The sequence below is a fragment of the Acinetobacter sp. LCT-H3 genome (assembly GCF_001866125.1).
GTDB classification, from domain to species: domain Bacteria; phylum Pseudomonadota; class Gammaproteobacteria; order Pseudomonadales; family Moraxellaceae; genus Acinetobacter; species Acinetobacter schindleri.
This window is the reverse complement of the sequence record NZ_MODX01000013.1, coordinates 1-83,851: the sequence shown is the minus strand read 5'-3', so window position 1 is coordinate 83,851 and position 83,851 is coordinate 1. Positions and strand designations below refer to the sequence as shown.

Genomic DNA, 83,851 nt, shown 5'->3' with positions numbered 1-83,851 from the left:
GACAAACCCGGTACGGTTCATGAGGACTATGAGTTGAGATAAAAAACTGAGCTTCAGGAAACACTTCTTTAAGAACCGAGCAAATACGACCTTGCCATTCTGGATGAAGATGAAGTTCAATTTCATCAATTAATATTATTCCATCGAAATCTTGTGCAATCATGTAAGGTGCTTTGAAGCGCATTTCTATTTCTTTAATAATTCCGAATACAATAGATATTGTTGACTTAAATCCAGAAGATAAATACTCATAATAAATTTCTCCGCTTGGAGTGTTTATCATGATTTCATTCTCATTGGGATCAACCCTACTAAATGTAAAATTATTATTTAAAATAGAAAAACAACTTTTTGCAAATTCAAAATTTTCTAATTGTTCTTTTTCTAGTGCTTGTGGATGAACTGAATATAAATGTCGGTGAATAAACCACGTTTTTATATCATGATAATTAATTCCCGTGATCGACTGCTGACTTGTATGATGTTCATTCTTATCTTCATCTTTTCTTATCGCATCAATTCTTTGATATGTAAAAGTACGATCAACTTTAAAAGAGAGTAATTTCTTTGAATATGCACCTAGCCCAGGTATATGAAAAGTTTTTTGAGGCTCATGTTCATAAAGCGTGATTTGGGTATTTTGCATATTATTATGATCATCTAAAACAAAAGCTACAATCAAAGCATTTTCAGAATTTATTTTCTTTTTTAGAGTTGGAGTATGTTGATTTGTAAAAATATGTCCTATGGTTTCAAGAACCGTTGTTTTCCCAACCCCATTTTCTCCACAAATAATATTCATTCGTGGATTAATTTCCTCTAATTTTAGGTATGGGATTCCCCCAACATCCTTTAATTCTAAAGATGTGACTTTCATTGTATCTAGACCATTGTTATTTAATGCATTAATCATACATCCAATAGAGATTTAAGCAATGCTTGTCTTAATCACTATTAGAAACATAACTGTTCTAAATAATCAGCCCACCATTGCATAATTTCAATACGTTCCCCTAAATGCGTGGATTTATCATACACAGCTTTTACACCATGTTTTTTATGAGCTAAACATGCTTCAATAACTTGTTCTTTATCACTGAATTGATTATTTAAGGCAGTACTTGCAATATGTCGAAATCCATGTGGACTTTGACGGCCTCGATAGCCTAGATTTTTCAAAGCATTATTTAAAGTTGCTTCACTCATTGGCTGTATAAGGCTGTCTCTGCTAGGAAATAAAAAATCCGATACTGTCCTAATTTCTTTTAATTTAAATAACAGTTCTATTGCCTGTTTTGGTAAAGGTACAACATGGGTAATACCACATTTCATTGTTTCGGCAGGCTTTATCCAGATTTTTTTCTCAAAGTCAAAATCTTGCCATTTTGCATAACGCAATTCTTGTGGTCGAGGAAAAAGAATAACAAGTAACTCTAAAGCAATTGCTGTATGCGAATTTCTATAGCTTCGAATAGACTGCACCAACTCGGGCAGTTCCTGAAGACTGACATGCTTCATATTCCCTTTACTACCTTTATCAAGATACTTCAAAATTCCATCCAAAGGGTTCGACTCTATTTGTCCATGAAACTTTGCAAGATCATAGGCATTGCGACAATGTGAAACTAGTTTCTCTACACGATTGTAAATACTTTCACTTCTAAGCATATCCTGAAAAAATGTCAGCCATTGTTGAGGTGAAATTTTGGTGAAATCCAATTCACCAAAAACAGATAAGATACGTTTTTCAATTGATTGAGTTTCTTTCTTTATTGTTATTGCAGCCCAAGTTGTTTTCTTAGTATCAAGCCAGTCATACATCAAACTTTTTAAATTAAGTTGTTGTTCCTCAATCTTTTGCAATTCAATTTCTTTTTTTGTTAATACTTTTTCATTTTGCTGTAACTTAAGAAAAATAGTTGAAGCTTCAAGTTTAGCTGCTACAAGCGATAACTGCGGATAACTTCCAATACTGTGCCATTTCCACTTCCCTACCTCATCCTTAAAGCGGACTTGCCAAGTTTTTTTTCCTTTTGGTGATACACGAAAATAAAGCCCAGCATCACATGAAATACGATACTCCTTATCCTCAGGTTCAAGATTAAGAAGGTGGGTATCTTTGATTTGTTTGATGTTATCTAAAGCCGTTCTTTTCATAGCAGAATCTCTTGTATCCGAGTAATGCAGAAAGAGTATCGGATACAAGATTGGATACACAAGAGGGCCAAATAAAGCTGTGCATAGCCAAACATAGTTGTGCAAAAAGCAGAAATAAAAAACCCATGAATCATTATAATTCATGGGTTTATATATTAAATCATTACAAAACTGTGCATATGATTACAAAAAACTGGTGGGCCCAGACAGACTTGAACTGTCGACCAACGGATTATGAGTCCGCTGCTCTAACCAACTGAGCTATAGGCCCTATATGCTGAAAACCTTATTTATCAATAGGTTTAGGCGACAAGAATACTAGCTAAGATTTTTTTAAAAGACAAGCCTTTTTATGCCCACTTGCACACTTCATCAGCAATTATAAATTAGAAAAAATAGACACTTTGGAAATTCCTCATACTTTAGAAGGCTCTCATAGTCATTCAGAAGGAAAATTTCCATTTCTTTACAAAACAGAGCTGCTATCAAAATATATTTAAAAATTAACTCTCAACTATGCTTTTATACTTTTTATATATAATTATTTACATACTTTGAATGGCTGAATTAATTTTTATATCCGGATCAATTCAGCTATGAAATTAATTAAAAGCTTAAGCTTCGTGCTCCAAATTCTCTTTTTTGCGCATATCCAGATAAATTTCGATCAAAGACCATACAACAATGAGTGCAAAAATGAACAATGAGAGCACCAAAGCCGTTAAGTAAGTCATTCTTTATCCTCTCTCGCGAACATGATTGGAAGTGTCTTAAAGCCGAAACATATCCTTGGGCTTCGACAAAAGTCTAATAACTATTTTTAGTACTGAACAGCCATTTTTTAGCATTTTTAAGAGTATTTTTATCTATTATAAGATGTTTAACTAATTAAAATTAATTTTGTTATTGTTTTTAGATCTTAATTAACCATTACTCCATATATTTATTCACTTGCTTTTTGAATGTATTTAAGGCTTTTAAATTAATTCCACTTGACGAAATATAAGAACAAGCACAAATTATGTTTTTTTCACACACTCCATCCCCTATGTTTAAGAAATTCATTGGCGAATCTGCGTTTAAACTTGCAGGCTGGCAATATCACGTTGAACCAAATGTGCTTGAAGACAAGCAAGTGATTGTGGGCTTTGAGCATACTTCAATGATGGATGCCGTGCTTTCTCTGGCCTTATTTCAGATGTACGACATCAAAATTCATACTTTGATTAAAAAAGAATTATTTAAAGGCCCATTTAAGCCCTTGTTAGAAAGCATTGGTGGTATTCCGGTAGATCGTAAATCGAGCAAGGATATTGTGACCCAGATGGTTGAACTTTTTCAGAGCAATGAAAAATTCAATCTGGTGATTGCACCTGAAGCGACTCGTGCCAAAAATGGTGAAGCGCGTCGACCAATTCGTACCGGTTTTTGGCATATTGCCAAAGCAGCGAATGTGCCGATTGTACTCATGTATGCCAACTCTAAAACCAAACAGGGTGGCATTTTCGGAAAAATTTATCCAACAGACCTTGAACATGACCTGGCTTTAATGAAACAGCTTTATAAAGACAATGTCGGTCTGGACATCGTGATCCCTGAAAAAAAATAATGTATGTCCATGAGATGTTATGCATGACCTAACATCTCATTTCTTCTTCTCCTTCTATACTCTTTTACACAATAAATATTTTTTATTTTTAAGCTAAATTATTACCTTTAATTCCCGAATAAATTTCTCAGTGCGTCTATTTTTTTGTCATTATCGTTAAATCTAAAAACCAAGCTCTTTTTTTAAAAAAAGCCCTTATGGTAGAATTTGCCCAATTCGATAGGCATACAGCCAATCTACAAGGAGCATATTTCGCATGGCGGGTCATTCCAAGTGGGCCAATATTAAGCATCGTAAAGCAAAACAAGATGCTAGCCGCGGTAAACTTTTTACCAAATATATTCGTGAATTAACTACTGCTGCAAAACTCGGCGGACCAGATGCGGGTAGCAACCCACGTTTACGTGCTGTTGTCGAAAAAGCATTGTCTGTAAATATGACACGTGATGTGATCAACCGTGCGATTCAACGTGGCGCAGGCGGCGAAGATAACGACGATCTTAAAGAAGTAACTTATGAAGGTTATGGCGTAGGTGGTGTTGCCGTAATTGTAGAAACAATGACAGACAACCTGAACCGCACTGTACCTGACGTACGTCACTGCTTCTCTAAAACTGATGGTAACTTAGGGACTAATGGTTCAGTTGCATTCTTGTTCACCAAACGTGGTGAGATTACTTTTGAAGATGTGTCTTTAGAAGATCAAATCATGGAGGTCGCTCTTGAAGCTGGTGCTGAAGACATCGAAGTTAATGAAGATGAAATCCTGGTCGTTACTACACCAGAAAGCTTCGGTACAGTTCAGGATGCTTTAGCTGCTGCAGGGTTAAAATCTGATAATGCTGAAGTTGTGATGAGCCCTTCTACCAAAGCTGAAATCACGGATATAGATCAAGCGAAAAAAATCATGAAAATGATTGATATGCTTGAAGATCTGGACGATGTTCAAAACGTTTATACCAACGTTGAATTCTCTGAAGAAGTATTGGCTCAGCTAGACGCTTAATCTTCAGGAAAACAAAAACGCACCTTTGGGTGCGTTTTTTATTTTGATCTATCTTATGGAATCATTTTGTAGGTGATTTCAATCAATTTACTTAGTTATTCGGAGACAAATATTTAGATAGTGCTATTCCTTCAATTAAACTTTATTGAGTAAGCCACTACAGTTAAAAACATTATATTCCTTGATCACGAAGCTGGAATGCAGTGCGACCACATGTTCAATCTTGCCGATTTTGTTAAGCAGGATCTCACTGTAGTTTTCCATATCACGTGCGACTACTTCGACAATAAAATCTGCCGATTGTCCTGTTACCAGAAAGGCATTAATCACTTCAGGAATACTTTCCAGCTCACCCAGAAATTTGGCAAAAGTGTCACTATCATGTTTGCTTAAGGAAACCTGCAAAAGTACATGCAGACTGAAACCAAGCTTTTGATAATTAATTTCCCGTTTTAGACCACTAATAATATTATGGTCAATCAACTGTTTAATACGGCGGTGAACCGAGCTGACCGAAAGATTCACCCGTTCAGAGAGTTCATTCAAATTGACATCTTCATGGGTCAAAATTTCAAGAATGTGCTTATCAAAACGATCTAATTCCATCTTTAATCTCTTGCCACTTTATTAAAATACATCATTATTTTACGCATAGTATTGATATTTTTTTCATAAATTACCAGATATTTGCAAAAAAATACCAGATGATGATCTAGAGGAAATTTAAGTCATTTCGATAGTCATTCATCGCATAAAATATATTTTAGATAAACGCAAATATCTAATAAACCATTATTATTTATAATAAATTAATCTATTTAAAACTTTATTCAGGCAAATAATACTATTTTCAAAACGTGATTATTCATGCTTAAATTTACACTTGTATAGAAATTAAATAAAAATTAGGCGTTTTATTTACAACGCAAAATAATCAAAACAAGACAAAAACGCAAGGAACGGTTATGGCTTTCAGTATTTTTAGTTCAATTAAAAGTAAACTCAGCCCGGTGCTCACGACAGAAACGCAAAACAAGAGTTTACCTAGCGGTTTATTAGGTGGCAGTCTTTCTGGCATTATGGTTCTATCACGGGTTCTACTCCCGCTACTCCTTCCCTAGACTCCCTCTTAAATAGCTTACTTTCAGGTAAGAGTTTAAGTTCAAGCTCCCTGACTGATTTAATTACTCAATTTACCGGTTCGAATGCTACAAAACTTGATATTAACAGCTTAATTAGCAAACTCACTCAAGCCAACGGTGGCAGTTTTGATCTGGGTTCGATCAGTAATCTGCTGGGTAGTTTAATGGGTAACAATACATCAAATTTAGATTTAAATGCCGTGATTAAATTAGTCAGTGGGTTAATTGGTGGCAGTTCCGGTAATTTAGATCTCAGTAAAATTGCTGACCTGGCTGGCAACCTTCTGCAAGGCGGTGACATTGATATCGGTCAGATCGCTCAGCTTGTCGGTGGTTTAATCGGTGGTTCTGGCGGTCTTGAAGATGTTGATATTGGCGCAATTGCAGGACTAGTCGGCAATCTGATTGGCGGGAATGGCGATATTGATATCGCGCAGATCGCTCAACTCGTTGGCGGTCTAATTGGCAGTTCTGGCGGTCTTGAAGGTGTTGATATCGGCGCAATTGCAGGACTAGTCGGCAATCTGATTGGCGGGAATGGTGATANAGTTCTGGCGGTCTTGAAGGTGTTGATATCGGCGCAATTGCAGGACTAGTCGGCAATCTGATTGGCGGGAATGGTGATATTGATATCGCGCAGATCGCTCAACTCGTTGGTGGTCTAATTGGTGGCTCTGGTGGTCTTGGTGACTTCGATCTAGGTGCGATTACCGATATTATTTCTGGCTTCAGCAATAATGGCGGTAACTTCGACCTTTCACAATTGACCAATTTACTTGGTGGCCTCGTGAGTGCAAATGATAGCTCTGATCTGAGTGGCTTACTGGGTGGTTTAGGCGACCTAGGCAATGGTTTAGGTTCAAATGCATTTGAAGGCTTACTTGATGGAAGTCTAGGCGACTTAGGTTCGAGCATTATTCCAGAATTAGGTGATCTTATTTCAGGTGGTAGCTCAGTTGATAACAATATCAGTATTACTGAAATTATTCCGACCATCAAAGAAACAATTTCCAATATCTCGAGCGGCAGTCCATTACCGAAGTTTGACTTTAGCTCACTTCTCAGTGGCTTTAATAAACAGAGTGATATTGATCTCACAAACCCTTGGGGCTAAGTATCAAATAAAAAAACGCGCTTTAAGCGCGTTTTTTTATTTCACTATTTAACTTATACACCGCGCCAATCAATACGAGCATTACGTTCATGACGATAGATGTTTTTAATATATTGGCCTAAAGGCAATTCCGAGAGATAGGTCTGATAATCCCGATATTCATCTGACATTGATTCAAAACTATCACGCTCCCACGGCGTACCGGAAATTGCCAACAAAGGTGCCAACATTGAACAGACTGCAATATCAGCCAGACTAAAACGTGATCCCGCAAAATAAGCGCCCTTATTCTCGATCAGTGTCTGGTTCAGCTGTTCAACTGTTTCTTTAATATATTCACGGGACTGAGCAAGTGTATCTTCAGTAAGTGCATAACCTTTGCTGAGAAGAGTTTTAAGCAAAGGCTTGGAAAATTTTTCGAACTGACGTAGATATCCCTTTTCACCAATCAGGATCTCCATCGATTCATGATCATGAGATAAAGCCTGGGCCAGCATCCAGCGACGGATATGACGTCCCAGTTCCTGAGTCATTTCATCAATCTCCAACACTTTTTGACGTAAGCGTGCTTCTACTGGTAATAAACGATGCTCAGGATAATATTGATCCAGATACAAGGCGATCTGGGTTGAATCTGCAATCCATTGTTCCTTGTCACGCAAAATTGGCAGACGGTTCTGTCCCGTTTTAAGACGAGCAAAGGCACGATGCGCACCTGGCATGAGGTTTTGTGCGACATAATCCAGTTCTTTATGATCAAGCATCCAACGTGCTTTTTCACAAAAATGTGATAAAGGAAACTGGTATAAGGTGCGCATAAAATCTCCATGCTTGTTTTTAGGTTAGATCGCATTAAAACCATCTAATTTAGTCGGATACTTTAGTCACCTCAGACTGGAAATACAATGAACTTTTTATTCAAAATAAAGATGTTGCTTATTCAACACGGCGATGAGTATTTTTATACATTTTTTTGTCTTGATTATCTATAAAGCAGATATGCATCGCTTTAAACTCATCTTCTAAAATTAAAAAATTATTCAAAACCTATTTAATTTTAATCAGTTACTATATTCCAAATTTATAAGAATCTAGCAGTTTTTGTCCTAAATAGCTTTTTTCATAAGCTTTGCAAAAGCAATTGCTTAATTACATAAAGCTTTCGCTGTAACGTTTTGGCATCGATTTAGGATGTCATTATGTCTCGTTTAACTTCTGAAAAAGTTCATATCATCGAAAATGATCTCGACGCGATTAATGCTGCTTATCAGGTTGCAGACTTTGCCCTGGAAGGCCGTAATCAGCGTGATCAGCAACGTCTGTTACCTTTTGCTGAGATTGACCTGTTCAGCCAGAAAGGCCTGGGCGGCATGCGCATTCCGAAACAGTACGGCGGTGCATTTGTTGCCAATAAAACCCTGACGCATGTATTCCGGATTATTAATAAGGCTGACTCTAGTGTTGGACAGATTCCACAGAACCAGATTGCATTACTCAACATGATCCAGATCATGGGCACAGAAGAACAAAAACAATTTATTTATAACGAAATTCTAAAAGGTAAGCGTCTGGCCAATGGCGGTCCAGAGCGCAATACCAAAGATACCAAGACGCTTGCCACCACTTTAACATTTGAAAATGGCCACTATTTTGTGGATGGCGAGAAATTCTATTCAACTGGTAGTAGCTTCGCGCACTGGTTAGCGATTAAAGCGATTCATCCAGAAGGCCATGTAGTGCTCACTATTATCGACCGCAATGCTGAAGGGGTGGAAGTGATCGACAATTGGAATGGCTTTGGTCAACGCACGACTTCGAGTGGTACCGTCAAACTTCAGCATGTCGAAGTTGATCCGCTATTGATTTTTGATGAGCGTCTGTTAGGAAATCAACCAAGCTATCGTGGTGCCTATTCCCAGCTCATGCAAGTCGCAATTGATGTCGGCATTGCCGAAGGCGCTTTTGCCGATACGCTGACTGCCGTACAAAAAGCACGTCCAATTGTCGATGCTCAAGTCGAAAAAGCCAGCTTAGAACATTATACCCTACAGGAAGTTGGTAAATCTTCAGTACTCCTAGATGCCGCGATTTTACTACTGGATGAAGCCGCTGAATATCTAGATGAACTGGATCAGCTGGAATCTATGACTGATGAGCAGGCCGCTAAAGCCTCAATTCTGGTGGCTGAAGCCAAGGTCTATGCCAATGATGCAGCCTTAAATATTTCGGAAAAATTACTGGAATTGGGCGGCAGCCGCTCTAGCCTCAGTCAGCACAATCTGGATCAGCATTGGCGCAATGCCCGGGTACATACCCTGCATGACCCGATCCGCTGGAAGCTGCATGCACTCGGGGATTATTACCTGAATCATAAACTCCCTGCTCGCCACGCCTGGATTTAAGGAGATTTGCCATGACTTCATTTCAAAACATTATTCCATTTCAATCCGAGCAGCTGGCGCAAGCTCATATCATCCAGTCTGATAAGGAAGCCTTAGAAATTGCCCGTAATCTAGCAGATCAATTCAAGGCGGGTGCGGTACAGCGTGATGCTGAACGTATTCTGCCGTTCGAGGAAATCGAAGCTTATAGTCAGTGTGGACTCTGGGCAATTACCGTGCCTAAAGAATATGGCGGCGCAGAAGTGTCTAGCTATACCGTAGCACAAGTCATTGCCCTGATGAGCGGTGTAGATGGCTCAATTGGCCAGATTCCACAAAATCATTTTTATGGTCTGGAAATTCTGCGCAATAACGGTACTGAGCAACAAAAACATAAACTCTATGCCGAAGTGCTAAAAGGCGCCCGTTTCGGTAATGCCCTGGCTGAGTTCAAGACCAAGACTGCCGCACAACGCCAGACTGCAATCCGCAAAGCAGAGCAAGGTTATGTCATTAACGGCGAAAAATTCTATTGCACCGGCAGCCTGTTTGCGCACCGCATTCCAACCCTCGTGGTAGATGAACATGAGCAGCAATTTCTGGCTTTTGTGCCACGTGACAGCGAAGGTCTCACCTTGATTGATGACTGGAGTGGTTTTGGTCAGCGTACCACTGGCAGTGGCACAGTGAAATTCGACAATGTTCCAGTGCTTGAAGAAGATGTCGTACGTTTTGATACTGCCTACTCTCGTCCCACTATTTCTGGCCCTTTCGCACAATTGCTACATGCTTCTATTGAAACTGGCATTGCCCGTGCTGCATTCGAAGAAACCTTAAACCGTGTACGTCAGGCGCGTCCGTGGATTGATTCTGGTGTGGACCAAGTCACAGATGATCCACTGACCAAATTTGAACTCGGCCGCGTAGTTGCTGATGTACGTGCCTCTGAAGTTTTACTCAAACAGGCTGCGTACGCTGTCGATGCTGCCAAAGCCAATCCGACTGAAACCAGTGTTGCCAAAGCCTCACTGGATGTTGCCAAAGCCCGTGCACACAGTACCGAAACTGCATTAAAAGCATCTTCTAAACTCATTGAACTGGCTGGCAGCCGTGGTAGCCAGCGTGAAGATGGTCTGGACCGCTTCTGGCGCAATGCCCGTGTGCATACCTTGCATGATGCTTCACGCTGGAAATATTATTTCATTGCCGATTATTTGCTGAATGGTGTTCTGCCTCCACGCCGGGGGACGTTGTAATGACAAATATTATGAACAGCTCGAAAGCGAAGGAAATCCTGCTCAATGCCTTTGATATGAACTGCGTAGGTCATATCAATCATGGCCTGTGGACTCATCCACGGGATGAATCGCATCGCTTTAATGAATTGAGCTACTGGATCGATCTGGCAAAAACGTTAGAACAAGGATTGTTTGATGGTCTGTTTATTGCCGACATCACCGGGGTCTATGACGTCTACCAGAATGGCATTGATCTGACTCTAAGAGAATCGATTCAATTACCGAGTCATGATCCAAGCACTCTCGTGTCTGCCATGGCAGCCGTGACCCAGCATCTTGGGTTTGGCGTTACAGTCAATCTCAGCTATGAATCGCCTTATCAGTTCGCCCGTCGCTTCGCCAGTCTGGATCATCTGACCCATGGTCGTATCGGCTGGAATATTGTCACCGGTTATCTGGACAGTGCCCAGCGCCTGATCGGTGAAAATGGTCTGAAAGACCATGATCGACGCTACGAGCAGGCCGAAGAATTTTTACAGTTGTGCTACAAGTTCTGGGAAGGTTCCTGGGAAGATGATGCCATGCTGAAAGACAAACAGCAGCGGATCTTTACCGATCCAGCCAAAGTGCATCAGGTTAATCATCAAGGTCAGTTCTACCGCAGTCAGGGCGTATTTCAGGTTTCTCCTTCTGTTCAACGTACTCCGGTACTGTTCCAAGCTGGTGCTTCACCACGTGGTATGGCCTTTGCCACCCAGCATGCGGAAGGCATGTTTATTGGTGGTGATCATCCGGACAAAATCAAGAAACAGGTAGATCAGATCCGTCGTCAGGCCACTGAACAAGGACGTGATCCTGAAGCGATCAAGATTTTTGTCGGTATTACTGTTGTTACTGCTGAAACGGATGAACTAGCACATCAAAAACTGAATGAATACCACGCTTATGCCAGTCCTGAAGCTGGTCTTGCACATTTCTCCAGTTCAGTCGGCATTGACCTGTCCAAATTTGCCGATGATGAGCCAATTCCTTACCAGCAAACCAACAGCATTGCTTCAGTCAATAACAAGTTTAAAGAACAACAGCTTACACCAACTGATCTGAAAGCGCAGCATATGCTGGGTGGTCGTTATCCACTGATCGTTGGCAGTGGCGCAACGGTAGCAGAAAAGCTGATTCAGCTGATTGATGAAACCGGTATTGATGGCTTCAACCTGACTCGCACGGTTGCACCTGAATCGCATCAGGATTTTATCCAATTTGTGATTCCTGAATTACAGCAGCGCGGACGCTATAAAACTGAATATGAACAAGGCAGTTTCAGACACAAGCTGTTTCAGCATGGAGACCGCTTATCCAGTGCTCATCCAGTGCAGCAATTCCGATGTCAAAACTCCGCCTCAGCAGCAGATACGAACTTAAAGCAAAAACAATCAGCATAAATTCATTTTGAGGTGCAACATGACACAAACCGTTAAAACAAAATTCACCATTATTGGGGTGATTATTGCCGCCGTCATTATCGGACTGGTGGTGTGGAACCAGCAAAAGAAATCTGGTTCGGATGAACTGGTGATTGGGATCAGCCCGTCCTTCGCTAAACCTTTACAAGTCGCAGCTGAAGAAGCCAAACAGCAAGGTCTAAATGTCAAACTGGTCGAGTTCTCAGACTGGAATACACCAAATATCACCCTGAATCATGGCGATATTGATGCCAACTTCTTCCAGCATCAGCCGTTTTTGGATAATGCTAAAAAAGAAACTGATTTTAAAATCAAAGCCTTTGCTAAAGGTGCAGCAACTCACGTGGGTCTATATTCCAAGAAAATTAATAGTCTGGATGAACTTAAAGACGGCGCGAAATTTGTGGTACCAAACGATCCAGTCAACCAAGGCCGTGCTCTACTGTTATTGCAACAGGCAAAACTGGTAACACTCAAAGATTCAAATAACCACTTATCTACCCTGAAAGATATTGCAGCCAATCCAAAAAACCTGCAGTTTGTTGAAGTTGAAGGTCCACAAACTGCACGTGCCATTGATGACGTTGATCTGGCATTCGGCTATCCACACTATCTACGTCTGGCAAAAACAGCTGATCCTGAAAAAGCACTGTTATTTGATTCTAATAAGGACAACCGTTATGCAATTCTATTTGCAGTGCGTGAGGACTATCAGGACAAGAATGACAAGCTGAAGAGATTTGTCAACATCTATCAGAATTCACCTCGCGTAAAGGAAGCTCTTGATGCTGACTTTGGTGCAAAGCTCTGGTTCCCGGGCTGGAAATAAGGAGAATACTATGGTGAGTTTTGGTTCTCAGGTGGCGTTTTCCGTCCCGCATATCAAAATCCGTAACCTGAATAAATACTATGAGGTACAAGGCAAATCGGTACATGCCTTAAAGAACATCAACCTAGATATACCTGAAAGTAAAATTTTCGGAATTATCGGGAAAAGTGGCGCAGGAAAATCCTCGCTGTTACGTACTTTGAATGGTCTGGAACAGATCAGCGAAGGTCATATCCATATTCATCAGAAGGATCTGGCTGGACTCACCCATGCTGAACTGATCCAGTTACGTCAGCGCATTGGCATGATCTTTCAGCACTTCAATCTGATGTCTGCCAAAACTGTCTGGGAAAATGTCGCTCTGCCGCTCAAAGTTTCAAACTATAAAAAGTCAGACATCAATGCACGTGTCAATGAAGTACTGCAACTGGTGGGCTTAAGCAAAAAAGCGCAGAATTATCCTTCGCAGCTCTCTGGTGGACAAAAACAGCGTGTCGGTATTGCCCGCGCGTTGGTGCATCATCCGGAAATTTTACTCTGTGATGAAGCCACTTCTGCACTAGATCCAGAAAGTACCTCCGTGGTGCTGTCTTTACTGAAAGAAATCAACCAGAAACTTGGCATTACCATTGTGCTGATTACGCATGAAATGCAGGTGATCCGTGAAATCTGCGATCAGGTGGTAGTGATCGATAAAGGTGAAATTGTCGAAGCGGGTGAAGTCTGGTCAGTATTTTCCAATCCTCAGCAGCAGATTACCCAGGAACTGCTGAATCTGGAACAACTGGAACTGCCATTTGCCATTAGTCCTGAAGTAACCGCGGATACCACGCATAGCATTGTCAAACTGCGCTATGCCTCTAGTGTTCAGTATTCACCAGATTTAAAGGTGATTTTTGAGCATTTTGATCATCCGGTTTACCTCTATCAGAGCCATATCGACAGTATCCAGAACCATCTGGTCGGCAGCCTGATTGTCGCGGTGGCTGACCTCAATCTGGATACCAACCTGCTCCAGCAAAAACTCAAACAACACATTGCACAGATTGAGGTGATTGGCTATGCACGACCAACTCATTGATTTATTACTGACGGGAACTACCGATACCTTAATCATGGTGGGTGTCTCTGCCATCGTTGCTTTTCTGATTGGGTTACCAATGGCGGTGGTTTTGGTCAGTACCTCAGAGCATGGCATTTATCCATCCAAACCAATTAATCAGGCTTTGGGCTGGATTGTAAATATCACCCGTTCTGTGCCTTTCCTGATTCTGATGGTCGCGCTGATTCCAATTACCCGCTGGATTGTCGGCACCAGTTATGGGGTCTGGGCCGCAGTTGTGCCTTTAACCTTGGCAGCTACCCCTTTCTTTGCGCGGATTGCTGAAGTCAGTTTACGTGAAGTGGATCAGGGACTGATCGAAGCTGCACAAGCCATTGGCTGTAACCGTAAGCAGATCATCTGGCATGTGTTATTGCCTGAAGCTTTACCAGGAATTGTGGCTGGCTTTACCGTAACCTTAGTCACTATGATCAATTCATCAGCCATTGCCGGTGCGATTGGTGCCGGCGGTTTAGGTGATATTTCATACCGTTATGGTTATCAGCGTTTTGATATGCAGATCATGCTGGCCGTGATTGTAGTACTGGTTATTCTGGTAATGCTGATTCAGACCGCTGGTGACACCCTGTCCAATCAGCTCGACAAACGCAAAATTTAAAAACCTCTCTTTTCATAAGTTTTCAACAAAGCCCTCAGCCATGACCTGACTTTGTCATGGCTTTCATGTAAAATCACTGGCAATTTTTATATAACGCTTTGTGAGTTATTTCATGGGTTTTAATTGTGGTATTGTAGGCCTGCCTAACGTTGGTAAATCTACGCTTTTCAATGCATTAACCAAAGCTGCAATTGCTGCGGAAAACTTCCCATTCTGTACCATTGAACCAAACACCGGTATCGTGCCTGTGCCAGATCCACGCCTGGACAAACTTGCTGAAATCGTAAAACCACAACGCGTGATCCCGACAACTATGGAATTCGTGGACATCGCGGGCCTTGTCGCTGGTGCATCTAAAGGTGAAGGTCTGGGTAACCAGTTCCTGGCAAACATCCGTGAAACTGATGCAATTGCTCACGTGGTCCGTTGTTTCGAAGATGAAAACGTGATTCACGTAAACGGCAAAATTGATCCGCTTGATGACATCGCAACCATTAATACTGAGCTTGCTCTAGCCGATCTTGAAACTGTGACTAAAGCAGTGACTCGTTTAGCGAAATCTGCAAAAGGTGGCGATAAAGAAGCGATCGCGACTAAAGCAGTTCTAGATAAAATTCTTCCTCTTTTAGATGAAGGCAAACCTGCTCGTGCTGCAACCTTAGATGATGACGAACGTAAACTGGTACGTGGTTTTGGTCTGTTAACGCTTAAACCAACCATGTATATCGCCAACGTGGCTGAAGACGGTTTTGAAAATAACCCGCATTTAGATGCTGTACGTGAACTGGCTGCTGCTGAAAATGCAATCGTGGTTCCACTTTGTAACCAGATCGAAGCAGAAATTTCATTACTTGAAGATGAAGACCGTGCTGAATTCCTGGAAGCTATGGGCATGGAAGAACCAGGTCTGAACGTGGTGATTCGTGCAGGTTATTCATTGCTTGGTCTACAAACTTACTTTACTGCTGGCGTACAGGAAGTTCGTGCCTGGACAGTAAAAGTGGGTGCGACTGCTCCTCAAGCTGCGGGTGTAATCCACACTGACTTCGAAAAAGGCTTTATCCGTGCTGAATGTATTGCTTACGATGACTTCGTACAGTACAACGGCGAAGCTGGCGCCAAAGAAGCAGGTAAATGGCGTCTGGAAGGTAAAACTTATATCGTTCAGGACGGCGATGTTCTGCACTTCCGCTTCAACGTATAAGTTGAAGATAAAAATGCCCCGATAATTCGGGGCATTTTTTATGTATTTTAAAAAGGATTAATCAGCTGCTATTTCCGCATATGGGGTGTCTTGTTCCATTAGCAAGCGTTGCTTACGTGCTTCAAGTAACATTTTTGCTTCTAGTTCCTTGCGAAAGCCGAACAGGAAAATTAATTCCGCAAGAACAAATAAAGGTCCGATCGCCAAGCCAATCAGATCATCCATAAATGCCGGTTTTTTCTTTTCGTAGAAATGACCTACAAACTGGAATGCCCATCCAATGGCAAAAATTCCAACGCTGGTACTCAGCCAGGTTCCAGTATCCCACTGTGCCACATTATAGGCATAAGGATAGACAAACATAAAAATGAAGGCCATGATCAATGCAAAAAATACATCAATAGTTAAATAATAAAGAATCGAAACAATGAGAAGTCCCAAGGCAAGAGTCACCTCAAAGCCGGACATCATCAGTGATACACGTGCAGTAAGACAAATAATAGAAAAAACAATTAATGGGACCCCAATAAAATGTGTCATGACATTCTTACGGTCTAAATGATAAGCTGCATACTGGCTTAATAGTCGTTCTACTCTGGTCATATTATTCTTCCTTGACTGGCCATAGAATTTGACTATAGCGCAACAATAAAAGATAAGTTGTCAGCTGGACGACAACTCATAAAACTTGGAGCAATAAAGCGAGTGGAAGAAAAATATCTTGTTGAATTAGAAAAAAATTCCTGGTTCTCAAAATTACCTTCTCATTTCCAGAACAGCCTGCTGAAACATGCAGTTACCTTATCCGTCGATAAAGACCAGGCCGTATTTTATTCAGGTGATGTGTTTGATGGAATTTATGCTGTATTAGAAGGTGCAATTGGTTTAGGTTCTATCAATATTGAGGGTAAAGAGGCAGTTTCTGCAATTGTAGAACCCATTGTCTGGTTTGGTGAAATCTCATTGGTGGATGAGCAGCCGCGTTCTCATCACGCCATCGCCTGCAAGAAATCCCTGCTCTTGCATATTCCCGCGCAATTTATTTATAAGCTGGTGGCTGAACAACCTGCATTCTGGTTTCACATCTCCCAGCTCATGAGCCAGAAATTACGTTATGTGTTTCTGGAATTATTTTCTATTCAGACCCAAACCATGCAACAACGCCTAGCGCAGCGTTTACTGTTTATTTTGCAAGGCTATGGCAATCACCTGGTCATTAAAAACCGTACCATTCAGTTGTCGCAGGAACAGTTGTCACAAATGCTGATGTGTTCCCGCCAGACTATTAATCAGGAACTGCAACAGCTGGAAAAAATGAATATCCTGAAAATTGCCTTTAAACAGATTGAAATTCTGGATGTGCAACGACTACATCAATTGACTGGCGTTCCACTTCACTGATTCCGAACTAAGAAAATCAAAAAGACTGAGCATATGACTCAGCCTTAAGTTGACACAAACAAAATATCGATCAGCTGGCAACACCCACCTGTTTCGGATCAGTATTGCCCAGTTGTGGATGAGCAATTGCACTTTCACACTGTTTTTTGTCACGTTCATAATCGGCTTGCTTCTGTGCCAGACTATTCCCATTTTCAAGTGTGGTTCGTGCCCAGATTTCCAGACTGGTTAAAGCCTTACGACATAATGCATATTTTCCTTCAGTCACGGAATCAGTCATTTTCACATTAATGCGCCAATCCGTGCTCAACTTGCGCGCAGGCTGACGAACGCGTTTTTCAATCTGATCAATCTGCTTGTTGTAGACCAGCGGATCTACTTCATTCATAAATGTCCAAGCTTCATTGGCATAAGTGGTCGCATCATTGCTCAGTTTCGGGGCTGGCTTAATTTCCGGTGCTTGATTGCCTGAACCCTCATTTCCGCATGCCTGTAATAACAATGCTGTGCTGACTAAAGCACCACTCAGTATATAACGTGTCTTGAACATGAACATTATCAGGCTCGCCATCTTAAACAATTCGGCACTATGCTATTAAATTCACGTACAATACTCAATTACCATTTTACCCCTTGTTCAACTCTCCCTCCAAGGTGTGCTGTGTCCGAACTGAATCAACACGCTGTAAAACCTGCCAGTTTTTGGCAAGGTGCCAAAGACAGCCAGGCGATTATTTTTACCTATTTGCCCGTTTCTTTTGCCTTTGGGGTTTCTGCGACCCAGTTTGGCTTTACCGCATGGGAAGCATTATTCCTGTCCTGCTCCATGTATGCAGGTGCCAGTCAATTCCTAGTTGTTGCACTCTTAGGGAGTGGCACTTCCATCTGGATGACTGCATTAACCGTGATTGCTCTGGATATCCGTCATCTACTTTATGGCCCTGCGCTACAGAATTTGATTCAGGATCGGCTTAATCTGAAAAAAACCGCAGTCTGGGCTTGGGGACTCACCGATGAGGTATTTGCCTCTGGCATGATCAAACTGTCGCAACGGCGTCAGGAATGGTCTGAATCGTGGATGCTGGGGTTGAGTTTATTCAGCTGGCTGTCCTGGGCAACAGGTTCTTTTCTCGGTGGCTTATTTGCAGATCAGGTCAGCAACTTACCGCAATTTTTACAGGCCGCTTTAGACTTCCTGTTACCTGCGCTATTCCTAAGCTTCCTGCTGGCAGCCTTTGAAAAGAAACATACTTTTGTTGTCAGTGTGACGATTGTTGTTTCTGCTATTGCCTGCTACATGATTGACCTGTCTGCTGCAATCTTTATCGGCATCAGTTCCGGTATTCTGGCAGGCCTGTTCAAGCACTATGTACTCAAACGTCCCGATCCTGAACATATGGGAGAAGAACTATGAATTTAGAAATTATTCTGGTTGGTATTCTGGTCGGGATTGCCAATTTCGCTTCCCGTTTCGGACCTTTTTTTGTGATTCAGAAATCGCAGCAAGGTTCACAAAAGCGTGGTGCGCTGTGGTTGAAAATTGCCTTAGGTGCGATTGGAATTTCTGCAATTAGCTCAATGTTGGTCGTGGCGACACTACCGCCTTTGCTGGAAACTCCCGATAAAAGTGTGGCGATGCTGGCCGGTTTTATTGTATTAACAGTGCTGTATTTCAAGTTTAAACGCATTGTGATGGCCACTTTGACGGCTGCCCTCACCTATGGCCTGATTTATACTTACCTACCGATTCATTTTTAAAAAATGAATCAATGAATATAAGAGGCTTATGCTACGTTCCGGTATAAGCCTTTTTTTAATGATAATAAGAAAATTGGCATGTTTGAACCAAGACAAATGCTTGAGCGGAAAATCTTTATCCATCAGCGCTGGAGTGGAGCATTACAATATTTACGATTGACTTTGTTCTCCTCATCTCTCTTGGCAACGCAACCAAACCATGAAACTCCTACCTTGGCTGGATTTAAGTCCGGGCCAGCTTCTGAAAATGAAAAAACTCAATTCGCAAAATCATATTTATTATTTAGATCCTCAAATCGATTCAGTGGAAGTATCTTTCTGATTTCTTAATCTAAATTTTGCGAACTTTATAAATAAAATTGTTGGTCAATATCACAATTTTGTATGAAACTTGGCTTATCTCCGCAGAGAGTTCTGCTATGCTAAAAGCCCATAAAATCAAGCATGGATGATTTACATGAGCGTGACGATTGGTACCCCATTACAGGCTTCTGCCTTCAAGGTCTTATTACTGGGTTCAGGCGAACTGGGCAAGGAAGTGGTAATTTCCCTGCAACGGTTAGGTGTCGAGGTTCACGCTGCTGACCGCTATGACCATGCACCTGCCATGCAAGTTGCCCATCAGTCGCATACCTTGAATATGGCTGATCCAGCAGAACTCAGACAGCTGATTGATCAGGTGAAACCAAATCTGATTGTCCCGGAAATTGAAGCGATTGCCACCCAGGTGCTGGTTGAAATTGAAGAGCAGAATATCGCAACGGTAATTCCATCCGCGAAAGCAGTGAATCTGACCATGAACCGTGAAGGCATCCGTCGTCTGGCTGCTGAAGAACTGGGCCTGCCAACATCTGCTTACCGTTTTGCCGATACTTTAGAATCTTTCCGTGCCGCTTGTGATGATATTGGTTATCCAAACTTTGTGAAGCCTGTGATGTCCTCTTCAGGCAAAGGTCAGTCTCGTGTCAAAAGCTTCGATGAAGTTGATGCTGCCTGGGAATATGCGCAAACGGGTGGTCGTGTAAATCAAGGTACCGTCATTGTTGAGTCACAGATTGATTTTGATTTTGAAATCACCCTGCTCACTGTTCGTGCCAAAAATCCGAAAACAGGTGAAATCGAAACTTCTTATTGCGACCCGATTGGTCACCGTCAGGACTCTGGGGACTATGTTGAAAGCTGGCAACCTCAGCCAATGACACCTGCTGCATTGGAAGAAGCCAAGCGAATTGCCAATAAAGTAACCGTTGCGCTCGGTGGTTGCGGTATTTTTGGGGTAGAACTCTTTGTCAAAGGCGACAAAGTATGGTTTAGTGAAGTGTCACCACGTCCACACGACACCGGCTTAGTCACTTTAGCTTCCCAGTTCCAAAGTGAATTTGAGTTGCATGCGCGTGCGATCCTGGGTCTTCCGGTAAATACCACTCGTCATAGCGTTGCAGCCAGTGCTGTGATTTACGCTGGTGTAGATGATCAGAATCTTTCTTATTCTGGTCTGGATCTTGCTTTAGCAGATGGCAATACAGACTTGCGCCTGTTTGGCAAGCCTGAAGGCTTCAAACGACGTCGTATGGGTGTAGCAACTGCACGTGCTGAAACAACAGATCAGGCACGTGAACTTGCGCAACAGGTGGCTCAACAAGTCAGTGTCAACCAAAACTAAGCTGAAAAACGAAACGGACGACTGTTCATGATCAATACCCTGCCATTGCTGAATTACACCAAAAGTAACCATGACATTAAAGCCATTAACGAATGGCGCAGTGATGTCGAGCACCAGCTGCAGGAATGTTTTGAAAATGGTGAGTCGATCCGTGACATTATTCTGACCCGATCAAATCTGATTGATGAAGCGCTACAGTTCCTGTGGAAGCATGCTGAACTCGATCAGACTGATCTGGGGCTATTTGCTGTCGGTGGCTACGGTCGCCGCGAAATGCTGCCCTATTCTGATGTCGATATCATGATCCTGTCAGAAGATGAAATTACGTCTGAACAGGAACAGTTGATTTCGACCTTTATTTCATCCTTATGGGATGTCGGCAATTTCAAGCCAGGTATTAGCGTCCGTACCATTAGTGAATGTGTCAATCAGGCCAGCAGTGACCTGACTGTAGCCACGACCCTGATTGAGTCCCGTCTGATTACCGGTAATGAAAGCCTGGCCAAATGGCCACGTCGTATTGTGTCTCAATCCTGGACCGACAAGACCTTTTTTGATGCCAAAATGGAAGAGCAGCATAAACGCTATGCTCAACATAACAATACCGAAAGTAATCTCGAACCGGACATTAAAAATGCTCCGGGTGGTATTCGGGATATTAACCAGATCGGCTGGATTGCTAAACGCCATTTCCGCGTAAACCGTATTTATGATCTGGTACATCTTGGTTTTATTTCAGAATTTGAACTGGCCGTTTTAGAAGAAGCCGAAAGCTTCCTCTGGGAAATCCGTCATCATCTGCATCGCATTACCAAACGCGATGAAAACCGCCTTTTATTCGACTATCAGCGTGATATCGCCGCGAAGTTCGGCTATGTACGTGAAGAAGGCCAGCCGCAGAACTATCCGATCGAACAGTTTATGAAGCGCTACTACCGCAATGCACAGCAGGTATCGACGCTGAATGAAATGCTGTTGGCTTATTTCAATGAATCGGTAATTACCCCGCGCCTGCCAAACTATGAGCGTAACATCGAAGAAATTAACCAGAACTTTAAACTGGTTGATGGCAAACTTGCGGTACAGCACCATAAAACTTTCTCGGAAAATCCAAGCGCGATTCTGGAAATCTTTTATCTTCTGGCAAACCGTCCGGAGATTGAAGGCATCCGTGCCCGTACCTTGCGTCTTTTAACGCTCGCAGCAAAACGGATTGATCAGGATTATCGCAATAATCCCGTTCATCAAGCGCTGTTCATGGCGATTATCCGTTCACCATATCGTTTATATGAAACCTTGGTAGCAATGAAACGCTACGGCGTATTAGGGAATTATATTCCGGCCTTTGGCCAGATTATGGGGCTGATGCAGTATGACCTGTTCCATATCTATACTGTAGATGCGCATACCCTACTGCTATTACGCAACCTGAACCGCTTTAAGGAACCGGAATTCGCCAAGGAATTTCCGGTAGTCAGTTCGGTGTTCCAGCGTCTGGCCCGTCGTGACATCGTCTATCTGGCTGCCCTGTTCCATGACATTGCCAAAGGTCGTGGTGGTGACCATAGCGAACTCGGTGCCACAGATGCGATTGCATTCTGCCGCACGCATGGCTTTACCGAACGTGAATGCAATCTGGTTGCATGGCTGATTCAAAATCACCTAATTATGTCTGTGACTTCACAGAAAAAAGATATTTCTGATCCGGATGTGGTCCGTGAATTTGCAGAAAAAATGGGTGATATGGAGCACCTGGACTATCTGTACACCCTGACTGTTGCCGACATTAATGCCACCAATCCAAAACTGTGGAATACCTGGCGTGCGTCTTTAATGCGTCAGCTATATACGCATGCGCGTGATGTGATCCGTTCTGGTCTGGGTCGTCCGGTGGATTATCAGATGCTGATTGAAGACACCAAGTTTGCTGCCAGCGAACTACTGGTACAGGACTTCTCTTTGTATGATGTAGAAACCATCTGGCAGGAGCTGGGTGATGACTACTTCCTGAAAGAATCGCCAGATGAAATCGCCTGGCATACCCGTGCCATTTTACAGCATGGTGATAATTCTGAACCGCTGGTGCTGATGCGCCCGCATCGTAAATATGCGCAAGATGCAGTGCAGATCTTTATTTATACGCAAGATAAACCAAACCTGTTTGCCACCACAGTGGCCGTTCTGGACCGCATGGACCTAGATGTACAGGATGCAAGAATTATCACAGCAACCAAGGCGTTCAGCCTAGACACGTATGTCGTGCTTGACCGTTTCGGTACGCTGCTTACCGATCCGGAACGCGAGCTGAAAGTGATTAATGCACTTAAAGATGCTTTAAGTCATTCCGATAAATACCCAGGCCTGATGCAGCGCCGTATTCCACGTCAGCTCCGTCATTTTGATATTGAAAATACGGTAGATATCAGCCTGAACCCTGTTTTGAACCAGAATATGGTGGAAATTGCCACGCTCGACCAACCGGGTCTACTTGCCAAAGTAGGCGGATTATTTATGATGCGTGGTCTGGATATCCATTCTGCTAAAATTGCCACACTTGGCGAACGTGCCGAAGACATTTTCTTTGTCACCAAAAAAGATGGCATGCCGTTGAACCCTGAAGAATCTTCTGAATTTGCCTGTGCTTTAAAAGCAGCGCTGGATGAAGCCTCTAATCAGGTCAACAGTCAACACTCACATTAAAACGCGGTAACTCATTCATGAACTCTAGCTTGTCTTTATTGCATCCTTATCCATTTGAAAAGTTGAATAAACTTTTTGCGGATATTAAGCCTGCGAATATGCCACTCATTCCCCTATCGATTGGTGAACCAAAGCATCCAGCTCCTGAGTTCGTGAAACAGGCGATTATTGATAATTTTCAGCACCTTTCGACTTATCCAAACTCGAAAGGTTTACCTGAACTGCGTACTAGTATCGCCAACTGGCTGACTCGCCGTTTTAAACTAAATAGCATTAGCGCAGACAGCAATATCTTGCCAGTATCGGGTACCCGTGAAGCAATCTTCTCTTTTGTACAGGCCCTGATTAATCGTGAAGATGCACCTTATGTGGTGATGCCAAATCCTTTTTATCAGATTTATGAAGGTGCAACGCTACTTGCAGGTGCAAAACCTTACTTTATCAACTGCACTGAGGAAAATAATTATCTTGGTGATTTTGATACAGTCCCTGCTGAAGTCTGGGAAAAAACCGCACTCTTATTTGTCTGCACACCGGGTAACCCGACAGGTGCAGTCTTGTCTAAAGAACAGTTTAAAAAGCTAATTGCACTTTCTGATAAATATGATTTTGTGATTGCTTCAGATGAATGCTACTCAGAGTTATGGTTTGATGAAGCCCCTGTCGGTTTACTGGAAGTCTGTGCAGAGATCGGACGTGATGACTACAAAAACTGCGTAGTATTCCATTCGCTCTCTAAACGCTCGAATCTTCCAGGCATGCGTTCAGGCTTTGTTGCGGGTGATGCGGATTTGCTTAAACCTTATCTGCAATATCGTACTTACCACGGTGCAGCGATGCCGGTTCAACATCAGCTGGCTTCAATTGCTGCCTGGGATGATGAAGCACATGTTGAAGAAAACCGCGTACAGTACCGTGCCAAGTTTGATCTGTTCCAGAAAGAACTCGGTCATCTGCTGCCACTGAAAAAACCGGATGCGGGTTTCTACTACTGGTTGAAAGTAGACAATGACGAAGAATTTGCCAAACGCTTAATGGAACAGGCACATATCAAAGTACTTCCTGGCCGCTACCTGTCTCGTGATACTGAGCAAGGCAATCCAGGTGAAAACCATGTACGTCTGGCATTGGTGGCTGATCTGGCACAATGTGAACAGGTCATTGAGCGCTTAAAAGTCATTCTTTAACCAAAAATTTTTAATAAAAAATCCACTATATTTATAGTGGATTTTTTATTTCAATTTTATGTTCCAGACTATACACCAGATTGTGGTCTACACCCTTAATCGGCTCCAGCTTGGCAGCCAGCACCGCTTCTTTAACTTTAGCATCGACAACTCTCAAGCCAGAACTCTGAATGATCTCAACGTCGGTAATCCGCCCTGTATTGGCGATGACCGTCATTTGCACGATTACTGTCTTGGCACGTTGCAATTCTGCATCATTTAATCTCAGATACGGTGCTTTTAGCCAGCTGACTTCATAGCCCTGCTTCGCCAGCAAATGTGGCGGAACAGCATCTTTGACAGTAGGCGGCTGATAAGCTGGAACAGGCTGCTTCAGCCTTTTTAGTAATTGCTGGGTTTTTTCATCCTGTGCATAAGCAGGAGCTAAAAACAGCCCGATATATGCGCTAAATAGCAGGCTCTGAACGAGGATTCTGGATAGCATGGCAATGGCTTGAAGAGAGTAAAGGCGGCCAATAACCGCCTTACAGCGCTTTTTCGATCTCAGCTTCCAGGTCTTCAGGCTTGGTGGTTGGCGCAAAACGGTTCAGTACCTTGCCATCACGCCCAATCAGGAACTTGGTAAAGTTCCATTTAATACCATTACCCAGAATCCCTTTAGAATTATTGGTCAGATAACGGAAAATCGCATGCGCTTCAGGGCCTTTGACATCGATCTTGGAGAACATCGGAAATGTCACCCCATAGTTCTTCTGGCAATATGCACCAATTTGCTCATTACTGCCCGGATCCTGTCCGCCAAACTGGTTACAGGGAAAGCCTAAAACTTCCAGGCCACGATCTTTATATTTCTCGTAAAGTTTTTCCAGGCCGGCGAACTGCGGTGTGAAACCGCACTTACTTGCGGTATTCACAATTAACAGTACCTTTCCTTCATAGTCTGCAAATTGTTTGGTTTTTCCATCTAACAATTCAGCTTCAAACTGATATATGCTGGTCATGGATAAGTTTCCTCATCATTTTTTTCTTGTGTTTTTAATTCTAATGAAGCGGAGTTCACACAATAACGTAAGCCAGTTGGCTGTGGTCCGTCAGTGAAAACATGCCCTAAATGTGCATCACAATGATGGCAAACAATTTCTGTTCTGACCATACCATGAGATGTGTCTAAATGCTCTTCAATTGCAGAGCCGTTGATCGCCTTATAGAAACTTGGCCAGCCACAGCCACTGTCATATTTGGTTTCTGAGGTAAATAAAGGTTCACCACAACAACGGCATACATAAGTACCATCTTGTTTCGTATTCCAGTATTTACCGGTAAATGCTGGCTCCGTCCCTTTTTGACGTGTAATACGGAACTCTTCAGGTGATAACTCTCTTTGCCATTCTCTGTCTGATTTACTGAGTTTTCCCATGATGACGGTCCTTTCTATCTTGCTATTTTAAATAGGATAATTCTATATTTACGTGATTCATTTTAAAAATTCTAGTGTTTGTTTAACATTTTACAAAAGACATATAATTCCCAAAAAAGCAAAAAGTAAGCAAATAAACAAAATAAAAGTAAGCATTTCGTTCATTAAATGCTTTTTTGTAAGCAATTTTAGTGGTAGGCTTGGTACTAAATTTGCTCAGGATTAAATAATGTCGCAAAAAAAAAGCGTAATTTTTAAAAATCTATTGCCGGTGATTAAACAATATCAACAGCTTGGATTTACGCATGAAAAAATTGTTGCATTACTCCGAGATGAGCACGATCTCGATCTAGTCACCACTGAGACATTTAAAAGCTATTTATATCGTTATGCAAAAGTGACCTCCACTCTTTCAGAGAACATCAAAATGCCGAACACTTTCCAAAAATCTCGCGAAATCAAAAAATCGTCTAAACTCGAGCATGTATGCTATGACATTCGCGGACCAGTGTTACGAGCGGCCAACGAGATGGAGGAAGCCGGACATAAGATCATCAAGCTGAATATCGGCAACCCTGCTCCATTTGGTTTTGAAGCACCACAAGAGATTATCAATGATGTGGCACTCAACCTGCCAAATGCGATTGGATATACCGACTCAAAAGGTATTTTCCCGGCACGTAAGGCGATCTGTCAGTACTACCAGCAAAAAGGTATTCTGGATATGCACGTCAATGATGTGTATGTGGGTAACGGCGTGTCCGAGCTGATTGTAATGGCAATGCAAGGCTTGCTGGATGACGGCGATGAAATGCTGATTCCAATGCCTGATTATCCGTTGTGGACTGCGGCAGTGAACCTGTCTGGTGGTACTGCGATTCACTATAAATGTGATGAAGAAAATTACTGGTATCCAGACATCGCAGATATGGAAAGCAAGATCACACCAAATACCCGCGGTATCGTGATCATTAACCCGAATAACCCGACGGGCTCAGTTTATCCACGTCACGTATTACAGCAAATCGTGGATCTGGCGAAAAAGCACGACCTGATTTTGTTTGCTGACGAAATTTATGACAAGATCGTTTATGACGGTATTGAGCATGTTGCCGTTGCATCACTTGCCGGTGATCAGCTATGTATCTCTTTCAATGGCCTGTCTAAAGCTTACCGTATTGCAGGTTACCGTTCTGGCTGGATGGCTATTACGGGTGATAAGTCTCGTGCAGCAGATTACATCGAAGGTCTGGATATGCTGGCATCGATGCGCCTTTGTGCCAACCATCAGGCTCAATATGCAATTCAGACTGCTCTCGGGGGTTACCAGTCAATTAATGACCTGATCCGCCCAGGTGGTCGCCTGTATGAGCAGCGCAATATTGCATGGGAAATGCTCAATGAAATTCCTGGTGTCACTTGTGTGAAACCAGAAGGTGCAATGTACTGCTTCCCGCGTCTAGATCCGGAAATTTACCCGATTGAAGATGATGAAAAACTGATGCTGGATCTGCTGCGTGCCGAGAAAGTATTGCTGGTTCAAGGTACAGGCTTTAACTGGCCAACTCCGGATCATTTCCGTGTGGTATTTCTGCCAGCAGAAAATGAACTGCGTGAAGCTATTAACCGTTTGAGCCGTTTCCTGGCAAAAATTCGTTAATAGCACCGATAAAAAAACCGCGTTTAATAGCGCGGTTTTTTATAATTAATTTGCTTTTAAGTCTTTTAGTGGATTACCAAATTGTTTCAGATATTCAATCCCTAATTGACGTGAACCCTGATCATTAATATGGTTATCATCTTTTAGGCGATATAAAGGCACATCATTCACGATGATCTTACATACCTGCTGATCACAGATCACTTTGGTCGGATCAATGATTTTCAAATCAGGGTATTTCAGTTTGGCTTCAGCCAGAATCTGATTAAATGGTTTTAGATAAGTATCGTAGCTTTTTCTGGAAACCGTACATTGTGCATGTCGATTTAGAATCTCGTTACGGATATTACAGTCTGAAGGTATTCTATCCCAATCCAGACGTGGCACATCGTTCAGTATTACTACTTGATCACTCGCTTTGCGGGCAATTTCTAGCGCTTTCATCAAGCCGACTTTAAAGATTTCATTATTGCGCTGATGAATCCCATCTTTAAGTTTCACCTCATCTCCAAAATATGGCGCATAAGAACCGGCTAAAATAATCATTGGATAATGGGTTTTAGACAGATGTTCGGTAAGAGCATTATTACGTTGCTGAAACTTAATGAGTTCTTCCCAACGTCCGAGCTTTAACTCAGAACGCTGTATACCAGGCAAATAAAAAGTTGAACTCTGGGCAATATCATAACCACGTAAATTGGCATCTTTAGCCCATTCATCCAGCATTGCAGTATAGGCATTGGCATGTGAATCACCGATCAATAAGAAATCAATATCATCCTTCGTGTGTCCTAATATGCAATCTTTGGGATCAGGTAAGGTTTTCGGATTCGTATCCATACACTGGCTACGAATCACATGCGCATAAGCCTGCAATGCTTCCTGCTTGACATATACGGAGGGTGGAAAGCGATCAGGAAAACCCTCATTGTTTTTAATAATCTGAGCGATAACAATAAAGATGATCGCAGGAATTACAAATCCGAGAAGAATCACCTTGTAATTGGCAGCCATTACAAAGCGTTTTAGGGGTTTTTCTGCCAGCTGATAGGTAAGAAATGCCAAAAGCACTGACAGCAGGAGAATGATGATCTGATTTTCTGTATTGAGTGGCAGCATATAAATGCCAAATAGCACGATAATCGGCCAGTGCCATAAATACAGCGGATATGAAATTTTTCCGATCCAGGTGCTCAGCTGATTACTGAGCAACAGATTGGTTGTGGGTACAGATTGGCCCAGATAAATAATTACTGCTGTTGCCAGACACGGAATCAGCGCCATAAGACCGGGAAATGGTGTTTGTTGATCAAAATAAATCGCTGCTGCAAATAAAACAAGAACCCCAAGCCACACCAGAATTTGTAGTAATTTTTTAGGGAGTTTTGGTCGTGGCAAACAGGTAATCAATGCGCCAATCAGTAACTCAAAAGCCCGGACCGGCATGCTGTAATAGGCCTTGGCTGGATTTTGCGTGAGTTGGTACTGGGCATAAACCAGTAGAACAATAATGAATGTACTGATCATCAACCAGAGATATTTGCGTGATGCTCTGGTAAAAAATAGCCATAATATTAAAGGCCAGAAAATATAGAACTGTTCTTCCACCCCCAATGACCATAAGTGCAATAGGGGTACATTTTCCACGCTCGGGCTAAAGTAATCCCCCACTTCATTGCGCATATAGAGATTCGCAATGAGCACAGTGGCATACATGACACTCTTAAAGTATTCAGTCAGTTCACCCGGCAGCATCACCTGCCAGGCAATCAGGCTAACCACAGCGAGTACGGTAAAATACGCTGGTGCCAAACGGACTACACGTTTTTTATAGAATCGTGCAATTGAAAATTGTTGGGCCTGAATATCGCGTGTGAGAATAATGGTGATCAGATAACCTGAAATCACAAAGAAGATATCTACACCAATATAGCCACCAGAAAATAGTGACCAGCCTAAATGATTGAAAATAACCAGAGATACCGCAATAGCACGTAGGCCATCGATATCTGGTCTGTAGGCAATACTCATAAAAACAGGAAAAGCGGGAGATAAGCTATTTTATGCTTTTCCAATTTCAGAATAAATTTTTTTATATTTATCTTACATTATGGCGTTTATTCTAATTCCTCAGCTTTCAAGTAAGGATAAGGATTCGTAGCACCCTGCCCACTAAAATAAATTCCATAATGCAGATGTGGTGGCGTGGTTTTAGCATTACCGGTATTGCCCACATAGGCAATGACTTCGCCAGCTTCCACCCAGTCACCTTCCTGAATATGCTCAGCATAATCCTCCAGATGTGCATAATAATGCTGGCTCAGCTCAGGTCCTGTTAACCAGATCACTTTACCGCCCAAGTTATTAGTTCCAATATTTCTAACAATACCTCTGGTCGCACTCAGCACAGGTGTACCTCGTTTAGCAAAGATATCAATTCCTTCATGCTTACGGCCTGCACTTCGTGAAGCACCCCAAGTATCATTGAGCTGTCTTTGCGTCACACCTTCGACTGGAATGGTTAAAGGTTGCGATAAAGTTTCTTTTCTTAATTGCCAATACAGATAAGGACTTTTCCAGCCCGCTGACTCACCAGAAGGTGGTGGCTGACAGCCACTCAGAAGTATTAATATAGTAATCAGTAACAAGGAGGTGCTTAAATTCGGCACTGCAATTTCTCATTCATTCTTCTTAAAATAATCTTATTCAATTCAATCTGATTACACGTGCTGTTCTTGTAATTTTTATTGATGATTCCTTTGAATATTATTTTCTCTTCTAAACAGCAAAAACCCTCTTATAGAGGGTTTTGTCATTGATTATCAACGATTCAAAATCATGGACTATTTACGTTTTTTCGCCCGTGATGGTTTAGATTTTTGAGGTTGCTGCTGTTGCTGCTGTTGATCCTCATCCTGCATGGAATCCTTTTTGTCCTTTTGCTGAACCTGCTTATGTTTTGCCTGAGATCTAGCCATTTTTGACTCCTACTCATCTCGATCAAAAAGATTGTTTTTCTACTCTAACCACTATAAATAAATAACCAATGCAAGAGTCGTATCTAATTGCTTCAATGTAATTACATTTTAGCTAAGTTATTCTGTTTTAAGGGGACATGGTTTTTTGTAATTACAAGTTTTACAGATTTTTGCAGACTGAAACATGAGATTACTCAGCGTATAATTTATATATTGAGATTTATAAATATGAAGCCAAGATTTTAGTGTCAGCTCCGACTGTAAAGATCATAGATTATGATGACTTTAACTCGGTCATTTTAACCCTGTATTGTTTATCTAAGATATTGGAAGAGTCCCTTCTCTGCCACAATAGTGATTTTAATATGGATATTCAGAAAACCTGGCAAGCAAGATTAAAATTTTTACAGATAGATGAGAGTGATCAGACAAAAATGGCTAAAAAAGAAGTGTTTATTTCCGTCGATATTGAAGCTTCCGGCCCGATTCCTGGGGAATATGATTTGCTATCTATCGGCATGTGTCTTGTCGATCAACCTGAGATCCAGTTTTATTGTGAATTAAAGCCGGTCTCCCATAAAGCTGACCCGAAAGCCTTGGCCGTTAGCGGTTTCAATTTAGAAGATTTAACAAAAAATGGGATAGACCCCACCACTGCGATGCAGAATTGCGCCACTTGGCTTGAGCAACATCTTTCCAAATCTGAAACACCAATTTTTGTCGGATTAAATGCCGGTTTTGACTGGTCTTTTATGAATTATTATTTCCATAAATTTATCGGACACAATCCTTTTGGTGTTTCCTCACTCGATATTAAATCTCTTTATATGGGTGCATTTGGCGGACGTTGGTCAGATACACGGGCAAAGAATATTATTGAAATTTTAAAGCCACAAAGCAGAGGCAATCACAATGCATTACAGGATGCGATTTTTCAGGCTGAGCTGTTCCGTTTAATTTTAAAACAGATTCAGGTTTGATTTTATTAACACTTATAGCTGCACTTTACCCTTTTACAAGATACTATTCACAGGTTCAACTGCCAGCGGTTTCAAAAATATTTCGAGATAAGCAACACTTTAAGGCCGTCTTCCCTCATAATACCCATATATAAATCCACCGTTTTTTAGATTTCAATGGGAGATCACGACTATCCCCACGCGAAGAAATCTGCTCATTTTCAAATTTTTGTAATTATAGAAGTCTTTTCCTATGAAAATCGTCATTCTAAATAAACCTTATGACGTCCTCTCCCAGTTTCGTAAAGACGAAGCACACATGACGATGTCTGATTTCGTAGATGATCCTACACTGCGTCTGGCAGGTCGTCTCGATATGGACTCGGAAGGCTTGGTATTCCTCACCGATCATGGTGGTTTAAACCAGTTCATTACCAATCCTGCCAATAAAAAATTCAAGACTTACCTGGTTCAGGTTGAAGGCGACGTGACTGAAGAAGCACTTGAGCAGTTACGTAAAGGTGTAGAGCTGAAGGATGGTATGACCTTACCTGCAAAAGCAATCAAGGTTCAGCAACCTGAATGGTTATGGGATCGCGATCCTCCGGTTCGTTACCGTGCTTCTGTACCAACGTCATGGGTAGAAATTTCGATTTGTGAAGGCCGTAACCGTCAGGTACGTCGTATGACTGCTGCCGTAGGTTTCCCGACTTTACGTTTGATCCGTACCAAAATCGGTTCTATTGATCTGGTTCAATTGGGTCTACAACCGGGTGAAACCAAAGAAATTGAACCTTTGCTTTACCCTGACTTCAAAGATGTACCCGCAGAAGCGCCATACCGTTCACGTTCTTACGTGAAAAAACCAGGTGGTACGGGTGGCAAACCACTCAATAAAAAAGTGAATAAAGACGGTACCAAGAAGAAAACCGGTACTCCACGTGTTTGGCAACTGGAAGAAGGTGAAAAACCACGTCGTAAGACCAATGGTACGACACGTCCAAATACCAAAGCACCACGTGGTCACGGACGCGGTCGTGGATAATATTTAAATGAATCAATGAAAGCTCACGAAAGTGGGCTTTTTTTATTACATAACTTTAATATTTTTTATTTTTCAGTCTTTTAGAATAATTATAAGTATTCATTTTGTGATGGGTCTCATGAAAAAAATTATTTTTGCTTTAGCTGCGACTTCCCTTTCAACTTTTGGCTTTGCCAATCCACTCAGTGTGCATGTGCTAAATCAGGAAACTGGCCTGCCTTCTGCCAATATCACGGTAACTTTAGAAGCCCAGCAAGGTGAGAAATGGGTCAAACTCAATGAAGCCAAAACCGATAATAATGGCCGGATTAAAGAATTCTATCCTAAAGAGACTGCGCTACAAAAAGGTATTTATAAGGTGACTTTTAAAACGGGCGATTGGTTTAAGGCAAATAATCAACGCACCTTTTTCCCAGAAATTCCGGTTGTGTTTGTGATTGATGGTACTTTGGAGCATTACCATATTCCACTGTTGTTAAGTTCTTATGGATATTCAACGTATCGGGGGAATTAATGAAAGCTATATTCAAAATCTCTTGATTTTATTATATTTTTAATGCATTTTTACCTTCTAGATTATATTACTAGATATTAAAATGTTATCAAAAGAATTCTACTCTTTTTTAAGATTTATACTTTCTACACATGTTTTTATATTTTTAACAGCAGCTTTCATTTTTATAAATATTTTATATTTATGGTTTGGAGGCTGGCTTTCGAGTATTAATAATAACTATGAAGATCTTAGCTTTATCACATCTCTTTTAAGTTCTGCTGCAACGGTATTTGCTGCTGTTACTGCAGCAATCTTAGTGCTTAATTGGAAACATCAGCATAACTTAACCTTGATTTCAAAATTAGTAACAGAAATATGGGATTTACATACTCAGCTAACATCGCAAATTTATAAACTCACATATACGTTTACGGTCAATACGAAAGAAAAAGATTACAATCTCATTTATGCTGAACTCATTCAACTAGCTGTACCTTTGAGGACAAAATCTCAACAATTACAAATCTTACTAGAATCCCGTATTGATAATGATTCTTGGGATGATCTTCAAAACTATATAAATTATCTAGAGTTTTTTTATCCTTGGTCTACAATTGATTTTTTAGAATATAGAGATAATCAATCAGAATTTATGAACGAATTTAAACATGCAAATGCATCCATTTTAAAAACTTGCAGTAAGTACATCTCTATTCAATAAAAAAACCCATACCTAAGTATGGGTTTTACATGGTTTATTTAAACTATGCAAATTACGCTTTCAACCACTTTTCAGCTTTAGCTTGATCTTCAATTTTAAGTTCGACTTCAGTCAATGCAGAACCAGCTGCTTGAATATCAAAGGCCATTAACTCATCACGACGGAATGCATGAACAGTATAGGTTCCTTCCTGCTTCGCATATTTCTCAGCAAGCTTTGTCGTCGCTTTCAAGCCATCAATTGCAATGATCACATCATTAGCTGACAGGCCTGCTTTCGCAGCAGCACTGTCACGACGAGCCGATTGAATAAATACACCTTCAGGCTTATCTACCAACTTCAAACCAAATGGCAGAGACTTGTCATTTTTCAGGGTATAGCTTACACCGAACTCAGGGAATAACTGATCCAGTGGTAATTCTTCTGTGGTATTGATCAAATGGTTAATCTGTTCTAACCAGTTATCACCAGTCAATTCTTCACATAACCCGAAGATAGTACGCTCATTAACTTGAATGCCATTTTGCGCATTTTCATACAGCTTACGCATCAACGCATCCAGGCTTGAACCACGTAGACGCAAGCCTAAGTCTAAGCAAAGTGCTACTAAACAACCTTTGTTGTAATAGCTGGTGCCAGCATTATTCGAGTTTTCATCCTGACGATAGAATTTCACCCAGGCATCAAAGCTTGATTCAGACACACTTTGAATAAAGCGACCTGGGTTTTGCAAATAACGGTCAATCTGTGCTTTCAGTAAAGCAATATATGATTCCTGGTTAATCACACCACTACGTAGCAGAATCAGGTCATCATAATAAGAAGTAAATCCTTCAAAGATCCAAAGTAAAGAGGTGTAGCCTTCTTTGTTTAAATCGTAATTCACAAAGTTTTCAGGGCGAATAAATTTCACTAACCAAGAGTGGAAATATTCATGGCTACATAAACCTAAGAAACGCTGATAATCCTTCGATGGCTCTTCCGGCTCGTTGGCTTTCGGCAGATCGTCACGTGGTGTAATCAGACTGGTTGAGTTTGGATGTTCCAGACCGCCATAACTGTTGCCTGTTGCCATGGTCATAAAGGTATAGTTACTAAATGGCGCCGAACCAAACATAGAAATTTCGGTACTACAGATCTTTTCCAGATCCTGCTGCATGCGTTCAGCATTCATCTCATGTTTGCCAGAAACCACGAACTCATGCGGAATACCATTGGCTTCAAAGCTAAAACGGGTCTGTTCTGCTAGTTCAAATGGTGAATCGATCAGCTCGGCATAATTTTCTGCTTTAAGCGTATAGCGGCCTTTGACCAGGCTCTTGGATGCCATACCGGTTGCTAACTGGAAGTGTTTCAGTTCATCTGGCAGGAAGATTTCAACTTCAATCGCTTTATTTTCTTGTCCTTCCAGCCCCAGACAAGCACAGGCCGGGTTCACATATAGACGTGTTTCATCGACATACGCACCCCGTACGGACAGATCATAGGCATAGACATCATATTCAACCGTGATCAGTTCATGGTCGGTATTAAACAGGCGCCATTTATTCTTTTCAAATTTCTGGATTTTCAGCTGGCGTCCTGCTTCATCAAAGGCTTTCACTCCTTCAATGTGCTTGGAAAATTCACGAATCAGGTAACTGCCCGGAATCCACGTTGGCAAAGACAACACCTGTATAGGGTCTGCTAAAAAGCGAACAGTCACGTGAACAAGATGCTGACGATAATCGTCAAATTCGATTTGATAATGCAACATAATGGGCGATTCAAAAGAAATTAGAATGTGTTAAGTCTAAGCTTAACATTTTTTTCCAATACATTGCGGAAGTGTCTTAAATGTCTACAATGAGTACTAGCCATGACAAAAAAAAAGGCTTAGCATGCCTAAAATTTTTTTGCTCGCCAACGGACTGGTCGAATAAGGAACCCCCTTGAAATTTATCGCCTCACTGATTGCGACATTGTGCTTTTTTATGTCCGCAATCTCGCATGCTGCCCTACTGAATATTAATCCTGAAAGTGTTGAGGCAGAAGCCTGGACTATTCTGGATAGCCAGACCGGTCAGACTATTGCTTCACATAATGAAGACCTGCAACGTGCTCCGGCTTCCCTGACCAAAATGATGGTAGCTTATATCACGCTCAAGGAAATTCAGGCCGGAAAATTAGATAAAAATGAAGTAATAACTGCAACGTCTGTAGTGAATATGGTGATGTGGGATGAATCCCAGATGTATCTGAAAGAAGGTGATCAGATTTCAGTAGATCAGTTATTAGCAGGCTTAATTGTAATGTCTGCCAATGATGCCGCAGTGACGTTGGCGGAAAAAATTTCTGGAAGCGTACCCAAATTTGTGGAGCGTATGAATCAGGAAGCCAAAGCACTGGGCATGCAGCAGACCAACTTCCAGAATCCAGCTGGTATCACCATGCCTGAGCACTATTCTACAGCAGCCGACCTGGCCAAACTGTCTCAGGCTTTGGTCAATGAAACGCCAAACTATCTGCTCTATTCCAAGCAACACAGCTTCAGTTATAACCAGCATTTTCACCGTGCCACCAATCTATTGCTAAAAATAGACCCAACAGTAGACGGCTTGAAAACTGGTTTTACCCGTGCTGCAGGTTATAACCTGGCTGCAACTGCGATCCGTCCAAGCATGGACATGAGTTTATCTAACCGTCGTTTAATCGTCGTGGTGATGGGGAGCAAAAGTGCGGTAAAACGTGCGGAAGTCGCTCATAAGCTAATGAACCTGGCCTATACCTATACCCGCAATGAGGTAGCACTCAAGGACAAGCAAGTGCTGGCTGAACTGCCTGTGGTTCAATCCACCCTGAAAATGTTTAAGGTAGCGACCAAAAAACCTGAATTAATTACTACTTCACTCTATGATCAGAGCTATAGCATTGACCTGAACCAGTTTGATCAAAGTACTCAACGCGTGATGTTAGATACAGGGAATGGTACTCTACAAAGCATTGAGCCATTACGTGAAACTCAGACCCACTTAAACATTGAAGTGAATGAGACCCAATTGACCGCGCCACTGGCAAAAGTCATGCAATTGGCAACGGTAAACGTCTATCAGAATAATCAGTTGATTCGTACCATCCTGATTGAAGATCAGGTCGATATTGAAGAAGCGAATTTCTTTGAAAAGTTCCTGCAATGGTTATTTGGCCTATTCTCCAGTACGAATGCAGACGTTATATTGTATCCGATTGGCAAATAAAATCTGAGACAGACAAAGGATGGCAATTATATTAATTAGCCGTCCTTTTTTTATTGCCTGCATTTATTTTTAATTTTACCAATAGCAACCTCTATAAAAGACATTATTAATTTATATCCTTGAATTGCTACAATTTGTAAGCTGTATAACAATTCTTATCAAGACCTTATTTTAAGCCTGTCATAGTATGTTTTCTTTCTATTTCATTAAAAAAATAAATAGGTTAACAAGGTATGACAGCCCATAAAATTGTGATTGTAGGTGGTGGTGCAGGTGGTCTGGAACTGGCTACCCAGTTAGGACAAAGCTTAGGCAGAAATGGTAAGGCCCAGATTACCCTGATCGACCAGAAGCTGACCCATATCTGGAAACCTCTTCTTCACGAAATTGCAGCGGGAACACTCAATCCACATGAAGAAGAAACCAATTATTTTGCCCATGCCGCAGCAAATCATTATGAATTTGTTCTGGGCACGTTTAAAAATATTGACCGTGAAACCAAACAGATTCTGGTTGAAACCGAATACTTTTCTAAAAAAGTCCAACCTACCAAGAATAGAAACATTGACTATGACACCTTGGTGCTTGCTTTAGGCTCCACTTCAAATGACTTTAATACTGAAGGTGTCAAACAGTTCTGTCATTTCCTCGACAGCCGCGAACAGGCGGATATTTTCCAGCAAGACCTGCTGCATCTTTACTTAAATGCCCAGAATAAAGCAGATAGCCGTGAACTGAAAATTGCTATTATCGGTGCAGGTGCTACAGGCGTTGAACTGGCAGCAGAACTGGTTTCTGCCAAGAATAATTTTCATAAATATGGTCTAAACAAGATCGATCCGAATAAGGTCAAAATTACCCTGATTGAAGCTGCAGATCGTATTCTTCCTGCCCTGTCTTCCAAAGTTGCTGAGCACACGATGAAGCAGCTGAAACAGCTAGGTATTGAAGTACTGACTCAACATCGTGTGGCTAAAGTCGATGAAGAGCATATTTATTTTGCAGATGGTTCAAGTCTGGAAGCAGAAGTAAAAGTCTGGGCAGCCGGGATCAAGGCGCCTGAGGTACTCACGCAACTTGAGGGACTGGAAAGAGACAATATTCATCGCCTTAAAGTTTATGCGACATTGCAGACGACCGCAGATCCGAATATTTTTGCCTTTGGGGATTGTGCACATTGCAAGCCTAGAGCTGATGAACCCGTCTTGGGACCACGTGCACAGGTTGCAAGCCAGCAGGCCAGTTTCCTTGTCAATTCTTTACGATTACGTGCGAATGGTCAGACACAGTTACCGATGTTTGTCTTCTCGGATAAAGGTTCTCTGGTGTCCTTAAGTGAAAATAAAGCCGTAGGTGAATTACTCGGTCAGGTCAATGTACAGGGCTTTGTCGCCAAGTCGATGTATGTTTCATTATATCGGCTGCATCAGGCCACGATCTTGGGCTATACTCAGGCTGGGGTAATGACGGTAAAAGACTTCGTTACAAGAAAAATCTCGCCGAAGATAAAATTGCATTGAAATTTACAGATGCGCCCCCATCAATGAAAAAATCAGCATTTATATAGGGAAATTGCATTTTTTTTGCTAATTTTAGTCTACAAAAACTCAATTTCACTTTATGATGTATCTCTTAAAAAATTTGATTGGATCAATATCATGACTGCAGTTGCAAATGACCTCGTGGTTTCTTTCCACTACACATTGACTAACGCAGAGGGTGAAACTCTCGATAAATCTCAAGGTGAACCACTTGCATATTTGCATGGTGCAGGCAACATCATTCCTGGCCTTGAAAATGCACTACTTGGTAAAACTGTAGGCGACAAATTCACTGTAACTGTTCCAGCAGCTGAAGGCTATGGCGAATACAACCCAGAACTAGTACAAGAAGTTCCTGCGAAAATGTTCCAGGGTGTGGACAACATCCAACCTGGTATGCAATTCCAGGCGCAAACTGATGACGGCGTTCAAATCGTAACTGTTAAAGCAGTTGAAGGCGAAAACGTTGTTGTTGATGCGAACTTCCCACTTGCTGGCCAAGACCTGACTTTCGACGTTGAAATCGTGGAAATCCGTGAAGCTTCTCAAGAAGAACTTGACCATGGTCACGTACATGGTGCAGGCGGTCACCACCACTAAGATCGATTGATCTGAAGTGCAAAAGGCAAAGTGAAAACTTTGCCTTTTTTTGTTGCCTATATATTTTATTCAGGCATAAAAAAGCAGAGCCTCTGCCCTGCTTTTTTATAATTCAAGCAATGATTATTTACGTTGGTTATAAATCTGCATTGCGGCTGGCAGATTTTGACGCATTGCGGCAATACGCTGACTGCTTGATGGGTGAGTCGATAAGAACGCGACACCACTACTGGTTTGCTTACTCATTTTTTCCCAAAGAGTAATTGCAGCATTCGGGTTATAACCTGCACGAGCCATCAACATTAAGCCACCTTGGTCAGCACGGCTTTCCAAGTTACGTGAGTATGGTAGACCAATACCAATCTGGCTACCCAGCTGTGCAGCTGCTGCACCACCCTGACCCACACCTGCTGCACTCAGGCCAATACCTAAAGCCAAGTCAGTCAATGCCTGAGCACCAATCTTCTGTTTAGAATGCTCTTCTAGCGCATGCACCATTTCATGACCCATAATTGCTGCAATTTCAGCATCGGTTAAGTTCAATTTATTGACGATACCCGTATAGAACACCACCTTACCACCTGGGGCAACATAAGCATTGACCTGATCGCTCTTCAGTACAGCCAGCTGCCAGTCAAATCGGGTGCCTGTCTGGTTCAGCTGGTCTGCATAAGGACGCAATTTGTTAAATACAGTGTTGATGCGCTTATAAGTAGCAGAAGACGTATCCAGTGTATTGGCAGCACGTGCTTCCTGAACGGTCTTGTTAAAGCCTTGTGTCGCTACAGCGTTTAAGGTTGATGTATCCGCGCCTGCTATATCAGCGACAGTGGTACAACCTGATAAAGTGACGACTGTAGCCGCACACATGCTGAACAAAAATTTATTTTTCATTATAGATTCTCCACCCCAGTTTCAAGGCACAATACTTGATAAAAATTATAATTGAAACATCGCCATACCTGAAACGTGTAATTACTTCATCTTTTTAGCATTTATGTAATATTTCAGGTGATGAATTGTATGCCAAGCCAATAAATTAGACAAAGTACATTTAAAACCAGATAAAACTGGCTCAAAGGTTGGATCTTCAACTCCAGACTTTCACTTTTGCGCTTGGCAAACAGGATCGCGTTCTGGATCAGGATCACTGGCACCAATATGCAGGCAATAATGACACTTAAGCCTACCAGCGCATTATAGATAATTTCAGGATTATTGGTTTGAGCACGAATAATCAGCATGGCAATGGTGGGAGCCCCGCCCATGGCAAATAGCAACGAATAGAACATGGTTGCCGAGATATTTTTTTGCATCCTGCAAGCTCTTATATTTTCTTTAATATTTATTCTAACAAGCACAGCAGCATTACACATCACTCTGTGATGCAACTTTAGTCGTGCGCCAGTATTCCTTACTCGATACGTTATAAAAAAACCCTGTGAAATTCACAGGGTTTTTCTCATTTTTCAGCTTAAAGAATTAAGCATCAAACGGATGACGAAGGACAATTGTTTCTTCACGGTCTGGACCAGTTGAAATGATGTCGATTGGACATTCAATCAATTGCTCAAGACGTTTCACATAGTTAATTGCAGCTTGTGGCAATTGATCTAGTGATTTGGCACCGAAAGTAGACTCAGACCAGCCTGGCATCGTTTCGTAGATCGGTTTTAAAGTTTCGAATGCAAGTGCATCAGAAGAACCTACACAGCCAGAATCAGCAGCTTCATAACCTACACAGATTTTTACTTCTTCTAAACCGTCAAGAACGTCAAGTTTAGTCAGACAAATACCTGAAAGTGAGTTTACTTCTACTGAACGGCGCAGGATTTCAGCATCGAACCAGCCACAACGACGTTGACGGCCAGTAGACGCACCAAATTCTGAACCTACAGTACCTAAGTGTTTACCGATTGCATCGCCAACATCATTTGCAGCATCGTACACAAGTTCAGTTGGGAATGGACCAGCACCTACACGTGTTGTGTATGCTTTGGTAATACCCAATACATAATCAAGGTGTAATGGACCAAGACCTGAACCTGAGCTTACACCGCCCGCAGTCGTATTTGAAGAAGTCACGTACGGATATGTCCCGTGGTCAACGTCAAGAAGTGAACCTTGCGCACCTTCAAACATGATGTTATCACCGTTTTTACGGTATTTATGCAACTCACCTGTTACGTCTATAATAAGCGGCGCAACCACTTCACGCCATTGGTCGCAAAGTGCAAGTACTTCTTCAAGCTTAACTGCTTCTACGCCGTAGAATTGAGTTAACTGGAAGTTATGGTATTCAAGAAGCTCAGTTAACTGCGCTTTAAGATGTTCACCACCACGTACCAGATCAGCAACACGGATTGCACGACGAGCCACTTTATCTTCATAAGCTGGGCCAATACCGCGACCAGTCGTACCAATTTTCGCATTACCACGTTTGATTTCACGTGCTTGATCAAGCGCAATGTGGTTTGGAAGAATCAAAGGACAGTTTGGAGAAATACGCAGACGCTCTTTAACAGGCACGCCTTCTTTTTCAAGAATATCCATCTCTTTGATGAGCGCTTCAGGTGAAAGAACCACACCGTTACCAATTAAGCACAGTACGTTTTCACGTAAAATACCTGATGGAATGAGGTGAAGAACTGTCTTTTTACCACCAACTACAAGAGTATGGCCTGCGTTGTGACCGCCTTGATAACGTACAACTGCTGCCGCTTGATCTGTGAGCAGGTCGACGATTTTACCTTTACCTTCGTCGCCCCATTGGGTACCAAGTACCACAACATTCTTGCCCATAATAGCCTCATTACATCATGCTGTTAAAGTTGAAAAGCCTGGCCCAGCGACATGAATACTGAGCCTGACCATTAAATTGTTTTGACTGTCCACTCACCGTCATCATTCACCAGCTGGTGAGTTGCATACGGCACCGAGTTTAAACCATCATTACCTAATAACTGAATTACACTTAAGCCTTGTGCACGTGTTCCCTGAATCGCATCAAGCAAAGCAGCATCATTACCTTTAGGCGCAACAATAATCTGTGCAGTTTCAAATTTGCCTGCACTTAAACTATACAAGTCACAAGAGAAACCGGTTGCAGGACGGGCACGACCAAAGTGTTGACCAATACCGTCATAACGGCCACCTTGTGCCAGTGGTGCAGCACGGTTTGGTGCATACACGGCATACATCAGGCCAGTGTGGTAATGGTAAGAACGCAATTCAACCACATCGACACCAATTTCCAGATTCGGCCAGCGTGCCTGAATTTCCTGTTGAGTAGTGATCAATGCATCCAGTGCCTGTTTAAAGTCTGGATTCGCCAGCACTTCAGCACTCAATTGTGTTTGTAATGCATTCAAGTCACTTGCATAGCGACCCAATACGTAGAAATCATGACCCTGATTTAGTGTCGCAGTAAACTCTTGCAGTTCTGGCAATGCTTTACGCTGATACAGGTCAGACAATTGACGTTCAGCTGCCTTACTTAAGCCCGCTTGAGCTACAAGACTACGGAACAGACCGACATGACCCAAGTCAAGGTGAATACCATCTGCCAGACCAGATTCCTGAATCAGACTCACCATCAGGTCAATCATTTCTACATCGGCATCAATACTGTCTGAACCGAATAATTCTGCACCCAGCTGCAGCGGTGCACGCGTGGTGTTAAAACCCTGTGGCTTGGTATGAAGTACAGTACCTGCATAGCAATAACGTGCTACACCTTCCACTGGATGTACATGCGCATCGATACGAGCCACTTGTGGTGTCATATCGGCACGCACACCAAGCAAACGGCCAGAAAGCTGGTCGATCACTTTAAAAGTGGCTAAGTCTAAATCCTGATTCGATTCTGAGAGAGAAGATAGAGATTCAATGTATTCAATGAATGGCGTGTACACCAGCTGATAACCTCGAGATGCGAGGAAATCCAGTGATTTACGACGCAAATGCTCAATGACTTGCGCTTGTTCTGGTAATACATCAGCTACACCATCAGGTAATAACCATGTCTCTGAAATGGGCATGTTGTAAACCTAAATTCTTGTCAGCGCGGAACAAATCCGCATAAAAAAATCGGGAGCACACCCGATTTCTCCTAGTCTAGCACGATCATTTAGGCTGTGCATCGCAATTTTTATAATTTTCTCTGACTGATCAAATGACTAACATTGATAATGAAAATCCGGCGGTGAAGACTTGGGCCAAGTCAATTAAAAAGATATCAAAAGCTAAAGTATCAACATGATTTTAAAAATTTTATTCCTTAAAAAAACTTTAAGGTTTTATCTTGAACTCTATACTTTCCAAAATAACCAGCAAATACTTCAGAAAAATTCATTTCGTTATTAGATTAAATTTAGCCTACATCTATATGTAATACATCAGGTTTCGGCATGCTGCCTACCATTATGATGAGGGTAATTTCGGCAGGAGTTTCACGCAGCCCGCTCTTTTAGACTGCTTAATCAGAAAACCATTTTCGAAGATTATTGTTTTGGTTCAACCACTTTTGCCAGCAGATGCACTAGCTCGGCATTCTGTAATTCGACCTGTTTTAGTTTGGTCGTGGTCTGGTCCAGTACTTCTTGCTGTACATGCATCTTTTTAGCCAGATCCTGCATAATCTCTAAGGTCTTTTTTAGATTATCTTCCAGATTCGCGACCTTTTGCTCGACCGCAACACCCTCCAATTCAGGACCAGTTTCAACCTGATTGAACTGCAGCCAGATCAGGAAAATCACCGCCAGTGTCAGGAGTGTAATAAAGCCCCACATTAATAACATTGCTTTTGCTCTTCTAGTTGGTCGCCTGAGTTTTATCATAATCAAAAAAACAGGCGATATTGTAACGATTTTATCGGAATGCCAGCACCAGATATCGACTGGCAAATTAGATTAATTTTCTTTATACATCAATATACTTGAGAATAAAATTTACTTAAGCCATAGATTAGAGCGCTTTATGCATTAAAGGAATGACATAAATCTAGTAACCGGTTGGCATAACCCCATTCATTGTCATACCAGGCAAATACTTTGGCCTGCTTGCCTACGACTATGGTCTGGGTCATATCCACAATCAATGAATATGGTGAATGATTAAAATCGGAAGAGACTAAAGGTTCATCCGTGATCGACATGATTTCAGTATAGTCCTGAGCCGCTGCTTTGATTAGGACGTCATTCAGCTGATGATCGGTAATATTGGCTTGAGTTACAAAAGTTAAATCAATCGCTGCCACATTAATGGTCGGTACACGAATCGAATAACCATCAATCCGGTTTTCCATTTTCGGCATGACCTGCTTGAGTGCGCCTAAAGCAGATGACGTCGTCGGAATAATATTTTGCCCTGAAGCTCGGGCACGACGTAAGTCACGATGCGCATGGTCTAGGACTGATTGATCCGCAGTGACCGCATGAATTTCAGTCATTAGCGCGGTATCAATACCGAAAGCATCATCTATGATTTTAACCAGCGGCACTAATGCCTGCGTGGTACAAGATACGCTAGAAATGATCTGGTCACTGTTTTTCACATCACGATGGTTCACCCCATAAACAATCGCAGCATCTACACTGTCAAACGGCGCTGCACCAATAATCACACGTTTGGCACCGGCAGTAATATGCTGTGTCGCTGCTTCACGGGAACGGAACAGACCGGTACATTCCAGTACCACATCAACATTCTGTTCTTGCCATGGCATCTGAGCAGGGCTGGCTTGACGCAGGACTTCGACTTTTAAACTGGCATCCTGATAAGACGCATGCAGATAAACACGTTCTTGTTCATAGCTGAGATCGACCTGCCCTGGAAAGCGACCATGAGTGGTGTCGTATTTGAACAGATGCAGTAAAGTTTCCACATCGGCAATGTCATTAATAGCAACGATGTCAAAATTAAAATCTTTCGGATTTTCAAACCATGCACGTAACACATTGCGTCCGATTCGCCCAAAACCATTAATTGCGATACGTTGCATCGACATTCCCTTAAGCAGCATAAAACTTTGAGTGCCCTATATTAATGGAATTATACAGCTGACTGATAACTATTCAGCCAAATCCTTTAAAATTTACACAGCATGTCCAATATTTCACCGAATAATTTATGTTTTATAATCGTGAATATTCTCTTTAATCCTGACAGATTTTAAATAAATTGCTGTTCTGACAATAGCTTTTGATTTTGCAGATCATTTTCCAGAATTTACCAATATTCATTCCTTAGAGTTTTATGATCTATAAATATGAAAATCATTGGTCGAACAGGCATTTTCCGTTATAATTTGGCGTTTTTAAAAATTTAAGCCCCGCATTGCAGCAAAGAACCAACCTTCTTGTCAGACTGCGCTGCTTTTGCCCAATCAGAAATTATGGAGTGACTTGGTTGTGAGTACTCGTTTTATGACATCAGCTGAAATTCGCGAAGCTTTTTTAAGCTACTTTGAATCGCAAGGGCATACACGTGTCGCGTCGAGTTCTCTGGTTCCTGCCAATGACCCAACATTATTGTTTACCAATGCTGGTATGAACCAGTTTAAAGACTGCTTCTTAGGTCTAGAAAAACGCGATTATGTCCGTGCAACATCTTCACAAAAATGCGTACGCGCAGGCGGTAAGCACAACGACTTAGATAACGTTGGCTACACAGCGCGTCACCACACATTCTTTGAAATGTTGGGTAACTTCTCGTTTGGTGACTACTTTAAACGTGATGCGATTAAATTTGCTTGGGATTTCTTAACTTCTGAGCAATGGTTAGGTCTTCCTAAAGACAAACTTTATGCCACGGTTTACCACACCGATGACGAAGCTTTTGACATCTGGAACAAAGAAATCGGTCTGGATGCATCTCGCATTATCCGTATTGGTGATAACAAAGGCGGTCAATACGCATCAGATAACTTCTGGGCAATGGGCGATACAGGTCCTTGTGGTCCATGTTCTGAAATTTTCTATGACCATGGCGATCACATTTGGGGCGGCCTACCGGGCACTCCTGAAGAAGATGGCGACCGTTTCATTGAAATTTGGAACAACGTTTTCATGCAGTTCAACCGTACTGCAGATGGCGTACTCCACCCTCTTCCTGCGCCTTCTGTTGATACAGGTATGGGCTTAGAGCGTATTTCGGCAGTTCTACAACACGTCAACTCAAACTACGAAATCGACCTATTCCAACATTTGTTAAAAGCAGCTGCGGAAATCATTGGTTTAGATACAGCTGAACTTGAAGCGAAAGCACAAGCTGAAGGCAAGCCAGTTGAATACCCTGCATCACTTAAAGTGGTTGCTGACCATGCACGTTCATGTTCATTCCTCATCGCTGATGGCGTAAATCCATCAAACGAAGGTCGTGGTTATGTCCTACGTCGTATCATCCGCCGTGCAGTTCGTCACGGTAACAAATTGGGTGCGACAGGTTCATTCTTCCACAAAATGTTGAGGCCTTTGATTGAAGTGATGGGTGCTGCCTACCCTGAACTTGAAGCACAACAAGTTCGTATCGAAGCGCAACTTCTGAAAGAAGAAGAGCAATTTGCAAAAACACTTGAGCAAGGTTTGAAATTGCTTGAAGGTGAATTAGCTCAACTGAAAGGTTCCGTGATTCCAGGTGAAGTTGTATTCAAACTTTACGATACGTATGGCTTCCCAACTGACCTTACAGCGGACATCGCACGTGAACGTGATTTAACGATTGATGAAGCTGGTTTTGAAACTGAAATGGCTGCTCAGCGTCAACGTGCACGTGATGCCGGTAAATTCGCGATCGACTACAACTCTGTTGTGAAAGTTGAAGGTGAAACTCAATTTGACGGCTACGATGCAACTGCGGGTGAAGGTCAAATCATCGCAATCTATAAAGATGGCGAGCAAGTCGATGAAGTGGTTGAAGGCGATGAAGCATTAATCGTACTGAATCAAACACCTTTCTATGCAGAAAGCGGTGGTCAGATCGGCGATACAGGTATCTTTAAAAACGATACCGGTATTTTCGAAGTTCAAGATACCAAGAAATCTGGCGGTGCGTTCGTTCACCAAGGTATCGTGACCATGGGTAACCTGAAAGTTACTCAAAATGTAGAAGCGACTGTAAAAGCAGACATCCGTGCTGCAACTGCACGTAACCACTCTGCAACGCATCTTCTACATGCTGCGCTTCGTCAAATTTTAGGTTCACACGTACAGCAAAAAGGCTCATTGGTTGCGTCTGAAGTATTACGTTTCGACTTTGCCAATGATCAGCCTGTGACTTTCGAACAGTTGCAAGAAATTGAACGTCTTGTGAATGCTGAAGTGATTGCCAATACGCCTGTTACGACTGAACTGCTCGACATCGAATCTGCAAAAGCCAAAGGTGCGATGATGCTGTTCGGTGAGAAATACGGTGAAGAAGTTCGCGTACTGTCTATGGGTTCAGTGATTGAAGAGAAAAACTTCTCAATCGAACTATGTGGTGGTATTCACGTAAAACGTACAGGTGACATCGGTCTGTTCAAAATCACTTCTGAAGGTGGTGTCGCAGCAGGTGTACGTCGTATTGAAGCCGTAACCGGTACTAAAGCGGTTGAAGCCATACAGAAAGTCGATCGTGATGTTCAATATATCAATGGTTTGTTAAAAGCACAGAACCATCAAACAGTCGAAAAAGTTGAAGCTGTGGTGGACACTGCGCATCAATTGCAAAAACAGATTGAACAGCTGAATCAAAAATTGGCAAGCCTACAAGCCGGTGAACTTTTAAGTCAGGTTCAAGAGCTTGCTGGTCGTCAAACACTGATCACGACCGTTCAAGGCATGGATGCAAAAGCACTTCGCAACTTGCACGATGGTGTGAAATCTAAATTAGAAAATGCAGTGATTGTTCTTGCAGGTGTAGAGGGTGACAAGGTTAGCTTGATCGCATCTGTGGCGAAAGACTTTACTGCTTCTATTAAAGCGGGTGACATCATCAAACACTTGGTAACTGAGCTTGGTGGTAAAGGTGGTGGTAAACCTGACTTGGCACAAGGTGGCGCGCCACTTAACGAGAAGTTTGCAACAGTGATGGCTGATCTAGCAGCTTGGCTTGAAGCAAAATAAAAACTTCATTTTGTGTAACTGACCCTGATTGGAACATCAGGGTCATGGTTTGAATGGAACAACTATGGCATTAATCGTTCAAAAATATGGCGGTACCTCAATGGGTACTCCCGAGCGCATTTTAAATGTTGCTCGTCGTGTGAAGCGCTGGCATGACCACGGCCACAAGGTGGTGGTTGTTGTATCAGCGATGAGTGGTGAAACCAACCGCTTACTTGCTTTAGCGAAAGCCATTACCGAAACCCCTGACCCGCGTGAACTTGACCAAATGGTTTCTACCGGTGAACAGGTAACGATTTCGATGTTAGCAATGGCATTGAACTCGATCGGTGTTGAAGCTAAATCTTTGACTGGTCGCCAAGTTGGGATTAAAACCGACAGCGCTTTCACCAAGGCTCGTATTGAATCGATTGATACCGATGTTTTGACTGAAAACCTAGATGCTGGCCGTGTCATTGTGGTGGCAGGTTTCCAAGGCTTTGATGCCAATGGCAACACAACGACTCTAGGTCGTGGTGGTTCAGATACTTCTGGTGTTGCACTTGCCGCTGCATTAAAAGCTGATGAATGCCAAATTTACACAGATGTAGATGGTGTTTATACAACTGATCCGCGTGTTGCACCAAAAGCGAAAAAAGTTGACCGTATTTCGTTTGAAGAAATGCTGGAAATGGCATCCCTTGGTTCTAAAGTCCTTCAGATTCGTTCAGTTGAGTTTGCAGGTAAATACCAAGTGCCATTACGTGTACTTTCAAGCTTCGACAACGACAACGATGGCGCATTTGATGAAGACTTCAAAAACAACGTCGGAACCCTTATCACTACTGAATTGGAAGACAACATGGAACAGCCAATTATCTCTGGTATCGCGTTTAACCGTGACGAAGCTAAACTGACTATTCTGGGTGTTCCAGACGAACCAGGTATTGCCTCTAAAATTTTAAAACCAATTGGTGATGCCAATATCGAAGTCGATATGATCATCCAAAACGTTGAAGAAGATGGCACCACCGACTTCACGTTCACAGTCAACCGTGGCGAGCTTGCAAAAGCGAAAAAAATCCTTGAAGAAACCGCTCAAGCGATTGGCGCACGTGAAGTTGCAACTCGTGATGACATCGTAAAAGTGTCGATCGTAGGTGTCGGTATGCGTTCTCACGCTGGTGTAGCGAGCAAAATGTTCACTGCCCTTGCTGATGAAGGCATCAACATCCTGATGATCTCGACTTCTGAAATTAAAATTTCAGTGATCATTGAAGAAAACTACCTGGAACTTGCGGTACGTTCACTTCACACTGCATTTGGCTTGGACCGTGAGTCTGGCGAATCAAGCGCACGTGCTTAATGATTGATTTGTAATTTATTGTCGTTGTCTGACATTATTTTGCAAAACTTCATAAAAAATCAGAGCCACTATAGTTTTTTTTATAGTGGCTCTGTTATATTAAGGGCGAGGATTTATAGAAAATTTAAATAGATGATAATCCCAACCAAGATGGTGCGTGGTGATCTGTTCGATTTTCTCTTGTGATTTCAAGTTGTATTTCAACATACATTCTAAATTGAATGCACGTTTAGCGTTTTGCAAGGAGATAAACATGCTGATTCTGACTCGCCGTGTCGGAGAAACTTTGATGATTGGAGACCAAGTCAGCGTGACTGTGCTTGGCGTAAAGGGCAACCAGGTACGTATTGGGGTGAATGCGCCAAAGGAAGTTTCTGTCCACCGTGAAGAAATTTACCAGCGTATTCAGCATGAACGTGCAATGCATGAGCATCTTCAACATATTGACCAGGACTATCAGCCTTCATTTGAAGATGATACCTCTTCTCAGAATAACTTTAATCGTTAATTTCTGCGAAAAATAATAAAGCGGCTCTAGGCCGCTTTTATTTTTTTCTACACTTTTACCGCACTTCACTTAGACATTCTATGTATTTATAAAATATTCTATAAATGTCTTATAGCTCCAGTTCACTCTGTTCCTGCATAGCTGCAATGGCTTTACGCACAGGACCAAAACTGCGTCGATGCTCTTCAATTACCCCATGCAAGGCAATTGCTTCAAAATGTGCTTTGGTTGGATAACCTTTGTGCTTGGCAAAACCAAAGTGTGGGAATTTATGATCCATTTCAACCATCTGATGATCACGAGTTACCTTAGCCAGAATACTTGCTGCTGAAATCTCGGCATGCAGTGCATCCCCACCAATGACAGCATCACAACTCATCGCCAAACCTCGAGGAATCTTGTTGCCATCAACCAGTACATGATCTGGTTGAATATCAAGTGCTTCTACCGCACGACGCATCGCCAGCAATGAAGCCTGCAAAATATTATGTTCATCAATTTCTGCTGCAGATGCTTCGGCAATTGCCCAAGCCAATGCTTTTTCCTGAATTTCAATAAATAACTTCTCACGTTTCTTTTCAGTGAGTTTTTTCGAGTCATTCAGACCTTCAATCGGATTATTCGGATCAAGAATAACTGCAGCCGCCACCACTGAACCCACCAATGGACCACGCCCTGCCTCATCTACACCTGCAATTCGCATCATATTTCCTTCAATTATTCAGCCCAAATATAAAAGCGGCCAAAGTGGCCGCTCATTTAAGCAAATCTTGCTTAGTTTTTCAAAGTTTCTACAACACAGGCATTCAATGTGCTACTTACCACTTTAGTTACCAAGGTTGCTTGAGAAGTTTTGTCCATTGCAGCAACAACCAGGTCAGCTGCTGTTACGCTGGTAGTCGCTTTCTCAGCTACACATGAACATACTTCGTTTTGTAATTCAGTCTGCTGAGTTTCAGTCATCAACTTAGATGCTGTTTTCCAGTAAGTATTATTATTGATTTCAGTGACGCATTTAGCCTGCACACCCACTTTTACTGCGGCCATTGCCAAGCCGTTCGCTGTAGTTGCAGCAGTTGAACCTGTTGTACCATTAGTGGTAACACAAGCAGTTAAAACAAAAGCCATGGGTGCAAGTACAGCTGCTAATTTTTTCACTGTAAATCCTATGTTGTGAATTAAAGATGCACTATTTTGCCGAAAATTAAAGCGTGAATAAATCACTATTTCAGCCCATGGAGTCAGTTGCGCAATTAAACGACGCCCATTGAAAATCCTGACCTATTTCACTAATTCCTGTACACAGCCTTTCAAACTATTCGCTACGGCTTGACGTGCCAACTGGTTTTTCGCTTCTTCATTTATTGTTGCTTTAAGCAAAGTTGATGCCGGCACATCTTTTAAAGCATGTTCACCCACACAATCACAGACCTTGTGTTCCAGTTTGGCTTTATTAGCGTCCTGCATCAGATAGGTCGAAACTTTCCAGACTGTGGAATCTTTGAGCTCTTGCCCACATTGATAGGCAATCACTGGCTTTAAAGCTTTTTGAGTCAGGCTTATATCGGCATGACTATGTGTCCAGAAAGCTAAAACAGCCACAGATATCGCGATAATATATTTTTTCATGAATTTACTCATTCAACAGAAAAAGGCGGAGCGAACTCCACCTCTTATGTACAGTTTACTTAAACCAATGCTTTGATCTTACTAATCCAGTTAGCCTTGTCTGCTTCACTGATAAATGAGGCTTCAAAGGAATTGATTGCCAGCTGTTTTAACTCATCATTGCTTAGATCCAGAGCTTCAGCAATGGCAATGAAATTGTCATTCATATAACCACCAAAATAAGATGGATCATCCGAATTCACAGTGACATGCACGCCCTGCTGTAACAGGCGACGAATATTATGTTGCTGCATATCATCTACCACACAAAGCTTTAAGTTTGAAAGTGGGCATACTGTCAGCGGCATTTTTTCTGCAATCAAACGCTGCATCAATGCCGGGTCTTCCTCAGAACGCACACCGTGATCAATACGGTTCACTTTCAACAGATCTAAAGCTTCCCAGACATATTCTGCCGGACCTTCTTCACCCGCATGTGCCACGATCAGGAAACCTGCTTCACGCGCTTTAGCAAAGACACGTTCAAATTTAGAAGGCGGATGTCCAATTTCACTTGAATCCAGCCCTACCCCAATAATTTGATCTTTATATGGCAAAGCCTGTTCTAGAGTTTCAAATGCTGCTGCTTCACTGAGATGACGCAAAAAACACATGATCAGATGTGAAGTAATACCAAGTTTTTCTGCGGCATCATCACATGCACGTTGCAGACCATTCAGTACCGTTTCGAAAGCAATTCCACGATCGGTATGGGTTTGTGGATCGAAGAACATTTCGGTATGTACAACATTGTCTTCGGCACATTTTTCAAAATATGCCCAGGCCAGATCGTAAAAATCCTGTTCATAAATCAGAACATTGGCACCGGCATAATAAATATCTAAAAAGGATTGCAGATTATGGAAATTATAGGCCTGCCTAACTTCCTCAACCGACTGGTAAGGAATGGCAATCTCATTACGTTGTGCAATTGCAAACATTAACTCAGGTTCAAAAGTACCTTCAATATGCACGTGCAGCTCTGCTTTTGGCATCGCCTGTATTAATTCAAGACGGTTCATCACTACTCCTGATTAAACCTGAGAAAAATAAAAAAGGGTGCAAACTGAGTTTACACCCTTTCTGAATTTGACAAAAATCAGCCACCAAATAGTGCAAATTTTAATGCCCAAAGCACAGCTACAATCCACACCATATACGGTACAGTTGAAGCCTTACCTGTGAATAATTTAATCAAAGCATAGCTAATAAAACCCATCGCGATACCATCAGCAATTGAATATGTGAATGGCATGAATACGATAGTCAAGAATGCTGGAACAGCTTCTGTAATATCGTCCCAATCAATATGCACGATACCTTGAATCATCAACACACCCACAAACAAGAGGGCTGGTGCTGTTGCAAAGCTTGGTACAGATTGAGCAAGAGGTGCTAAGAATAAGCAGGCAATAAACAGGAAACCGACAATCACTGCGGTTAAGCCCGTACGACCACCTGCAGCTACACCTGCTGAAGACTCAATATATGGTGTAGTTGAAGACGTACCTAATGCTGCACCTGCCACAATTGCAGATGAGTCAGCAAATAGTGCTTTTTTCAAGCGAGGTAATTTACCATCTTTTAATAAACCTGCGCGGTGAGAAACACCAACAAGAGTACCTGTTGAGTCGAATAAATCGACCAAGAAGAATACGAAGATGACACCGATCAAGCTTGCAGTAAACAAACCCTCAAAGTCCATTTGCATAAAGGTTGGCGTAATTGAAGGTACAGCACCGACCACACCTTTAAATTCGCTCAGGCCCATGGCAGCCGAAATGCCCGTCAGTACTAAAATACTGATGATAATTGCACCACGAACTTTAAAATGATGCATCACCACAACCATTAAGAAACCAAGCAATGCAAGCAATACCGATGGCTGTTTAAGGTCGCCTAGACCAACTAAAGTTGCTGGGTTATCGACAATAATTCCTGCGTTTTTCAGCGCGATAAGCGCAAGGAACAAACCAATACCACCACCAATCGCCAGTTTTAAGGACATTGGAATAGCATTGACGATTGCCTCACGTATTTTGAACATACTAATGGCAATAAATACCAGACCTGACACAAAAACGGCGCCCAATGCAGTTTGCCATGGCACACCCATTCCCAGACATACAGAATAGGTAAAGAAAGCGTTCAAGCCCATGCCAGGTGCAAGCGCAATTGGATAGTTTGCTACAAGACCCATCACCAGACAGCCAATTGCGGCTGCAAGACAGGTTGCAACGAAGACAGCCCCATGATCCATCCCTGTTTCGGATAAAATCATTGGATTGACAATAATGATGTAACACATGGTTAAGAATGTCGTTACACCTGCAAGAACTTCTGTACGGAAACTGGTTTTGTTTTCACTCAGTTTGAACAGACGTTCCAGCATGTTTTCGGAAGATGGATTAGGAGTCGTCATGACCTAGCCCCTATTGAGTAAACTTTATGCCTGAGCATTCCATAAAATCCTTCTACTTATTAGGTAAAGGATTTTGCGGATGAGTTAGCAACGAATATGCCAGCATCGCTATTCGACGGGTCAAGTAATCTTAAAGCACAGCAAAACAGTAACTATGCACTAAGCACAAAAAAACTAAACAAAAAAGCTGCATAACCTTATGCAGCTCATTAATAAATGAATTGAATCAATTGGTTACAATAACTCAAATCTGATCCAATATTTTGTTTTCAGAATTATAACACATTGATTTTTTATTGTTTCTAAAATTTAACTTTAATTCTCTATTCAATTTTCAACTGTTCAGTCATTTGAAAAGTTCATTGATTTTATGCAGTTAATAGCTTACTCAAGCAGATATCGTCTTAATGACGAATATGGTTACCCTCAATTGCCTGCAAAGAAATCTTGGCATCGGTAATGATGCGGCTTATTTCCTGCTGGCGCCTGTTTTCACTTTGCTTATACACATAGTATCCCAGTACCCCGACCAATAAAGCGCAAACTGGAATTACATAACTTTTCATAATTATAGGCATTCTTTTACATTTTTAAAATTGTATGAATAAATTATCAACTAATCATGTGACAAAGTAGGTGAAATTCTATATGAATTGTAATCAATATTATTAATTTGTAACCTAATTGACTCAGTTTAGCTTTATTAATATCAGGAATTCTACAATAAAAAAAATTATGCTTTTATCGTAAATACAAAGTATTAATCTGCTTAAATATTTTTATTAAAATATACTTCTTTCATAACTCAAAAAATGATTGTCCTATTCATATTTAAATAGATATTGAAAATTCCGTCTCCCTCTGGGATGAGAAGTATTACTTCGAAGAGAATGAGGGAATTTTTTAGAAAAAACCTCTCCCTGAGGAGCATGCTCCGCAAACCTCCTTGTAGGAGAGGTAATTCCCTTTATAGGGATTCAAAAATAATTTATGAAAGAACCCTATAATTAAAATTAATTATAAAAATCTTAAATAAATATCTATTTCCATTGAATATTTAATTTAAATGAACTCTAATTTCTTTCAAATAAAAGATGAGTAAAATTGAGCTTCTTACAGCCTTATCTATAAATTTTTATAAATCAATTTTTCTGACCTATTGTCAAAATCATCGATTAAAACTTTTATATTTTAACTGCTAACTCTCCCATATTTGCCGTTCTACTTTGAAATAGACTAAATTTTATCCTTTAAAATTAATGCTCCTTTTTGTAGCAGAATTCTTATCTGTAAAAAGAAAAAGTTCATTTTATGCGCCTTTTTAATGCTTAATTATTCATATATAAAAAAAAGATCACCCACAGGTGATCTTTTTTATTAAATAAGACTACCTAAGCAGCGAGTTGTTCATCACGCTTGAACACCAGCTCACCTTTAAGAGAACTCTCGGCATCAAAGTAGTATCCTTCAGTATTAAAACCTTTCAAATCCTCTACGCGATCAATCTGGTTTTCAATAATAAAGCGTGCCATCAGGCCACGTGCTTTCTTGGCATAAAAGCTAATCACTTTATATTTGCCATTTTTCTGATCCAGAAACACAGGCTTAATGATTTCTGCCTGGATTTTATTTTCCTTCACAGATTTATAGTATTCATCAGAAGCAATATTCACTAAAAGTTCTGAATTCGCCGCTGCAAGATCATAATTGATCAGCTCAGTAATGGTATGTCCCCAGAATTCATACAGATTATGACCACGAGAATTGGCAAGTTTTGTTCCCATCTCTAATCGATATGGCATCATCAGATCCAATGGACGTAACAAACCATATAAGCCGGACAGCATACGCAGATGTTCCTGGGCATAGCTAATGTCATGATCTTTTAGGTTATAGGCATCCAGACCTGTATAAACATCACCCTTAAAGGCAAAAATCGCCTGTCGTGCATTTGACAGATCAAATTCTGGCTGCAAGTCACGGAAACGCTCAACATTAAGATTGGCAATTTTTTCACTTACCGACATCAGGCTGGAAATTTCTGTTGCTGATAACTTGCTGGCAACTTCTATCAATTCCTGGGAATGTTCCAGCAATCTTGCTTGCGTATGCTGATCTGTTGGTAACGATGATTCGTAGTCGAGAGTCTTTGCAGGGGAAATTAATGCGAGCATAGCCAACCTGGTTAAAAAGTGATTAATCAAACTATATCAGTCGAGTTATTTTAATTCCAATTCATGTTTTTACTTAATACAATCGTTAAAATACGCCTTTCTCCCCTCATTTATCGATTTTCCTATGTCCGAGCAAATTTTCCTTCAGGGTCCTGTGGGACAAATTGAAGTTTTTGTGGATTATCCTCAGGGTGAAGTGAAAGGATTCGCGGTTGTTTGTCACCCCCATCCATTGCAAGGCGGTACACCACAACATAAAGTTCCAGTATTGCTGGCACAAATGTTTTTAGAGCGTGGTTGTGTTGTCTATCGTCCAAGTTTCCGTGGTTCTGGTCAAAGTGATGGAATACACGACGAAGGCTATGGTGAAACTGATGATGTACTTGAAGTGATTAAATTCGCTCGTACTCAACATATTGGCTTGCCATTCTATGCAGGTGGCTTTAGTTTCGGTGCACATGTCATGGCCAAAAGCTATGCCATGCTACCTATAGAATTACAGCCTAAACAGACGGTTTTATGCGGTTTGCCAACCGCCACCGTAGCAGGTTTACGCCACTATGTAACACCGCATATTAAAGGTGACATTCTGTTCCTGCATGGTGAAGACGATGATGTAACCCTGTTGTCGGATCTGATTGAATGGGCTAAACCACAGCGTCATTTGTTGACCATTTTACCAGGTGCCAATCATTTCTTTACTGGTTACCTCAAACAGTTGCGTATTGCGATTACGCGCTTTTTAATGCTGTAAAAAATTCCATAATTAAAAAAAGCGGCTCAATGGCCGCTTTTTTTAATTTTTCCATTCGAATTCACTAAAGCTTTCTTGCTCCTTGAGTGAAGCTTCTACGGCCTGTGCCAGTTGATTAAGGAGGCTTTGTTCGGTAATCCGATCCAGCCAGTCTTGTTCTTCATCTGGATAAGATACAATCTCACAGACAAAATGCCCTTCACTGTCACGACTTTCACAACTCACCGAAAGTGGCAATGCGTGTTCATCTACTGCAACAGCAACCTGTCCACCACTTTGTGGCAGGGTTTGAAAGCCATATTTTCCGAGTTCATCAGCAAGAAATTGCGCGACATACTCTTGGGTCTCACGACTATCCTGTAATTGCTGTTGGCTTTGAGTATTGGCCATAAATTTTAATTTTCGCATCGCTACATCCAAATGGCTTTTTTCTTGTATGGGTTTAGCATAAGCCAATATAAACAAAACAGCCAAGCAAAAGCTTGGCTGTTTCACATAAATTTAAGGATTATTCTGTCACTTCAATCGCCAGACCAGCCTGAGACGTCAGTTCAGTAAAGGTTGGAAAACTGGTGGCGACTGTTTCAGTCCCGACAATCTTGATTTCACCTGAGTTACGCAGACCTGCAATCGAGAAACTCATTGCGATACGGTGATCATGATGCGATTCAATTTCACCACCGGTAAAGATTGGTGACCAGTCACCTGCCTTGCCTTTACCTTCGATGAAAATACCATCTTCAGTCGGCGTGCAGTCGATGCCCATGGTTTTTAGGCCATCTGCCATGACTTGAATACGATCCGATTCTTTGACACGCAGTTCAGCCGCACCCGTCAGGATCGTTTGACCTTCCGCACATGCCGCTGCAATAAACAATGCCGGGAATTCATCAATTGCCAATGGCACCTGATCTTCAGGCATATGAATACCTTTTAAGGTACGAGTACCACAAATACGAATGTCTGCAATCGGTTCACCGCCCGCAATACGCTCGTTTTCAACCGTAATATCCGCACCCATTTGCTTCAGAATTTCAATGACACCGGTACGGGTTGGGTTAATACCTACAGCTTCTAAAGTCACGTCTGCATTTTCAGTAATTGCCGCACCCACCATAAAGAAGGCAGCAGATGAAATGTCTGATGGCACTTGGATATTGGTGCCGACCAATTTTCCGCCACCTTGCAGTGAAATCCGGTTACCTTCAGTTTTCACTTCATAACCAAAGGCACGCAGCATACGTTCAGTATGGTCACGTGTTGGTTCAGGCTCAGTCACCGAAGTTTCACCTTCAGCCCAAAGACCTGCCAGTAAAATCCCTGATTTCACCTGAGCTGATGCCATTGGCAAGTCGTACTGGATCCCTTTCAGGTTTTGATTGCCTGTAATGGATACCGGCGGGGTACCACGTTCCCCTGTAGTCTGAATCTGTGCACCCATTTCACGCAAAGGCTTGGCAATACGCTCCATTGGACGTTTAGATAGAGAAGCATCACCCGTCATCACAGAATCAAATTTCTGCGCTGCCAGCATACCGGACAGCAAACGCATTGAGGTACCTGAGTTGCCCATATACAGTGCAGACTGTGGTGCTTTCAGACCGTGCATCCCCACACCATGAATCGTCACTTCACCATTTTTAGGACCTTCAATGCTTACACCCATATCACGGAAAGCTTGCAGAGTCGCTAAAGCATCTTCCCCTTCAAGGAAACCGGTAACATGGGTTGTACCTTCAGCGATAGCACCAAACATGATGGAACGGTGTGACACAGATTTGTCACCTGGCACGGTAAATTTGCCCTGGAATTTCTTGGCACCCGGCTGAATGGTAAATTGTTGTGTCACTTGATTTTTCTCCATGAAAGGTTTCTTGGCGAGCATATGGTTGAAATGCTGGCGAGCTGCCTGCGCATGTCCCAGTAAGCCCATCAATGCTTGGGAATCTTCGTCTTCAATCAGCTTGCGGATAATTTCCAGCTGAGCCTCAAAGCCATCTACAGCATTCAGAATTGCTTTTTTGTTGGCAAAAAAGATGTCATGCCACATTTGTGGATCACTGGCTGCAATTCGGGAAAAGTCCCGAAAGCCGCCCGCAGCATAACGAAAAATATCTAAATTGTCTTCACGCTTGGCCAGTTGTTCGACCAGGTTAAAGGCCATCAGATGCGGAAGATGACTGGTATGCGCCAGCACTTCATCGTGCTTTTCCACATCCATACAAATCACTTCCGCTTTTGCCGCCTGCCACAGTTGAATCAGTTTATCGACTGCCCACGCTGCACTGGTCGGCAACGGCGTCAAAATCACTTTATGATTGGCAAACAGATCAACCTTGCCTGCATGCACACCCGTATGTTCTGCACCGGCAATCGGATGACCCGGTACAAAACCTGCAGGTAATGCATCACCAAAAACCGCTTTGGCCGCCTCAACTACATTGCCCTTTGTGCTACCCACATCGGTAATAATGGTACCTTCAGCCAGATAAGGCTGAATCGTTTCCAGTACTTTTTGCGTAGCACGTACGGGTAACGCTAGGACGATCAGGTCTGCACCTTTGACAGCTTCTACAGGATCTGCATAACCTTCGGAAATTAATCCCAAGGCTTTGGCATCTTCCAGCGTTTTTTGCGAGCGGGTCGATGCTACGATGTCATTGGCTAAATGTTCAGCCTTAATCACACGTGCCAGACTTGAACCAATCAGTCCAAGTCCAATAAAGGCAACTTTTTCAAACAGTGGCTGCGACATAACTTAAGCTTTTGCCTCTAAGCCAAGTACTTTGCCGAGTGCAGCAAGGAATTTGGCATTTTCAGCTTCGGTACCAATCGATACGCGCAAGTGGTTAGCAATACCCACTGGACGCACAATAACACCTTGCTTTAATAAACCATTAAAGGTTTCAGCAGGATCTGCTTGAACATCGACTAAAATGAAGTTTGCACGTGAAGGCACATAGTTTAAACCTAGAGCTTTAAAACCCGCTTCCAGCTGCGCCATACCGGCTTTATTCACTTCACGAGATTTCTCGATGAAAGCTTCATCTTTCAGTGCAGCAACTGCAGCCACCATCGCCAAATGGTTCACGTTAAATGGTTGACGGATACGATTTAAATAGTCAGTTACTTCAACCGATGCCAATGCAAAACCAACACGCAGTGCAGCCAGACCATAACACTTAGACAAAGTACGGCTGACAATCAGGTTAGGATACTGCTTCAAGAATTTCAAGCTATTGAAGTTTTCCGGGAAATACTCCACATACGCTTCATCCAGCACTACGATCACGTTTGCAGGCACTTTCTGCATGAACGCTTCAAATTCAGCTTCTTCAAACCAGGTGCCTGTGGGATTATTTGGATTGGCAATGAAGATTAACTTAGTGTTGTCTTTAATTGCAGCCGCCATCGCCTCAAGATCATGCGAGAAGCCTTTTGCTGGTACTTCAATCGCTTCAGCATGGATCGCTTGAGTTACCAGAGCATATACTGCAAATGCATGCTGGCTGTAAATCACAGAATCGCTTGAAGAAACGAATGCGCGGGCAAACATTTCCAGTAAGTCGTTTGAACCGTTGCCCAAAGTAATCTGGTCATGATTAAAACCAAATTGTGCTTTGATCTGGTCTTTCAGGATAAAACCACCACCATCTGGATAACGACCAATTTCTGCCAGTTCTGCAGCGACTGCTTCTTTGACTTTATCTGAACAGCCCAACGGGTTTTCATTTGAAGCAAGTTTCACAATATCAGTGATCCCTAACTCACGTTCAAGCTCACTGATTGGCTTACCTGGCTGGTATGGCTTTAACTTTGAGATGCCTTGATTGGCTGGCACGAACGACATTTTATACTTCCGATTTACGTGTGAAACAGTGGTCAGCACCCTCGCACTGACCACAAATGGCTGACTTAAAGTACAGCTTGAGGATATGAACCCAATACGCGAACTTCTTTCACCAAAGGACGAATTTCTTCAATCGCAGCTTTAACATGTTCCTGATCAATATGACCTTCCAGATCGATAAAGAATACATAAGCCCATTTTTCAGGAAGTGCAGGACGCGTTTCAATACTGGTCAGACTGATATTGTGCTTTGCAAATGGCGCCAGAATTTCCAGCAAAGCCCCGGCACGATCATGTGCTGAAATCAGTAATGAAGTCTTGTCATTACCGCTTTGTGGTACTTTCTCGCGGCCAATCACCAGGAAACGTGTCGTGTTTTCCGGATTGTCCTCGATATTGCTGTGCATGATCTCAAGATTGTAGATATTCGCAGCAATTTCAGAGGCAATCGCGGCAGAGTGCCACTCATTCTGAATACGGCGTGCGGCTTCGGCATTTGAGCTGAGTGCAACACGCTCAACACCTGGATAATGGGCATCTAGCCATTTACGGCATTGTGCCAAAGTCTGCTGATGCGCATAAATCTGCTTGATACTGTCTTTACGGGTATTTTCAGAGATCAGGAACTGGTGATGAATTGGCAATTCCACTTCACCAATCACATTGAGATGCGAAGTTTTGAAACAGTCTAAAGTATGGTTCACCACACCTTCAGACGAGTTTTCAACTGGTACCAGACCATAATGCGCACTTCCCGCTTCTACTTCACGGAATACTTCATCAATGGTTGGCAATGGACGTACTACAGCATCATGCCCAAAATGTTTCAATACTGCTGAATGCGTATAGGTGCCCACAGGCCCCAGGAAAGCAATACTTTGTGGTGCTTCGAGCGCTAAACATGCCGACATGATTTCACGGAACAGACGTGCCATGGTGGTATCAGACAGTGGCCCCTCATTACGTTCCATAACATTACGCAAAACCTGCGCTTCACGTTCAGGACGGTAAAACAGTGGATTCTCTTCTGAAGCAAACTTTGCTTTTGCTACAGCTTCTGCCAAACGCGCACGGCGATTAATCAATTGCTGGATTTGCTGATCAACTGAATCGATATCTTCACGAATCTTAGCCAAATCAAGAGAAGTCGTAGTGTTTTGATCGTCGTTGATCATTGTTATGTCGCCCTTCATAAACCGTAACTGTTTCAGTATAACAAGAGTAAGCTTTCAAATGTTACGCAATATGACTTTGTCTTTTAAAAGTCAGTTATTTATGCGTTGCCTAACCACTCATCGCATCTGCAATGTTTAGTAACATTTTCCACAGCATATTCAGCAAAAATTACATTATCAAATTGTAAAGTTTGCGTTTACATCTTAACTGATTTTAGGATGGATGAATTATCATTATTTCTTAATCTATATAACGATTTTAACCATAAGAAAAATCATGCAAAGACTCAAAAATCAGCAATGGAAAGACGTTGCTAGATGATCAATAGTTCATTTTAAAATTACCGCTCAACCTCCTGCACATATGCTTTTTTTACTTGTTTTAACAGAGATTTTTACATTTAACATGTATTTATTTACAAAGCAGGGACGATTTTTAAACCCTATCCCGCTAGCCTGTTCAAAACTTAGGCAGGAGCAAATACATGCCAAAAAGAATAGCTGTGCTTGTCACTCATAATTTTGATGATCAGGAATATTTTGAACCTGTAGAAGCCTTTCGTGCTGCCAGTCACAATATCTGCAATATTGACCATGAAGCTGGAAAGGTCATATATGGTCAGAAACATACAGCTTCAGTGACCATAGATGAAAGTATTGACCATATCTGTGTCGATGATTTTGACGCCCTACTGATTCCAGGTGGAGAATCTCCCCTGACCTTCACTTCAGATGCTGTCGTTCTAAAGTTGATTCAGGAATTTAATGCAGCCAATAAAACCATCTTTAGCATCTGCGATGCTTCATTATTACTCGGTGCAGCTGACGTGCTGAAGGACCGGATTATTACCAGTATTCGTGATCATGCGCACTGGCTGCAAGATGCAGGCGGTCGTTATTATGATGCAGAACTGGTCAATGATAATAACCAGTTGATCTCTTCACGTGCACCAGACGATTTACCTGTGTTTATTGATGAGTGCCTAGAAGTATTAAAGTCTTAAAATATGAAAAATGTCATTTGCTCCCTTACATAAAAATGAGCCCTTGTAGGCTCACTTTTACTTTATAGCGAATGAAATACTTTTAGCGACCTAATAGGCTACGTGCCACGATTTCTTTCATGATCTCGTTCGTACCACCATAAATCCTTTGGATACGCGCATCGACAAAGAAACGGGAAATCGGATATTCAGTCATATAGCCATAGCCACCAAACAGCTGGAGCAAATTATCCGCAATTTTCATCTGCATGTCAGTTGAAAAACTTTTTAAGGCTGCTGCCGTTTCAACATTCAGCTTGCCCTGCATATACAACTCAACATTCTGGTTATAAAACGCCGCTGTTGCCAGTTCATCAATCTTGGCCTGTGCCAGTACAAAGCGAGTATTCTGGAATTGGCCCACTGCCTGACCAAAGGCTTGACGCTCTTTGACATAGGTCGTGGTGATATCAATTGAACCACGAATCGCACCCAAAGCCGTAGCCGCAATCGCAGTGCGCTCACGTGGCAGTTCTTGCATCAGGTATGCAAAGCCTTGGCCTGGTTGACCGAGTAACTGATCTTTTGGCACTTTGACATTATCAAAGAACAGCTCAGAGGTATCTTGTGAGTGCAGGCCAATCTTGTCCAGATTGGTGCCTTTCTTAAAACCTTCCAGATGAGTATCTACCAAAAGTAATGAAACACCTTTGGCACGCGCTTGTGGGTCGGTTTTTACAGCCAGCACCACCAGATCGGCATGCTGACCATTCGAAATAAAAGTTTTGGAACCATTTAACAGATAGTGGTCGTCCTGCAAAATGGCGCTGGTTCGAATTGCCTGCAAGTCAGAACCGGCACCTGGTTCAGTCATACCGATGGCACCGACCACCTCACCAGTCACCATTTTAGGCAGCCAGTATTTCTTCTGTTCTTCAGTGGCGATATGCAGGATATAGGGTGCAGCAATATCCGAGTGACATGACAAACCAATAGAGAGTGCACTAAACCCTGCACGTGCCGACTCTTCGAGTAACATTAAGGAGTAATGGGTTGGCACACCATAGCCACCATATTCTTCTGGAACATCCACACAAAGAAAGCCATTTTCACCTAGCGCATTCCAGACTGAACGTGGAATCTTGCCCTCACGTTCCCATTGCTCATAGTGCGGTGCAATCTGTTCGCCCATAAAGCGTTTAAAGTTATCGCGGAATAATTCCAGGTCTGCATCATATGCCAGCATTGTTCTATCCTTGTGGTGTTTATCATTATATTTCCACAGACAGGCTAGCGATTTTTAAGGTCAGTGTCATGCGCTAATATGATTTTTTTTCAAACTTTACAGTCAATTTATTTTAATAAAAATTTAAAAAAAGGAAGCCGAAGCTTCCTTTTTTAAACAGACTGAAATCAGTGAGATTTAACGCCTTCTTGCTGCATTAATTCATCAATTTCTGCCGGATTGTTTAATGCATAATCCAGTTTTTCTTTGTCCAGCTGACCGACCCATTTTGCAACAACCAGAGTCGCCAATGAGTTACCAATCAGGTTAGTCAAAGCACGTGCTTCAGACATGAAACGGTCGATACCCAGAATCAGTGCCAAGCCCGCTACCGGAATATGACCTACTGCAGACAGGGTTGCAGCCATTACGATAAAGCCAGAACCTGTTACACCTGCTGCACCTTTAGATGAAATCAATAGCACAAGAAGCAAGGTAATCTGATGAGATAGATCTAGCTGGGTATTGGTCGCCTGAGCGATGAAGACTGCCGCCATAGTCAGGTAAATAGAAGTCCCGTCCAGGTTGAAAGAATAACCTGTTGGAATAACCAGACCGACTACTGATTTTTCTGCACCTGCCAGTTCCAGCTTTTTCAGCATACGCGGCAATACAGATTCAGAGGATGAAGTACCCAGTACAATCAGCAATTCTTCGCGGATCAGACGGATCATTTTCATGATACTAAAGCCAGTGAAACGTGCAATCGAACCGAGAATAATGAAAATAAACAGGATACAGGTGATATAGAAGCACAGAATCAATTGACCCAGCTGCGCCAGTGTACCGATACCATATTTACCGATCGTAAATGCCATGGCACCGAACGCACCGATAGGTGCAAGTTTCATGATCATGTTCACGATGTTAAAGAATACATGTGAAATCTGGTCAATGAACTTCAGTACTGGCTTACCATTATCACCCAGCTGATGCAGGGCAAAACCAAACAGGAGAGCAAATAGCAGTACCTGAAGGATTTCCCCTTCAGCAAATGCGCCCACTACCGTATTTGGAATGATATTCATGAAGAAATCGATGGTCGATTGTGACTCACCTGATGCAACATATTTCGAGATACCTTCCGTATCCAAAGTTGCTGGATCAACGTTCATACCAACACCAGGTTTGGCAATATTGATCACAAGCAGACCGATCACCAAGGCAATCGTCGATACGATTTCAAAGTATAGTAAAGCAATACCACCTGTCTTGCCGACAGATTTCATGCTTTCCATACCTGCAATACCACTCACTACCGTACAGAAAATTACTGGTGCGATAATCATTTTGATCAGGCGGATAAAGCCATCACCCAATGGTTTCAGCTGTTCGCCCAAACCAGGAACATATTGTTCAGCACCATTGATAATTTGCGTACCGCTTGGTGAGAAGTGACCCACGAGGATACCGGCAATAATGGCAACAATCACTTGAAAATAAAGTGACTTATAAATAGGTTTTTTAGCCATGACCTTAGTTCACAATATACTTCTAACAAGAAGCAATATTCAGTTTTCACTTATTTAAGAAAATAAGCATCCAATACTTCATTGCCTTAAACAAAAAAGTGCTTACGTATCAAGAAATTAATCTGATACCGAAAATAGATTGTGTATGTACGTTTAACAATTACAGGAACACCGCTCTTCAGCAGAAGTTAGTGTATTGATCAGGAGATGAAGCAAACACAAAAAATCAAGAGAAATTTTAACCGCTTTTTAGACTTTTGTTTAACCCAAAATGTTAAATTTGTCTAAATAATAAACAATATTCCTTAGACTATAGTCTTATAAAACCATAATTCTTCTGCAAAATAAGAAGGTAAAATACCAATATCAGCGTAAAATATGCCAATACTTGATAAAAATGATTGACCTATCTCTATGACCACAAAGCGAAATATTTATAAAGATGCTGAACATCCTTTTGCCCAGTTTATTCGTATTATTGGTAAAGGAAAGAATGGTGCACGCTCGCTCAGTTATGATGAAGCCTATCAAGCTTTTAGTATGATCCTGAAAAATGAGGTGCTGGATGTGCAGCTAGGTGCCTTCCTGATGCTACTGCGCGTAAAAGAAGAATCCGTTGAAGAACTGGCAGGTTTTGTTCAGGCAACTCGGGATCAGCTTAATTTTAAAGCTTTGGATGTAGACTTGGACTGGTCATCTTATGCTGGCAAGCGCAAGCATTATCCATGGTTTATCCTGTCTGCCCTCACCTTGGCCAAGCATGGCTATAATATTGTCATGCATGGTGCAGCTGGGCATACTTTGAATCGGGTTTATACTGAGCAAGTATTAGAATACTTAGGCTATTCTATTTGCCACAGTGAGGTTGAAGTCGAACAGCAGCTGCAAGAAAGACATTTTGCTTATCTGCCTTTAGATGTGATTTCACCTATCCTGGCTGAGCTGATCGGACTGCGGAATGTTATGGGTTTACGTTCTCCTATCCATACATTGGCGCGCCTGATTAATCCATTCAATGCCAAAGCGACTTTACAGGCCATTTTCCATCCGGCTTATCGTGGTTCACACCAGCGTGCCGCTTTTCAGCTCGGTTATCAAAATAGTGCTGTGATTAAAGGTGAAGGTGGCGAGTTTGAACGTAACCCTGATGCCAAAACCTTAATTTGTGGTATCAAGAATGGCGAACTGTATGAACACGAACTGCCTAAACTGACGGACAATCGCAGTCCGATTGAAGAAGAGCTGAATCTGTCTGTATTTAAAGAAGTCTGGGATGGTCAACGTTCACATGAGTATGGCGAAACCGCAGTGGTTGAAACCATCGGTATTGCGCTATATACCATGGGCAAATGTGACAGCTATGAAACAGCGATGCAAAAAGCCAAAGAACTCTGGAATACCCGTCTTTCGGTTTGAACAAAATCATTTATTTCAGACATTAAAAAGACCACGCTTGTGGTCTTTTTTGGTTTCAATTAAACGAAACGAATGGGTCTGAATTCCGGTTCATTCTTGTGATGATCATCATCACATTCTTCACCTTCTTCTTTGGTACCGCGGTCGATATAACCACTACGTTCAGTTTCAGGCAGATGTTTAATTTCCCAGGCATACACGGCTTGCATACACGTCTGACGCTGCTCTTCCGTCAATGCCACACCGTTCGGCCATTTACCAATTTCAATCGCAGTACGCAGTCGGTCTACAATCTCAGGATTGAGCATAGAGAGCATTTGTTCAATATTCATGATTTAATCCCGATTCTGATAATCAAAGTCTTGGTTCCAACCGAGCTTGGTCCGACACGCCATATAGAAATCATAACCCGGTGGATGTAAAAGTTGCAGTTTAAATGGGTGTTTACGAATGTGAACCGTATCTCCCACATTCAAAGAGATGCTGTGCTGTCCATCTGCGCTGACCATCGGCATCACGCGATTTTTACGGATCACCAGCTTAATCTCACTATGTCCTCCAACCACAATCGGTCGGGATGACAGGGTATGCGGATGCATGGGTACCAGTACAATCGCATCCATACTTGGATGTACAATTGGCCCACCACCAGAAAGTGCATAGGCAGTTGAGCCTGTTGGTGTCGACACGATCAGACCATCACTATGCTGACGATAAACATATTGTCCATCAATATTCAGCTCAAAGTCGATCATGTGCACGGATTTACCAGAATGAAGTACGACATCATTCAGGGCAATCGCATCATGGATAATTTCGCCTTTAGACCGGATTTCCAGTTCTAACAGAAAACGTCGCTCAAGCTGAAATTCACCTTTAAGGACCTGATCCAGCTTAAAAATGACTTCTGTCGGCTTGATATCCGTCAGGAAGCCCAAGCGGCCACGGTTCACACCGATGACAGGAATATTATATTTGACCAGTGCCCGGGCAGCATGCAGCAATGAACCATCACCACCAACCACAATGACCAGATCGACCACCTCACCCAGCAAGGCGCGGCTCACTGTCTGGGTATTTTCATAAGGTACCAACGCAGCGGTATCTGCATCAAACACTGGATGCAGACCCACGTTCAACAAATGATCATGAATAAGACATAAGGTTTCAACTACTGAAGATTTATCAGGACGTCCTACTAACCCGATATTTCGGAATGTCTTATGTGAAATTAGCACCAGTCTCGTCGCTCCGCTACGAATCGACCCTATAATAGCATTAAGCTCTGGCTCGTTGACAATTTTCCCTGGTTTTTATGTATAAGTAGAGCAAGTTAGAAATAATATTATGCAGACTAAGTGTATTTTTTAATTGATATTTTTTAACCAATTTCTCTTTAAATATTGCAAATTCCCTAAAAGCTTCGCATGATTAGCAGAATTTTACAGACGCTTATCATCATTTATGAAGTATGAACGTGGTTTGGGGTTTATTGCCTTAATCTTTTCCGTTTTGGTCATTTCAGCTTTTGTTGCCTTTAGTATCTATCTGATTCGTCTAGATAATATTGTACGTGACAAATTTGAAGGCCAGCGCTGGGACATTCCTGCGAAAGTCTTCGCACGTCCGATGGAAATCTATGTCAATGCACCTGTCAGCCAACAGGATCTTCAGGAAGAGCTCAAACTGCTTGGATATAAGAGTGCTGAAAGCTATACCAAGTCCGGAAGTTATGTGACTTCTGGTAATACTTTATATGTACATACCCGTGGTTTTGACTTTGGTGACCGGGTTGAGCCTGAGCAGATTTTAAAAGTCAGCTTCAATGGTGAACAGATTAATGACGTAAGTGCCACCAAGCCCTCCACGTCCGGAATTGCCCGTTTGGAACCTTTATTAATTGGCGGGATTTACCCCCAACATAATGAAGACCGGGTACTGATCAAGCTGAATAAAGTACCTAAATCTTTGATTGAAGCACTGATCGCCACCGAAGACCGTAATTTCTACCACCATCATGGTGTATCTCCACGCGGGATTGCACGTGCAGTGGTCAGCAATATTACCGGCGGTAAACGTCAGGGTGGCTCGACTTTAACCCAGCAGCTGGTCAAAAACTTCTATTTAAGTCCAGAGCGTACGTTAAAACGTAAAGTCAATGAAGCCTTTATGGCGATGTTGATTGAATTGCATTATGACAAGGATGAAATCCTTGAAGCCTATTTAAATGAAGTGAATCTGGGCCAGAATGGCAATTATTCTATTAATGGTTACGGTCTGGCTTCCCAATTCTATTTTGGTCTGCCGTTGCGCGAATTAAATATTTCCCAACAGGCATTTTTAGTTGGTCTGGTACAAGGTCCTTCCCTCTACAATCCATGGCGTAACCCTGAAACGGCGAAAAGACGTCGTGATATTGTGCTGAACAATATGCTGGTTATGGGTTATCTGACCCAAGAGCAATATGAAACCGAGAAGGCACGCCCTCTCAATGTCATTACAAAACCAACCCTGGGTCCAGCACGTTTTCCTGACTTCTTGGATATTGTGCGTCGTCAGCTGCGTACCGAATATCAGGAAGGTGATATTACTAATCAGGGCCTACGCATCTTTACCACGTTGGATCCATTGGCACAGACCCGTATTCAGCAAAGCTTCAAAAATACAGTAGCGAACTTAAGCAGATCAAATCCAAAACGTTTAAAAGATTTGCAAGGTGCGGTGCTGGTCACTCATCCAGAAAATGGTGAACTGGTTGCTGCAGTTGGTTCGACCCAAGACTTTACCGGCTTTAACCGTGCCCTGGATGCCAAGCGTCAGGTGGGTTCGTTATTAAAACCTGTGATTTACCTGACCGCAATTGAATCGAACCGTTACCATTGGGGTAGCCCGATCGAAGACAGCGAGCTAAGTATTAAAACTGATGGCAAGACCTGGACACCCAAGAACTATAGTGGCCGCCCGCATGGTGTGGTTCCAATGTCTCAGGCACTGGCAAATTCCTATAACCTGTCTGCGGTACGTTTGGCTCAGGAATTCGGTATGTCGACCTTTATCAATCATCTGAAGAAATTTGGTGTGACTTCTGATATTCCGTCCTACCCTTCCATTTATCTGGGTGCGGTAGATATGTCACCTATGGAAGTGATGAGTCTGTATGGCAATTTTGCAACTGGCGGTTTTAAATATCCGGTCAAAGCCATTCGTTCCGTGGTGGATGCCAATGGTCGTCTGGTCGATCGCTATGGCCTGACGGTTCAGCCAACCATTGATCCGGCTTATGCCTATATCCTGAACAATGGTTTACAGCAGGTCATGAGCAGCGGTACCGGTCAATCTGCTTATAGTACCCTGCCACGTAATCTTGGTCTGGCTGGCAAATCAGGGACGACCAATGATACCCGTGACTCATGGTTCGCAGGCTATTCTGGTAATTACCTAGCTGTGGTCTGGTTAGGTCTGGATGACAATAAGATTACTGGTTTGACCGGATCATCTGGTGCGCTACCGGTATGGACCAGTGTCATGAAGCAGCTGCGCCAGAAGCCAGTGAATCTGCATCAACCAGGTGAGGTACAATGGCAATGGGTCGATCGCGCGACAGGTCATTTGTCTGCTCAAGGCTGTGAAGGTGCCATGTATATTCCGTTGACTCGTCACAGCATGCCAAATCAGGCTACTGCTTGTGGCGCATCGCATTATGCCCCTGCCCCACATACGATTGATTCAGAAGAACCTCAAGGTTCTGACGATCCAAGCGATGAAATTGGGATCTGGATTGAAGAAACTGAAACGGAAAACCAACGTGATTCTTTACAAGATACACGTATCATCTCAAGCGGTAGTTATTCACCCTAATTGAGTGAGATATATGTTTCAAAAAATCCTGATTGGTTCAATTTTAGTTGCTTTAGTCGGCTGTCAGTCCATACAGCAGGAACCATCTGCTCCAGCCAAGCCTGCACCTGAAAAGCCACGGGTGCAGAAATCTGATGGCGTAGTGATTACGCCTTATGATCATCCTGAAATCAAACGTCAAAAAGTGATCGTGCCGCAGCAGAAACCTAAACCACAGCAGTTTGATGATGGCCGTCAGTTACCTGCTTTCAAGAAATTGATGCAGCAGACTCAAACAGCGTATAAAGCACAAAAGTTTGATCAGGCTGAAGCCTATGTCACCCAGGCACAGCGACTGGCACCGCAATCTCCTGAAACCTATCTGTATTTAGGGATGCTGGCGAACCGCAAGAATAAACCCGCCAATGCACAAGCGTTTGCGCAGCGCGGCCTTAGCTATGCCCAAAGCAATGCCATGAAAAAGCAGCTCTGGCAGGTGATTCTTAAAGCTGGTCAGCTGCAAAAAAATCCACAAACCATTCAAAAAGCACAGAAGGCATTAAGCGCTCTTTAAGCTATAATTACTTTTAGTAATTAACTTACTTATATCCCACGAATGCCTGCGATCCCGTAGGCATGATGGGATTGAGCCAGACTCAAATCTTCTTTGTTCATTCCACCAAGTGCATACACAGGAATCTGAATCTGTTTGGCAATCTTCTCAAAGGTAATCCATCCCAGTGGCTCTACTTCTGTATGAGTCGCTGTTGGAAGCACAGGACTCAGAAAAATTGCTTCACAGCCCAGCTGTTCTGCCCGTTGTGTAGACGCATGATCATGACACGCCGCAATATAGCGTTTCCCTATAACCAGATCACTGGTACTTAGTTGATTCAGCTGTGCCTGTTTAAGATGTAAAGTCTGAATACTCTGTTGCTGTTGTTCATCCAGCAGCAGATATAAGTCATGATTAATAATCAATTGGGATAATTTTTCTAACGGCAGGGTTGCCAATTTCTCGGCCTGTTCTGCGTTGGCGTCAACTCGCCAATACAGCATTTGCACTTTGTCGAGCTGATGCAGATCTGCCAGATCACTGCTGATTTTAATCATGTGTGGCCATAACAGTTTTTTTAAAATCACCGCATTGGCTTTCGGAAAATTCAGCTGCTGTAACTGCTCGCGGCTATACCACTTCCAGGGTTGCTGAATCTGGGCTAACTGTGCTTCAGCTACACTGGCATGGAATAAATGCAGATGCACAATCACATCTTCATATTCATGACGAATAAAATCGAAAGGATGCCAAAGCTCGATATCAATACCGACTTCTTCCTGGATCTCACGACGGCAGGCTTGCAGCGGTGTTTCACCTTCTTCTACTTTGCCGCCAGGGAATTCATGTTTATTTCCCTGATGCTGTTTCGCTTCCCGCCAGCCAACCAGAACCTGATTTTGGTGAAATAACAAGGCAATCGCGACATGAATATTTGCTTTAGACATACGAAGATAAACTGGCTGGAAATATTACAAATTGTAAGTGATAGCGGATTTTTTAGGAATTGAAAAATTTAGGCGTTGACAGCTCTATTCGATAATGATTATCATTTAAATCAATCCAAGCACATACCACGGAGTCTATGGAATGAACGCACCTTTTAACCTGTTTACACGTAACAATGACGCTCATCATGCATTACCAATGCTGCATTCAAATAACCTGTTTGCTCTCGGACGCGAAATTCGCATCATGCATGCCGGTGAAGAATACCGCCTACGCTTAACCCGAAATAATCGTCTCATTCTCACTAAATAAAATAACTCACACAATAATAAACGTGGTCATCAGCAGTATGAATCAGCGCGTACTGCTTCTTTTCTTATTTGGTCTGTTTCATGATTCTAGATCTAAAAGCGCAATACGACTTTTAACCCGCCAAGATCAGAAGCCATAAATTGAATATCACCATGATGCAATTGCATGATTTTCTGGCAGATAGATAATCCCAGGCCTGATCCTTGCGTTTTAGTGCCCAAAGCGCGATAAAAACGCTCACCCAGTCGCTGTAAAGTTTCCTCAGAAATTCCCTCTCCTGAATTTTCAATCACCACTTCTGTTTTATCCGCCTGATGCTGGCACTGGATCAGAATTGTACCCGCAGACGGCGTATATTTGATGGCATTGTCGATCAGGTTTCGCACGCAACTGAAAATGAGTTCGGCATTCCCTGAAATATCAGCATGATTTAGCTCAAGTTTTAGGTCCAGCTGTTTCTCTTCTATGAACGGCGTGAGTGTTTTTAAAGCATCCTGAATAAGCTCAGGCAAATCTAACTTTTGTTGTGGTAGGTTATGATTTTGTTCAGGGTCCAGTCGAGCCAGCAGCAAGAGGTTTTCCAGAACCTGAGTACCGCGACTGACATCTTTTTGAATCTGCGCCAGATCCTGAGACAATGTCTCATGAGTCTGATATTTGCGTTTTAACACCTGCAGGCGCATTTGAATCGCTGATAAGGGTGAGCGTAGTTCATGCGAAGCATCTGCAGTAAAGCGCTGTTCTGCACTTAGGGACTGCTCTACCCGAGCCAGCATCCGGTTTAACTGACTGACGATCGGTTGTAGCTCAGCAATTTGCGGTTCGGGCGATTGAACCGGACTTAGATCCTGGGCGGACTTGGAGGCAATATCCTGTGAAATCCGGTTAAGTGGCTTTAACTGACGTTTAATCAATAGATGTAGTAACAACCATTTCACTAGCCATAATATTAGAAGGATTAAACCAAAACCTAAAATACTATTCCAGATCTGTTCAAAGCGTATGGATACTGGCTGTATGACCTGAACTTTAAGCCCGTTATCTTCAACTATCAAAGTTCGTAATAACTGTCCATTTTCAAACTGAAAGTGCAGCCCTGATTGATGACGTAACTGATGTTGCAACAGATTATTCTTTTCGGAAGTGGTTAGCTGATCTTGATCCAGCCAAAGTCGATACTGTATCTCAAACTCTTCACTGATATCATCCACATTGTGACCTTGGGACTGAGTCACATCGCCAAGTAACAGTTCCGCAATATCTTCCATCAGTTCATCATGAATCTGCATAGACTGATAGCCAGAAATACCCAGTAATAACAACCAGGCCAGACAGCCCGCCAGAATGGAACTATACATGGCGCTCTTGATCAGCTTGTGTTGCAGTGAAATCATCTGAGCCATGATTGATCTACCCTTCAGCTTTATGCATACGATAACCCAGCCCACGTATGGTCTTGATCATCTGACTGCCAATTTTCTTGCGCAGTTGATAAATAAAAACCTCGATGGCATTACTCTCAATTTCATCCCCCCAGGCATAGAGGGATTCTTCCAGCTGTTCCCGGGTCACTACATGCTCTGGCTTTTGCATCAATTTATGCAAAATCTGAAACTCTTTGGCCGTTAAGTTCACCACTTCACCTGCTTTAGTCAGAGTTTTAGCCTGTATATCCAGCTGCAGATCTTCCCAGGTCAGCACATGGCTCAGATTTTTTTGCTGCAAGCGGATCTGGGCACGAATTCGTGCAGACAATTCTTCCAGGCTAAAAGGTTTGACCAGATAATCATTGGCACCTAAATCAAGTCCTTCTACCCGGTCATCAATACTGTCTCGAGCAGTAATAAAAATAACTGGCGTATCTTTCTGCAGTTTACGTAGCGTCGTCAGAATCTGATCCCCACTGGCTCGCGGTAAACCACGATCCAGTAAAACACAGTCATACTGATGCTGTTCAAGCGCCAGAATGGCATGGTCCCCACGCTCAACCCAGTCAATTACATAGCCATCCATTTCCAGCCAGGTCTGAATACTTTCTGCCTGTGAGGTATCATCTTCCGCCAAAAGAATACGCATGCTGAATCCCCCTTATTTTCAACATATAATCATGAATTTTAAATAAAAAAAACCACATGCTTTTTGTAATATTGCATGTGGTTTTCTCTAGTCAGGTCATTCGGCCATCGCCAATGCCTTAATTGAAACGCACTTCATCAACATCGATTTCAACACGTTTCGCGGGTTTGTAATCGATATCTACTTCACCAATAATGGTTACCGGTGTTTTGGCAGAAATCGGTTTGCCTTGCCATAACTCATCATCAATTTCGACATTGATGCTGCCTGTGTTATCACGGAACTGATATTTTTCGTCGCCTACTGATTTCACCACATGACCTTTGATTTGTACCTTGCTGTCATCTTTCATGGTGAGTGCTTGTTTTACAGTTACGGTTTTGGCAAACGCGCTTTGGTTTACTGTACTTTCTGCCATAGTCGCAGTTGTTGCTGAACCAATAAGTGCCACTGCTACAAATGCTTTGGTCATATTTTTCATATTCAGTACCTTTTAGGCTGTCTTGTTTCGATGAAGCTATTAAAACAGCTGAAGATGAATTGAATCTTAAGAAAACTTTATTTTCAAAAATGGGTTTTAAAAGTTAATTCAATGGCACTACACGTAGTACTTCCTCTAGCGTGGTGACACCTTCAATGACTTTTCGTGCACCCGCAATTCTAAGTGGCTCTACACCTTCTTTTTTCGCCTGAGCACGTAACTGGTTCAAGTTGGCATCTGCGCCAATCAGCTGTTTGGTTGCCAAACTCAGTGGCATAAACTCATAGATCCCTATACGCCCTTTATAACCCGTATGACGACACTCCTCACAACCTACTGGACGGAACACAAATTCTGGACGGGCCAATGGATAATCTGCTGCTAAATGCTGCCATTCCTGCTCATCCATAAAGCCTTCTGCTTTGCAGTGTGGACACAACTTACGCACCAGACGCTGAGCCAATACACCGAGAATCGTTGCAGCAGTCAGGAACGGTTGTACATTCAGATCATGCAGACGGGTTAAACTCGACGGTGCGTCATTGGTATGTAACGTGGATAAAACCAGGTGACCTGTCAAGGCAGCCTGAATTGCCATATTGGCAGTATCCTGATCACGAATCTCACCGACCATGATGATATCTGGATCCTGACGCATTAATGCCCGTACACCATCGGCAAAACCCAGATCAATCCCGGTATTCACCTGCATCTGGTTAAAGCTTGGCTCCAGCATCTCGATCGGATCTTCAATGGTACAGACATTGACCTCTTCGGTCGCCAGCTGCTTTAAAGTTGAATACAGCGTAGTCGTTTTACCCGAGCCTGTAGGTCCAGTCACCAGAATGATGCCATGACTATGACTGGTCAGTGTATTCCATTCATTCAGCAAATGCCCTTCAAAACCCAGTTGCTGGAAGCTGCGTACCAATACTTCCGGATCGAAAATACGCATTACCAGTTTTTCACCAAAAGCGGTGGGTAAGGTCGATAAACGCAGTTCCGTTTCCTGCCCTTTAGGCGTACGGGTTTTTAGACGGCCATCCTGTGGCTTGCGCTTTTCTGCCACATTCATCCGGCCCAGAATTTTAATACGTGAAATCACTGCAGTAAGCGTATTGGCTGGCATTTTATAAATGGTATGCAGCACGCCATCAATACGGAAACGGATTTTCCCGGTATCTTTGCGTGGTTCCATATGAATATCACTGGCACCCTGTTCAAAGGCAAACTGTAATACCCAGTCCACCAGTTTAACAATATGCTGGTCATTGGCATCTGGATTTTGCGAATCACCGAGCTGTAAAAGTGCTTCTACACCCTTATTTTCACGGTCATAAGCCGAGGATTTTTGTGATCCACTGACAGCACGACTAACCTGATAATATTCGACAATATATCGCTGCAACTGTTCCGGATTCAGTAGCACCCGTTCAATACGGCGCGGGCTAACATTCTGCTGTAGATTCGACACCCATTCCATTTTATAAGGCTGATCGGTAGCAATCAGGATTTTGTCTGGCTGGATTTCAACGGCGAGAATACGGTTACGGAGTGCGTATTCCTGCGACATTACTGCGGTAAGTGCCTGAACATCGGCTTTTAAAGGATCAATAATATAAAATGGCAGATTTGTTTTTTCTGACAGCCACTGACATAAACGGTTTAGGGTAAGTGTACTTTGGGGATGAGAGCGGTCGACCAGATTAAAATTGGCAATCCACTGTAAAGGATGCCATTTCAGCTGTTCACGCTGACGATGCGTCGTCTGTACCAGCATACGGTCTCTATCACTGATCTTACCGTCTTTAAAAAGTTGCTCCAGACACCACGCGGTATCAATTTCAAAGTCAAATTTCATTGTTATAGGCCCCTAAACATGCCTTCACTATAACAAGTTTTTGCTATTTTTCGCATTCTCCTGCTGTGTCTTCTGGCTGTTTCTGCTAGCTGGTGCCAATCTTTAGCGTTACCAATCTTTTCACCCTATCTTATCTCTCACATTTCTCTCTTGTTCATCCTCTAGCTTATGGCCTATATTTTAGAGATACCTTTGAAAATAATTACTTATTCATAGCTGAGGCCGGATATGGATTTTAGCGCAGTGCCCATGAATGACAGCTCCTTTCAGGAACTGCTCACTATCCTGACTTCAGCATTGGGCTGTGGCTTATTGATAGGCCTGGAACGAGAACGGCATAAACAGCGGGAGCAACAGCCAAGCTTTGCCGGCTTACGTTCTTTTGCTATCTGCGCCCTGTTGGGAGCTATCTGTTTTTTATTCGGAATAATCACTGGCCTGGTGGGTGCACTGATTATTGGTGGCATGGTCATTTCCTCTATCCGAAATCAGCCGGATGATCCTGGAATTACCACCGAACTTGCTTTTGTGATGGCCTATTTTATTGGGGCAATCTGTCTGTGGAATATTCCGCTGGCTGCCGGACTTGCAGTACTCATTACCGTCATTCTGATGGCCAAACATTCCATGCATAATATTGCTGGAAAATGGATTACTGAAGCTGAATTCCGGGATGGTTTACTGTTACTGGCATTGGTCTTGATTGGTTTACCTTTGACACCCGATACACCGCTATGGGGCAAGGTGCTTAATCCCTACCTGACTCTGAAACTCTTAACTTTAATTTTGGTGGTACAGGCGCTAGCACATATTGCCAAACGTTTACTTTCTACAAAAAATGCTCTGATGCTTTCTTCGATTGCCTCTGGTTTTGTTTCCAGCACAGCCACAGTAGCCCAACTGGGCCTACAGGTCCGTAAAGGTGAGATGGATGCTCAGTCCAATGCGGGTGCCGCACTCATGTCCTGTATCTCGACTTTAGTACTGCTGTGCATTGTGGTCGGCGGCGTATCTTTTAGCTGGCTTAAAATTATTTTGCTTCCTTCCTTAGTGGCAATGGCCATTCTGGCTGCCTGTGCATTTCTATTGCTGCGTAAAGCCAAACCGCCAGAAAATTGTGAAAAAGGAGAAGATAGCCGGATGTTTAGCTTGAAAGAAGCGGTCATCATTGCAGTCACTTTGACACTGATTCAGGCTACGATTTATGGGCTGGGACTCTTACTCGGCGATGCCGGCTTGCTGGCAGGTACCCTGCTGGCTTCACTATTTGAGATTCATGCAGCCATGGCCAGTGTGGTCATTCAGGGTGACCCGAGCAATACCCGGCTAATTCAGGCCCTGCTCATAGGCCTTGCAGCCCATGCTTTAGCAAAATCTGTAAATTCCGGCCTGTCAGGCGGATTCAAATATGCGATGTATTTTGTACCTGTACAGATTCTACATATGGCAGTTTTGATCGGAATTTTGTGGTGGACGCTAAAACTTTAGAATGATTTGAGCAGAAAGTATAAGTACCCTAGCCCTTTAGCCATCACTCAATCTCTACAATCAGAACAGACGTTTCATTTACAATAAATTTGATATTGAAATCTGCAAAGTGCATACCATAAATTCGCTCCGGATCCTCCTGATAGGCTGGACGTGGATCAAGGGATAAAACCTCTGCCAGTTCCCGAATGACTTGTTCCGAAAGACCTTTCGTTTGGACTAACTGCTCTCTTTCCAGCTCTGCCTGTTCCGACCAGACCACATATTTGCGCACTGGCTCCTCCTGAGCATAACCGCTTTGCGCTTCCATCACAGCATCAGAATAATGAATATAAGGTTTAATATCGACAATCGGAGTACCATCTAAAAGATCACTGCCCGTCACATAAACACGGACTGTTTTGCCAAATTTTTTCACTTCTTTCAGCTTGACCACGGATAAACCAATCGGCGAAGGACGATACATACTACGTGTCGCGAACACCCCTATTTTCTGGTTTCCACCTAAACGTGGTGGGCGTACCTGTGGACGAAACTTGCTGTTTTCCTGATTTTTATTGTCATGGAACTGCCAGAGCAGCCATAAATGGCTAAACTCCTCAATCCCCTCAAAAGCCAGCAGATCATTATAAGGCCCCTGCATTTCAATATAGGATTCCACTTCCACCAGATTAGGCTGACGTGGAATACCAAATTTTTCTTTATAGGGAGATTTCATTATACCGATTACAGGTATAGTCAGTTCAGTCATAATCACTTTTTTTGATAAGCTCAATTAAATATATTCAGTTTATCGAGAATGAATTTGGTTTAGAATAGCAACCTGTTCTAATTTGATAACTTATTGAGACCTTTAATGGCTGCTTTTAACGTCGAAAAGATTACTCACGTCCACCATTGGAATGACACATTATTCTCTTTTAAAACGACTCGTGATACTGCATTACGTTTTAAAAACGGTCAGTTTGTGATGATCGGCCTTGAGGTCAATGGTAAGCCTTTAATGCGTGCATATTCAATTGCAAGTGCAAACTATGAAGAAGAACTGGAATTCTTCTCGATTAAAGTTCCAGATGGTCCACTGACTTCTATTTTGCAAAAAGTAAAAGTTGGCGATGAAATCCTGGTTTCTAAAAAACCGACAGGTACACTGGTTCTGGATGACCTGAATCCTGGTAAGAATCTGTACTTGTTGTCTTCAGGTACTGGTCTTGCACCTTTCCTGTCGACTATTCGTGATCCTGAAACTTATGAACGTTTTGAAAAAATTATCGTGGTTCATGGTACACGTTTCATTTCAGAACTGGCTTATCAAGATCTGATTCTGAACGAAATTCCAAACCATGAGTTCTTCTCAGAATTGGGCGCTAAAGAAAAATTAGTGTATTACCCGACGGTAACTCGTGAAGAATATCCAAATCAAGGCCGTGTAACGACTGCAATTGAAACTGGTGAACTGTTTGAAAAAATCGGTCTGCCACGTTTTAACCCTGAAACTGACCGCGCAATGCTATGCGGTAGCCCAGCCTTCCTTGATGACGTTGCTGCCCTTCTTGACCAACACGGTCTGAAAGAATCTCCACGTATGGGTGTTCTAGGCGATTATGTAATTGAACGTGCATTCGTTGAAAAATAAGATTCCTTGAATCTAAAAAACCGGGCAAAATTGCCCGGTTTTTTTATTTAGCATTAATTTTTATCATGCAGTTGTACGACGTTCTTGTAATGCCTGCTTCACCACCTGATATCCTGCAGTTAATCCCAGACTGGCCATAATCACCGCCACAATCATATCGGGCCATAGACTACCGGTTCCAAATACACCAATGGCCGCAAAAATAACTGCTACGTTGCCAATTGCATCATTTCGGCTACACAGCCACACAGACTTCATGTTTGAGTCTCCATCACGGAAAGCATAAAGAATCACAGCCGTGATCACATTGGCCAGTAAAGCGATTGCGCCGATGATACCCATCGTGATGGCTTCAGGAGGAATACCGAACAGATAGGCATAGATGACTTTAGCCATCACCACCAAACCAAAGGCTGCCATAGTCAGACCTTTAATTAAGGCTACAGTGGCTCGCCAGTACAGGCTTGCACCTAATACAGCCAGTGAAATCCCATAATTCACTGCATCCCCAAAGAAATCTAGCGAGTCGGCCCATAAAGCTGAAGAATGAGCATAGGCTCCCCCGACCAGCTCTACCAGAAACATACTGAGGTTAATCCATAAGGCAATCCATAAAGCCATTCTAAACTTGCTGTTTGGCTTGATGGGTGCCGGTTCATGACTACAGCTACAGGCCATATTCTTCTCCGATGTATTTTTATACGAAATACGATACATTGATTAGAAACTATGGAGTAACTCCAAGGTCAAGCCCGAGGTGTATATGTCTTTGTATCTAATTTCAGAAATCGCAAAAAAGTCACATTTAACTACTGACACGGTGCGTTTTTATGAGAAAAAAGGATTCATCACGCCGAATTTTCGAGCAAATAATCAATATCGTTATTTTGATGATGAAGCGCTTAAAAGACTGATTTTTATCAAGCGTTGTCGTGATCTGGATATGTCCTTAAAGGAAATCGAGACCTTAATCGAACTGGAGCAAAATCCCGAGCAGAACTGTACAGCAGTCAACAATATTATTGACCAGCATCTACAGGATATCACCAATAAAATGAAAGAATTAGCAGCTTTTAAAACTCAGCTTACCGAGCTAAGAAATAGCTGTAATACGCCGACTACGGTTGACCATTGTCAAATCCTGAAAACCCTGGAACGGTCTGAAATCGAAGATCAATAGTCTGTATATTTATTTCAGTTTTACTTATTTGATAATGTTGAAAATATCAACAAAAACCATGATTTCCGAGTGATTTACTTGGTTGAATCTTGTTTTTAAATGAATAAAATAAAAGCCGTACTTTTTATATGTCTTTCGATTTCGTCATGAGTATCATCCCTGTTACTGAACTTCTCTCACCTGCTGGCTCACTGAAAAATATGCGTTATGCTTTTGCCTATGGTGCAGATGCAGTCTATGCCGGCCAGCCGCGTTATAGCCTGCGTGTTCGTAACAATGAATTTGACCATGACAATCTGGCTATAGGCATCAAAGAAGCACATGATCTTGGCAAAAAATTCTATGTGGTGGTGAATATCCAGCCACATAACTCCAAGTTGAAAAACTTTATCCGTGACCTTGAACCTGTGGTCGCGATGCAACCGGATGCCCTGATCATGTCCGATCCGGGCCTGATCATGCTGGTGCGTGAACATTTCCCGCATATGGATATTCACCTGTCTGTACAGGCCAATGCCGTGAACTGGGCAACGGTAAAGTTCTGGAAAAATATGGGGCTTACTCGTGTGATTCTGTCACGTGAACTATCCATTGAAGAAATTGCAGAAATCAAACAGCAAGTACCAGATATGGAGATTGAAGTCTTCGTGCATGGCGCGCTGTGCATGGCCTACTCCGGACGTTGCATGTTGTCTGGCTACATGAATAAACGTGATGCCAACCAAGGTGCCTGCACCAATGCTTGCCGCTGGGAATACAAAGTTCTGGATGCCAAAGAAGATGTGACCGGTGATGTGATACCGGTGAAAAATCTGGATTCAGGCTGCTGCTCCCAAGATGTGGATGAAGCTCATAAAGTAGCTCAACATCAGTTTGACGAGCCGGTCCTACTTCAGCGTAACGATGAAGATATGTTTGCTGCCGAAGAAGATGAGCATGGCACTTACTTCATGAACTCAAAAGATTTGCGTGCAGTCCAGCATGTAGAACGATTAACCAAAGTCGGTGTGCATTCGCTAAAAATCGAAGGTCGGACTAAATCCTATTTCTACTGTGCACGTACTGCACAGATTTACCGCAAAGCCATTGATGATGCTTTAGCTGGCAAGCCATTTGACCCATCACTGGTGACCCAACTGGAAGGTCTGGCAAATCGGGGTTATACCGAAGGCTTCCTGCGCCGCCATGTTCATAGTGAATATCAAAACTATGAAAATGGTTCTTCCAGTTTTGATCATCAAATTTTCTGTGGTGAAGTATTAGAGCGAAATGGAGATTACATCAAGATCGATGTGAAAAACCGTTTTGTAGTCGGTGACTCACTGGAGCTGATGACGCCTAAAGGCAACATTAGCTTCACCTTGACGGAGATCAAAGACCGTAAAGGTAATCTGATTGAAGATGCCAAAGGTTCGGGGCATATCGTCGAAATTCCGATTCCGGCAGATATTGATATGCAATATGCCCTGCTGATTCGCAACCTACCGACATCGACTGCAGATATTTCTGCATCTTCACTGGCTTATCAGGCAGGCTAAGCATGGCACTCTTGATTACCGATAAATGCATCAACTGCGACATGTGTCTGCCGGAGTGTCCGAATGATGCCATTTATGAAGGTGACAAAATCTATGAAATCGATGTCAATCGCTGTACGGAATGCGTCGGTTTCTATGATCATCAAACCTGTGTATCCGTGTGTCCAATTGAGTGCATTGTGCCCCATCCGGAGCATGTGGAGACCAAAGAACAATTGATGGAGAAATTTAAGGGACTGAATCTATTCAACTCTTAATGAAATCTTAAAGATGGCATATTTTATGCTCATCTAAAGAACAACCTTGGGGAAGACATAATAATAAATTAAAACAAAAACAGCGCAGAGGAAAGGAACAGTCAGAAGCAATTGGGGATGCTTCTGACTGATCTAAAACGAAGGAAAGCAAATATAAAAAAAGGAACTCTGGTGTTAGCGTCCGGAGTTCCTGTAAAAAGGGAATAAGAAATAGAGTCGATTGATGTTCTAGCACCTGGGTTTTGGGGAACCCAGGTGCTTTCCTTTATTACTGACCCGAACGGATGATGTAGTCAAAT

General features: G+C 42.4%; 78 protein-coding genes, 1 tRNA gene and 1 pseudogene. 38 read left to right on the top strand and 42 right to left on the bottom strand.

What is annotated here, in order from left to right:
* The 3 genes from BK820_RS08815 to BK820_RS08805 all read right to left on the bottom strand — a co-directional run.
* Positions 1-913 (bottom strand): AAA family ATPase (locus BK820_RS08815; RefSeq protein ID WP_249449725.1); only part of this gene is annotated, 913 nt, incomplete at its 3' end.
* Positions 914-954: 41 nt separating this feature from the next.
* Complete coding sequence (locus BK820_RS08810; RefSeq protein ID WP_071320681.1) at positions 955-2,157, bottom strand: tyrosine-type recombinase/integrase; 1,203 nt, start codon at positions 2,155-2,157, stop codon at positions 955-957.
* 194 nt (positions 2,158-2,351) lie between these two features.
* Positions 2,352-2,428, bottom strand: a tRNA-Ile gene (locus BK820_RS08805).
* 777 nt (positions 2,429-3,205) lie between these two features.
* On the opposite strand from BK820_RS08805, the gene BK820_RS08800 reads away from it, so the two are divergent.
* Together BK820_RS08800 and BK820_RS08795 are read left to right on the top strand one after the other, a co-directional pair.
* Positions 3,206-3,766, top strand: coding sequence for a 1-acyl-sn-glycerol-3-phosphate acyltransferase (locus BK820_RS08800; RefSeq protein ID WP_071320680.1), 561 nt, complete (start codon positions 3,206-3,208; stop codon positions 3,764-3,766).
* A gap of 256 nt (positions 3,767-4,022) precedes the next feature.
* Complete coding sequence (locus tag BK820_RS08795; RefSeq protein ID WP_071320679.1) at positions 4,023-4,772, top strand: YebC/PmpR family DNA-binding transcriptional regulator; 750 nt, start codon at positions 4,023-4,025, stop codon at positions 4,770-4,772.
* 135 nt (positions 4,773-4,907) lie between these two features.
* Here the strand turns inward: BK820_RS08795 and BK820_RS08790 are convergent, their stop codons facing one another.
* The gene (locus BK820_RS08790) at positions 4,908-5,378 is read right to left on the bottom strand and encodes an Lrp/AsnC family transcriptional regulator (protein ID WP_004815486.1); all 471 of its coding nucleotides are present in this window, start codon (positions 5,376-5,378) and stop codon (positions 4,908-4,910) included.
* Between the two features lie 359 nt (positions 5,379-5,737).
* On the opposite strand from BK820_RS08790, the pseudogene BK820_RS08785 reads away from it, so the two are divergent.
* Positions 5,738-7,028: pseudogene (locus tag BK820_RS08785) on the top strand (hypothetical protein).
* 53 nt (positions 7,029-7,081) lie between these two features.
* Here the strand turns inward: BK820_RS08785 and BK820_RS08780 are convergent.
* Positions 7,082-7,846, bottom strand: coding sequence for a glutathione S-transferase family protein (locus BK820_RS08780; protein WP_071320678.1), 765 nt, complete (start codon positions 7,844-7,846; stop codon positions 7,082-7,084).
* Positions 7,847-8,227: 381 nt separating this feature from the next.
* Here BK820_RS08780 and BK820_RS08775 point away from each other — a divergent pair, with 381 nt between their 5' ends.
* From BK820_RS08775 to ychF, 7 genes are all read left to right on the top strand, one after another.
* Complete coding sequence (locus tag BK820_RS08775; RefSeq protein ID WP_071320677.1) at positions 8,228-9,430, top strand: SfnB family sulfur acquisition oxidoreductase; 1,203 nt, start codon at positions 8,228-8,230, stop codon at positions 9,428-9,430.
* A gap of 11 nt (positions 9,431-9,441) precedes the next feature.
* Positions 9,442-10,665, top strand: a complete 1,224-nt coding sequence (locus tag BK820_RS08770) for an SfnB family sulfur acquisition oxidoreductase (RefSeq protein WP_071320676.1) — start codon at positions 9,442-9,444, stop codon at positions 10,663-10,665.
* A gap of 11 nt (positions 10,666-10,676) precedes the next feature.
* Entirely contained in the window at positions 10,677-12,089 is a 1,413-nt protein-coding gene (locus BK820_RS08765) for an LLM class flavin-dependent oxidoreductase (protein WP_171260607.1), read from the top strand.
* Positions 12,090-12,108: 19 nt separating this feature from the next.
* Positions 12,109-12,939 carry a MetQ/NlpA family ABC transporter substrate-binding protein gene (locus BK820_RS08760; protein WP_071320674.1) on the top strand — a complete coding sequence of 277 codons (831 nt, stop codon included), beginning with the start codon at positions 12,109-12,111 and terminating at the stop codon, positions 12,937-12,939.
* Between the two features lie 10 nt (positions 12,940-12,949).
* Complete coding sequence (locus BK820_RS08755) at positions 12,950-14,020, top strand: methionine ABC transporter ATP-binding protein (protein ID WP_071320673.1); 1,071 nt, start codon at positions 12,950-12,952, stop codon at positions 14,018-14,020.
* Positions 14,001-14,660 carry a methionine ABC transporter permease gene (locus BK820_RS08750; protein WP_071320672.1) on the top strand — a complete coding sequence of 220 codons (660 nt, stop codon included), beginning with the start codon at positions 14,001-14,003 and terminating at the stop codon, positions 14,658-14,660. Before BK820_RS08755 ends, BK820_RS08750 begins: the two co-directional genes overlap by 20 nt.
* A 112-nt stretch (positions 14,661-14,772) precedes the next feature.
* Positions 14,773-15,864 carry a redox-regulated ATPase YchF gene (ychF, locus tag BK820_RS08745; RefSeq protein WP_005222625.1) on the top strand — a complete coding sequence of 364 codons (1,092 nt, stop codon included), beginning with the start codon at positions 14,773-14,775 and terminating at the stop codon, positions 15,862-15,864.
* Positions 15,865-15,921: 57 nt separating this feature from the next.
* Here ychF and BK820_RS08740 read toward each other — a convergent pair whose 3' ends face one another.
* Complete coding sequence (locus tag BK820_RS08740) at positions 15,922-16,467, bottom strand: Mpo1 family 2-hydroxy fatty acid dioxygenase (protein WP_004815468.1); 546 nt, start codon at positions 16,465-16,467, stop codon at positions 15,922-15,924.
* Between the two features lie 102 nt (positions 16,468-16,569).
* Here BK820_RS08740 and BK820_RS08735 point away from each other — a divergent pair, with 102 nt between their 5' ends.
* Complete coding sequence (locus BK820_RS08735; protein WP_005222627.1) at positions 16,570-17,265, top strand: Crp/Fnr family transcriptional regulator; 696 nt, start codon at positions 16,570-16,572, stop codon at positions 17,263-17,265.
* A 70-nt stretch (positions 17,266-17,335) separates the two neighbouring features.
* Here the strand turns inward: BK820_RS08735 and BK820_RS08730 are convergent, their stop codons facing one another.
* Positions 17,336-17,821 (bottom strand): hypothetical protein, encoded by a 486-nt coding sequence (locus BK820_RS08730; RefSeq protein WP_071320671.1) that lies wholly within the window; start codon positions 17,819-17,821, stop codon positions 17,336-17,338.
* A gap of 105 nt (positions 17,822-17,926) precedes the next feature.
* Here BK820_RS08730 and BK820_RS08725 point away from each other — a divergent pair, with 105 nt between their 5' ends.
* The 5 genes from BK820_RS08725 to dapC all read left to right on the top strand — a co-directional run bounded on the left by BK820_RS08725 (position 17,927) and on the right by dapC (position 24,573).
* Complete coding sequence (locus BK820_RS08725) at positions 17,927-18,679, top strand: AzlC family ABC transporter permease (protein ID WP_004815457.1); 753 nt, start codon at positions 17,927-17,929, stop codon at positions 18,677-18,679.
* Positions 18,676-19,023, top strand: a complete 348-nt coding sequence (gene ygaH, locus BK820_RS08720) for an L-valine transporter subunit YgaH (RefSeq protein ID WP_005222633.1) — start codon at positions 18,676-18,678, stop codon at positions 19,021-19,023. The genes BK820_RS08725 and ygaH overlap by 4 nt, the downstream gene beginning before the upstream one ends.
* Before the next feature lie 448 nt (positions 19,024-19,471).
* Positions 19,472-20,686 (top strand): formate-dependent phosphoribosylglycinamide formyltransferase, encoded by a 1,215-nt coding sequence (gene purT, locus BK820_RS08715; protein ID WP_171058620.1) that lies wholly within the window; start codon positions 19,472-19,474, stop codon positions 20,684-20,686.
* Between the two features lie 27 nt (positions 20,687-20,713).
* Complete coding sequence (gene glnD / locus BK820_RS08710; RefSeq protein WP_071320670.1) at positions 20,714-23,386, top strand: [protein-PII] uridylyltransferase; 2,673 nt, start codon at positions 20,714-20,716, stop codon at positions 23,384-23,386.
* Between the two features lie 17 nt (positions 23,387-23,403).
* The gene (gene dapC / locus BK820_RS08705) at positions 23,404-24,573 is read left to right on the top strand and encodes a succinyldiaminopimelate transaminase (RefSeq protein WP_071320669.1); all 1,170 of its coding nucleotides are present in this window, start codon (positions 23,404-23,406) and stop codon (positions 24,571-24,573) included.
* Between the two features lie 31 nt (positions 24,574-24,604).
* Here the strand turns inward: dapC and BK820_RS08700 are convergent, their stop codons facing one another.
* Genes BK820_RS08700 through msrB form a run of 3 tightly spaced genes read right to left on the bottom strand, consistent with a single transcriptional unit; the run spans position 24,605 to position 25,990 of the window.
* The gene (locus tag BK820_RS08700; RefSeq protein WP_071320668.1) at positions 24,605-25,057 is read right to left on the bottom strand and encodes an energy transducer TonB family protein; all 453 of its coding nucleotides are present in this window, start codon (positions 25,055-25,057) and stop codon (positions 24,605-24,607) included.
* Positions 25,058-25,097: 40 nt separating this feature from the next.
* Positions 25,098-25,574 carry a glutathione peroxidase gene (locus BK820_RS08695; protein WP_004815442.1) on the bottom strand — a complete coding sequence of 159 codons (477 nt, stop codon included), beginning with the start codon at positions 25,572-25,574 and terminating at the stop codon, positions 25,098-25,100.
* The gene (msrB, locus tag BK820_RS08690; RefSeq protein ID WP_004815441.1) at positions 25,571-25,990 is read right to left on the bottom strand and encodes a peptide-methionine (R)-S-oxide reductase MsrB; all 420 of its coding nucleotides are present in this window, start codon (positions 25,988-25,990) and stop codon (positions 25,571-25,573) included. The genes BK820_RS08695 and msrB overlap by 4 nt, the downstream gene beginning before the upstream one ends.
* Positions 25,991-26,219: 229 nt before the next feature.
* Between msrB and BK820_RS08685 the strand changes: the two genes are divergently transcribed.
* The gene (locus BK820_RS08685; RefSeq protein WP_071320667.1) at positions 26,220-27,650 is read left to right on the top strand and encodes a pyridoxal phosphate-dependent aminotransferase; all 1,431 of its coding nucleotides are present in this window, start codon (positions 26,220-26,222) and stop codon (positions 27,648-27,650) included.
* A 45-nt stretch (positions 27,651-27,695) separates the two neighbouring features.
* Here the strand turns inward: BK820_RS08685 and BK820_RS08680 are convergent, their stop codons facing one another.
* The 3 genes from BK820_RS08680 to BK820_RS15765 form a co-directional block, all read right to left on the bottom strand.
* A complete protein-coding gene (locus tag BK820_RS08680) occupies positions 27,696-29,681 on the bottom strand; it encodes an acyltransferase family protein (protein ID WP_071320666.1) in 1,986 nt (661 codons plus the stop codon).
* A gap of 86 nt (positions 29,682-29,767) precedes the next feature.
* Entirely contained in the window at positions 29,768-30,319 is a 552-nt protein-coding gene (locus tag BK820_RS08675) for a M23 family metallopeptidase (protein WP_071320665.1), read from the bottom strand.
* 174 nt (positions 30,320-30,493) lie between these two features.
* Positions 30,494-30,628, bottom strand: a complete 135-nt coding sequence (locus BK820_RS15765) for a hypothetical protein (protein ID WP_004892608.1) — start codon at positions 30,626-30,628, stop codon at positions 30,494-30,496.
* Between the two features lie 245 nt (positions 30,629-30,873).
* Here BK820_RS15765 and BK820_RS08670 point away from each other — a divergent pair, with 245 nt between their 5' ends.
* From BK820_RS08670 to BK820_RS08655, 4 genes are all read left to right on the top strand, one after another.
* Complete coding sequence (locus BK820_RS08670; RefSeq protein WP_005222656.1) at positions 30,874-31,608, top strand: 3'-5' exonuclease; 735 nt, start codon at positions 30,874-30,876, stop codon at positions 31,606-31,608.
* A 232-nt stretch (positions 31,609-31,840) separates the two neighbouring features.
* Complete coding sequence (locus BK820_RS08665; RefSeq protein ID WP_071320664.1) at positions 31,841-32,632, top strand: pseudouridine synthase; 792 nt, start codon at positions 31,841-31,843, stop codon at positions 32,630-32,632.
* 118 nt (positions 32,633-32,750) lie between these two features.
* Complete coding sequence (gene uraH / locus BK820_RS08660; RefSeq protein WP_034425031.1) at positions 32,751-33,146, top strand: hydroxyisourate hydrolase; 396 nt, start codon at positions 32,751-32,753, stop codon at positions 33,144-33,146.
* Positions 33,147-33,228: 82 nt separating this feature from the next.
* The gene (locus BK820_RS08655) at positions 33,229-33,849 is read left to right on the top strand and encodes a hypothetical protein (protein WP_071320663.1); all 621 of its coding nucleotides are present in this window, start codon (positions 33,229-33,231) and stop codon (positions 33,847-33,849) included.
* 52 nt (positions 33,850-33,901) lie between these two features.
* Here BK820_RS08655 and BK820_RS08650 read toward each other — a convergent pair whose 3' ends face one another.
* A complete protein-coding gene (locus BK820_RS08650) occupies positions 33,902-35,605 on the bottom strand; it encodes a M61 family metallopeptidase (protein WP_071320662.1) in 1,704 nt (567 codons plus the stop codon).
* A gap of 175 nt (positions 35,606-35,780) precedes the next feature.
* Between BK820_RS08650 and BK820_RS08645 the strand changes: the two genes are divergently transcribed.
* The 3 genes from BK820_RS08645 (at position 35,781) to slyD (ending at position 39,226) form a co-directional block, all read left to right on the top strand.
* Positions 35,781-37,085, top strand: coding sequence for a D-alanyl-D-alanine carboxypeptidase PBP6B (locus tag BK820_RS08645; protein WP_071320661.1), 1,305 nt, complete (start codon positions 35,781-35,783; stop codon positions 37,083-37,085).
* 233 nt (positions 37,086-37,318) lie between these two features.
* The gene (locus BK820_RS08640) at positions 37,319-38,605 is read left to right on the top strand and encodes an NAD(P)/FAD-dependent oxidoreductase (protein WP_071320660.1); all 1,287 of its coding nucleotides are present in this window, start codon (positions 37,319-37,321) and stop codon (positions 38,603-38,605) included.
* Between the two features lie 138 nt (positions 38,606-38,743).
* Positions 38,744-39,226, top strand: coding sequence for a peptidylprolyl isomerase (gene slyD / locus BK820_RS08635; protein WP_004892585.1), 483 nt, complete (start codon positions 38,744-38,746; stop codon positions 39,224-39,226).
* A gap of 123 nt (positions 39,227-39,349) precedes the next feature.
* On the opposite strand, the gene BK820_RS08630 is transcribed toward slyD, so the two are convergent.
* The 6 genes from BK820_RS08630 to BK820_RS08605 all read right to left on the bottom strand — a co-directional run bounded on the left by BK820_RS08630 (position 39,350) and on the right by BK820_RS08605 (position 45,227).
* The gene (locus tag BK820_RS08630) at positions 39,350-40,120 is read right to left on the bottom strand and encodes a M48 family metallopeptidase (RefSeq protein ID WP_071320659.1); all 771 of its coding nucleotides are present in this window, start codon (positions 40,118-40,120) and stop codon (positions 39,350-39,352) included.
* A gap of 113 nt (positions 40,121-40,233) precedes the next feature.
* The gene (locus tag BK820_RS08625) at positions 40,234-40,542 is read right to left on the bottom strand and encodes a hypothetical protein (RefSeq protein ID WP_071320658.1); all 309 of its coding nucleotides are present in this window, start codon (positions 40,540-40,542) and stop codon (positions 40,234-40,236) included.
* Between the two features lie 166 nt (positions 40,543-40,708).
* A complete protein-coding gene (locus tag BK820_RS08620) occupies positions 40,709-42,028 on the bottom strand; it encodes an adenylosuccinate synthase (protein WP_071320657.1) in 1,320 nt (439 codons plus the stop codon).
* A gap of 71 nt (positions 42,029-42,099) precedes the next feature.
* Positions 42,100-43,266: an ATP phosphoribosyltransferase regulatory subunit gene (locus BK820_RS08615; RefSeq protein ID WP_071320656.1), complete on the bottom strand. Its 1,167-nt coding sequence runs from the start codon at positions 43,264-43,266 to the stop codon at positions 42,100-42,102.
* A 462-nt stretch (positions 43,267-43,728) separates the two neighbouring features.
* Positions 43,729-44,025 carry a hypothetical protein gene (locus BK820_RS08610; protein ID WP_004892573.1) on the bottom strand — a complete coding sequence of 99 codons (297 nt, stop codon included), beginning with the start codon at positions 44,023-44,025 and terminating at the stop codon, positions 43,729-43,731.
* Between the two features lie 176 nt (positions 44,026-44,201).
* A complete protein-coding gene (locus BK820_RS08605; RefSeq protein WP_071320655.1) occupies positions 44,202-45,227 on the bottom strand; it encodes a type I glyceraldehyde-3-phosphate dehydrogenase in 1,026 nt (341 codons plus the stop codon).
* 409 nt (positions 45,228-45,636) lie between these two features.
* Here BK820_RS08605 and alaS point away from each other — a divergent pair, with 409 nt between their 5' ends.
* From alaS to csrA, 3 genes are all read left to right on the top strand, one after another.
* On the top strand, positions 45,637-48,330 hold the full coding sequence (gene alaS, locus BK820_RS08600) for an alanine--tRNA ligase (RefSeq protein ID WP_171260605.1): 2,694 nt from the start codon (positions 45,637-45,639) through the stop codon (positions 48,328-48,330).
* 64 nt (positions 48,331-48,394) lie between these two features.
* Positions 48,395-49,675 (top strand): aspartate kinase, encoded by a 1,281-nt coding sequence (locus BK820_RS08595; protein WP_048881035.1) that lies wholly within the window; start codon positions 48,395-48,397, stop codon positions 49,673-49,675.
* 253 nt (positions 49,676-49,928) lie between these two features.
* Positions 49,929-50,183: a carbon storage regulator CsrA gene (gene csrA, locus BK820_RS08590; protein WP_004892562.1), complete on the top strand. Its 255-nt coding sequence runs from the start codon at positions 49,929-49,931 to the stop codon at positions 50,181-50,183.
* A gap of 109 nt (positions 50,184-50,292) precedes the next feature.
* Here the strand turns inward: csrA and rnhB are convergent, their stop codons facing one another.
* The 7 genes from rnhB to yaaA form a co-directional block, all read right to left on the bottom strand.
* A complete protein-coding gene (gene rnhB / locus BK820_RS08585) occupies positions 50,293-50,886 on the bottom strand; it encodes a ribonuclease HII (RefSeq protein WP_071320653.1) in 594 nt (197 codons plus the stop codon).
* A 71-nt stretch (positions 50,887-50,957) separates the two neighbouring features.
* On the bottom strand, positions 50,958-51,341 hold the full coding sequence (locus tag BK820_RS08580; protein WP_071320652.1) for a hypothetical protein: 384 nt from the start codon (positions 51,339-51,341) through the stop codon (positions 50,958-50,960).
* Between the two features lie 123 nt (positions 51,342-51,464).
* Positions 51,465-51,812 (bottom strand): hypothetical protein, encoded by a 348-nt coding sequence (locus BK820_RS08575; protein WP_071320651.1) that lies wholly within the window; start codon positions 51,810-51,812, stop codon positions 51,465-51,467.
* A gap of 59 nt (positions 51,813-51,871) precedes the next feature.
* A complete protein-coding gene (locus BK820_RS08570; RefSeq protein WP_071320650.1) occupies positions 51,872-52,873 on the bottom strand; it encodes an adenosine deaminase in 1,002 nt (333 codons plus the stop codon).
* Between the two features lie 77 nt (positions 52,874-52,950).
* Entirely contained in the window at positions 52,951-54,273 is a 1,323-nt protein-coding gene (locus BK820_RS08565; RefSeq protein WP_071320649.1) for an NCS2 family permease, read from the bottom strand.
* 404 nt (positions 54,274-54,677) lie between these two features.
* The gene (locus BK820_RS15490) at positions 54,678-54,839 is read right to left on the bottom strand and encodes a hypothetical protein (RefSeq protein ID WP_171260604.1); all 162 of its coding nucleotides are present in this window, start codon (positions 54,837-54,839) and stop codon (positions 54,678-54,680) included.
* Between the two features lie 825 nt (positions 54,840-55,664).
* Positions 55,665-56,447: a peroxide stress protein YaaA gene (yaaA, locus tag BK820_RS08560; protein WP_071320648.1), complete on the bottom strand. Its 783-nt coding sequence runs from the start codon at positions 56,445-56,447 to the stop codon at positions 55,665-55,667.
* A gap of 124 nt (positions 56,448-56,571) precedes the next feature.
* On the opposite strand from yaaA, the gene BK820_RS08555 reads away from it, so the two are divergent.
* Positions 56,572-57,201 carry an alpha/beta hydrolase gene (locus tag BK820_RS08555; protein WP_071320647.1) on the top strand — a complete coding sequence of 210 codons (630 nt, stop codon included), beginning with the start codon at positions 56,572-56,574 and terminating at the stop codon, positions 57,199-57,201.
* A gap of 42 nt (positions 57,202-57,243) precedes the next feature.
* Here BK820_RS08555 and BK820_RS08550 read toward each other — a convergent pair whose 3' ends face one another.
* The 4 genes from BK820_RS08550 to pheA all read right to left on the bottom strand — a co-directional run bounded on the left by BK820_RS08550 (position 57,244) and on the right by pheA (position 62,226).
* A complete protein-coding gene (locus BK820_RS08550) occupies positions 57,244-57,609 on the bottom strand; it encodes a hypothetical protein (protein ID WP_071320646.1) in 366 nt (121 codons plus the stop codon).
* Positions 57,610-57,709: 100 nt separating this feature from the next.
* Positions 57,710-59,956 carry a bifunctional prephenate dehydrogenase/3-phosphoshikimate 1-carboxyvinyltransferase gene (locus tag BK820_RS08545; protein ID WP_071320645.1) on the bottom strand — a complete coding sequence of 749 codons (2,247 nt, stop codon included), beginning with the start codon at positions 59,954-59,956 and terminating at the stop codon, positions 57,710-57,712.
* A 3-nt stretch (positions 59,957-59,959) separates the two neighbouring features.
* On the bottom strand, positions 59,960-61,051 hold the full coding sequence (gene hisC, locus BK820_RS08540) for a histidinol-phosphate transaminase (protein ID WP_071320644.1): 1,092 nt from the start codon (positions 61,049-61,051) through the stop codon (positions 59,960-59,962).
* A 65-nt stretch (positions 61,052-61,116) separates the two neighbouring features.
* A complete protein-coding gene (gene pheA, locus BK820_RS08535) occupies positions 61,117-62,226 on the bottom strand; it encodes a prephenate dehydratase (protein ID WP_071320643.1) in 1,110 nt (369 codons plus the stop codon).
* Positions 62,227-62,711: 485 nt separating this feature from the next.
* Between pheA and BK820_RS08530 the strand changes: the two genes are divergently transcribed.
* Positions 62,712-63,230 (top strand): DJ-1/PfpI family protein, encoded by a 519-nt coding sequence (locus BK820_RS08530; RefSeq protein ID WP_071320642.1) that lies wholly within the window; start codon positions 62,712-62,714, stop codon positions 63,228-63,230.
* Between the two features lie 82 nt (positions 63,231-63,312).
* Here BK820_RS08530 and BK820_RS08525 read toward each other — a convergent pair whose 3' ends face one another.
* Together BK820_RS08525 and BK820_RS08520 are read right to left on the bottom strand one after the other, a co-directional pair.
* Entirely contained in the window at positions 63,313-64,455 is a 1,143-nt protein-coding gene (locus BK820_RS08525; protein WP_008302554.1) for an acyl-CoA dehydrogenase family protein, read from the bottom strand.
* Positions 64,456-64,622: 167 nt separating this feature from the next.
* Positions 64,623-65,966 carry a dicarboxylate/amino acid:cation symporter gene (locus tag BK820_RS08520; RefSeq protein WP_004892515.1) on the bottom strand — a complete coding sequence of 448 codons (1,344 nt, stop codon included), beginning with the start codon at positions 65,964-65,966 and terminating at the stop codon, positions 64,623-64,625.
* Positions 65,967-66,380: 414 nt separating this feature from the next.
* On the opposite strand from BK820_RS08520, the gene BK820_RS08515 reads away from it, so the two are divergent.
* Complete coding sequence (locus tag BK820_RS08515; RefSeq protein ID WP_071320641.1) at positions 66,381-67,382, top strand: glycosyl transferase family protein; 1,002 nt, start codon at positions 66,381-66,383, stop codon at positions 67,380-67,382.
* Between the two features lie 59 nt (positions 67,383-67,441).
* Here the strand turns inward: BK820_RS08515 and BK820_RS08510 are convergent, their stop codons facing one another.
* Positions 67,442-67,714, bottom strand: coding sequence for a YeaC family protein (locus BK820_RS08510; RefSeq protein WP_004815365.1), 273 nt, complete (start codon positions 67,712-67,714; stop codon positions 67,442-67,444).
* A 3-nt stretch (positions 67,715-67,717) separates the two neighbouring features.
* Entirely contained in the window at positions 67,718-68,620 is a 903-nt protein-coding gene (locus tag BK820_RS08505; RefSeq protein WP_004815364.1) for an NAD(+) kinase, read from the bottom strand.
* Positions 68,621-68,846: 226 nt separating this feature from the next.
* Here BK820_RS08505 and mrcB point away from each other — a divergent pair, with 226 nt between their 5' ends.
* Both mrcB and BK820_RS08495 read left to right on the top strand, forming a co-directional pair.
* Entirely contained in the window at positions 68,847-71,240 is a 2,394-nt protein-coding gene (gene mrcB / locus BK820_RS08500) for a penicillin-binding protein 1B (protein ID WP_004815363.1), read from the top strand.
* A gap of 13 nt (positions 71,241-71,253) precedes the next feature.
* A complete protein-coding gene (locus BK820_RS08495; RefSeq protein ID WP_071320639.1) occupies positions 71,254-71,793 on the top strand; it encodes a tetratricopeptide repeat protein in 540 nt (179 codons plus the stop codon).
* Positions 71,794-71,822: 29 nt separating this feature from the next.
* Here the strand turns inward: BK820_RS08495 and BK820_RS08490 are convergent, their stop codons facing one another.
* On the bottom strand, positions 71,823-72,722 hold the full coding sequence (locus BK820_RS08490) for an NUDIX domain-containing protein (protein ID WP_071320638.1): 900 nt from the start codon (positions 72,720-72,722) through the stop codon (positions 71,823-71,825).
* A 142-nt stretch (positions 72,723-72,864) separates the two neighbouring features.
* Here BK820_RS08490 and hemP point away from each other — a divergent pair, with 142 nt between their 5' ends.
* Positions 72,865-73,035: a hemin uptake protein HemP gene (hemP, locus tag BK820_RS08485; RefSeq protein WP_071320637.1), complete on the top strand. Its 171-nt coding sequence runs from the start codon at positions 72,865-72,867 to the stop codon at positions 73,033-73,035.
* 92 nt (positions 73,036-73,127) lie between these two features.
* On the opposite strand, the gene BK820_RS08480 is transcribed toward hemP, so the two are convergent.
* The 4 genes from BK820_RS08480 to tfpB all read right to left on the bottom strand — a co-directional run bounded on the left by BK820_RS08480 (position 73,128) and on the right by tfpB (position 77,453).
* Positions 73,128-74,438, bottom strand: coding sequence for a sensor histidine kinase (locus BK820_RS08480; protein ID WP_071320636.1), 1,311 nt, complete (start codon positions 74,436-74,438; stop codon positions 73,128-73,130).
* A 7-nt stretch (positions 74,439-74,445) separates the two neighbouring features.
* Positions 74,446-75,111, bottom strand: coding sequence for a response regulator transcription factor (locus tag BK820_RS08475; protein WP_071320635.1), 666 nt, complete (start codon positions 75,109-75,111; stop codon positions 74,446-74,448).
* Positions 75,112-75,229: 118 nt separating this feature from the next.
* Positions 75,230-75,592, bottom strand: a complete 363-nt coding sequence (locus BK820_RS08470) for a NirD/YgiW/YdeI family stress tolerance protein (RefSeq protein ID WP_071320634.1) — start codon at positions 75,590-75,592, stop codon at positions 75,230-75,232.
* Positions 75,593-75,695: 103 nt separating this feature from the next.
* A complete protein-coding gene (gene tfpB / locus BK820_RS08465; RefSeq protein ID WP_071320633.1) occupies positions 75,696-77,453 on the bottom strand; it encodes a type IV pilus assembly ATPase TfpB in 1,758 nt (585 codons plus the stop codon).
* 228 nt (positions 77,454-77,681) lie between these two features.
* On the opposite strand from tfpB, the gene BK820_RS08460 reads away from it, so the two are divergent.
* Complete coding sequence (locus BK820_RS08460) at positions 77,682-78,941, top strand: MgtC/SapB family protein (RefSeq protein WP_071320632.1); 1,260 nt, start codon at positions 77,682-77,684, stop codon at positions 78,939-78,941.
* Between the two features lie 43 nt (positions 78,942-78,984).
* Here BK820_RS08460 and tsaA read toward each other — a convergent pair whose 3' ends face one another.
* A complete protein-coding gene (gene tsaA, locus BK820_RS08455; protein WP_071320631.1) occupies positions 78,985-79,692 on the bottom strand; it encodes a tRNA (N6-threonylcarbamoyladenosine(37)-N6)-methyltransferase TrmO in 708 nt (235 codons plus the stop codon).
* Between the two features lie 105 nt (positions 79,693-79,797).
* Between tsaA and BK820_RS08450 the strand changes: the two genes are divergently transcribed.
* Entirely contained in the window at positions 79,798-80,577 is a 780-nt protein-coding gene (locus BK820_RS08450) for a ferredoxin--NADP reductase (RefSeq protein WP_004815348.1), read from the top strand.
* Between the two features lie 63 nt (positions 80,578-80,640).
* Here the strand turns inward: BK820_RS08450 and BK820_RS08445 are convergent, their stop codons facing one another.
* Positions 80,641-81,255, bottom strand: a complete 615-nt coding sequence (locus BK820_RS08445) for a cation efflux transmembrane domain-containing protein (RefSeq protein WP_071320630.1) — start codon at positions 81,253-81,255, stop codon at positions 80,641-80,643.
* 85 nt (positions 81,256-81,340) lie between these two features.
* Here BK820_RS08445 and BK820_RS08440 point away from each other — a divergent pair, with 85 nt between their 5' ends.
* The 3 genes from BK820_RS08440 to BK820_RS08430 all read left to right on the top strand — a co-directional run bounded on the left by BK820_RS08440 (position 81,341) and on the right by BK820_RS08430 (position 83,552).
* The gene (locus BK820_RS08440; RefSeq protein WP_004815344.1) at positions 81,341-81,757 is read left to right on the top strand and encodes a Cd(II)/Pb(II)-responsive transcriptional regulator; all 417 of its coding nucleotides are present in this window, start codon (positions 81,341-81,343) and stop codon (positions 81,755-81,757) included.
* A gap of 128 nt (positions 81,758-81,885) precedes the next feature.
* The gene (gene trhP, locus BK820_RS08435; RefSeq protein WP_071320629.1) at positions 81,886-83,295 is read left to right on the top strand and encodes a prephenate-dependent tRNA uridine(34) hydroxylase TrhP; all 1,410 of its coding nucleotides are present in this window, start codon (positions 81,886-81,888) and stop codon (positions 83,293-83,295) included.
* Between the two features lie 2 nt (positions 83,296-83,297).
* Positions 83,298-83,552, top strand: coding sequence for a YfhL family 4Fe-4S dicluster ferredoxin (locus BK820_RS08430; protein ID WP_004815339.1), 255 nt, complete (start codon positions 83,298-83,300; stop codon positions 83,550-83,552).
* Positions 83,553-83,851: the final 299 nt, after the last annotated feature.

Bases quoted from the DNA above. Each gene is read 5' to 3' on its own strand.
- BK820_RS08810 (WP_071320681.1), bottom strand. From the start codon at position 2,157: ATGAAAAGAACGGCTTTAGATAACATCAAACAAATCAAAGATACCCAC.
- BK820_RS08800 (WP_071320680.1), top strand. From the start codon at position 3,206: ATGTTTAAGAAATTCATTGGCGAATCTGCGTTTAAACTTGCAGGCTGG.
- BK820_RS08795 (WP_071320679.1), top strand. From the start codon at position 4,023: ATGGCGGGTCATTCCAAGTGGGCCAATATTAAGCATCGTAAAGCAAAA.
- BK820_RS08790 (WP_004815486.1), bottom strand. From the start codon at position 5,378: ATGGAATTAGATCGTTTTGATAAGCACATTCTTGAAATTTTGACCCAT.
- BK820_RS08780 (WP_071320678.1), bottom strand. From the start codon at position 7,846: ATGCGCACCTTATACCAGTTTCCTTTATCACATTTTTGTGAAAAAGCA.
- BK820_RS08775 (WP_071320677.1), top strand. From the start codon at position 8,228: ATGTCTCGTTTAACTTCTGAAAAAGTTCATATCATCGAAAATGATCTC.
- BK820_RS08770 (WP_071320676.1), top strand. From the start codon at position 9,442: ATGACTTCATTTCAAAACATTATTCCATTTCAATCCGAGCAGCTGGCG.
- BK820_RS08765 (WP_171260607.1), top strand. From the start codon at position 10,677: ATGAACAGCTCGAAAGCGAAGGAAATCCTGCTCAATGCCTTTGATATG.
- BK820_RS08760 (WP_071320674.1), top strand. From the start codon at position 12,109: ATGACACAAACCGTTAAAACAAAATTCACCATTATTGGGGTGATTATT.
- BK820_RS08755 (WP_071320673.1), top strand. From the start codon at position 12,950: ATGGTGAGTTTTGGTTCTCAGGTGGCGTTTTCCGTCCCGCATATCAAA.
- BK820_RS08750 (WP_071320672.1), top strand. From the start codon at position 14,001: ATGCACGACCAACTCATTGATTTATTACTGACGGGAACTACCGATACC.
- ychF (WP_005222625.1), top strand. From the start codon at position 14,773: ATGGGTTTTAATTGTGGTATTGTAGGCCTGCCTAACGTTGGTAAATCT.
- BK820_RS08740 (WP_004815468.1), bottom strand. From the start codon at position 16,467: ATGACCAGAGTAGAACGACTATTAAGCCAGTATGCAGCTTATCATTTA.
- BK820_RS08730 (WP_071320671.1), bottom strand. From the start codon at position 17,821: ATGTTCATGTTCAAGACACGTTATATACTGAGTGGTGCTTTAGTCAGC.
- ygaH (WP_005222633.1), top strand. From the start codon at position 18,676: ATGAATTTAGAAATTATTCTGGTTGGTATTCTGGTCGGGATTGCCAAT.
- purT (WP_171058620.1), top strand. From the start codon at position 19,472: ATGATTTACATGAGCGTGACGATTGGTACCCCATTACAGGCTTCTGCC.
- glnD (WP_071320670.1), top strand. From the start codon at position 20,714: ATGATCAATACCCTGCCATTGCTGAATTACACCAAAAGTAACCATGAC.
- dapC (WP_071320669.1), top strand. From the start codon at position 23,404: ATGAACTCTAGCTTGTCTTTATTGCATCCTTATCCATTTGAAAAGTTG.
- BK820_RS08700 (WP_071320668.1), bottom strand. From the start codon at position 25,057: ATGCTATCCAGAATCCTCGTTCAGAGCCTGCTATTTAGCGCATATATC.
- BK820_RS08695 (WP_004815442.1), bottom strand. From the start codon at position 25,574: ATGACCAGCATATATCAGTTTGAAGCTGAATTGTTAGATGGAAAAACC.
- msrB (WP_004815441.1), bottom strand. From the start codon at position 25,990: ATGGGAAAACTCAGTAAATCAGACAGAGAATGGCAAAGAGAGTTATCA.
- BK820_RS08685 (WP_071320667.1), top strand. From the start codon at position 26,220: ATGTCGCAAAAAAAAAGCGTAATTTTTAAAAATCTATTGCCGGTGATT.
- BK820_RS08680 (WP_071320666.1), bottom strand. From the start codon at position 29,681: ATGAGTATTGCCTACAGACCAGATATCGATGGCCTACGTGCTATTGCG.
- BK820_RS15765 (WP_004892608.1), bottom strand. From the start codon at position 30,628: ATGGCTAGATCTCAGGCAAAACATAAGCAGGTTCAGCAAAAGGACAAA.
- BK820_RS08665 (WP_071320664.1), top strand. From the start codon at position 31,841: ATGAAAATCGTCATTCTAAATAAACCTTATGACGTCCTCTCCCAGTTT.
- uraH (WP_034425031.1), top strand. From the start codon at position 32,751: ATGAAAAAAATTATTTTTGCTTTAGCTGCGACTTCCCTTTCAACTTTT.
- BK820_RS08655 (WP_071320663.1), top strand. From the start codon at position 33,229: ATGTTATCAAAAGAATTCTACTCTTTTTTAAGATTTATACTTTCTACA.
- BK820_RS08650 (WP_071320662.1), bottom strand. From the start codon at position 35,605: ATGTTGCATTATCAAATCGAATTTGACGATTATCGTCAGCATCTTGTT.
- BK820_RS08640 (WP_071320660.1), top strand. From the start codon at position 37,319: ATGACAGCCCATAAAATTGTGATTGTAGGTGGTGGTGCAGGTGGTCTG.
- slyD (WP_004892585.1), top strand. From the start codon at position 38,744: ATGACTGCAGTTGCAAATGACCTCGTGGTTTCTTTCCACTACACATTG.
- BK820_RS08630 (WP_071320659.1), bottom strand. From the start codon at position 40,120: ATGAAAAATAAATTTTTGTTCAGCATGTGTGCGGCTACAGTCGTCACT.
- BK820_RS08625 (WP_071320658.1), bottom strand. From the start codon at position 40,542: ATGCAAAAAAATATCTCGGCAACCATGTTCTATTCGTTGCTATTTGCC.
- BK820_RS08620 (WP_071320657.1), bottom strand. From the start codon at position 42,028: ATGGGCAAGAATGTTGTGGTACTTGGTACCCAATGGGGCGACGAAGGT.
- BK820_RS08615 (WP_071320656.1), bottom strand. From the start codon at position 43,266: ATGCCCATTTCAGAGACATGGTTATTACCTGATGGTGTAGCTGATGTA.
- BK820_RS08610 (WP_004892573.1), bottom strand. From the start codon at position 44,025: ATGTTATTAATGTGGGGCTTTATTACACTCCTGACACTGGCGGTGATT.
- BK820_RS08605 (WP_071320655.1), bottom strand. From the start codon at position 45,227: ATGCAACGTATCGCAATTAATGGTTTTGGGCGAATCGGACGCAATGTG.
- BK820_RS08595 (WP_048881035.1), top strand. From the start codon at position 48,395: ATGGCATTAATCGTTCAAAAATATGGCGGTACCTCAATGGGTACTCCC.
- csrA (WP_004892562.1), top strand. From the start codon at position 49,929: ATGCTGATTCTGACTCGCCGTGTCGGAGAAACTTTGATGATTGGAGAC.
- rnhB (WP_071320653.1), bottom strand. From the start codon at position 50,886: ATGCGAATTGCAGGTGTAGATGAGGCAGGGCGTGGTCCATTGGTGGGT.
- BK820_RS08575 (WP_071320651.1), bottom strand. From the start codon at position 51,812: ATGAAAAAATATATTATCGCGATATCTGTGGCTGTTTTAGCTTTCTGG.
- BK820_RS08570 (WP_071320650.1), bottom strand. From the start codon at position 52,873: ATGAACCGTCTTGAATTAATACAGGCGATGCCAAAAGCAGAGCTGCAC.
- BK820_RS08565 (WP_071320649.1), bottom strand. From the start codon at position 54,273: ATGACGACTCCTAATCCATCTTCCGAAAACATGCTGGAACGTCTGTTC.
- BK820_RS15490 (WP_171260604.1), bottom strand. From the start codon at position 54,839: ATGAAAAGTTATGTAATTCCAGTTTGCGCTTTATTGGTCGGGGTACTG.
- yaaA (WP_071320648.1), bottom strand. From the start codon at position 56,447: ATGCTCGCATTAATTTCCCCTGCAAAGACTCTCGACTACGAATCATCG.
- BK820_RS08555 (WP_071320647.1), top strand. From the start codon at position 56,572: ATGTCCGAGCAAATTTTCCTTCAGGGTCCTGTGGGACAAATTGAAGTT.
- BK820_RS08550 (WP_071320646.1), bottom strand. From the start codon at position 57,609: ATGCGAAAATTAAAATTTATGGCCAATACTCAAAGCCAACAGCAATTA.
- BK820_RS08545 (WP_071320645.1), bottom strand. From the start codon at position 59,956: ATGTCGCAGCCACTGTTTGAAAAAGTTGCCTTTATTGGACTTGGACTG.
- hisC (WP_071320644.1), bottom strand. From the start codon at position 61,051: ATGTCGTTCGTGCCAGCCAATCAAGGCATCTCAAAGTTAAAGCCATAC.
- pheA (WP_071320643.1), bottom strand. From the start codon at position 62,226: ATGATCAACGACGATCAAAACACTACGACTTCTCTTGATTTGGCTAAG.
- BK820_RS08530 (WP_071320642.1), top strand. From the start codon at position 62,712: ATGCCAAAAAGAATAGCTGTGCTTGTCACTCATAATTTTGATGATCAG.
- BK820_RS08525 (WP_008302554.1), bottom strand. From the start codon at position 64,455: ATGCTGGCATATGATGCAGACCTGGAATTATTCCGCGATAACTTTAAA.
- BK820_RS08520 (WP_004892515.1), bottom strand. From the start codon at position 65,966: ATGGCTAAAAAACCTATTTATAAGTCACTTTATTTTCAAGTGATTGTT.
- BK820_RS08515 (WP_071320641.1), top strand. From the start codon at position 66,381: ATGACCACAAAGCGAAATATTTATAAAGATGCTGAACATCCTTTTGCC.
- BK820_RS08510 (WP_004815365.1), bottom strand. From the start codon at position 67,714: ATGAATATTGAACAAATGCTCTCTATGCTCAATCCTGAGATTGTAGAC.
- mrcB (WP_004815363.1), top strand. From the start codon at position 68,847: ATGAAGTATGAACGTGGTTTGGGGTTTATTGCCTTAATCTTTTCCGTT.
- BK820_RS08495 (WP_071320639.1), top strand. From the start codon at position 71,254: ATGTTTCAAAAAATCCTGATTGGTTCAATTTTAGTTGCTTTAGTCGGC.
- BK820_RS08490 (WP_071320638.1), bottom strand. From the start codon at position 72,722: ATGTCTAAAGCAAATATTCATGTCGCGATTGCCTTGTTATTTCACCAA.
- hemP (WP_071320637.1), top strand. From the start codon at position 72,865: ATGAACGCACCTTTTAACCTGTTTACACGTAACAATGACGCTCATCAT.
- BK820_RS08480 (WP_071320636.1), bottom strand. From the start codon at position 74,438: ATGGCTCAGATGATTTCACTGCAACACAAGCTGATCAAGAGCGCCATG.
- BK820_RS08475 (WP_071320635.1), bottom strand. From the start codon at position 75,111: ATGCGTATTCTTTTGGCGGAAGATGATACCTCACAGGCAGAAAGTATT.
- BK820_RS08470 (WP_071320634.1), bottom strand. From the start codon at position 75,592: ATGAAAAATATGACCAAAGCATTTGTAGCAGTGGCACTTATTGGTTCA.
- tfpB (WP_071320633.1), bottom strand. From the start codon at position 77,453: ATGAAATTTGACTTTGAAATTGATACCGCGTGGTGTCTGGAGCAACTT.
- BK820_RS08460 (WP_071320632.1), top strand. From the start codon at position 77,682: ATGGATTTTAGCGCAGTGCCCATGAATGACAGCTCCTTTCAGGAACTG.
- tsaA (WP_071320631.1), bottom strand. From the start codon at position 79,692: ATGACTGAACTGACTATACCTGTAATCGGTATAATGAAATCTCCCTAT.
- BK820_RS08450 (WP_004815348.1), top strand. From the start codon at position 79,798: ATGGCTGCTTTTAACGTCGAAAAGATTACTCACGTCCACCATTGGAAT.
- BK820_RS08445 (WP_071320630.1), bottom strand. From the start codon at position 81,255: ATGGCCTGTAGCTGTAGTCATGAACCGGCACCCATCAAGCCAAACAGC.
- BK820_RS08440 (WP_004815344.1), top strand. From the start codon at position 81,341: ATGTCTTTGTATCTAATTTCAGAAATCGCAAAAAAGTCACATTTAACT.
- trhP (WP_071320629.1), top strand. From the start codon at position 81,886: ATGTCTTTCGATTTCGTCATGAGTATCATCCCTGTTACTGAACTTCTC.
- BK820_RS08430 (WP_004815339.1), top strand. From the start codon at position 83,298: ATGGCACTCTTGATTACCGATAAATGCATCAACTGCGACATGTGTCTG.